The organism is Nocardia rosealba, from assembly GCF_020216065.1.
In the GTDB taxonomy this organism is placed as follows: Bacteria; Actinomycetota; Actinomycetes; order Mycobacteriales; family Mycobacteriaceae; genus Nocardia; species Nocardia rosealba.
On record NZ_JAIWNA010000010.1, the window covers coordinates 56,784 to 170,666 of the forward strand.

Here is a 113,883-nt window from a genome sequence, read left to right on the forward strand (position 1 = left end):
CGAGCGCGAGCGCATCGATTCGCTGCCGCTTCACGCAGCCACCCCCTGCCGCACCGCACCACAGCAAGAGCCGTCGATCTCCGGATGCGCGATCGAGTATCGGCCGAGGCTCAGCACACCGATGTGCGCCGTCGTCGTGCCGCCGTCGCTCAGCGCGGTGTGCCGCAACACCGGAACAACGCCGCAGCACGGCGCCGGTAGCCGCCGAGGCTTCCAGGGCATCCCGCGGTCCGCCCCACCGTGTGAACCAGGCCGGGCGCCGATGCTCGCGGTCATCGCTTCCCACCCCGCCGTGTCGAACCCCGTACTTCGAGGCGGCGGTTGTTCAAGTGGAGCAATCCCGCCGCCGTGCGGATGACGGTCGATCCGTCGCACGGGCGAACCGTCAGGGTGACGCCGTTGTCGGAACCCGTTGTGCCCTCGACTCGTCCGCTCACCGGCACCCAGGCCGTGGAGGCCGCGTCGAGCAGACGCAACAGCACCTCGGTCTCGCGCTGGTCGAGTACTCGTTCGTGCACGTTGCCGGTGGCCAGCGAGGCGGCCGCTGCCGCGCGTTCGCGCTGGGCGGCCAGTTGCGCTTCGCGCAGGCGGCGCACGCCGGCGTCGTTGCGTGAGATCCGGGCGGGTGCGCCCGCAGCGGGGGCGCGACCGGTCTCGGCGAGTGTGCGCGAGATCTCCAAAGGTGGTGCTTCCCACCAGGACCGGTCGGCGGGGACCAGGTCGGCGTCGGGATGTTCCAGCGACAGGTGCCGTGGTTTGCCGAGGCCGAATACCGCGTCGTACAGGGCGTGCGCACTGCCCGAGGTGGGGGTGGCGACGAACCACGCCGCCAGGTGACGCAACGCCGATTCCCGGCTGATCCCGCCCCGACGGGTCTCGGTCACCCGGCGCAACAGCGACAACACGGCCGCGATGGCACTCATCGTCGCCTCCCGCAGCCGGTCGGCCTCACACGACTCGCCCGGCTCGGTGCCCGCGACGAACCAGGTGCGCAACCCGTCCCAGCGGGCTCGCCAATCCGCCTCCCGCTCGACCGAACTCAGCAGCACCCGCTCGTCGCACCCGGCCGCCCGGCCGATCAGCATGTCGACTCCGGTGTCTTCCACCTCGCCGATCGCGGCGGCCAGACGTGGCGCGAACCGGGCCAGATCCATGCTGAACTCGCGCATGTGCGCGAGCAGCGCGTCCTTGTGCGCGAGAAACGACTCGGGGGTGATCTCGGTGGTCCGCACCAGGTCGCCCAGCGACAGATAGAAGTGCGCGGCGCGGGCCGCCATGTCGGTGAGCGCGGCGTCGAGCCGGCGCAGCGTGGTGTAGACCCGCTCGGCGTCGCCCTCGCGGTTGGCGGTCGCCAGGGTGCGCAGATCCGCGAGGAGTTCGGGGAGCACCAGCCGCGACAGCGACGCGTCCTCCATGCGGGCCGTGAGCACCCCGGCCACTGCCTGATATGCCTGGAAACCGGCCTGCGCGAACTGGTACACGTAGTGCCGGTTGCGGTACTCGGCCAGCGTGGCCGCCCGGGTGCCGTCGTAACTGCGCTCGAGCACACCCCAGCGGTGCAGTTGCTCGAGCAGCGGACCGATCTCGGCCGCCGACAGCGGCACCCCCGCCGGAGCGGGCCCCTGCGTGCCCGCCTCGGCCTTGGCGATCCACTCGGCGACATCATCGGCGTGCAGCAACACCACGTATGCCGCGCGCGCACTGTCGAAGGCACGCAGAACCCGCAGGTAGTCGGCGCGTTTCTCGGCGGTGGCGAACGAGAACAACCGCAGCCGCTCGTCCCACAGGGCAGGGACGGCGCTGGGTAGGCCGTCGGCGCGGTGGTCGGTCACCGTAGACAGATTAGTGGTGACCGACCCCTGCTCCGTCCGACCCGTCCCGGATCGGCGTGGCATCGCCGCCGCGCTCACCCGACGTTGAGCGAGCGCAACTGCTCGAGGAACGACTGGGTGCGCGGGTCACCGGGGAAGCGTTCGATGATCTCGCGCGCCGCCTCGCCCGCGATCCACGCCAGCGACGGCAGCGACTTGCGGCCCGCCGTGAACGCCGCGATCCCTTCCTCCACCGCCCGCTCCAGATCGCGATCACGCACCGCGACCACGGCGAGCGTCAGCCGGGCTTCGGACACGCGCATGGGGTTGCGCACGCTGCCGTCGGGCCGGGTCGAATCCTTGATCACCTGCTGGGCATAGCGTTCGGCAAGCCGGTCCTGCCCGGCCACCCGGCAGCAGTCCATGGCGTAGAAGTCGAATTTCGTTGCGTCGACGACGAAGTGGTTGTCCAGATCGGCCGGATGGCCCATCCGTGCCAGGATCGCCCGGCCCTCGTCGAGCGCGGTCTGTACCGCCCGGCGATCGCCGAGGCGCGCCCAGCCCTTGGCGCGTTGCGCGGCCAGCTGCACCCCGACACCCATCGACGTGGTCCCCGCCATCGCCTTCTCGGAGACGTCGATGGCGCCGCGAAAATTGCCCTGGGTCAACGCGAACCATGCCGACATCTCCGCCGCCCAGCCGACGATCTCGGGGTTGCCCGCCTCGCGGCCGAGCGAATCCGCCGCCCGCCGAGTGGCTTCCGCGCCCGCGCGGTGGCCGAGGTCGTAGTCGACGCAACCCACCAGCAACGCCACCCAGCCGGCCAGTACGAGGATTTCCCGATGCTGGCTCAGGGTGAGTCGGCCGTCGAGCAGCGAGGTGATCCGGCGCAACCACGCGGTTCCCTCGGCGTGCAGCTCGTGCGGGTCGGCATAGGCGTACTCGCAGCACAACCGTTCGGCGGTGATCCGCACCGCGTCGAGGGTGGCGCTGTTGACATCGGACATGCGTAGCCTGCCGATGAATTCGAGTGTGTCCATACCGGTTGCGGATAACAGCTCGTCATCGCGGTTGGGACGGGACTTGGGGAAGAACGCGGCGGGGACGGTGTCGAACGCGGCCGCGATGATCGGCGCGTAGAACTCGTCGGGTCGTGATTCACCGGACTCCCAGCGGCGCCAATTGCGCAGCAGAGTACTGTCCGTCGGCAGGTTGTGTGAGGACTTGGCACGCATCGCGCGGACGGCGTCGGCTTGCGACCATCCCCTCGCGTCACGTTCCGAGCGCATCCGGACAGCCCAGACGGGTCGATCATCAGTTGCGGTCACGGCCGTAGTATTCCACCAGTTAACGTTCGGCGTCCCGGATAGGGCACGTAGATGTCATCGGTTTGACATCTGCTACAACGGAGCACGAATGCGCATGCTGTAAGTAGGTGCTCGGCCGGACCGATCACCCGCCCCGCAGGAGAGCTTGCGAGGCAACGCAGTACCCCCGCGCGGCGGCTGGCGCCGCGCGGGGGGATCCGACAACAGAACAGCGATCCCAATCCAACGGAGGTTCGGGTGGAAGCGTTGATCTATGGATACTTGCGTGACGATCTGGCCGAGGGCCAGGGCGATCAATTGGAGGATGCGCTACGCAGCCTCGCGGCTACGGCGGGGATGTGTTTCGCCGCGACGTTCCATGAATCGACCGCGGGTGACGGTGCGGCCTTCGCCGAGCTCACCCAGGAATTGAAGCGGGCCGACGCGCACCACGTGGTGGTCCCGTCGCTCGATCACCTTGCCGGGCAGACGATTCCGCGCGACATGCTGATCGCCAAGCTGGCGCACGAGGCCGCCGCCCAAGTCCTCACCCTGGAGCGCTGAGATGGCGGCCTCCGATACCGAACCACCATCCTGACGGCAGCGGCCCGAGCGGGCCGGTGCGTCGGGTCTACAGCCCGAAGCTTCCCGGCCCGCGCCTGCGCAGGTACTTCTCGAACTCCGCGGCGATCGCGTCACCGTCGATCTTCGACATCGTCTCGTTGAGATCGAGTGCCGCATCGCCCCGTTCCTCGAGCGAGCGCACGTATTCGCTGATCTCCTCGTCGCCGACGGTCATCTCGTTCACCGCGGCCTCCCACTCCTCGGCTTGAGCCGGCAGCTCGCCGAGCGGCACCTCGATGTCGAGGACTTCCTCCACCCGGTGCAGCAGCGCGATCGTCGCCTTCGGATTCGGCGGTTGCGACACGTAGTGCGGCACCGCGGCCCAGAACGACACGGCGGGCACGCCTGCCTTCACGCACTGGTCCTGCAGGACACCGGTGATGCCGGTCGGACCCTCGTAGCGCGTCTGTTCCAGATTGAATCGCTCGGCGGCCTCCGGGCTGTAGGCCGAACCGGTGACCGGCACCGGCCGGGTATGCGGCGTGTCGGCCAGCAACGCGCCGAGGATCACCACCGTCTCCACGCCCAGCTGTTCGATGAACTCGAGCAGGTCGTTGCAGAAGCTGCGCCAGCGCATATTGGGTTCGATCCCGCGCAGCAGTACCACGTCGCGGTCGCTGCCGGGTGGGGAGCACACCGACAGCATGGTCGAGGGCCACTGGATCTCCCTGGTCACCCCGTCGACCTGACGCACGGTCGGCCGGTTCACCTGGTAGTCGTAATAGTCCTCGGAGTCGAGTTCGGCCAGCGGCTCGGAGTCCCAGAGCAACTCCAGATGTTCGACCGCGCCACTGGCGGCATCTCCGGCGTCGTTCCAGCCCTCGAAGGCCGCGACCAGCACGGGATTGCGCAACGTCGGCAGTTCCGTCTCGGGGGTCTCACTGGCATCCACCAGGTCAGCCTAGTGTCTTGTGCCAATTGTTTTGTGGCGACCGGCAGGGTTGCGTGTTGTGTGGCCCGGGCCACTGGATCACCGACAGTGGTCTCGTGTGTCGGAGGCGCCCACTAGTCTTGAACCATGCCTGCGTCCTTGCCCACCACTTTCGATACCACGCTCCTCGACACGCTGCGACGCCGTGTCGTCATCGGCGACGGTGCGATGGGCACGATGTTGCAGGCCGCGGACCTCACGCTCGACGACTTCCGCGGCCTCGAGGGTTGCAACGAGATCCTCAACGACACCCGCCCCGATGTGCTCGCCGAGATCCACCGCGCGTACTTCGCGGCGGGCGCGGACGCGGTGGAGACCAACACCTTCGGGTGCAACCTGCCCAACCTCGCCGACTACGACATCGCCGACCGGATCCGCGATCTGTCCGAGCGTGGCACCCGCATCGCCCGCGAGGTGGCCGACGAGATGGGCCCCTCGGCCGACGGCACCCCCCGCTACGTCCTCGGATCGATGGGCCCGGGCACCAAGCTGCCGACGCTGGGCCACGCCCCGTTCGCCGCGCTGCGTGACGCCTACACCGAGGCCGCGCTCGGCATGCTCGACGGCGGCGCCGACGCCATCCTCATCGAAACCTGCCAGGACCTGCTGCAGGTCAAGGCCGCGATCACCGGCAGCCGCAGGGCCATGCTCGCCGCCGGTCGCCGGATCCCGATCATCACCCACGTGACGGTGGAAACCACCGGCACCATGCTCGTCGGCAGCGAGATCGGTGCGGCGCTCACCGCGCTGGAACCGCTCGGTATCGACATGATCGGCCTGAACTGCGCCACCGGGCCCGACGAGATGAGCGAGCACCTGCGCCATCTGTCGCGGCACGCCACCATTCCGGTGTCGGTGATGCCGAACGCGGGCCTGCCGGTGCTCGGTGCCAAGGGGGCGGAGTACCCGCTCACCGCCGAGGAGCTGGCCGTCGCGATGAGCGGTTTCGTCTCCGAGTTCGGGCTGTCGATGGTGGGTGGTTGCTGTGGCACCACGCCCGAGCACATCCGTCAGGTCGCCGAGGCGGTGCGCGAGGTCGAGAAGACGCTGCCGCCGATCGACGATCGCCGTCACCCCGAGCACGAGCCCGCGGTATCGAGCATGTACACCGCCGTGCCGTTCGAGCAGGACGCGTCGATCCTGATGATCGGTGAGCGCACGAATGCCAACGGCTCCAAGGCTTTCCGCGACGCGATGCTGGCCGCCGACTGGCAGCGCTGCCTCGAGATCGCCAAGGACCAGACCCGCGACGGCGCCCACATGCTCGACCTGTGCGTCGACTACGTGGGCCGCGACGGCGCCGCCGACATGAACGAGCTGGCCTCGCGCCTGGCCACCTCGTCCACCCTGCCGATCATGCTCGACTCCACCGAGGTCGCGGTCCTGCAGGCCGGGCTCGAGCACCTGGGCGGCCGGTGCGCGGTGAACTCGGTGAACTACGAGGACGGCGCCGGTCCCGAGTCGCGATTCCAGCAGATCATGGCGCTGGTCGCCGAGCACGGTGCCGCCGTGGTCGCGTTGACCATCGACGAGGAGGGCCAGGCCCGCACCGCCGAGCACAAGGTCGCCATCGCGGAGCGGCTGATCGCCGACATCACCGGCAACTGGGGGCTGGCCGAGTCCGACATCATCATCGACACGCTGACCTTCACCCTCGGCACCGGCCAGGAGGAATCGCGCAAGGACGGTCTCGAGACCATCAACGCGATCCGTGAACTCAAGCGCCGCCACCCGCAGGTGCAGACCACCCTCGGTCTGTCCAACATCTCCTTCGGCCTGAATCCGGCCGCCCGGCAGGTGCTGAACTCGGTGTTCATGCACGAGTGCGTGGAGGCCGGTCTCGACTCGGCCATCGTGCACGCCTCCAAGATCCTGCCGATGAGCCGGATTCCCGACGAGCAACGCGAGACCGCCCTCGACCTGATCTACGACCGCCGCGGCGAGGACTACGACCCGCTGCAGACGCTGATGGCGATGTTCGAAGGCGTGTCGACCGCGTCCTCGAAGGCTTCGCGCGCCGAGGAACTGGCCGCGCTGCCGCTGTTCGAACGCCTGGAACGCCGCATCGTCGACGGTGAACGCAACGGACTCGGCGATGATCTGGACGAGGCGATGAAATCGGTGCCGCCGTTGCAGATCATCAACGAGACACTGCTGTCGGGCATGAAGACCGTCGGCGAGCTGTTCGGTTCGGGCCAGATGCAGCTGCCGTTCGTGCTGCAGTCGGCCGAGGTGATGAAAACCGCTGTGGCACACCTGGAACCGCACATGGAGGCCACCGACGACTCCGGCAAGGGCCGCATCGTGCTGGCCACGGTGAAGGGCGATGTGCACGACATCGGCAAGAACCTGGTCGACATCATCCTGTCCAACAACGGCTACGAGGTGGTGAACCTGGGCATCAAGCAGCCCATCGCCACCATCCTCGACGCCGCCCAGGACAAGAAGGCCGACGTGATCGGCATGTCCGGCCTGCTGGTGAAGTCCACCGTGGTGATGAAGGAGAACCTGGCCGAGCTCAATGCCAAGGGCGTGGCCGAGCAGTTCCCGGTGCTCCTCGGTGGTGCCGCGCTCACCCGCTCCTACGTCGAGAACGACCTCACCGAGGTCTACGACGGTGAAGTGCACTACGCGCGTGACGCTTTCGAGGGTCTGCGGTTGATGGACGAGATCATGACCGTCAAGCGCGGCGGTGGCCTCGACCCCGACAGTCCCGAGGCGATCGAGGCGAAGAAGAAAGCCGCCGAGCGCAAGGCTCGCCACGAACGGTCCAAGCGGATCGCCGCCGAGCGCAAGGCCGCCGAGGCGCCCATCGTGGTGCCCGAGCGTTCCGACGTGGCGGCCGATCAGCCGGTGCCGACTCCGCCGTTCTGGGGCACGCGTGTGGTGAAAGGCCTTCCGCTGGCGGAGTATTCGGGTCTGCTCGACGAGCGGGCGCTGTTCCTCGGGCAGTGGGGTCTGCGCGGGCAGCGTGCTGGTGACGGGCCGAGCTACGAGGAACTGGTCGAGACCGAGGGCCGTCCCCGGCTGCGGTACTGGCTCGACCGGCTGGCCACCGAGGGCGTGTTGCAGCACGCCGCCGTGGTGTACGGGTACTTCCCGGCGGTGTCGGATGGCGACGAGGTCATCGTGCTGACCGAGCCGGAACCCGATGCGCCCGAACGGTATCGGTTCACCTTCCCGCGTCAGCAGCGCGACCGGTTCCTGTGCATCGCCGACTTCATCCGCTCGCGGGACAAGGCTCGCGAGACCGGTCAGGTCGACGTGCTGCCCTTCCAGCTGGTCACCATGGGTCAGCCCATCGCCGACTTCGCCAACGCCCTGTTCGCGGGCGACAGCTACCGCGACTACCTCGAGGTGCACGGCATCGGCGTGCAGCTCACCGAGGCGCTGGCCGAGTACTGGCACCGCCGGGTGCGTGAGGAACTGAGCATCAACGGGCAGTCGGTCGCCGACAGCGATCCGGCCGATGTGCAGGACTACTTCAAGCTCGGCTACCGGGGTGCGCGGTATTCCTTCGGCTACGGTGCCTGCCCGGACCTCGAGGACCGGGCGAAACTGGTCGACCTGCTCGACGCGGGCCGGGTCGGGGTGACGCTGTCGGAAGAGCTGCAGCTGCATCCCGAGCAGTCCACCGACGCCTTCGTCCTGCTGCATCCCGAGGCGAAGTACTTCAACGCCTGACTTCGGTGTTCGGTGATCGGGCCGGTCCACCGCGGACCGGCCCGATTCGCCCTGTGCCCGTTGTGAATCTGATCACGAACCCGATGGGTAGACCATGGTGGTCGACGGTTGGCAACGGAATCGCAGCACTGAGGCACGTAGGATTTTCGAAAGTTTCATCCCGCTGTGGCGCGGAGGGCTGGACGACTCGGCGGTAAGCAGGAGGGGCACACGTTATGACATCGGATCGGTTGATCGCGGGACGCTATCGACTCACCGACCCGATCGGCACGGGTGCGATGGGGGTGGTGTGGCGCGCCACCGATGTCCGGTTGCGGCGCACCGTCGCGGTCAAGCAGGTGCTGCTCGCGCCGGGCCTCACCGGAACCCAAGCGCTGGAAGCGAAATTGCGGGCCATGCGCGAGGGTCGTATCGCCGCGCGCCTGCACCACCCCAACGCCATCACCGTCTTCGATGTCGCCGAAGAGGACGGCCAGCCCTGGCTGGTCATGGAATACATGAACGCGCCGAGCCTCGCGGTGAAGATCTCCGGTGGAGCGACGCTGTCACCGATCGAGGTGGCCGGGATCGGTGCGCAGGCGGCGGCGGCGTTGTCCGCCGCGCACGACGCCGGGATCATGCACCGCGATGTGAAACCGGCCAACCTGCTCGTCGGTGACGACGGCACCGTCAAGCTCACCGACTTCGGCATCTCGCACGCCACCGGCGACGTCACCGTCACCGCGACGGGGTTCCTGGCAGGCACGCCCGCCTATCTGGCGCCCGAGATCGCCCGCGGTGACAACCCGAAACCGGCCGCCGACGTGTTCGCCCTCGGCTCCACCCTCTACGCCGCCGTCGAAGGCGCGCCGCCGTTCGGTGAGGGCGACAATCCCCTCGCCGTCCTGCACGCCGTCGCGCGCGGGGTGGTGCCCGAACCGAAGAAGGCGGGCCCGCTCGGACCGGTGCTGATGTGGTTGCTCACCGCCGACGACGCCGAACGCCCGACCATGGCACAGGCCAGGCGCGCACTGGAAGACGTTGCGGCAGGACGTGTTCCAGCCCTGCCAGCCACCGCGACCAAGGTGCTCGCGCTCGGTGCGACGCCCGCCGAATCGCCCGCACCCGAGAGCGGGGGAGTGAAGGCCGCCGGCTTGCTCGGCAGCGGTTTGGCTCTCGCGAAGGCGGCTCGCTCGGCGATCACCGGCGGCTCGTCGGGCCCCACCGGGGGCCTGGTCGGACCACCGCCCCCGGCCGAACCGCGGGTCCAGGACGCCGCGGCCTCGGCGAACGACATCGACTCCGCCGCCGCGACCGAATTCATCGGTGGGGTAGGCGATATCGGCGGGCATTCGTCGGGCAGGCCGCCCGCCTTCCCTGTCGCGCCGCCGCGGACCGACTCGTCGAACAACCGCGCCGTGCTGTTGCTCGCCGCCGCCGTCGCCGCATTCACGGTGATGCTGGTAGTGCTGGTGGTCACCCGCGACCGCGGCGGCGACGCCGGACAGCAGGCGCAGGAGCCGCCCTCGCCCGTCACGGTGACCACCATGGTCGACGGCAAGGTGAGCACCGTCGTGATCGTGCCTGAGCAGGAGACCATCACCGTCTCGGCGCCGCCGCCGTCCGGGGCCACCACCGCACCCCCCTCCACCCCGGCCACGAGCAGCGCGACCTCCACCCCGCGCCCCACCACGACCACCGTCACCACGACACCGGTCGGCCCACCGACGCCCGAACGCATCAACCAGTTCATCGCGAGCTACTACGGGATGCTGCCCGGCAACACCGGCGGCGCCTGGTCGCGCCTGGCCCCCGGCTACCAGGCCCAGACCGGCGGCTTCGGCCAGTACTCGTCGTTCTGGTCGACAGTGCGCTCGGTGACTGTCGGATCGATCACCCCCAGCGGCCCCGACCGCGCCGTCGTCTCGCTCACCTATCACCTCACCAACGGGTCGGTGAGCTCGGAGAACCGATGGATCCAGGTCACCGGCGACGCGGGCAACCTGCAGATCGCAGGGTCGGGCGTATAGGTCGAACCCGTTAGGCTTGACCGGGCTCCGCGAGTGCTGGTGGCCGCGAGACGACGAGAACGAGGCGAGTGAACACGTGAGCGCGCGACCGGCCGCGGTGCTGTGGGACATGGACGGCACGCTGCTCGATTCGGAGAAGTTGTGGGACATCGCGGTGCGCGAGCTGGCCCGCGAACACGGGCATGAGATGAGCGACGAGTTGCGCCACTCCCTCATCGGCGCTTCCGGACCCAATGCCCTGCGCATGCTCTTCGACGGCATCGGCGTCACCGCCACCCCGCAGGTGATCGCGGCGGCGGGGGAGTTCCTCGAACGACGCGTCGGCGAACTGATGCTCGGCCCCATCCCGTGGCGCCCCGGCGCGCTCGACGCGCTGACCATGGTGCGCGCCGCGGGCCTGCGCTGCGCGCTGGTGACCAACACCAAACGCTCGCTCACCGAATACGGTCTCGACACCCTCGGCAGGCACTTCTTCGACCTGTCGGTCTGCGGTGACGAGGTGGCCCACGGCAAGCCGGCACCCGATGTCTACCTGCGGGCCGCCGAGCTGCTCGGTGTCGATCCCGCCGACTGTGTCGCGCTGGAGGACTCGCCGACCGGTGCGCTGGCCGCGCAGGGGGCCGGCTGCGCGGTGATCGTGATTCCCTGCGAAATCGAGGTTCCCGAGGTCGCCGGGCGGGTATTCAGGGAGTCACTGATCGGATTGTCGGTGGCCGACCTGCGTGCCGCCTTCGCCGCACGGGACGAACGAGCCACTGCCACCGCGTGATAGGGCGTAATAGCCTACCGTGATAATTCCGTCATCGGGATGGAATGTGCGAAAACTGTTGTGGCGCAGATGAATTCACCTCCCTGTGATCTGTTCGGGATTGGCCGATTCGACCGAATCCCGGGCGTGTCACGGAATTTTCGCGCAAACTGTTTCCATGACAGGCACGCGGGGGCTTGACGAAATCGTCGACATCGCACGGTATCCACTCACCGATCCAGGTGATCCGGGTAGACAGGCCGCGATCGACGCGGCCCGTGCCGAACTCGCCGAGGACGGCTGTACCGTGCTGCGGGAATTCATCCGCCCGCAGCTGCTCGACACCCTGCGTGCCGAGGGTGAGGCCATCGCCCCGCACGCCCACTACAAGGTGGAGCGGGTCAACGCCTACAACATCCCGCTCGACGCCGACCTGCCCGCCGATCACCCGGCGCGCATCGTGCTCGACCGTGGCAACGCCTTCGTCGCCCGCGACCACATCCCCACCGAGGCGCTGATCCAGCGCCTCTACACCGACCCGGTGTTCCAGCGCTTCGTCGCCGACTGCTTCGAACTCGACGAACTGCACGAATTCGCCGACCCGCTGGCCGGGCTGTGCCTGAACGTGGTCGAGCCGGGCATGTCGCACCCCTGGCATTTCGACACCAACGAATTCACCGTCAGCATGCTCACCCGCCGCCCCGACTCGGGCGGTGTCTTCGAGTACTGCCCGAACATCCGCGATCCGCACGCCGAGAATCTCGACGACGTGCGGGCCGTGCTCACCGGCGAGGGCGGGCGCTTCATCCGGGCGCTCGAGCTGCGCCCCGGCGACCTGCAACTGTTCAAGGGCCGCTTCTCTCTGCACCGCGTCACCGAGGTGACCGGTGCCGGACAACGACATTCGGCGATCTTCGCCTACACGGACCGGCCAGGGGTGATCGGCACTGTCGAACGCACCAGGCAGCTGTTCGGCCGTGTGCTACCCGATCACGTGGCCGCCGCGGCCGCCGCCGTCCGAGGTGACCGACTGCTCGACTGAGAGGAACCCATGTCCGTTCCGTTGCACACCACCGGTAAAGCATCCTTCGACGACATCTACGAGAGTCCGGATCCGCGTGCGTATTTCGCGCGGATGAACGAGCTGGACTACCGGATCCCGGAACTGGCGAAGCCGCATTTCGCCGAGCAGTTGCGCCAGTTGCGCGCCGCGCGCCCGGACCGCATCCCGACGGTGCTCGACCTGGGCTGCTCCTACGGAGTGAACGCGGCGCTGCTGCGGACCGACACCACCGTCGACGAGCTGGCCACGCACTACCGCGACCACGCCGACACCGATCGCGTGGGCCTCCTCGCGGCGGACCGGGAGCGGTTACGCATCGACCTGATGCCCGACGTACGCTTCATCGGGATGGACGCCGCACGCCCGGCGCTGACCTACGCCCACGCCGCCGGACTCCTGCACGACTACGTGCACGCCGACCTCGAGGCCACCGAGCCCACCGAGGCACAGCGACGTGTGCTCGCCTCCGCCGATCTGGTGATCTCCACCGGATGCGTCGGCTACATCACCGAGAAAACCCTGTCCAGGGTCGCGCAAGCCGATCCACACAAGCGACCGTGGATGGCGCACTTCGTGTTGCGGATGTTCGACTTCGATCCCATCGCCGCCGAACTCGCCGCGCTCGGCTATCGCAGTGAGCAGCGGCCCGGTATGTTCCAGCAGCGTCGCTTCGCCTCGGCGCAGGAACGTCAGCAGGTACTCGATGCGTTGGCGGCCAAGGGAATCGACACCACCGATCACGAAGCCGAAGGCTGGCTCTACGCCAACCTGTTCCTGTCCCGCCCGCATCCCATCGAGACCTGAGGATCTGGATTGAACCAACCCACGTTCGCCGCCGAAGACACCCTGCCCCGGGTTCCGCTGCCGACACTGGAAGACAGTTGCGCGCGGTTCCTGCAGTGGTGTGCTCCGCTGCTCGGCGCCGAGGAATACGCCACCACCGAGGGCGCGGTAGCCGAGCTGCTGCGCCCCGGTGGGGCCGGGCGCACCCTGCACGCCGCGCTGGCCGAATACGACGCCACACCCGGTGTCGGCAGCTGGCTCGACGAGTTCTGGCCCTCGCGTTACCTGGGCCGCCGCGACCGGATCGCGCTCAACGCCAACTTCGTGTTCCTGTTCCGCGACGACACGCCGCTGGCGTCGTCGACGGTGGCGGGGCAGGCCGAGCGGGCCGCCGCGCTCATCGGCGCCGCTGTCGACTACAAGCTGGCACTGGACGCGGAGAAGATCCCGCCGGTCACCCAGCGTGGACAGCAGTTGTCGATGTGGCAGAACAAGTACCTGTTCTCCGAGACCCGGATTCCGGGCGAGGTGCAGGACTCCGTTCGCAAGCCCTACAGCGACGAATGGCCCGGGCCCTCGGACGCCCGCCACATCGCGGTCTTCTACCGCGGCAACATCTTCCGGATGGACGTGGTCGGGGCCGACGGCGCGCCGTACGCGTTCTCCGACATCGTCGACGGGCTGCGTGCGGTGATCAAGGCGGGCACCAAGCCCGCCGCCACCGATACCTCGGTCGGCCATCTCACCACCAAGGCACGCGCCGAATGGGCCCGCAGCCGGGCCGCCCTGCGCACCGTGCCCGCCAACGTGGAGGCGTTCGACGCCATCGAGACCGCACTGTTCTCGGTGTGCCTCGAGGACTTCGCGCCCCGCGACGAACTGCACGCCTGCGATCAGCTCCTGCACGGTGACAGCGGCAACCGCTACTTCGACAAGTCGGTGTCGTTCATCGTCTTCGCCGACGGCCAGGCGGGCATCAATATCGAGCACTGCGGGCTCGACGGCACAACCGTGCTGTCGTTCGTCGACGCGCTGCTCGAACGCGGCGCCGACGACCACGCCGCCACCAGCGGCGCCAAGGCCCAGGGACTTCCCGCCGTGGAGCCGGTCGAGTTCGAACTCGACTCGGCGGCGCGGGCCGATATCGCCGCCGCCGGAGCGGATTTCGCGAAGTTCGCCGCCGACACGGCCACCTCGCTGGTGTCGTTCGACGACTTCGGCACCGCCGACGCCAAGAAGCTGGGGATCTCGCCGGACGCGTTCGCGCAGTTGAGCTATCAGCTCGCGCATCGGCGCAGCAAGGGCATCACCGGGGCGACTTACGAGTCCATCGCCACCCGCCAGTTCCGCAACGGCCGCACCGAGGCCATGCGGGTGGTGACGCCGGAGATGGTGGCCTTCGTCAACGCCATGGTCGACCCCGAGGTCGACCAGGAGACGAAGCTCGCCGCGGCGCGGACCGCCGCCGCCGCGCACGTGAACCGCGCCAAGGAATGCCAGGCGGGCCAGGCACCCGAGCAGCACCTGTGGGAGCTCGAGTGGATCCAGCGCCGCCGCGGTGCCGAGCTCGGCGTGGACGGTGAGCGGATCGCGTTGTTCGACAGCCCCGGCTGGACCGTCATGCGTGACGACTACCTGTCGACCAGCTCGGCGCCCTCGCAGTACATCCGCTACTTCGGTTTCGGATCCACCAGTCCGCGCTGTATCGGTATCGCCTACGTGCTGCTGCCGGACCGCTGGAACATCTATCTGGCCACGCCGAAGTCGGTGGCCGACCAGATGTACGCCTTCGCCGACCACCTGCGTACGGCGGTTGGTGAACTGCGCGAGTTGCTCGCGGCATGATCGGTGTCCCGCGCACCCCGGCCCACCCAGGCCGTGGTGCGCGGGAAAACCGCTGTGCACGGTGTGAAACAATCGGTCACCGTGAAGAACTTCGAGTCCCTGTTCGCCGAGCTGACCGAGCGTGCCAAGACCCGTCCCGAGGGGTCGGGCACCGTGGCCGCGCTGGACGCGGGCGTGCATTTCCAGGGGAAGAAGGTGCTCGAGGAGGCCGGTGAGATCTGGCTGGCCGCCGAGCACGAGAGCGACGAGGCCCTCGCCGAGGAGATCTCCCAGTTGCTGTACTGGGTCCAGGTGATGATGGTGGGCCGCGGGCTGACGCTCGAGGACGTGTACCGACATCTGTGACGGCTGATCCGTCCGGTTCGACACTGCTCCCGTCATCCCCGAAAGGACCACCTTCCATGTTGCGCGTCGCAGTTCCCAACAAGGGCTCGCTGTCGGAATCCGCCGTCTCCATCCTCAGCGAGGCCGGCTACCGCAAACGCACCGACTCCCGTGACCTCACCGTCCTCGACCTCGCCAACCAGGTCGAATTCTTCTTCCTCCGGCCCAAGGACATCGCCATCTACGTCGGCTCCGGCGAGCTCGACCTCGGCATCACCGGCCGCGACCTGGCCCTGGACTCCGGTTCCCCCGTCACCGAACGCCTCTCCCTGGGCTTCGGCCGCTCGACCTTCCGCTACGCCGCCCCCGCCGGGGAGGACTGGAAGGTCGAAGACCTCGCGGGCAAGCGCATCGCGACCTCCTACCCGAACCTGGTGCGCGCCGACCTGGCCCGCTTCGGGATCGACGCCGAGGTGATCCGCCTCGACGGCGCGGTCGAGATCTCCATCCAGCTGGGCGTCGCCGACGCCATCGCCGACGTGGTCGGTTCCGGCCGCACCCTGCGCCAGCACAACCTCGTCGCCTTCGGCGAGTCCCTGTGCGACTCGGAGGGCGTGCTCATCGAACGCACGGGCGCCGACCGCGACGACCGCGCCCGCAACCAGCTCATCAACCGCATCCAGGGCGTGGTGTTCGCCCAGCAGTACCTGATGCTCGACTACGACTGCCCCAAGTCGCTGCTCGACCAAGCCGCCGCCATCACCCCCGGCCTGGAATCACCGACGGTCTCGCCCATGCGCGACCCCGACTGGGTCGCCGTCCGCGCGTTGGTCCCCCGTAAGCAGGGCAACGAGCTGATGGACCGTCTCGCCGAATTGGGTGCCAAGGCGATCCTCGCCACCGACATCCGCTCCTGCCGAGCATTCTGAGTCGACCTGGTCCTACAACGCTGGACCCTGCCCTACCGACTCCCGTGCTGGGACCGGTAGGGCAGGGAACGCCTGCGTCGTACCGGGGCCTGATCTATCTACGCTCGGTCAGTTCTCATCAACGTCCCCGTCGGGGAGCCTGCGAAGGCTTCGCGTTTGGTGGCGGGGATCGGCACTTCCCGCAGTTTTCCGTCGAACATCATCCACAGACCGAAACAGTCGTCGTCTTCGTCATGGATAAGGACTTGTACCGAAAACGGGTCAGGCCATTCTATCTCTTCGAGATACGTGAGCAAGCCTGACCAGTTGTGCCGATAGAATTGAATCACCCACATATAGCATTCTTCCGAGCCGGCGCTTTCGCCGGAGAATTTAGTATCATCGATCGGGGTGAAGCATTGGTGCCATTCGCGATTCGGATCTGGCATGGTCAGTGGTTGCATAGCCTCCTCGGCATCGCGTGCGAGCACGATAACCTCCGCGAACCTACTCACCGGTTTCCTCCGTATTATTCAGTGTTGCAAATCCATGCTCCGGTCGGCTCATCATCATCGCCAACTCGGTCGGCTGTCAAATCCCGTGTCGGGGTTGATTACCCGTACTCGCGGTTCGTCAGCGACTGCCTCCGCAACCAAACGCGCTTGATCGTCGTCTCTAGCCACAAATACGGCGAGCTCGGTTTGATGCTTCTTTCCATCAGCAAGTTTGTTCAAAAGCGTTCGCCGAATTTTATCGGCATCCATTCTCGATGACTCGGTGGCATCTATCGAACGGACGTTCGTTATCTGACCATTTCGCCATGTTACCTCTACCATGTCGGCCGTGGTGCCGGTCACTGTATTATTGATGTACCCTTTCTCCATCAGGCGATTGAGGTCGTCTTGGAAGAAGACTTCAGACCCATTTCCGGTGTGCGGGTCGTATGCTCGGCCAGAACGTGCCAGCTCGTCGTTGAAAAAGCTTCTCGCGGCGGCAGATGCTGCGTTATCCGGCGTATCGGACAATACATGTGGGACCCCGTTCTGATCCATAATTGTCCGCCGCCCATCGATGACTTCTTCTTGTAGAGGCTGTCGAAGACCCTCTGGCGACTCGGCAGCAGTTCCCATTCGCCCTGCACCCGGTGCGGAGTTGGGGTCGGGGAGGGCTTCCGGTGTAACGGGGGGTTGACCCGCATCGACGGTCGGGGGGGTTGGGGTGGGGTCAGGGGGAGTGATATTGCTGGGATCGGGGGTGTCGTCGTCGGACGAATCGCTGTCGCACGAGTCCGGGATGAGGCCGAGGGGGTCGCGCCAGGTGAGGGGGTTGTGGGGGTAGGTGTGGGGGTTGGGGGCGGGGGTGAGGCCGAGGGGGTCTCGGGTGAGGTAGCGGGCGGTGTCGGGGTCGTAGACGCGATGGAGGTTGTAGTGGAGGTCGGATTCGGGGTCGTGGAATTGGCCGGGGAAGCGGAGGGGGGTGGTTGAGGTGCCATGCCAGGTTGTTTTGCCCCAGAGGGTGGTTTCGGCGGTGGCGGTGGTTTCGGCGGTGGTGGGGTCGATGAGCTCGGTGGGGGTGCCGGCGAGGTCGGTGATGATCGCACGGAACTCGGAGGTGGCCGGGTCTTCGACGGATTGGGTGAGTGGGGTGTGGGTGCCGGGGTGGTACTCCCAGCGGGTTGCGCTGGTGGCGGTGGTGGCTTCGATCAGGTGGGTGTCGTCCCAGGTGTAGTCGGTGCGGTCGAGGACGGTGCCGTCGGTGGCGAGGTGTTGTTTGGTGGTGCGGCGGCCGAGGGCGTCGTAGGTGTAGCGCCACCACTGCCGGTCCGGGGTGTAGACGTCGGTGAGCTGGTCGAAGCTGTTGTAGCGGTAGTGCCAGGTGCGTGCGCCGGTGGTTTTGCGGATGAGGCGACCGGCGGGGTCGTGGTGGTATTCGGTGTCGCTGTCGCGGACCAGCAGGTTGTCGCGGTATTCGCGGGCGGTGCCGGTGATGTTGCCGAGCGGGTCGTAGCCGTAGCGCTCGGTGAGGTGATCGTTGCGGGCGACGGTGGTGACGCGGCCGCGGACATCGAGGGTGTAGTCGTGATGCGCGACCGGGATGTTCGGGCGGCTGACAGTGTGGGCGGTGAGGTATCCGTCTGCGCGATAAAGGAATTCGTCGCGGCGGAGGTGGCGCGGCGCGGGTCGTGCGGGCCGGTCGAGATCGAGGGACACGAGCCGGGTGGGGAAGCCGATGACCTCCTGGCCGACGAGCTGTCCGCGCGCGCTGACAGCGCGGTCGACCGCGATCTCGCCGGTGCGCCAGCGGGTGAGGTGCCCGGCGAGGTTGTACTCGAAACTCACGTCGTGGTCACCGACGCCGAGCCGGTCGACACGTCCGGTCAGGTCGTGATGCCAGGAGGTTTCGACCCCGGTCGGGCTGGTGCGGGCGATCCGGCGCGCATGCTGGTCGTAGCCGAATCGCATCGGCGACCGGTTGTCGACCTTCTCGGATTCGAGCAAACCCGTTGGACCGTAGGTGTATTCGATGACGTGATGGTGCTTGTCACCGTTGCCGGTGCTCGCGGTGAGCACCCGGCCCACGGGGTCGTGGGTGTAGCGGATCCAGTCGCCGTCGTCGGTGATGATCTCGGTGCACCTGCCGAGAACGTCGTAGCGGTGGTGGCGGCTGATCCCGGTCGCCGGAGTGACGGTGGTGACTCGACCCGCGGAATCCCACGTGTACGTGGTTCGTGTTGCGCTGTAATCGGCTTCGGCGACGAGGCGGCCCGCGTGGTCGTATTCGTAGGTCCAGGTCTGGCCGAGCGGATTGTGCACCGCGGTGAGGCGGCGTTCGGAATCCCACTCGTAGCGGGTGAGCGATCCGTCGGGATCGCGACGTGACCGCAGGAGGTCGAACGCGCCGTAGGAGTAGGTGGTGACGCCCCCGGCGGGATCGGTGTAGGCGACGATATTGCCTTCGCCGTCGTAGGCCCACGACTCGGCCAGGTTGTCGGGATCGGTTCTGCGCAGCAGGTTTCCGGCGGGCGACCACTCGTAGGTGGTCACCGCGCCGGTGGGGTCGACGGTTCGGATCGGGCGTCCTGCGGCGTCACGGTCGATGCGGGTCGTCGCGCCGAGTGGATCGATCAGGACGATCGGCAGACCGGCGGCGTCGGTGTGGATGGTGGTGCGCGCGCCGTCGACCAGCACGCTCGCCAGCGCGCCCGAGGGATGGTAGGTGAACTCGGTGCGGGAACCGGCGGGATCGACAGCGGCGGTCAGATCGCCGTTGTCGGACCATTCCCGACGGTGCACCGAACCGTCGGCGGTGGTGATGGTGCTCGGGCGGTGGCGCCAGACGTAGTCGTACTCGAGCGAAACACCATCCGGGCGAACGATTTCCACCGGGTCACCCGCGCCGTTGTAGCGGTAGGTGGTTGTCGTGGTCGGGTCGGGACCGGTGACGGTCAGTGGTTTGCGTTCGGCGTTGTAGTCGGTGTGGAAATGGGCGCCGTCGGGGGTGACCCGATCGCGCAATTGCAACTCGCGGTCGAACCCGTGGGTGGTGACGGCGCCGAGGGAGTCGGTGACGGCGGTGAGTCTACCCGCACCCCCGGGGAAATCCACATAGGCGAAGTCACAGTTCAGGATGTCCGCGGTGCCGCGCTGATGGACCACACGACCGGCATCGTCGTAGGTGTTGACCATCTGGTTGCCGTTCGAATCGGTCCACGAGGTCATCCGGTGCTCGGCGTCGTAGGTGTACCGGGTCGTCGCCGAGTCGGCATTGGTGACCGAGGTCAACAACCCTGCCGTATAACCGAATTCGCGCACAGGTAGCCCGTGCTCGCCGTCGGTGAGCAACACCAGACCGGTGACACGGCCGCGCGCGGACTCGACGCGTACCCGGTAACCGCCGGAGTGCGACACCTCGACCGGCACCCCGTCGGCGTCGTAATGGAACCGGATGCGGTTGTGGTGACGGTCCGTGATCGCCGAAACCGCGAAGTTGCCGAGCTCGACATCGAGATTGTCGAGGTGGGCTTCCGGGGCGAAATGCCAGATCAGCTCGCGGCGTTGATCCCACACGCGGTAACCGCCCGCGTCGGTGCGGGTCAGCGTCCAGGACTGGCCGTCGGTGAGCGGCCGCACCGGTTCACCCACCTCCGCGTGCGGGTAGGCGAGCATGATGCCCTCGTCGCCGAGGAACGTGACACCGTCCTCCGACACGACGACGCGAGCATCGAGGGTCGACGACCACGACGGCCCGAACCACCGCCCGAAACGGTAGTTCGAATGATGCGAACGGCGCAGCACCAGCGGCAGCACCCCCGGCAACTCCAGATCCGTTTCCGGCAGCAGGAATTCGCCGGTGCTGATATCGACGGGGTCGGTGGAACAGGTCTTCTGATCGGGGGTGCGATCGTGCTCGGCCCCGGACTTACGCGCCTCGTCGTGAGCGTCACTGTCGGCGTCCGCCCGGTCTTTCGCGGTCGGAGTGTCGGCGTCCGGGTCGCGGTCCTTACTGGTCTCCTGGTCGCGATCGGGTGTGCGGTCGTTCGGTGATTCGCGATCGGTGCCGTTGTCGGGATCACGGTCTGGGCTGCGATCGGTAGGTGTGTCGCGATCGGGAGTTCGATCGGTGGTGGTCTCCGGGTCGCGGTCGGGTGATCGGTCGGTGGGGGCGTCGTGGTCCGAACGGCGATCGTCGCGGTCCGGTGTGTGATCCGTGGGCGAGGCGCGGTGTGGGTCGGGAGTGCGATCGGCCGGGGTGTTCGGATCGCGGTCCGAGGCGGGTGGGCGGGTGGGGGCGTCCGAATCGCGGTCTGGCTGTAGGCGGGAGGAGGTGTCGGGAGTGTTTTCGGGCGCGCGGTCCCTCGGTGTTGCGTCGGGATGGTGCGTTGGGTTCGTGCCCTGATCGACGGGACGACTCGGTCCTCGGTCGGGAATGCCGGTGGGAGAGTGCGGGCGAGCCGGCTGGGCGGTGTGAGCGCGCGATGTGTCGGGGCGGCTGGCGGTGACCGGTGAGTTTTCGTTCGGGCGGGCCGACGGGTCGGGGGAGACGCCCGCGCGTGGGGGGTCCAGGGTCGGTCGTGACGGGGTTGGTGAATCAGGTTGTCGGTGTGCGGATGTCGTATCGGGCCGGGTCGGTAACTGTGGGGTGTGGGTTGGGCTCGGCGGGGTGGATTGGGGGCGTGCGGGTGTCGCGTCGGGGGTGCGGGGGCTCGGGCCCGCTTCCGCGTGGGTGGCAGGGCCTGGTTGCCAGAGGGGGGAGGAGGTGGCGGGGTTCGAAGTCTGTGCGGCCGGGGCGGTCGTCGTGTTCGGGTTGGCCGAGGCCGGTGAGGTGTCGGCAGTATGCGGAGGGCGGGCAGCCGCAGTGTCCGGGGAGGAACTGGTACCCGAGGGGTGGTCGGAGTCGTTGCGGTCGATCGATCGGCCGTCTGGTTCCGTACGCGACGTGGTGCCGGAATCCGGGTGTCCGTCGGTTCGCGTGTGGGGGGTGTCGGGAGTAGCGCTGGGCGAACTCGGATTGTGTTGAGTGGATTCAGGTTCCGAGCGTTGTGTCGCCGTGTCTGCGGTGGGATCGGTGCGCCGCGCCGGATCGCCGTCCTGCTGGTCGGAGCGTGAGGTGGGTGTATCCGTCTGCGGGGTAGGTTCTGCGCGCTGGGTCGGCGAGTCGGCGGACGCGGGAACCGTGCGCTGAGCCGAACTGTCGTCCTGCTGGTCGGTACGCGAGGTCGGTGTGTTGTCGGTCTGTTGCGTCGGCGTCGTATCGGCCTGGTGGGTCGAGGCCGGTTCTGTGCGTTGTGTCGGTGACTGATCGGTGTGGGTCGGAGAGGGCTCTGCCCGCTGGGTCGGGGCGGACGTGTCGGGGTTCGTGGTTCCCGCCGCTTCGGGGCGCGGTTCCGTGCGGCTTGTCGGCGGCTCGGGGTCGGGGGTGTGTTCCGGGGTGTGGGTGGGCGCCACTTCGGGGGTGGGCTCGGGATCGCGGGTGGTGCCCGGGTTTTCGGCGGCCGGGGCCGGCTCGTCCTGCTGCGTTCGTGGTGCCGGCTCGGCCTGGCGCGGCTCGGCGTTCTCGGGCGCGCTCGAGTGCCCACCGCCGGTGTCCTCGGTGCGCTGAGTGGGGGCCTCGCGCTGTGGGCCCGCCTCGACGGGCCGCGCCTCAGCGGGTGAGGACCCCCGGTCGTTCTGCGGCAGACCCGCACCTTCAGGCGGCGTGGTCTGCCCTGGCGGGTCGGCGTCTCGGGTCGGGCTCGGGGTTTCCGGGGCCCGAGTCGGAGTGGGGTTCGGGTCGACGCCATTGCCCGACACGCGCCTGCCCGCGTCGGCGCCGCGTTTGAGCGCGGAGATCGCGGTCTTCACACTGCCACCACCACCGGTCGCGGCCGTGAGGATGAGGTCGGGGGCCAGCGACCCGGCGAATTCGAACGGGTTGGCCCTTGCCTCTTTGAGGATGGCGTCGACCGCCGCACCCGGATCGGCTACGGCGACAACGAGTCCGGTCCCCAGATCGGACAGCCCTTTGGCGTAGTCGGCGGGATGGGTGATGTTGTAGATATCGGTCGGATTCACCTGGCGCACCAATTGCACCATTCCGGTGATAGCGGTGAGGAATCCGGCGGTGAAATTCAGGGCAGCGTGGTCGAGCACCCCTTTGAGGTCGGAAATATTCGCGATCCACCGCTCACTGAACGGCGGTTCCTTCGGCGCCCGCTCGGTAGCTGTCTCGATCGCGCCGACCGCGATCGACGCGCCGTTGTCACGCTGCACCCGTGCGCCGCGCAGGATTTCGCGCGCCTCGTTGCGAATGGTCGTCCAGGTATCGATGAGCGGATTCGCCTGTTGCTGCTCGCCGGTCAGACCGTTCCACCAGGTTTTCTGCCGACGTTCTTCGGCGTCGGCCGCTTTCCAGCGGTCGATGGCGGTCTGGGCCTTGTCCTGGGCGGCCTTCACCTCGTTCTGCCAGGCCTTCAGTGCCTCGGCCGCGGCCGCCATCGCGTCGGCGCCGTCGAACCAGAGTTTCGGCTGTTTGTCGTAGACGGCATTGAACGCGTCGGCGCCCTTACCGGTCCATTCGGTGGCATCGATCTTCTGCAGTGCCTGACCGGTCGATTCGATCGCCTCGGCCATCTTCGTCAATGTCTCGGCGGCGGAACCGATTTCGGACGGCTCGCCCAGGATCAGCTCTTTGGGGTCCTCGGTCCGGCCCAGCTCTTCCTCTTCGACATCGCCGCCGGTCGCGGAGGCGATGTTGTCGCCGAGATCGTCGAGCGCATTACCGAATTTCTCCAGCCCGACGTGTTTGGCTGCGTCACCGACCACATCCAGGCCGTCGTCGATGATCTGGCCCGCACCCTCGACGACATTCTCGACACCGTCTTCGATCGCGCTGCCGACTTTGTCGATGAAATCGCCGATCCCCACGGACTACTGGCCCCCCTGCTCCTTCTTCATGATCTCCGCGGCTCGCTCGGCCGCACCGGTATTCCAGCCGGGAGTTTCCCCGGTGAGTAGGCTGCCGGTCACCGGACTGATATTCGCGTACGCCTGCGGTCCGACCGCCTCGATGACCTTCATATTGGTCTGAATGTGCTGGCCGGCGTCCTGAAAGGACTTCACGCTGTAATCGGCGTTGCGAATGTGGTTGAACGAATTGTCGGCGAACGTCTCACCCCAGGAACGCTTGGTGATCTCCTCACCCGACAGATGTGGATTGCCCGCCATATGCGTCCACATCGTCTTCAGCGTGTCCTCGGACTTGGTTTCCATCTCGTCGTAGCGGCCCGCCGCCAATCCCAGTGTGCGGGCGATCGAGTTGCCCGCCTGCACCAATGCGCGCACACCCCACGACCACCGCTCGGTGAATTCCTCGAAGGTCTTCTGTACCGTCTGTTTGCCCGCCTCGAGCGTGGACATCGTGAGCAGCGCGAATCCCCGGCCCATATTGCCGGTCTCGCCGATCCCCATCTCCGACAGCTGACCGATGGTGTCGTCGATGCCCGTCGCGGCCTGTTGCAGCACCGCGGGGTCGACTTTCAATGTGGTCATCGCATGCCCCCGTCTGTCGCGTGTTCGGTGAGATCAGGTGGAAACGCCATCGGCGCGGAACCGACGATGTCGATTGCTATTCCGGCGGGTTCGTCGCGCGTATCCAGGTAGTCGCGCAGGCGCCGCCCGAAAATCCAGTGGTAGCGGTAGTCCTTGTCCTGGTCGGCGGCATTGTCGAGGCGATCGCGCGCGGCGACGAACCGGGCGTATTCCTCGACGCTGGTGAACGCGCACAACCAGTCGACACCACCGAGCGGCAGGAAGAAGACCCGGTTCTCGGCGGTGAGCGGAACCAACAGGGCGGCCTGCCGAAACGCGGCGAGCAACGCATCCGGCTGCCCGAAGCCCGCGTAGAAGGCTGCTATTTCGGCGTGGAGGCGTTCCCTGCCGTCGCCATCGGTCATCCGACGCAACCTCCCCCGCACCCCGTTCTTCACTCTCGAACGGCAGTGTACGCGAATGACGGCCGTCGTAGGGAGTCCCGGAATCCAGGGGGCTGTCGCACAATTCGCGCGCTTCCGTCGGAGACGGGGGTGAATGCCGAGGTCGTGAGCTCGGCGGTCGATCGGTCGAGATCGGTTCAGGGTGAGTGTAATCGGTGTGTGCGAGTGGGTGGCGCGGTTAGTTTGCGGTTCTCGATGAGGAACGCAAGGAGACACAGTGTCGCAAGCAGAGACCGAGCCGCGGCCGGGTAGTGCTTTCAGGTGGAACGAGGATTGGGCGGCGACCGTTGTCGGTCTCCTGCTGATCGGTCTCGTACTGGTGGGGGCGATTCCCGATTGGCTGGTGCCGTGATGGCGGAGGTGAAGACCACGTCCGAAACCGCGGCGGTGCAGGGGAATACGCGCGCAACTTCTACCGATATCGCCGCCGGGGTGCTCCTTGTGCTCGTGCTCGGCGCGCTGACGCGATTCTTCGACACGCAGGTGCCGCAGTGGGCAGCCGACACGCCGTTGAAGCGAGTCGCGAAGACCATCGAGTATCCGGTGTACGCGATCGCGATCGGCCTGATCGGGAACGTGGTGCTCGGCAAACTCGGTCTGCGCGACCGGCTTTCGGCCGGGTTCCGGACGGAGTTCTTCATCAAGACCGGCGTGGTGCTACTCGGTGCGTCCGTCAATCTGAATATTCTGGTGACGGCGGCGGCGCCCGCGATCGTGCAGGCGCTGGCCTTGATCACCATCGTTTTCGGATTCACCTGGTGGTTCGGTGGGGTGCTCGGGCTCGACGACAAACTGCGGGCCCTGTTGTCGTCCGCGGTGTCGATCTGCGGAGTGAGCGCGGCTATCGCGGCGGCCGGGGCGGTGCAGGCGCGGCGTGAACAGATCGCGTACGCGGCCTCGCTGGTGATCATCTTCGCGCTGCCGTCGATCTTCCTGCTGCCCTGGCTCGCTGACCTTCTCGGGCTTTCCGATGCGGTCGCGGGTGCGTGGATCGGCGGCAATATCGACACCACGGCGGCGGTGGCCGCCGCCGGTGCGCTCGCGGGTGAGGAATCGTTGCAGATCGCGACGATCGTCAAGACGACACAGAACGCGCTGATCGGACTCGTCGCGATCGCGCTCACCGCCTGGTTCGCGTTCCGGGTGGACCGCACGCCGGGTGCCGCCCGGCCGAGCCTCGGTGAATTCTGGTCCAGGTTCCCGAAATTCGTGCTCGGGTTCGTCGCCGCGTCGATCATCGGCACCCTGTACCTGCAATCGGTCGACAAGAAGACCGGCGCCGCGCACATCGCGATCGTCAACGACCTGCGGACCTGGTTCCTGATCCTGGCCTTCGTGTCCATCGGCCTGGAATTCTCGCTGCGCGGATTGCGCGAGGCCGGGTGGCGGCCGATCGCCGTCTTCGGTTCGGCGGTGCTGGTGAACCTTGCCGCCGGACTCGGCCTTTCGGTGCTGCTGTTCCGTGACTTCGCGGCCTGACGTGGACGAACTCCTGCTCGCGCGGCGGGCACCGGATGGAGCCGCACCCTCCGGCAGCGCCGAGCCCGTCGGCGGCTGAGTGGGGCGCCAGGGTGCTCTGCGCGGTCAGGTCGCGGCGCCGAGCTTCTGGGCGCAGGCGAGCAGTTCTGTGCGGTACAACTCGCGGTCGCCAGGGGAGACCGCCGGATGCAGGGGCCCGATCTGCAGTTCCCAGCGCGGAACCTCGTCACGATCGAACACCGGTGCCGCGAGGTAGGCGATGGGTAACGGTGCCGCCGCGGCGAGGTCGGCGGCGGTGTGGGGGTAGCCGCTGAGGTCGCCGAGCAGGCCGAGGACGCGACGGCGTAGTGGTCCGGAAGTCGGTGAATGTGCCAGGTGGCCTGCTACTTCGGCGAGGACATCGAGGGTGGCGAGGTCGGCGGGGTCGATGCCCCAGACCGCGAGTCCGGCGGAGCGGATCTCGGCGAGCGCGGTGGTCAGTTCATCGCGTCGGCCGGGGTCGGCGGTGGCCAGCCACGCGCGCTGCCGTTCCGGGGCGCAGAACGCGATGACACTCGCGCCTGCGGGAGCGCGCAGCGGCACGCGGGCGCCGACCTCGATCCCGGCGGGTACCCGGCCGTGATGGGCGGCCAGGCCGACGAAAGTCATCGAGGTCGACGAGACCACCGCCAGCGCGGCGCCACACCCGACCCGGCGGGCCAGCTCGCGCAACGCGGCGTCCGCGCCTGCGGGTGCGGCTGCCCGGTGTGCGGTGGGAAACGCGGGCCCGAGCCGGTAGGTCAGGTCGCGAGAACGCAGCGCCCAGCCACGCGATTCCAATGTGGTGAGGATGGCGGCGACCGTCGACCGGCTCAGTGCGAGCCGGTCGGCGACGCTCGCGGCGGTGAGTGGTGCCTCGGCGGCGAGTAGCTCGACGACGGAGACGACCCGATCGGTCGGTGGTGACGCGGTCACGCATTCCCTCTTGTTCTTCCCGACGCGGTCGTCTACCGTCCGCGTGCCGAAAATCCGATTCGATGACACGAATATTCGTGTCCGGAGGAATGTTATGCCGCACTCGTCGCTCCTGGACTCTCTCGACATCACCGACATCGACTTCGCCTTCCAGGACACGCCCGACCTGCACCGTGTGCTGGCCGACCTGCGGGCCCGCCGGCCGTACGCGATCGTCCCCTTCGCGGGGACGCGTGCGGTGCTGCTGCTCACCCATGACCTGGTGTCGGCGGCCTTCAAGGACGAGGAGACCTTCCCGGCGCAGGCGGTGTACTCGCTCACCACCGAACCGGTGCTCGGCCGCACCTTGCAGTGCATGACCGGCGACGAACACCGGGTGAACCGGGCCATCGTCGCCCCACCGTTCCGGCGCAGCCTGGTGAGCGGCTGGATCGAACCGCTCCTCGCGCCGGTCGCCCACGAGGTGATCGGCCGCTTCGCTCATCTCGGCGCTGCCGACCTGGTGACCGAATTCACCACGCGCTACCCGGTTCTCGTGATCAGCAGATTGCTCGGTCTGCCCGTCGGCGACGAGGCGACGGTGTTGCGCTGGGCGCACGACCTGTTCTATTTCCCATTGGATCCCGCTGCCGCACACCGGGCTTCGCGAGAGTTCGCCGACCATGTGCTGCCGATCATCGCGGCCCGGCGCGAGGAGCCCGGTGCGGACCTGATCTCGAAGCTGGTCACCGAGAGCGTCGAGGGAACCACCCTGTCCGACGATCAGATACTCGCCTTCCTACGGCTGCTGTTCCCGGCGGGCGCCGACACCACCATGTTGGCTCTGGGAAATACGTTGTCCGCCTTGCTGACTCATCCGGACCAGCTCGCCCTGGTCACGGCCGATCCGGCGGACCAGGCAGAGTGGGCGATCTGGGAGGGATTGCGCTGGGAACCACCGGTCGGGCTGCTGCCTCGCGCCTGCCGGAGGGACACCCACTGGCAGGGTCTCGACATTCCCGCCCTCACCCCGATGTTGTTCGCCGTCAACGCCGCTCACCGTGACCCGGCGAAATATCCCGCGCCACACGAGTTCGACATCTCCCGCCGCGCCACCACCATGCTCTCGTTCGGACAGGGCCCACACAGTTGTCTCGGCAGCTGGCTGGCGCTGGCCGAACTCCGCACCGCCCTGATCGCTCTGCTCACCCGCCTGCCCGATCTGCGGCTCGCCGATGCGGCGGCGGCCGAGGACGCCACCGTGACCAGCCAGGTGGGCACCGCGCTCCGCGGCCCCGCCGCGCTGCGCGTCCGCTGGAACCGAGCGGCTTCCTGACCTGCGACATCCTGGCGCGTAGGCTGAACCTTGGTTTTGTCCGGACAACAACGGATCGGGGCGAACACATGTCGAACAAGGACGAACACGAAGAGAAGATCGAAAAGGAACAGGTCGAGCGCGAGGAAGAACGCCGCAGGCTGGAAGAAGAAGAGGAACGCCGCCTGCGTTGAATTCAGCCGAACCGTGACCTGAGCCAACCAACTGTGCCGTCGGGCCTGAGGTGAAAGCGGGCTCGAGGATCTTCGGTGGCGCGATCGTCGAGCGGGATCAGACGTCTTCGGGGGTGCGGACCAAGGGAAGGCCGAGGTCGACGTCGGTGGTGGCGGCGTCTCGGGTCGGCCAGCCGGGGTAGGGGGGTGGGGTGCCGCCGAATTCCGGGCACAGGGCGTGGAAGTCGCAGTAGCGGCACATCGAATTGCGTTGGGGTGGGAAGTCGCCCGTGCGGCCCGCGTCGAGGATGGCTTGCCACAGGGCGGTGAGGATGCGGGCGAAGCGGTCGAGTTCTTCGCGGTCGGGGGTGTAGGTGAGCAGTACCTTGTCGGCGAGGTAGATCAGGCGTAGCTGTGCGGGGAGGATGCCGCGGGTGCGCAGGATGACCAGGGCGTAGAACTTGAGCTGGAACAGGGCGCGGGCCTCGTGCTGGGGGCCGGGCGCGCGGCCGGTCTTGTAGTCGACCACGCGCAGCAGACCGTTGGGCGCCACGTCTATGCGGTCGACGAAGCCGCGCAACGGGATCTCACCGTCGAGGTCGACCTCCACCCGCTCCTCCAGGCCGTCCGGATCGAAACGGGTGGGGTCCTCGAGCTCGTAGTACCCGGCGACCAGGCGGCGCACCTCCTCGAACAGCGCCTCCGGACCGCCCGCCGCCACCAGCTCGTCGAGGCCCTCCCGGCCCGCCCGCACCCGCTCCCACGCGCCGGGAACCAGCTCGGCCGCCCGGTCGGGCCCACGCTCGGCCGCGGGTAACCCGAACAGGTCCTCGAGCACCGCGTGCACCACCGTGCCGCGTACGGCCGCGCGGGTGGGTGGTTCCGGCACCCGATCGATCGCCCGCAACCGGTACTTCAACGGGCACTGCTTGAAATCGGCTGCGCGCGAAGGAGACAACGCCGGACGCGACCGGGTGACCGGTTCGGCGGAGGTCTCGTCGGCGATCGACGCGGACAGGGGCACTGACATGTTCGCCACGGTAACGGCACCTACCGACAGGTTCACGATTCGTCCATCGGGGCGGTGTCTGTCAAGATCGCCGAATGCGAACGATCCGGGTGGGGGCGGCCGTGGCCGCGATGATCATGCTCAGTGCTTGTCAGGAACAACTGCCGCCGGTGGCCACGAGCACATCGGCCGGCGCACCGACGACCACCGCGACCAGCCCCGAGCAGGATTTGCGGACCGGCAAACTCGCCGAAGGCTTCCGGATGGCCGATGCGCTGACCCTCGGCTCCGATATCGACCCGACCTTCGTGCGCCGAGGACCGCTCGGCGTCCTCACCGAGCCGATGCTCACGATCATGGCGGGCCACAACAACGCGGTGAGCGCCGCCGCCGCGGCCGAGGGCCTGATCACCGGCTTCGCCGTCCAGCGCTCCAACGGCGGCGAGACGAGCGCCGATACCCAGTGGCTCACCCACGGCATCCTGCGTTTCCCCGACAACGCGTCCGCGACCAGGGCGGCCGACGCCCTGGCCACCGCCGCGACCACACAGAGCGGTCTGCTCGAATCCGGTGACTGGGTGGTCACCGACCTGCCGGAAGCGCCGGACAGCCGGGTCGTCACCATGACGAACCGCGGCAGGCTGGACGGCATGGCCTTCACCCCGCACCGGGAGTACGTGGTGTTCACCCGGATGAGCAACGGTGCGCTCCCCGAGATCGGGAAGATCGTCCGCGCCGCGCTCGAACGTCAACGCCCCGAACTGGATTCCTTCGCGGCCACCCCGGTCGCCGAGCTGGCGAAAGTCCCCTACGACCCCACCGGGATCCACGCACTCGCCGTCGGCAAGGGCGGTGCGAGCCGGGGAGCCTTCGGCAGGCACGCCGCGGCGCATTACGCCGACGACCAGCATGCGGCCCGCGCGCTGTTCGACAAGGTCGGGGTGAGCGCGTTCGGCGTCGAAGGCAGCATCGTCTACCGCGCCGCCGACGCCGCGGGCGCGGCGGCCTTGCTCGCGTCCGACACCGCCGAGTTCGGTTCCGATCGGGAATGGAAGTCGACGGCGGCCCCGACGGCTGTCCCCGGGTCGGTCTGCTGGGCAGAGACCGACGAGAGCAGCTGGGCATGCCTGGTGTCGGTCGGTCGCTACGTCGCGCAGGTCCCCGCCGACACCGAAGCCGAAGCGCACTCCCTGCTGGCCGAACAGCACCGCGTGCTCACTGCCGCGAAATAGCTGACCCGTCGATCGCGCGCATCGCCCCGCCTGGCAGGCTTGAGACTTCCATTCGAAGAACGGGAGATACATGACGGCCAGACGGACCGGTCCATTCGCGATCGGGGACCGGGTGCAGCTGACCGATGCCAAGGGGCGCCTCTACACGGTGGTGCTCGAGGAGGGCAAGGAGTTCCACACCCACCGCGGCGGCATCAAGCACGACGACCTCATCGGCGCCGACGAGGGCTCTGTGGTGAAGTCGATCAACGGCACCCCCTACCTGGCTCTGCGCCCGCTGCTCACCGACTACGTGCTGTCGATGCCGCGCGGCGCCACCGTCATCTACCCCAAGGACGCCGCCCAGATCGTGCACGAGGGCGACGTGTTCCCCGGTGCGCGGGTGCTCGAGGCAGGCGCCGGTTCCGGTGCGCTGACCTGCTCGCTGCTGCGCGCGGTCGGCTCCGAGGGGCAGGTGATCTCCTATGAGATCCGCGACGACCACGCCGAGCACGCCGTGCGCAATGTGGAGACGTTCTTCGGTGAGCGCCCACCGAACTGGTCGCTGACCGTCGCCGACGTGGCGAACTACGACGGCGAGCAGGTCGACCGGGTGGTGCTCGACATGCTCGCGCCCTGGGACGCGCTGCCCGCGGTGTCGAAGGCGCTGGTGCCCGGTGGCGTGCTCATCGTGTACGTCGCCACGGTCACCCAGCTGTCCAAGGTCGTCGAGGCGATGCGTGAGCAGGAGTGCTGGACCGAGCCACGCTCCTGGGAGTCGATGGTTCGCGGGTGGCATGTGGTGGGGCTCGCGGTGCGTCCCGAACACCGGATGCAGGGGCACACCGCGTTCCTGGTGAGCGCGCGTCGCCTCGCCGAAGGCACGGTGACCCCTAAGCCGCAGCGCCGTCCGTCGAAGGGCTGAGTTCGATCACGGTATCCCCCGCCACGGGTGCTCGGCTGGGCGCTTCGGCGGCCGATGATCAGCTGGCACAAGGTCGACACGGCATGGCGGAGCGGCGCGCCGAGCGAGGACGCACCGCCGTTGGTCTCGACGCGCTCGGCGATCTCGCGCTGTCGTGAGCCAGCTCTCTCACCGCCCCGGAGCCGCGGGCCGTTCATGCTCTGGTTAGCAGCCGTGCGCCGCACAGTGCCGTGGCGGCGACCGCGAACCAGGGCAGCCCTTCCGAGGTGAGGCCGCCTCGAGTGGCCTGCAGAATCGCGAGCCCGGCCGCCGCCACAGCGAACAGCACGGCGGCGGAACGGGCGCCGCGCACCGTCGCGACCGAGCCGTCCCACCAGCGCATCGGCGTGTTCTCCAGCCCGCGCAAGGCGAGGAACGCTAGCGCGGTGAGGACCAGCGTCGCGCCGAGCTGCACGGCGGTGAGCAGCCAGAACCCTTGGTGGGTCGGGCCGACCCGATCGCCACCGGCCAGGTGACTCGCGACGAGCACTGTGAGCAATGCGGGCATGTGCCACAGGTAGAGCGTCATCGCGCCGGTGTTGCCGATGACCGTGAGCCACCACACGCGTGGCCGCGCCGCCAGCCGCCGGATCCACGGGGCCACCGCGACCGCCGCGCAGCACAGCGCTACCGCGTGCCCCGCGAGCAGGAGCGACGGCGGCGCGAGATTGGACAACCGCTGTCCGGGAACGGTCACCATGCTCGTCTCGTACGGTCCGACGAGAACCAGCGCCACATCGATGAGCAGCACTACGAAGGCCAGCGCAGCCGCGGTCCGTCGCGGCAGCAGACCGCGCAGGTAGCCGATCCCGAGCACGGCCGGGATCAACCACACCGCCACATTCAGCATGCCCACCTCGGCCGGACCGCCACCGAGCCGCACCGCGTCGACGGTCCCCGCCGCCACTACGATCACCGCGACAGCCGCGAACATCCGGCCCGTGCTGGTGACCCAGGTGGCCAGCAGCGGCGTACAGGCCAGCACCGCCAGATACATGCCGAGAAACCACAGCAGCTGCACACTGGTGATCGCCAGCGGCCGCTGCCAGCCCGGCGCCAGTACCAGCCCGGCCACGAATACCAGCGCCGCCGAGGCGGCCAGGAAGTAGCCGACCGGCCGGACGAGCCGCTGCGTGCGCCGGAAAAGCCAAGCACCCCAGGATGTTCCGGGGGAAATGCCGCGCGCGCCCGCCGCGACGCCCGCGAAGAAGAACAGTGGGAGCACCTGCAGCAGCCAGGTCAGCGGCTGGAGGGCAGGCAGATCGGCGAGCACATTGCCGAAACGGACGTCGTCGCCCGACACCGACACGGTCAGCATCAGGCAGTGACCGACCACCACGACCACCAGCGACGAGATCCGCAGCAGATCGAGGAACCGATCGCGATCGGCGGGCGTATTCGCCGCCACCACAGCCACACTCGGCACAACACTCATGCCGCAACCATCGCAGAAACCGGGCCGCGACCACAGCGCGGAACTACCCACCCCGTGCGTGGAATTACTCGGATACGATCCGCCGAACCGATTTCCGCGCGCCGGAGGCGGATCGCCGCCCGGCGGCACACGAGGGGGAGAACGTATGACCGATCAGTCCGAAAAGCCGATGCGGGACCCGTCGGCGGGAACCTTGTACCCGGGCACGTCGGCCCGGTTCTACCGCGCCGCGTTCAACGTCTTCCCGCCGTACCTGTTCGGCGGCGTGCGCGTGAAAAGCATTGCCCCCGACTGGACCTCGGTGCACGTCACATACACGGTCCGGTGGTGGAACCGCAACAGTCCCAACCGGGCGGCCTTCGGCGGCACGCTGTACTCGATGACCGACCCGTTCTTCGCGATCCTCGCCTACGGCCAGCTCGGGCGCGGGTACCGCATCTGGAACACCACCGGGTCGATCGAGTTCCTCACACCGGGCCGCGGCGCGGTCGCCACCGACATCACCCTGACGACCGAGGAGGTGGTGGCGATCAGGGAGACCACCGCCGACGGGGCGAAGTCGCTCACCCAGCACACCGCGCAGATCTTCGATCGGGACGGGACACTCGTCGCGCGCGCCGGGCAGACGCTCTACGTGCGCCGCTTACGGGACTGACCGGGCCGCTACGGCGCCGATCGGCCCGGGGTGATACATCGGGGTCCCTGGGCCGGAGCGGGACGTCAGGCGGGCGTGCAGGGCGCTTGCGCGAAGCCGAGGAGCAGGCAGCCGCTGGCGTCGGACAGCTTCCAGGTGCCGTCGACGCGCTCCCAGGTCACCGGGAAGGCGGGCGCGGTGCCGTGCGGCGAGGTGATGGTGACGTCGGCGGTGGCCTTGTCCCCGCTGGTCGCGACGTTGTCGACGGCGAAGGTCAGGGTGTAGCCGGCCAGCATGCCGTTCATCTGGTCGATATTGGCCTTGCGCGCCTCACCGTTGACGATCAGCTTCGCCTTCTCGTCGCTGGACAATCCCGGGTCGGCGAACTGGACGAGAGTGGCCTTCAGGGAATCGGCGGACGGTGCCCCCGCGTTGTCTCCGGTGGGCGCCGGAGTTGCCGAAACGCTGGACGGAGCGGCCGAGATGCTGGTACTGCTGCTGGTGGCGTTCGTCGAGGAATCGTCGGAACCGCAAGCGGTGAGGCCGACGGCGAGGGCCGCGGCGGCGGCAGCGACGGTGACACGGATCGTGCGGGTAGGAAGGAGCATGTTCGGCAACAACCTTTCGGCTCGATGGGCGAGTAGCCCGCCCTGTGCCCCGTACGGGCTTAGGGGAGCCTAACAGGATGGATTCGGTGGTTTGATGTCGTACCGACCGTACAAGATGTGATCACGACGAAACCATGTCGGAAAGCGAGAACGGACCGCGCCCGGTAGCGTTGATAGACCGGGACTGGGAGGAGCAGCATCATGAGCCCCAACGAGAATTCGGATTCGGCGGCCTGGCGAGAGCTCGAGGCGGTACGCGCCGAGGCGGCTGCTCTCCGCAGGCAACTCGCCGACTCGCCGGATCGCGCACGCGAATTGGAAGCACGAATCGATTCGCTGACCATCCGCAACGGCAAACTGATGGACACGCTCAAGGAAGCGCGCCAGCAGTTGATCGCCCTGCGTGAGGAAGTCGACCGCCTGGGCCAGCCGCCCAGCGGATACGGCATCGTCATCCACACCTACGACGATCAGACCGTCGACGTGTTCACCTCGGGTCGCAAGATGCGCCTCACCTGCTCACCCAACATCGACGCCGAGACCCTCGAGTACGGCCAGACGGTGCGCCTGAACGAGGCACTCACCGTCGTCGAGGCGGGCAAGTTCGACGCGATCGGCGAAATCGGCACCCTGCGTGAGATTCTCGACGACGGCCGCCGTGCCCTCGTGGTCGGGCACGCCGATGAGGAGCGCGTGGTCTGGCTGTCGGGCCCGCTGTCCAAGATCGCCGAGTACGACGACATGGACGACCCCGATTCCCCCATTCGCAAACTGCGCCCGGGTGATTCGCTGCTCGTGGACACCAAGGCGGGCTTCGCCTTCGAGCGGGTGCCCAAGGCTGAGGTGGAAGACCTTGTGCTGGAAGAGGTTCCCGATGTCGACTACACCGACATCGGTGGTCTCGGCCGTCAGATCGAGCAGATCCGCGACGCGGTGGAACTGCCGTTCCTGCACAAGGATCTGTTCCGCGAGTACGCGCTGCGCCCGCCCAAGGGCGTGCTGCTCTACGGTCCCCCCGGCTGCGGTAAGACGCTGATCGCCAAGGCCGTCGCCAACTCGCTGGCCAAGAAGATCGCCGAAGCCCGAGGTGAGGACGCCAAGGAGGCCAAGTCCTTCTTCCTCAACATCAAGGGCCCCGAGCTGCTCAACAAGTTCGTCGGCGAGACCGAGCGCCACATCCGCATCATCTTCCAGCGGGCGCGCGAGAAGGCCTCCGAGGGCACCCCGGTGATCGTGTTCTTCGACGAGATGGACTCGATCTTCCGGACCCGTGGTTCGGGTGTTTCCTCCGATGTGGAGACCACCGTTGTGCCGCAGCTGCTTTCGGAGATCGACGGTGTGGAGGGCCTCGAGAACGTCATCGTGATCGGTGCGTCCAACCGCGAGGACATGATCGACCCCGCGATCCTGCGGCCCGGCCGCCTGGACGTGAAGATCAAGATCGAGCGGCCCGACGCGGAATCGGCGCAGGACATCTTCTCCAAGTACCTCACCGAGACGCTGCCGCTGCACGAGGACGATCTGCGCGAGTTCGACGGCGACAAGCAGGCCTGCGTCGAGGCGATGATCGAGAAGGTCGTCGACCGGATGTACGCCGAGAGCGACGACAACCGGTTCCTGGAGGTCACCTACGCCAACGGTGACAAGGAGGTCCTGTACTTCAAGGACTTCAACTCCGGCGCGATGATCCAGAACATCGTCGACCGGGCCAAGAAGTACGCGATCAAGTCGGTGCTCGACACCGGCAACCCCGGTCTGCGTATCCAGCACCTGTTCGACTCGATCGTCGACGAGTTCGCCGAGAACGAGGACCTGCCCAACACCACCAACCCCGACGACTGGGCGCGGATCTCGGGCAAGAAGGGCGAGCGGATCGTCTACATCCGCACGCTCGTCACCGGCAAGAACGCCTCGGCCAGCCGGGCGATCGACACCGAGTCCAACACCGGTCAGTACCTGTAACCCTCGCCGACGGAGGCCGTGTTCCCGCTTCGGGAACGCGGCCTCCTCGGTGTTCTGTTCGGGTTTTTTTCACCGAAACGCTGCGCGCGGATAAGTGAATAAGGCACGCTTCACTTGTCTCTCCCAGTGAGGGAGACCAGTTACGAGGGAGTGTTGCCATGACCGGTTCGGCCGCCGATTTCCTGACCGAAGTGATCCTGCAGACGATCGCCAACCTGTTCAGCTCGATCAGCGCGGGCTGATCCAGCCCGGTTGCGCCGAAGGGCCGCGTCTCCGTTTCCGGAGACGCGGCCCTCGTGCGTTGTGGCTCAGTTCGCGGTGGTGGTCACCTGGTCGAGGACGACCTCGGCAAACGGGGTGCCGTCCGAGCCGCCGCCCGCCACGCCGCCGTTCGCGATCGTGGTCAGCGCGTCCATGCCGGAGACCACCCGTCCGAACGGGGTGTAGTTGGGCGGCAGCGTGCTGTCGCGGTAGACCAGGAAGAACTGGCTGCCGTTGGTGCCCGGTCCCGCGTTGGCCATGGCGACGGTGCCTGCCGGGTACACCGCGCCCGCGAGGTTCTCGTCGCCGAACTTGTAACCGGGCCCGCCGAGGCCGGTGGCCGTCGGATCGCCGCACTGCAGGACGAAGATGCCTTCGGTGGTGAGCCGGTGACACCGGGTGTGGTCGAAGTAGCCCTCGCCGGCGAGGAAGGCGAACGAGTTCACCGTGCGCGGCGCCGCGGCGGCATCGAGTTCCAGTTCGACGGTGCCGCAGGTGGTTTCGAGAGTTGCCGTGTAGGCGGCGGCCGGGTCGATGGTGAGCGCGGGCTCGGCAGGCCACTGCTTGCCGTTGGGTTGGCCCGGTGCGGCCGGGCTGCAACCGGGCAGTACCTGTTGCTGCGGCGCGGTCTGTGCGGCGGGCGCGACCACGACGAGCGCGGCCGCGGCAACGCCGACGCCGAGCATCGCGCGCCGGAGGGTGCCGATGAATCGAACCTGCGAATGACTGCTCACCTGGGCGGTGTCTCCTCGAAATGGGGTGCTGCCGGACGATGTACCGCGCATCCTGCCAGCCGCGCCCGCCGGGGGCCAGGCTTTGGGGCAGGAATCAGTGCGGAGCCAGCTGGACGACCACACCACCCTGCTGCCACGTCTGATAGATGTCGGCTTTGGACGGCTCGCCGTCGGCGGTGTAGCCGATCCCGTTGAACTTGGCGTTCTGCTTGTTGTCCCTGGCGATCACGGTGTACAGGTCGAGCACGGCGGCTTCGTCGGAATGCACGGTGGCGGTGAAGGTCTCGGGTGCCCCGCCGCGGGTGAGCCGCACCTCGGCGCCGCCGCGCAGGTTCTTCACCCAGGGGCGAAGCGCGGTACCGATGAGCAGGGTGCCCTCGTGCACTGTGTAGGCCACGGGAATGTCGTAGACCTTGCCGGACTTGCGCCCGGTGACGTGCAGTGTCGCCAGCCGCTTACCGACGATGCGCGACAGCACCGGCACCTTCAGCAGCCCGCGTACGAAGGTGTTGACCCGGTCCTGATATGGACGCAGTGGCTCGGGACCGGTGGTTGTCGTTGTTCCGTAAGGGTTTTCGGAGGCGCTCATGGCTCCCAGTATCGCGGCATGTGCCGGTCAGCGCGCCCGCAAGCGCCACAGCGTGGTCGTCTCGGCGGTGCGGGCGGCGGCCAGCGGGTCGTCTCGATCGCTCGCACGTGGGTGGCGTGGGCGGGTGGTGAGCTTGCCCATCACGTGCAGGCCCGCGTCGTCGAGCAGGCGGGCGATCTCCTCGGGCGGGCGCAGCCCCAGCAGTTCGGCCAGGTCCGACAGCACCAGCCAGCCCTCGCCGTGCGGGGTGAGGTGGGCGCGCAGTCCGTGCGCGAATTCCCGCAGCATCGACTGATCCTGGTCGTAGACACCACGTTCCAGGTCGGAGGTGGGGTCTCCGGGCAGCCAGGGCGGATTGCATACCACCAGGTCGGCGCGCCCGGGCGGATACAGGGCGGGGCCGGTGACGGCGATCCGATCCGACCAGCCGAGGCGCTTGGCATTGTCGGCCGCGCACCGCAGCGCGCGGGGATTGATGTCGGTGGCGACGATCTCGGAGACACCGCGCTGGGCCAGCAGGACCGCGAGCACGCCGGTGCCGGTGCCGAGATCGAAGGCGGTGCGGACTTCGGGGTCGAGGGGAGCGTCGGCGACCAGGTCGACGTATTCGCTGCGGGTCGGCGCGAAAACCCCGTACCCCGGGTGGATGCGGGCACCTAGTGCGGGCACCTCGATGCCCTGCTCGTGCCAGCGCTGGGCGCCGAGAACGCCGAGCAGTTCGGCGAAGGTGACGACCCGGGCGCCGTCGGCGCGGCCGTAGGCCGCGGTGCACGCGGCCCGAACGTCGGGCGCGCGGCGCAGATCCAGTTCGTTGCCCGCCTCGAGGCAGATCAGCACGTTGCCGAGAATGCTTGCGCGCGTGCGTTTGCGAGCCCGCTCGCGGTGATAGAGGGCACCGAGATCGGTCGGCGCGTGCTTCGCGGGGCGGCGGTCGGCGCGGCGACCGAGCGCCTGCAGCAGCTGGCGTCCGTTGTGGTAGTCGCCGCGCCACAGCAGCGACTCACCCGCGCGGATCCGGCGGAAGGCGTGATCGGCCGAGAGGGTGTCGTCGGCGACGGTGACGGTGTTCGGGGCGGGCGTGCCGTTCTCCGAATGCCAGTCGGCGTGGAATCGGTCGTTGTCTTCGGTCCAGGTGATGGTGGACACGGGGATCTCCCGGTGGTCGATGTGCTGTGAGACGCGACGAGCACTTCGACGGGAGACGACAGGGGACAACCGCGGTCGCTACCGCGTCGAAATGCGCGGGTCGGCGTCGCCGAGGGCCATGCCGAGCGTCACCACTGCTGCCTTTCGAGGGGAGGAACGCTCTATTCTGCCGTACAGGCCGGGCGGGCCGTCCACCGGCCGTGATTAGGCTGCGGTCATGACATCTGGACAGACCGAGATCTGGCACAACCCGCGGTGCACCAAGAGCCGGAACGCCACCGCCCACCTCGACGCGAACGGTGTGGAGTACACCGTGCGGCGCTACCTCGACGACCCGCCGACCGTCGAGGAGCTGCGCGCGGTGCTCGCCCGCCTCGGCAAGGAGCCGTGGGACATCACCCGCACCGGCGAGCAGATCGCCAAGGACCTCGACATGGCGAACTGGGGCCGCACCGCCGACGATCGGGATCGCTGGCTGAGCGCGCTGGCCGAGCACCCGAAGCTCATCCAGCGTCCGATCGTGCTCACCGCCGACGGCGGCGCCGTCGTGGCCCGCGACGAGGAATCCCTGCGCGCGCTCGACTGACCATTCGCGATTGCCCGGCGATAACTATTCGGGCACGGCCGTAACGTGGCGGCCGGATCCGATGATGTAGCTCACATCAGCGCGACACCGTGTCCGCTGCACATCTATTCGGACCGAGCGTGGCCAAGCCTGCGGATCACCGAGCAGCCCGACCACGCGCGTGGAGGTTGACATGAAATCGCTTCGCAAGATCGTTGTCGCGACCACCGCTGCCGGGCTCATCGGTGCGTCGACCATGCTCGCCGCGCCGGCGCAGGCCCAGCCGCCGGGCCACTGTTCGGTGAACCCGATCGCGGGCACCGGCGCCTTCTCCCAGTGCGGTGATCCGGTGTGGCATCAGGTACGCGTCACCTGCTGGGCCTGGTGGAACTGGTTCAGCAGCTACGAGCGTTACGGGCAGCCCGCGTTCGGTGGCTGGCATTCCGAAACCGCCTGTGATCTGCCGTTCAGCATGCAGACCTGGTCGGTGGTCGTCTACTGATACTCAGTCTCGGGGGCCTTCGTCCCCGGTGAGCAGGTCGTCGAGGACGGCTCGCGTATCGGGGACGAAGGGCCACGTCGGGTTGCTCAGCGCGGCCCGCAGTTCGGCCTCGGTCCACCACCAGCCGTCCGCGATCTCGGACGGCTGGTGGTGGACCGGACCGTCGTGGCGGTACTCGAAACCGAACAGATGACAACGCAGGTGCCTGCCCGCCCACACACCGTCCCAGGATGCCGTGGCGCGCAGCGGTAGGCGCGTGCCCGGCGTGACGGTGATGCCGAGTTCCTCGCGCAATTCGCGGACCGCCGTGTCGGCCGGGTCCTCACCCGCGTCGACCACGCCGCCCGCCAGACAGTCGTGCATCCCCGCGAAGACGAGTTTGCTGTCGGTGCGCCGATGCACATAGACGCGCGTCCCGTCCAGGGATCGGACGAGGACGCCCGCACTGGCGTGCCAGAGCCCGTCGCGATAGACGACGCCCCGCTCGGCCGTGCCGGTCACGCGGCCCTCGGCGTCGTACACGGCGAGTAGTTCGGACTCCGGATGCGGCGACACGGCCCGAGACTAACCGGCCGTTCTGCGTCGCGGTGCCGCGACAGGCGCCGCGGCCTCGGGCAGGAAGGCGCGGCGGATGAGATATTGCTGGCCGAGGGTCCACAGCGCGTTCGTCGCGAAGTACACCAGGACCACGATCGGCAGGATCGCCCCGCTTACCAGCGCGCCCGCCGGGAACACCCACAGCGACAACGTCCGCATCACCGCGGCCGTCGGGTTGTCGGCCGCCAGGGGCGTGAGGCGAGCGGTGCAGTGCGTGGCGAGCGCGGCGATCACCACCAGCGCCACCACGAACACAGCCGCCGACGCGCCGGCCCCGAACAGCGTCGCCGACAACGGCGCGCCGAACAGGCGGGCATCGAGAAAGGCCCGGACCTCGTCGGCACCGAAGAAGTAGTTCGCGGTGGCCGCGTTGACCTCCGGAGACAACGGTGTGCTCGTCGCGGTGAACGGGCCGACGGCGAACGCCCCGGTCCGGTCGAACGAGCGCAACACATGGAACAGGCCGAGGAAGACGAAGGCCTGCGCGATCATCGGCCCGAAACCCGCGAACAGGCGCACGCCGTGCTCGCGGTGCAGCCGGCGGATCTCGGTCGTCTGGGCGAGCGGATCGTCCTTGTGGGTGCGGCGGATGCGGTCGATGCGAGGTTGCAGCGTGCGCAGAACCGCTTGTGACCTGGCTTGGCGCAGCGCTGTCCTGACAAGCAGCGCGCGCACGGTGACAACGAGTGCAACGACGGCGATCAGCCAGGTGAAGCCGGTGGCCGGGCCGAAGGCGAGGGCGAGGAGTTGGTGCCAGCACCACAGAAGTGCGGACACGGGGAAGTACACGAAATCGAGCATGGCGGAACGACCTGTCCGAAGGGCGTGCGCGACGGCACGGCAGGGGAGTGGGATCACGGAATCCGACAGGCGCGCGGCCCGTCAGCGGTGATCGATTCCCGGTGCTCGAGGACGTGGGCGGCCTGCGCCGTCCGGATTGCTCTGTGGCAGGAACGCGCCACGCAGCCTGCGCTGCGCCGAACGGGGCGGACCGGCACACGCGACTCGGACGGGCATGTGCCTGCCACTGGTGACGGCGACCAGCGCGCACACCATGGCGGCCGCGACCGCACCGAAGGCGAGCATGCGCGCGGTCTCGCCGCCGGGAGTTGTCATGAGCACGAAGGCGGGCAGCACGCACGCGAGAACCGCGTACGCCAGAATCATCGCCCGTGCCTGCACGCCGCCGAGCATACCGGCGCCCCCGCACCGTGCCGAGGGATCGAGGCCCGTGCTCCGAGCGGCACGGGATCGCGCTACGCTGGCGAGGAACCGGACCGTGGTCACCGGTTGCTGGAACGCGATGTCACGGTCAGTTTTGTGCCGCGTATCGTTGGCACTGTGATCGCATCATCCGCGCAGGCCGAGCAGACCGCAGGCGACGGGCGCGCCACCCGCTGGCAGGGCCACAAGGCCCGGCGCCGCACGGAGATGATCGATGCCGCCATCGAGGTCATCGAGGAACACGGCAACGAGATCTCGGTGCAGCTGATCGCCGAACATCTCGGACTGCCGAGACCGGTGGTCTACCGCCACGTCGGTGGACGCTCCGAACTCGACGCCCTGGCCCGCAGGCGCATCCTCGATCTGCTGCTCGCCGAACTGCTGCCGACCCTGCGTCCCGACGGCACCCTCAAAGAGGTGGTGCGCGCGGTGATCCGCACCTACCTCGGCTGGATAGAACGCCATCCGAACCTGCATCGTTTCCTCAGCGACGCCGCACCGCAGGTGGAGGGTGCTCCCACGCTGTCGCCCGCGGGCCGGGAGATGGGTGGTCAGCTGGCCGACATGTTCTCCGCGACCCTGGCCCGCTTCGGCATCGATCCGGCACGCGCCCGGCCGATGGCGCTGGCCGTGGTCGGTCTGGTCGACGCGGTGATCGCCGGCTGGCGGGCCGAACCGGAACCGGTGCTCGGCGCCGAACAGATCCAGGGCATCCTCACCGAATCGGTGCTGTCGCTGCTGGAGGGAAACGCGCGCAGCCTCGGTGTTCCGCTGCAACGGGATTCGCTCGTCGCCGACCTGCTCGTCGCCCCCGAGGCGGCCCCGCCGCCCGAGGACCGGCTGCGCTGAGCGTCAACCGCGGGCCAGTGCGGTGTAGGTGCGCTGCCACAGCCACTCCACCGGCCCGCGCTCGAACCGCCGCAACCACAGGTGGGCGAAGCAGGCGATGAGTGCGACCACCAGCAGGTAGATCCCGATCGTGAACGGCACACGCGCACCGTCGGACACCCGGGCCGCAAGCCCGAAACCCCATCCGTAACACAGGATTCCGGCGATCAGGTTCTGCAGGATGTAGCAGCTCAGCGCGGTCCGGCCGACTTCGCTCAGGCGTGCCCCGGTGAAACCCACGCGCGGATCGCGCAGGTAGTAGGCGGCGACGGCGGCGAGGATGCCGAGCGCCACGAACGGCGCGGTGCCGTACCGGGTGAACAGGACCAGGTCACCACCGCCGAACACGCCGACCGCGAAGTCCACGGGCGCGGCGACGCCGAAACCGATCACCATGAGCCACCGACGAATTCGCGCACCCTCGGCCCGGAACACGCCCGCCCGGTACAGGTGGGCGCCGAGCAGGAACAGCGCGATCGACATCGGGAAGACGAAGATCGTCTCGATGCGGAACGTGAGAACGTGGTCCAGCCGGAATGCGACCAGCTCCCAGAACGACCCGTCGGCATAGGGATTCGGGTCGAGCCTCGAAGGCGTGGCGCGGGTGTCGTCCGGTTCGAAGGCCAGCGCCGCCGCGAGCAGCGCCAGCATGCTTACGTGCACGGCGCTCGCCACGATCACCCAACGGCGTTGCGCGCGTTCGCTTGTCGCCAGCAGGTAGGCCACGACGAGGCCGGTGACCGCGTACCCCATCAGCACGTCGAACTCCGCGACGAGCAGGAAGTTCAGCAAACCGTCCAGGAACAGCAACGCCGCCCGGATCGGATACTTCCCCGGCCAGCTCCGGCCGGCCCGCCGGGCGGAATCCTGCTGGATCGCCAACCCGATCCCGAACATCACCGTGAGCAGGCCGAGGAATTTGCCCTGCGCGAGCTGCTGCAGCACCCGCTCGGTCCACATCCACCCGCCTTCGGCGGCCGCACCGAGCCCGTCGAGATATCCGACGAGGCCCTCGGGATCGGTGAAGATCCAGACATTGGTGCCGAGCGTGCCGAGAATGGCTATGCCGCGCAAGACGTCCAGCGCGGGCAACCGTCGTGGCCCGGCCGTCGCCACGGTCTCGGTGCCGGTCTGCGTCACGATCTCGCTCATGATCCGAGTATCGCGAGCACCGGTGCCGACCGGATCGCCCACGAGGACCATCGAAGGTCCCCCGTCCGGGGGACCCGGCCCTGATCGGCGTGCCGCGCCGGTACCCGAGGGGACCCCGTGGAGCCGAGATGACGGTGTGGGCGTGGCGCGTCGCCTAGGCTCGTCAGCATGCAGCGCATCATCGGAATCGAGGTCGAGTACGGCATCTCGACCCCCACGGAGCCGACGGCCAACCCGATCCTCACCTCCACCCAGGCCGTTCTCGCCTACGCGGCCGCCGAAGGGGTGCCGCGCGCCAAGCGCACCCGCTGGGACTACGAGGTGGAATCCCCGCTGCGTGACGCACGCGGTTTCGACCTCAGCCGGATGAGCGGGCCCGCCCCGGTCATCGACGCCGACGAGGTCGGCGCGGCCAACATGATCCTCACCAACGGGGCCCGGCTCTACGTCGACCACGCCCATCCGGAGTACTCAGCGCCCGAGGTCGTCGACCCGCTCGACGCCGTCATCTGGGACAAAGCGGGCGAACGGGTGATGGAGGCCGCCGCGCGCCACGCCTCGAGCGTGCCGGGTGCACCGCGCCTGCAGCTGTACAAGAACAACGTCGACGGCAAGGGCGCCTCCTACGGCACCCACGAGAACTACCTGATGAACCGCGATACGCCGTTCAGCCACATCATCGCCGGTCTCACCCCGTTCTTCGTCTCCCGCCAGGTGATCTGCGGGTCCGGCCGGGTCGGCATCGGCCAGTCCGGTGACCACGCGGGCTTCCAGCTGTCCCAGCGCGCCGACTACATCGAGGTCGAGGTCGGTCTCGAGACCACGCTCAAGCGTGGCATCATCAACACCCGCGACGAACCGCACGCCGACGCGGACAAGTACCGGCGCCTGCACGTGATCATCGGTGACGCCAACCTGGCCGAGATGTCGACCTACCTCAAGGTCGGCACCACCGCGCTGGTGCTCGACCTGATCGAGGCGGGCGAGGACCTCTCGGAGTTCCAGCTGGCCCGTCCCGTCACCGCCGTGCACCAGATCAGCCACGATCCCACCCTGCGCGCCACCGTGGCCCTCGCCGACGGCCGCGAACTGACCGGCCTTGCGCTGCAACGTCTCTACCACGAGCGGGTGGCCAAGTTCATCGACCGCGAAGGCAACGACGACCCGCGCGTGCGCGACATCGTCGAGAACTGGGCCATGGTGCTCGATCTGCTCGAGCGCGACCCGATGGAATGCGCCAATCTGCTCGACTGGCCGGCCAAACTGCGTCTGCTCGAAGGCATGCGCAGCCGTGAGGGCCTGGGCTGGGCCGCCCCGAAACTGCACCTGATGGACCTGCAGTACTCCGATGTGCGCCTGGACAAGGGCCTCTACAACCGCCTGGTGGCGCGCGGGTCGATGAAGCGCCTGGTCAACGAGCAGGATGTGCTCGACGCGATGACCAACCCGCCGACCAACACCCGCGCCTACTTCCGCGGCGAGTGCCTGCGCCGGTTCGGTGCCGATATCGCCGCCGCCAGTTGGGATTCGGTGATCTTCGATCTCGGCGGCGATTCGCTGGTCCGCATCCCGACGCTGGAGCCGCGGCGCGGTACGAAAGCCCACGTAGGCAAGCTGCTCGAGGCGGCGGAATCGGCGGCCGATCTCGTCGAACAGCTCACCCACTGAGGCGAACAGCAGCACGACCGGGCGACAATACGATCGCTAATCGACCATGTTGTCGGATCTGCTCGGTAGGGTTGAAGAACGAGCACGATCATTGAGTGGAAGAGGAGGTCGGCTGCCATGGCACAAGAGCAGACCAAGCGCGCCGGGGGTGGCGACGAGGACGAGGGCCCCGAGGGCGACGGTGCGGCAGGACAGGAGCGGCGCGAGAAGCTCGCGGAGGAAACCGACGACCTGCTCGACGAGATCGATGATGTGCTCGAGGAGAACGCCGAGGACTTCGTGCGGGCATATGTGCAGAAGGGCGGCCAGTGACCCAAGGTGACCCGTTGCGTCTGCACGCAGGTCGGACGCTGTCCTCGTTCACCGAACATCTCCGCATGCACGCGCCGGACCTGTTGCCCGCCAACAGGTTCGGCGGCAGCGAGCTCGTCGGCGCGGATTTCGCGCCGCACGGCACGACCATCGTCGCGGTCAGTTACCGCGGCGGTGTGCTGATCGCGGGCGATCGCCGGGCCACCCAGGGCAACCTGGTGGCCTCGCGCGACATGGAGAAGGTGTACATCACCGACACCTTCTCCGCCGCGGGCATCGCGGGCACGGCCGGGTTGGCCGTGGAGATGGTGCGGTTGTTCGCGGTAGAACTCGAGCACTACGAGAAAATCGAAGGGGTCTCGCTCACCTTCGACGGTAAAGCCAACAAGTTGTCGAAGATGGTGCGCGAGAACCTGCCCGCGGCCATGCAGGGCCTGGCGGTGATCCCGCTGCTGGTCGGCTACGACGACCAGGTGACCGACCCCGACAAGGCCGGGCGGATCGTGTCCTACGACGTGGTCGGTTCGCGCAGCGAGGAACGGTTCGGCTACACCGCCGTCGGTTCGGGCTCGAACTTCGCCAAGTCCTCGCTCAAGAAGCTCTACCGGCGCGGACTGGACGCGGACCAGGCATTGCGGATCGCGGTGGAGTCGCTGGTCGATGCCGCCGACGACGACAGTGCCACCGGCGGGCCCGACGCGTTGCGCGGGATCTACCCGACGGTGGTGACCATCGACGCCGAGGGCGCGGCCGATGTCACCGAGGAACGGCTCGGTGAGGTCGCCGCGGCGATCGCCGCCGACCGGGAGGCCGCAGTGAACGGGGGTGCCAGCGCATGACGCTGCCTTACTACGCGTCCGCCGAGCAGATCATGCGGGACAAGACCGAGCTGGCCCGCAAGGGCATCGGTCGTGGTCGCAGCGTGGTCGTGCTGGTGTACGACAAGGGTGTGCTGTTCGTCGCCGAGAACCCCTCGGCGACCCTGCACAAGATCAGCGAGCTCTACGACCGCATCGGTTTCGCCGCGGTCGGCAAGTACAACGAGTTCGAGGCGTTGCGCCGGGGCGGCATTCTGCAGGCCGACCTCAAGGGTTACCAGTACGACCGGCGCGACGTGAGCGGGCGTTCGCTGGCCAACCTGTACGCCCAGAGCCTGGGGTCGATCTTCACCGATCAGCTCAAGCCGTACGAGGTGGAGCTGTGCGTGGCCGAGGTCGGCTACCCGGAGCAGGTGCCGACGTCGGTGCTCTACCGGATCACCTTCGATGGTTCCATCGTCGACGAACGCGAGTTCGTCGTCATGGGTGGCACCACCGAGCCGATCGTGACCGCGCTCAAGGCAGCCTACAAGCCGGGTCTCACCCTCGACGAGGCTCTGAAGGTGGCGATCGGCGCGCTGCAGGCCGGTCAACCCGAGGCCGACAAGGACAAGCGTGTGCTCAGTGTGTCCTCCCTCGAGGTGGCCACGCTCGAGCAGGCACGTCCGCGCCGGGCGTTCCGGCGCCTGCAGGGCGCCCCGCTCGAGCAGGCATTGGCCGGGACGACCGGCAAGAAGGTGACCGAGGCGAAGCTGCCCGAACCCGAGGACGGTTCGGACGGCTGACGCCGACGTGAAGATCGTGATCGGGCCCGTGAACCACCTCGGTTCACGGGCCCGACCTCGTCGTGGGCACACGGTCGTTCACTGTCCGAATCGTTGTGAACACGTATGCGAATGGGATCTCAGAGCGCCGCGCGGGTACTGGTCATGGCTGTAGTGTCGATAGTGTGCAGCGACGAATCATGGGGATCGAGACCGAGTTCGGTGTGACATGCACCTTCCACGGTCACCGTCGGCTGTCCCCCGACGAGGTGGCCCGGTACCTGTTCCGCCGGGTGGTGTCCTGGGGCCGTAGCTCTAATGTCTTCCTTCGCAACGGTGCCAGGTTGTACCTCGACGTCGGATCGCATCCCGAGTACGCCACGGCCGAATGCGACAGCTTGGTGCAGCTGGTCACCCACGACCGGGCCGGTGAGCGGGTGCTCGAAGAGCTGCTCATCGACGCCGAGCAGCGGTTGGCCGAAGAAGGCATCGGCGGCGACATCTACCTGTTCAAGAACAACACCGACTCCGCGGGCAACTCCTACGGCTGCCACGAGAACTTCCTCGTGGTACGTGCCGGCGAGTTCTCCCGGATCTCGGATGTGCTGTTGCCGTTCCTGGTGACGCGTCAGCTCATCTGCGGCGCAGGCAAGGTGCTGCAGACGCCGAAGGCGGCCACCTTCTGCCTGTCGCAGCGCGCCGAGCACATCTGGGAGGGTGTGTCCTCGGCGACCACCCGGTCGCGCCCGATCATCAACACCCGCGACGAACCGCACGCCGACGCCGAGAAGTACCGGCGCCTGCACGTGATCGTCGGCGACTCGAACATGGCCGAACCGACGACGATGCTCAAGGTGGGCACCGCCTCGCTGGTGCTGGAGATGATCGAGGCCGGGGTGTCGTTCCGCGACTTCGCCCTCGACAACCCGATCCGCGCCATCCGCGAGGTGAGCCACGACCTCACCGGTCGTCGGCCGGTCCGGCTGGCCGGTGGACGGCAGGCCAGTGCGCTCGAGATCCAGCGTGAGTACTACGCGCGTGCCGTGGACCACCTGCGCAATCGGGACCGCGATCCGCAGATCGACGCGGTCGTCGACCTGTGGGGCCGCACGCTCGACGCGGTCGAGGCGCAGGACTTCGCCAAGGTCGACACCGAGATCGACTGGGTGATCAAGCGCAAGCTGTTCCAGCGCTACCAGGACCGATACAGCATGGAGCTGTCCGATCCGAAGATCGCCCAGTTGGACCTCGCCTACCACGACATCAAGCGTGGACGTGGGGTGTTCGATCTGCTGCAGCGTAAGGGGCTGGCGAAGCGGATCACGGAGGACGAGGCGGTGGATGCCGCGGTCGAGACGCCACCGCAGACCACCCGGGCCAAGTTGCGGGGTGACTTCATCACCGCGGCTCAGGAGGCCGGCCGTGATTTCACGGTCGACTGGGTGCATCTCAAGCTCAACGATCAGGCGCAGCGGACAGTTTTGTGCAAGGACCCGTTCCGGTCGGTCGACGAGCGAGTCGATCGGCTGATCGCCTCGATGTAGGCGAACCCCCACAGACGGGGGGACCGACAAAACCGGTGGCGCATGGGAGCGAATGCGTAGGCGCCACCGGTTTTGTGCTGTTCGGAGAAGCCGAGGTCGCCTGCGCCGCTCCGCCGCTGTCGGGCAGTGCCGTAGATCAGTCGGCGACAACCGCCGCATAGGTGGTCTGTAGCCCCGCGATGAACGCTGTGAGAGCCAATTCGAAGCTGTCGTCGTCGATTTCGTCGGCGATCGCGCGGAGCAGGTGGGCCTGGTTCAGGTGGGGGTAGCGGTCGCGGTAGACCTGGACGTCGTCGGCGAAACCGCCGGCGAACGAACCGACCGTCGAGCCCATCACCAGGTAGCGGGTGGCGGCACCGATCATGGTGGCGTAGCGGGGCGGCCAGCCTGCCCCGACGAGGCCGCCGTGGACGGCGTCGGCGGCGCGCAGGTTCTCGGTGCGGCGACCGGGGCCCGCGGCGAGGTAGGGCACGAAGTTGGGGTGGGTGGCCAGGGCGGCTCGGTAGCTGCGGGCCCAGGATGCCAGCGCCTCGTCCCAGGTCGCGGTGTCGAAGGCTGAGGTGTCGACCCGGCTCATGACGCGGGCGGCGATGTCGTCGAGTAGCTCGTCCTTGTTGGGGTAGTGGCCGTAGAGCGAGGCGGCCTGCACGCCGAGTTCGGCGGCCAGCTTGCGCATGGAGACCTCGGCCAAGCCGTCGCGGTCGATCAGGGCCAGCGCGGCCTCGCGGATGCGATCGCGGCTCAACAGCGGTACGCGTGGCCTGGCCAATGCGCCTTCCTCTCCTGCGGGAACTCTCGGGACACGAACCGTATCACCGGGGCGGAGAACACCTCTTGATTAACCGAACGCCGTTAGGATACTGTGCCCGAGTAAACCTAACGCTGTTTGGTTCAGGAGTGTCCTGTGGATTTCCAACTCTCGTCGGCGCACAGCGATCTGCGCGATCTCGCCCGTAGCTGGGTGGAGAAGGAGGTCGTACCGCATGCGACGCGGTGGGACCGTGAGGAATCGGTCGACCCGGCGATCGTGGGCAAGCTCGGGGCCATGGGGTTTCTCGGCATCGGGATCGACGAGGAATTCGGTGGTTCCGGCGGCGACATGCTCGCCTACTGCGTGCTGCTCGAGGAACTGGGTCGCGGTGACAGCGCGGTGCGCGGCATCGTGTCGGTCTCACTCGGCCTGGTCGCCAAGTCGATCGCGGCCTACGGCACCGAGGAGCAGAAGCGCCGGTTCCTGCCGTCGCTGTGCGAAGGTGAGCGACTCGGCTGTTTCGCGCTGACCGAGCCGGGCACCGGCTCCGACGCCGCGGGCCTGATCACCCGCGCCACCCGCGAGGGCGACGACTGGCTCCTCTCCGGGACGAAGATCTTCATCACCAACGGCACCTGGGCCGACATCGCCCTGGTGTTCGCCCGCACCGGCGGTCCCGGTCCGAAGGGCATCACCGCGTTCCTCGTGCACACCGACGCACCGGGTTTCGGCCGGACCGAAATCAAGGGCAAACTCGGGCTGCGTGGCCAGGCCACCGCCGAACTCGTGCTCGACGGCGTGCGCGTCTCCGACGCGAATCGGCTGGGCGAGCTCGGCCAGGGTTTCCGTATCGCGATGGGCGCGCTGGACAAGGGCCGCATCGGCGTCGCCGCCGGGTGCGTGGGTGTGGCGCGGGCCTGCCTGGAGGCGTCGGTGCGTTACGCCGGTGAACGCGAGCAGTTCGGCAAACCGATCGCGGGATATCAACTCGTGCAGGAACTGCTGGCCGATATCGCGGTGGAAACCGAAGCCGCGCGGCTGCTCGCCTGGCGCGCGGCCGACCTCGTCGACCGGGGTGAGCCGTTCGGAACCGCCGCGTCGATGGCGAAGCTGTTCGCCTCCGAAACCGCGGTGAAAGCCGCGAACAACGCCATCCAGGTGTTCGGCGGGTACGGCTACATCGACGAATACCCCGTCGCCAAGTATCTGCGCGACGCCCGCGTGCTCACCCTCTACGAGGGCACGACCCAGATCCAGAAACTGCTCATCGGCCGCGCCCTCACCGGCGTGAACGCCATTGTCTGACACAGGAGTACGACTCATGCCCGCCAGAACTGCCTTCGTGACCGGTGCCGCGCGCGGTATCGGCGCGGCGACCGCGGCGCGTCTCGCCGAGGACGGCTGCGCGGTGGCCGTCGTCGACCTCGACCCCGACGCCGCGGTGCTGGCCGCCGGAAAGATCAACGCCGCGGGTGGCACCGCGATCGGCATCGGCTGCGATGTGTCCGACGAAACCCAGGTCGACGACGCGGTGGCCCGCACCGTCGCCGACCTCGGATCCCTCGATGTGCTGGTGAACAACGCGGGAGTGCTGCGCGACAACTTGCTGTTCAAGATGTCGGTCGACGACTGGGACACCGTCCTGGCCGTGCACCTGCGCGGCGCGTTCCTGTGCAGCCGAGCCGCGCAGAAACACATGGTGCACAACAGAAGTGGGGCCATCGTCAACACCTCGAGTGTGTCGGCGCTCGGCAATCGCGGCCAGGCCAACTACGCCGCGGCCAAGGCGGGCATCCAGGGACTCACCCGGACGCTGGCGATGGAACTCGGCCCGTTCGGCATCCGCGTCAACGCGGTGGCGCCGGGCTTCATCGCCACCGAGATGACCGCGGCCACCGCCGAACGGATGGGTCTGAGCGCCGAGGACCTGCAGGCGAAGACCGCCGAAATCACCCCGTTGCGGCGCGTCGGCACCCCCGCCGACATCGCGAACGTGGTCGCGTTCCTTGCCTCCGACGACGCCGGATTCGTCACCGGGCAAACCCTGTACGTCGACGGCGGACGCCGTCTCTGAATCGCGGAGATCATCATGCAGCGAACAGTTTTCACCGACGAGCACGAAGCGTTCCGTAAAACGGTGCGCGCGTTCATCGAGTCGCGGGTCGTGCCCGTGTACGACCAGTGGTACGAGGCGGGCATCGTGCCGCGCGAGTTCTACCGCGAGCTGGCCGAGCTGGGTGTGTTCGGGATCGAAGTGCCCGAAGAATACGGTGGCGCCGGTATCGAATCATTCAAGTTCCAGGCCGTCCTGCTTGAGGAGACAGCCCGGGCGGGTGTGTCCTTCGGCGGGTCCGGTGTGCACGTGGGGCTGTGCCTGCCCTATCTGAAGAACCTCGCCACCGAGGAACAGAAGCAGCGCTGGCTGCCGGGATTCGTGTCGGGCGAGATCATGTTCGCCATCGCCATGACCGAACCGGGCACCGGCTCCGACCTCGCCGGTATGCGCACGACCGCCCAATTGTCCGAGGACGGCACGCATTACGTGCTCAACGGCGCGAAGACGTTCATCACCGGCGGAGTACACGCCGACCGCGTAATCGTCTGCGCGCGTACCGCCCCACCCTCGGACACCGATCGCAGACATGGAATCTCACTGTTCGCGGTCGACACGACCTCGCCGGGATACGCGGTCGGGCGCAAACTGGACAAGCTCGGGCTGAAGGTGTCCGACACGGCGGAACTGTCCTTCACCGATGTGCGGGTGCCGGTGTCGGATCTGCTGGGTGAGCCGCACCAGGGGTTCGGTTATCTGGGGCAGAACCTGCCCCAGGAACGGCTGTCGATCGCCCTCGGTGCCTACGCGCAGGCGAAGGCGGCGATCCGGTTCGCCCTCGAATACACCAGGGACCGCAAGGTTTTCGGTCAGCCGGTGGCGCAGTTCCAGAACACCAAGTTCGAGCTGGCCGCCTGCCAGGCCGAGGTCGACGCGGCCGAAGCGGTGGTCGACCGAGCCCTCGAAGCGCTCGACAGCGGCGAACTCACCCCCGCCGACGCCGCCTCGGCCAAGCTGTTCTGCACCGAGGTGGCCTCGCGAGTGATCGACCGCTGTCTGCAACTGCACGGAGGCTATGGCTACATCACCGAATACCCGGTGGCGCGTTTGTACGCCGACAACCGGGTGAACCGGATCTACGGCGGCACCAGCGAGGTGATGAAGATGATCATCGCCAAGAACATGGGTTTGTGATGGGCACCGCGTACCTGGTCGACGGTGTGCGAACTCCCTTCGGCCGTTACGGTGGCGCACTGGCCGAGGTGCGGCCCGACGACCTTGCCGCCCACGTGATTTCCGCGCTGATGCAACGGTTTCCGGCGGTGGACTGGGCGGCTGTCGACGATGTGGTGTTCGGGTGCGCCAATCAGGCGGGTGAGGACAACCGCAACGTCGCGCGAATGGCGGCGTTGCTGGCCGGTCTGCCGGTCGGCGTGCCGGGCGTCACCGTGAACCGTTTGTGCGCCTCGGGGCTGGACGCGGTGGGGAACGCGGCGCGGGCGATCCGGGCGGGTGATGCCGATCTCGTGATCGCCGGCGGCGTCGAGTCGATGACGCGGGCGCCCTACGTGTTGCCCAAAAGTGCCGCGCCCTGGGATCGTTCGGCCCAGCTGGCCGACACCACCCTCGGCTGGCGACTGGTGAATCCGCGCCTGCACGAGCGATACGGCACCGACACCATGCCCGAGACGGCCCAGCACATCGCCGACGAGCACGGCGTTTCCCGCGCCGACCAGGACGCCTTCGCGCTGCGCTCGCAGCAGCGGGCGGCGGCCGCGATCGCGCGCGGGCGCCTCGCACGCGAGATCACACCGGTTCCGGTCGCGCGGCGGCGTGGCGAACCGGTCGTCGTCGAGCGCGACGAGCATCCGCGCGAGACCAGCGCCGAGAAGCTCGCCGCCCTGCCGCCGGTGGTGGCGGGCGGCTCCATCACCGCGGGCAACTCCTCGGGCATCAACGACGGTGCCGCGGCGGTCCTGCTCGCCTCCGAGACAGCCGTGGATCGCTTCGGCCTCGCCCCGCTGGCCCGGGTCGGCGCGGTGACGGCGGCGGGGGTGCCGCCGCGCACGATGGGCATCGGCCCGGTTCCGGCGGTCGGCAAGCTACTCGCGAGAACGGGTCTCGGCATCGGCGACGTCGACGTGTTCGAGCTCAACGAGGCCTTCGCCGCCCAGGCGCTCGCGGTGACGCGGGCACTCGGTCTGCCCGACGACGCCGAGCACATCAACCCGAACGGCGGCGCCATCGCCCTCGGCCATCCGCTCGGGGCCAGCGGCGCCCGGCTGGCCCTCACCGCGGCGCTCGAACTGGCCGAACGCGACGCGCAGCACGCGATCGCCACCCTGTGCGTCGGCGTGGGCCAAGGTCTGGCCGTCCACCTGCACCGGTGACCGGCCCGCACAACCGCCGATCGTGTCGCCGTCCGAGGGCGCCCGCGACACACCCGCACCCGGACGAAAGGTTCGCATCCCGGCCGCCACGCGCAGCAGCCCGACCCGCGCGGCACCGGCAGCCTGCGCGGCCTCGATATCGGCCACCGTCGTGTCACCCGACGGCACCACCCGTCCCCACCCGCAATCCGTGACGATCCCGACCCGGTCGGAGTCGATCTCGCCCATCACCGCAACGATGTCCGCTCGCACCAGCGGACTCGGACAACACCTCGCCGACGCCGTCGAACCCAGGAGCACCCGTGAACGCCACCCTCTCCCTGGCGAGCATCCTCGCCGAACCCGCCCGCCGCCGCCCCGAGCACCTCGCCCTGATCGAGGGCGAACACCGCATCACGTTCGCCGATCTGTGGCGGCAAGCCCGCGCGCAGGCCGCCGCGCTGATCGCACGCGGCGTGAAACCCGGTGACCGGGTGGCGCTGCTGTGCCCGAACACCGTCGACTTCCCGCGTGCCTACTTCGCTGTGTTGGCCGCAGGAGCGACGGTGGTGCCGGTGCATCTGCTGCTCACCGCGCCGGAGATGGAATACGTCCTGCGCGACAGCGGCGCCCGCCTGCTGATCTGTCACCCGATGGTGGCACAGACCGGTGGCGAGGCCGCCCGAGCCGCCGGAATCGAGATGGTGGCGCCGGAAGACCTTGCCGGCGAGCCGATCCCGACCTTCGTCTCCCGCAGCCCACTCGACACGGCCGTGGTGTTCTACACCAGCGGCACCACCGGCACCCCCAAGGGCGCCGAACTGAGCCATCTCAACATGGTGATGTGCGCGACGGTGAACACCTTCGACGCCAACGAGATCCACCGCGACGACATCGCCCTCGGCGCCTTGCCGCTGTTCCATGTGTTCGGGCAGACCGTGTCGATGAACTCGCACTGGCGCGTCGGCGGCACCCTGGTGCTGATGCCGAGATTCGACGCCGCGCAGGCGATCGCGTTGATGACGGCCGAACGGGTCGACCTCTTCCACGGGGTGCCGACCATGTACCTGTCGCTGATCGAAGCCGCCGCGACCGCGACCGGGCTCCCGGCGCTGAAGCTCTGTGTCAGCGGCGGTGCCGCACTGCCGGTGTCCGTGCTCGAGGAGTTCGAACGGCTCTTCCGGGCACCCGTGCTCGAAGGGTACGGCCTGTCGGAGACCTCGCCCACGGCTGCGGTGAATCAGCCGGTGTACGGAACCGAGGCAGGCACCGTCGGGCACCCGGTATGGGGTGTCGACGTGGAGATCGCCGACCCGGACATCGCCGACCGCATCGAGCTGCTGCCGGTCGGCGAGGTCGGGGAAGTGGTCGTGCGCGGACACAACGTGTTCAGCGGCTACACCGGCAGGCCGGAGGCGACCGCCGCCGCCGTGATCGACGGCTGGTTCCGCACCGGCGACCTCGGCACCCGCGACGAGACCGGCCGGATCCGCATCGTCGACCGGATCAAGGAGATGATCCTGCGTGGTGGCTTCAACGTGTACCCGACAGAGGTCGAGGCGGCGCTGATGCGGCATCCACGCATCGCCCAGGTGGCGGTCATCGGGGTGCCCGACGAGCACTACGGCGAGGAGATCGTCGCCGTGGTCGTGCCCGACGGCGAGGTGAGCGAGCAGGAGGTGATCGAATTCGCCAGATCCCGGGTCGCCAAGTACAAATACCCGCGTCGCGTCGAGTTCGTCACCGAACTCCCGCTCGGGCCCACGCACAAAGTGCTCAAGCGGGAATTGCGACAGCGTTTCGGCTCCGGGGAATGATCGATGTCGTGGCGAGAAGCCGCTCGTCGTGCCACGCTCGGAGGACAGGTACTTCTCGCCATCGATGCAGGAGGTATGGATGAAGCTGGCCGCCGTCACGATCGACTGTCCCGACCCGGATGCGCTCGCCGAGTTCTACGCGCGGGCCACCGGCTTCGAGCGCAGCCCCGACTCCGATCCCCAGTACATCGAGCTGACCGGCCCGAACGGAGTGTCACTCGGCTTCGAGCGCGTCGCCGACTACCGCCCACCACAGTGGCCGGGACAGCAGACACCGCAGCAGTGCCACCTCGATTTCGCGGTCCCGAACCTAGACGAAGGTGAAGCCCGGCTGCTGACGCTCGGCGCCACCAAAGCCGAGGTGCAACCGGAACCAGATCGGTGGCGTGTCCTCATCGATCCGGCGGGGCACCCGTTCTGCTTGGTGATCGACGGCGCCTGAGGCGGGTCGACGGCAATCGTGCGCCGACGCGCGAGCCGACGCCCTCGACCATTACCCTCTATCGAGTGGCGATATCCAAGGTCGAGCGGCTGATGAATCTGGTCATCGCGCTGTTGTCGACCCGGCAGTTCCTGAGCGCGGAACGTATCCGTGACAGCGTGGCAGGTTACGAGGAGTCCGCGACCGACGAGGCGTTCAGCCGGATGTTCGAGCGCGACAAGAACGAACTCCGCGACCTCGGCATCCCGCTGGAAGTAGGTCCGGTCGGTCGCTTCTCGACGCTGGAGGGCTACCGGATCAATCGCGACGCCTACGAACTGCCCGATATCGACCTGTCCAGCGAGGAAGCGGCCGCCGTCGCGGTCGCCGTGCAGATGTGGGCGTCGCCGGAACTGGCCGGTGCCGCCGAAGGCGCTTTGCTTAAGCTGCGGGCGGCCGGCGTCACCGTGGAGACCGACAACGTGGGCGTTTCGGTGCCCGCGGTGCCCGCCCGCACCCGTGGTTCCGAACCGGTGCTGCGCGAACTGCTCGCCGCCATCGACGCGGGGCAGGCGGTGCGGTTCGGGCACCACAGCGCCGTCACCGACCCGTTCGTCACCCGAGATGTCGAACCGTGGGGTGTCGTCACCCGCCACGGTCGCTGGTACCTGGTCGGCCACGACCGGGAGCGCGACGCGGTGCGCACCTTCCGGCTCTCGCGGATCGGGGGCGAGGTGAAGGCGTACGGGCCGGTCAACGCGGTACACAAACCGGCCGACGCCGACCTGCGCGCCATCGTCGACCGGGTCACCGGCGACGCGCCCGTCACCGGGACGGCCACCGTGTGGGTCGCCAAGGGCCGCGGCCGCGAACTGCGCCGCATCGGCACCGAAGTCGACACCCGTGACCTCGGCGGTCGCCCGGGCTCGGTGCTCGAGGTCCCGGTGCGCTCACGCGACTGGGTGGCCCGGCTCATCACCGGCCTCGGCCCCGATGTGCTGGTGCTCGATCCACCGGAATTGCGCGCCGACGTGATGAACCGGCTACGGTCGGTACTGGACCACACGGAGGTGACATCGTGAGTTCGCGCCTGTCCCTACGACTTTCACGCCTGCTGAACATGGTGCCCTACCTGCTCGCGCACCCCGGCATCAGCGCCGCCGAGGCCGCGGCCGAGCTGGGCGTCACCACCAAGCAGCTGATGAGCGACCTCAACCAGCTGTGGATGTGCGGGCTACCGGGCTACGGCCCCGGCGACCTCATCGACCTGTCGTTCTCCGAGGAGAGCATCGAGGTCACCTTCTCGGCCGGCATCGAACGCCCGCTGCGCCTGACCTCCACCGAGGCCACCGCGCTGCTGGTGGCGCTGCGCTCGATCGTCGAGATGCCGGGCATGGTCGACCCGACCGCCGCGCACGCCGCGATCGCCAAGATCGAATCCGCCATCGCGGGCGGCGATGTCAGTCGCCCGCCCGCGCAGGTGCCCGTCGAACGCCCGGTGGTGGCCACCGTGCGCGCCGCCCTCGCCGACGCGCACGCACTGCGCCTGGTCTACTACTCGGCCAGCCGCGACGAGGTCTCCGAACGCGTCGTCGACCCGATCAGGGTGGTGCTGGTCGACAACAACAGCTACCTGCAGGCCTGGTGCCGCCAGGCCGAAGGCGTGCGGCTGTTCCGGTTCGACCGCATCGAGGACGCCACCGAACTCGACGAACCGGCCCGTCCACCGAGTCACGCCGCCGCCGACGCCGCCGCGCTCGACCTTTTCCAGGACGACCCCGACGTTCCGCTGGCCCGCTTACGCATCCGCGCGGACTACGGCTGGGTGCTCGACCAGTACCCGATGCACCGCATCCGGTCGCGCCCCGACGGCAGCATCGAAGCGGGCATGCGCTTCGCCTCGGCCGACTGGATGGCCCGGCTGCTGCTAGGGTTCGGCACCGGCGTGAGTGCGCTCGGGCCGCCCGAACTGGTCTCGGCGGTGCGTGAGCGCGCCGATGCCGCCCTGGCCGCCTACGCGGCGGCCGGACTGCTGGGGGAGACCGAACCCGCGTGAGTCAGCGAGTCCTCGTCCTCGGCGCGGGTAGCGTCGGGGTTTTCGTCGGTGGTCAGCTGGCCGCGGCGGGTATGGAAGTCATCTTCGTCGGACGTCAGCGGGTCCTCGACGACATCGCCGAACACGGTCTGCGCCTGACCGACCTCGACGGCGGTGCCACCGAAGTCGGCCCCGACCGGTTCGGGCTTGCGCTCGCCCCCGACGAACCCGAACGCGCCGACCTCGTCCTGGTCACCGTGAAATCCGCCGACACCGCCACCGCCGCGCGCGCCGTCGCGGGGCGATTACGCCCGGGCACCCCGGTGGTGAGTCTGCAGAACGGCATCGGCAACGACACCGTCATCCGCGAGATCCTGCCGACCAGTGTGGTCCTGGCGGGCATGGTGATGTTCAACGTGGTGCATCGGGGCGAGGGCCGGTTCCACCGGGCCAGCGACGGTGTCCTCGCCATCCAGGACGACCCGGTCGTCGACCGGTTCGCCGACCGTTTCCGCGAGGCGGGCCTGCCGCTGCGCCGCCACCGCGACCTGCGGCCCGTCCAGTGGGCCAAACTCCTGCTCAACCTCAACAACCCGATCAACGCGCTGTCGGGCAGACCGCTGCGCGAGGAACTGGCCGACCGCGACTACCGGCGCTGCCTCGCCCTCACCCAGTCCGAAGCCCTCGCGGTGATGAACACTGCGCGAATTCGGCCCGCTCAGCTCACCCCGGTGCCACCGGAACTGATGGTGCATCTGCTGCGCGTCCCCGACTCGCTGTTCCGGCGCGTGTTCGGCCGGGTCCTCGCCATCGACCCGGTGGCGCGGTCATCGATGGCCGACGACCTGGCCCGTGGCAAACGCACCGAAATCGCTTGGCTGTGTGGGGAAATCGTGCGCCTCGGGGAAATGGTCGGGCGGCCGACACCGGTCAACCGCAGACTCGTCGAACTGATCCGGGCCGCCGAATCCGGCGACGAACGACGCTTCAGCGGCAGCCGACTGTTCGCCGAACTGACCGCCGCCGCACGCGCCGTCGCCCGTTGAACGGGTGGCGAACACCTCCACGGGCGCGGGTCCACGAAACTGCGCGCACAGGTAGCATCGGTAATCACCACAGTCTTTGGAGGTAACTCATCATGGGAACGTTCAGCTGGTCGCACCTGCTGATCATCGCGCTGCTGTTCGTCCTGCTCTTCGGTGCGAAGCGGCTGCCGGACGCGGCGCGCGGTCTCGGCCGGTCGCTGCGGATCTTCAAGAGCGAGGTCGGGCAGATGCAGGCCGAGTCCTCGGCCACCACCACCGCGCCCACCGACGCGGCGCCACAGCAGCAGCTGCCCGCCTCGGCTCCGCAGGTCCAGGCCACCCCGGTCGCGCAGCCGCAGCACAAGACGCTCTGACCCACGCATTCACCCCGGGGCGGTAGCGGCCGCTCCGGGGCGCCGTGCTGTTTGCCGAGCATCCGCCGAACCGAGGGTTAGAGGCCACACCAACCATGCGCATCCCGTTCGATCCACGGCGCAGCAAGCGCAGGACGAATCCCGACGGCACCATGTCGTTGGTCGAGCACCTGCAGGAACTGCGCACCCGGTTGCTGCTCGCCCTCGCCGCCATCGCGGTCACCACCCTGCTCGGCTTCTTCTGGTACGCCACCCCGCTGTTCGGGCTCGACAGCCTCGGCGAGATCCTGCGCGGCCCCTACTGTGAGCTGCCCGCCTCCGCCCGCGCCACCCTGACGCCCGACGGCGCCTGCCGACTGCTCGCGACCGGCCCGTTCGAACAGTTCATGCTCCGCCTGAAGGTCGGTTTCACCGCCGGTGTGGTGCTGGCCGCGCCGTTCTGGCTGTATCAGCTGTGGGCGTTCATCACCCCCGGCCTCTACGCCAAGGAACGCCGGTACGCCTTCGGGTTCGTCGGGGCCGGTTCCGTCCTTTTCGTCACCGGCGCCGTGCTCGCCTACGTCGTCGTGTCGCACGCCCTGTCGTTCCTGCTCACCATCGGTGACAACGTGCAGATCACCGCGCTCAGCGGTACGCAGTACTTCGGGTTCATCATCCAGCTGCTCATCATCTTCGGTGTCAGCTTCGAGACGCCGCTGATCGTCATCGGGCTCAACCTCGTCGGCGTGCTGCCGTACGTGAAGCTCAAGGCGTGGCGCCGCGGCATCGTGTTCGGCCTGTTCGTCTTCGCCGCGATCGTCACCCCGCAGGACCCGTTCTCGATGCTCGCGCTCGCGCTGGCACTGACCGTGCTGTTCGAGCTGGCGGTGCAGTTCGCCCGGTTCAACGACGCGCGCCGGGCCAGGCGTGCGGCCGCGGACGGCCTGGCCGGGCTTTCCGACGACGAGGCCTCGCCGCTGGGCACCCCCGATCCGGTCGCCCCGAGCGGACCCGTCGAGGACGCACGGAAAACAGAGCGACCGGTGTCGGACTACTCCGATACGCTCTGAGATGTGACCGATTCTCCCGCGCGGACCAGCGAGTTGGCGCAGTTCGCCAGCGAAATCTCGTTCGACCTCGACCCTTTCCAGCGCACCGCGTGCGAGGCCTTGGAAGAGGGGCACAGCGTGCTGGTCTGCGCGCCCACCGGTGCGGGTAAGACCATCGTCGGCGAGTTCGCCGTGCATCTGGCGCTCGCCTCGGGCGGCAAGTGCTTCTACACCACGCCGATCAAGGCGCTGTCGAACCAGAAGTTCGCCGACCTCACCGCCCGCTACGGTCGCGACAGCGTCGGCCTGCTCACCGGCGACCAGTCCATCAACCCCGACGCGCCCGTGGTCGTGATGACCACCGAGGTGCTGCGCAACATGCTCTACGCCTCCTCCGACGCGTTGCGCGGGCTGTCGTATGTCGTCATGGACGAGGTGCACTACCTGGCCGACCGATTCCGCGGCGCGGTGTGGGAGGAGGTGATCCTGCATCTGTCGCCGGATGTGCGCCTGGTGAGCCTGTCGGCGACGGTGTCGAACGCCGAGGAGTTCGGCGCGTGGATGGAGACCGTGCGCGGCGACACCGCGGTGGTGGTCGACGAGACGCGGCCGGTGCCGCTGTGGCAGCACGTGATGGTCGGCAAGCGGATGTTCGACCTGTTCGACACGAAATCCAGCGATCAGAAGGTCGTCGTCGACGAAGACCTGGTCCGGTTCATCCGGCAGCGCGAGGCCAGTGACCGCATGCACGGGTACGGCGGTCCGCGCGGCCGCGGCGCCCGGGGCAATTTCCGGCCGTTGCCGCGCCCGGAGGTGCTGGCCCGCCTCGACGAGGAAGGCCTGCTGCCCGCCATCACCTTCATCTTCAGCCGCGCGGGCTGTGACGGCGCGCTGGCCCAGTGTCTGCGTGCGCGTCTGGACCTGAGCAGGCCGGGCGACGCCGAGGTCGTCGACGAGATCATCGAGAAGCACACCGGCGACCTGCCGAAGGCCGATCTGGAGGTGCTCGGATACTGGGAATGGCGCGAGGCGCTGCAGCGCGGGCTCGCCGCCCACCACGCGGGCATGCTGCCCGCCTTCCGGCACACGGTGGAGGAACTGTTCGTCAAGGGCCTCGTGCGGGCCGTGTTCGCCACCGAGACCCTTGCCCTCGGTATCAATATGCCCGCCCGCACGGTGGTGCTCGAGCGCCTGGTGAAGTTCAACGGCGAGACGCACGCCGAACTCACCCCCGGCGAGTACACCCAGCTCACCGGTCGCGCGGGCAGGCGCGGGATCGATGTCGAAGGCCACGCCGTGGTGCTGTGGCAACCCGAGGTCGACACCAGCGCGGTCGCCGGTCTGGCCTCCACCCGCACCTACCCGCTGCGCAGTTCCTTCCGGCCCGGCTACAACATGTCGATCAACCTGATCGACCGGATGGGTGCCCAAGACGCCCGCAACCTGCTGGAACGGTCCTTCGCCCAGTTCCAGGCCGACCGCTCGGTGGTCGGGCTGGTGCGCGGTATCGAGAAGAACCAGGGCGCGTTGCGCAAGCTGGAGAGCCAGCTCGGCGGCGTCGACGGTGACTTCATGGAGTACCTGTCGCTGCGTGACCGGATCAAGCAGCGCGAGCGCGACATCCAGCAGCAGGGCCGGGCCGACCGGCGCGGCGCCGCCGTGCGTGCGCTGATCGAATTGCGGCGCGGCGATGTGGTCGCGATCCCGTCGGGCAAGCGTGCGGGGCTCGCGGTGATCCTGGAACCCGATCAGACCCCCGGCGACCCGCGTCCCCTCGTGTTGACCGAAGACCATTGGGCCGGAAGGATTTCCGCCGCGGACTTCCCCGTCCCCGCCGAGCCCCTCGGACACATGCGGTTGCCGCGCCGGGTAGACCACCGCACCGCCCGCATCCGCCGCGACCTCGCCTCGGCGCTGCGCGGAACCGGCATCTCGGCGCCCGGCCGTGGCAGGCGCAGGCGCAACGACCACACCCGCGCGGGCGAGGACCGTCAGCTGGCCACCCTGCGCCGCAGCCTGCGCGCCCACCCGGCACACAGCAGGCCCGACCGCGAACAGCTCAGCCGCATCGGCGAGCGCTACGCGCGACTGGCCCGCGAGACCGAGTCGATGCGCCAGAAGGTTGCCGCGACGACGAATTCCCTCGCGCGCACCTTCGACCGCATCGTCGGCCTGCTCGAGGAACGCGGTTTCGTCGAGCACGGTGAAGTGACGCCCGACGGCAGGCGGCTGGCCCGTATTTACGCCGAAAGCGACCTGGTCGTCGCGGAATGCCTGCGGCAGGGACTGTGGCGCGGGCTCGGTCCCGCCGAGCTCGCCGGAGTGGTGTCCGCGCTGGTGTACGAATCGCGGCAGGAGTCCGGCTTGCTCACCGCGCACGGCCCGACCGATCCCATCCGGCGCGCGGTCGCCGCGACCATCGAGGTGTGGGGGCAAGTGCGCGCCGACGAGGCGAGGCACAAGCTGCCGCCCACCCGCGAACCCGATCTGGGATTCGTCAACGGGGTGTACAAGTGGGCGCGCGGTGACGCGTTGGCCGAGGCGTTGCTGGCCAGCGGCGATCAGAGCAGCGTGATGTCGGCGGGCGACTTCGTGCGCTGGTGCAGGCAGGTGATCGACCTGCTCGACCAGATCCACAACACCGCGGACGATATCGAGATCGCGAGTACCGCGGCCAAGGCCGTGCGTGCCGTCCGACGGGGTGTCGTCGCGGTGGACGCCGCGTAGATGTTTCGTCTGTGATTTGATTTCCTGGCGTAGCCGGCCTGGCGCGGGGGGCTACCGTGTGTACAACTATGCGAGTGGAGGCGAGTGGATGAGCGGCCCGTACGGACCGAACGGCCCAGGGGAGGGGAGCAACGATCCCACCCAGCACTGGGGGGGTCAGCAGGGGGCCGGTGGCGCCGGTCCTACCCAGCACTGGGGTGGCGCGGCACAGCCGCCGCAGCAGCCGCCCCAGGGCGCCCAGCCGACCCAGCAGTGGGGTGACCCCAACGCCGGACAGCAACCGCAGCAGCCGTGGGGTCAGCCCCAGCAGCCGCAGCAATCTCAGCAGCAGCCCCAGCAGCAGTGGGGCCAGCCGCAGCAGCCCCAGCAGCCGCAGCAGTGGGGCCAGCCGCAGCCGCAGCAGCCGACCGGTCCGCAGCAGCAGTGGGGTCAGACCCAGCCGCCGCCGCAGGACTGGAACGCGCAGCAGCCCGCAGGCGCCCAGCAGTGGGGTCAGCAGCCGCAGCAGCAGTGGGGTCAGCAGCCCCAGCAGTCCCAGCAAGGTCCCGGGGGCAAGGGTAAGAGCAAGGGCCTGATCATCGGCCTCGTCGTGGCCGGCGTGCTGGTGATCGCCGCCGTGATCGGCCTGCTGCTCGTCGTGTTCTCGTCCGACGAGCTCGACCAGTCGGCGGTGCAGGACGGTGTCTCCTCGGTGCTCACCGGCTCCTACGGCATCGCGGACGTCTCCGATGTGTCGTGCCCGTCGGGTCAGAAGGTCGAGGTCGACGCGACCTTCACCTGCGACCTGAAGGTCAGCGGTGAGGACAAGAAGGTCACCGTGAAGATCACGAAGGAAGACGGTACCTACGAGGTCGGCCGCCCCAACTAGGCTGTCGTACTGCGGTTTTCAGCCTACCGCCAGGTGGTTTCCGGGCCGCCCGCTCTGTTTGCGGGCGGCCCGGCGTCGTTCACGCGGTGTGCGCGGCGGCCAGCGCCGTGATCAGCCGGGTGATCGGGCTCTCGGCGTTGTAGGCGGCCGCGAGTTCGCGCAGCCGCTCCGGGTCGGCGGGTGCCGCGGGCAGGGTATCGGGGCCCGACAGTTCCACATCGGCATCGCAGACCACCCGGACCACCGGTGCGGCGGCCTTCAGATAGTCCTGTGCGGCAACGAGTTTGGCCCGCACGCCCTTGGCGAGATCGGATGCGGGATCGTCCACGGCGGCCATCAGGGCGTCGAGGGAGCCGAACCGGGAGATGAGCTGGGCGGCGGATTTGTCGCCGATGCCCGCCACGCCGGGCAACCCGTCGGAGGCGTCGCCACGCAAAGTGGCCATATCGGCGTACGCGGGCCCCGCGTTCACCACGGGCACACCGTATTTCGCGGACACCTCGGCGGGCCCGTACAGCTCGGCCTTGGCCAGGCCACGGCCCGCGTAGAGCACCCGCACCGGCGGTGCCGGGTCGTCGCGGACCAGTTGCAGCAGGTCGCGGTCGCCGCTGACGACGACCACGGAATCGGTGCGCTCGCGATGGGCCAGAGTGCCGAGAACGTCGTCGGCTTCGAGCCCCTCGGCGCCGCCGGTGGCGATCCCGGCCGCGGCGAGCACGTCCAGGATCATCGGCACCTGCGGGGTGAGGGTGTCGGGGACTTCTTCGGCGCCGGGCGCGGCCGTGCTGCTGGTGTCGAGGCGGTGCGCCTTGTACGACGGCACGAGCGCCACCCGGAACGGCGGGCGCCAGTCCAGGTCCAGCCCGACGACGAGCCTGCTCGGCCGGTGTTTGGTGATCAGCGAGGCGACCATGTCGGTGAAGCCGCGCACCGCGTTCACCGAGCGGCCGTCGACGCCGCGCAGTTTGTCGGGGATCGCGTAGTAGGCGCGGAACCACAGGCTGGCGCCGTCCAGGATCAACAGGGGTCCACGGGTGCTCTCGGCAACGGTCACCCGGTGATTGTGCCCTGTGGCTCCGACAGGTGAGCGGGATCGTCGCCGCGTCGTCCGATGACGTCCAGGCCATGGGGGTGCGGCGCTCGCGATCGCACGTCGTGCGGGCGACTCTGCGCGGGTCGCGGCGCGGCGGGTAACGTCGGAAGCTATGAGCGCGCACACGAATGCCAGGTTCGCGGCGGATGTCTACGGTCAGCGGCTCGAGCGGGCGGTGGAGTTGATGCGCGCGGCGCATCTGGACGCCCTGCTCATCACGCCAGGTCCCGACCTGCGGTATCTCATCGGGTCCGATGCCGAATCGTTCGAACGGCTCACCTGTCTGGTGATCACCGCCGACGGCGCGACTCCGTCGGTCGTCGTGCCGAAGCTCGAGCTGGCCGCGCTGGACGGGTCGGCGGCCGGGGAACTGGGTCTGCGGATCCTCGACTGGGTCGACGGCGTCGACCCGTACCAGCTGGTCCGTTCCACCCTGCACGCCGGTTCCCGCATCGCCGTCGCCGACGCCATGCCCGCCCTGCACCTGATTCCGCTGGCCGAGCAGACCACGGGGCTGCCGTCCTCGGCCACTCCCGTGCTGCGCCAGTCGCGGATGATCAAGGACGAGGCCGAGATCGACGCCTTACGCCGTGCGGGCGCCGCGATCGACCGCGTGCACGCCCGGATGGGCGAGTTCCTGCGGGCGGGCCGCACCGAGGCCGAGGTGTATGCCGATATCGAGGCGGCGATTCGCGAGGAGGGGCACACCGAGGCGGAGTTCGTCATCGTGGGCAGCGGCCCGAACGGCGCCATCCCGCACCACCTCTTCTCCGACCGCGTCATCGAACAGGGCGACGTGGTGGTGATCGATATCGGCGGACCGGTGACGCCCGGCTACTACTCCGATTCCACCCGCACCTATGTGCTCGGCGAGCCGAGCAAGCAGGTCGCCGAGCGGATGGCGTTGCTCGAGGCGGCGCAGGCGGCGGCGGTGGCCGCCGTGCGCCCCGGCGTCACCGCCGAATCCGTCGACGCCGCCGCCCGCACCGTGCTGGCCGACGCGGGTCTGGGCGATGCGTTCGTGCACCGCACCGGACACGGCATCGGCCTGTCGGTGCACGAGGAGCCCTACATCGTGGCGGGCAACGATCTGGTGCTCGAGCCGGGCATGGCGTTCAGCATCGAACCCGGCATCTACTTCCCGGGGCAGTGGGGTGCGCGCATCGAGGACATCGTGGTCGTCACCGAGGACGGCGTGGAGTCCATGAACCAGCGCCCGCACGGCCTGACCGTGTTGTAAACGGCCACAAGCTATTTGAGCGTGCTCGACGACAGCACCCGGCGCACCTGGATCGCGACGACCACGCGCGTGGGGTTCTCGCGGGGCACGCGGTAGCGCTCGGTGTAGCGGCGAACGGCCTCGGCGACATCGTCGGCCTCGGTCAGCACGGTCGCGGGCCCCTCGAGGGTGAGCCACCGCGCCCCGTCGACCTGGCTGACGGCCGCGTACCCACCCCGCGCGGCATTACGGGCCTTCACCGACGCGCCATCGGTGATCACCCGCGCGATGCCGCTGTCCGCGTCCCAGGTGAACCCGACGGCGACGACGTGCGGTGTGCCGTTCGCCCGCAGGGTGGTGAGGGTGGCCAGGTGCCGCTCGGCGACGAACGCGAGGGCGGCGGGGGAGAGCTGTGTGGTCGCGGTGGGCATGTGTTCGACGCTAGTCCGTCACCACGCGCGCCCGGTCGGCGGGCGCTACACCCACAGCGGCAGCCGACCGGCCGAGCTCAGGCAGTGCCGAGCGGGTGCAGGGGCGTTCGCGGGCCTGCCGCTCGAGCGGACCGTCGCGCGGGACCCGGCTGTTCGGGTCGGCTGTCGGTGTCGCAGCCGCGTGGCTGTCACGCGGGACCCTGTTGTTCGGTCAGTTGTCGGGTGTCGCGGCCGCGTGGCTGTCGTGCGACACCTGGCTGTTCGGCAACTGTCGGTGTCACACCGCGTGTTCGAACGCCGGGGTCCCGGGGTGGCTTGGCCGCTCGCGCTTCATGATCGCGGGGCGGCCCGGTGGCGGCGGTGATCCGGGATGACAGACTGGGCGTATGGGTAAGCAGCAGGCGAACCAGGGGCCGGTTCTGGTCTTGGGTGGGCGCAGTGAGATCGGGCTGGAAGTGGCGCGCAGGCTGGCGCCGGGTCGGGTGGTGATCCTCGCCGCCCGCCGCTCCGACGCGCTGGCCGCCGAGGTCGAGCAGGTACGCGCGGCCGGGGCGACCGCGGTGCACACGGTCGAATTCGACGCCGACGACACCGCGACGCACGCCACGCTGCTCGAGAAGATCGCCGCCGAACACGGTGGCATCGGCACGGCCGTCCTGGCATTCGGCGTTCTCGGCGACCAAGCCCGCGCCGAACGCGACCCCGACCACGCCGTCGCCGTCGTACACACCGACTACGTCGCCCAGGTAAGCGTTCTCACCACACTCGCGAATCTGATGCGCGCACAGGGCAGTGGCCAGATCGTCGTCTTCAGCTCCATCGCGGGCGTTCGGGTCCGGCGGGCGAACTACGTCTACGGTTCGGCGAAAGCGGGCCTGGACGGGTTCGCCAGCGGCCTCGGTGACGCCCTGCACGGAACTGGTGTCCAGTTGCTGCTGGTCCGATCGGGTTTCGTCATCGGCCGCATGACCGAGGGCATGGACCCCGCGCCCATGTCCAGCACCCCCGATCAGGTCGCCGACGCCGTCGTCCGCGCCTTGAACAAGGGCGCCACCCGAGTCGCCGTCCCCGGGCGCCTAGCGCTGGCCTTCTTCGTCATGCGCCTTCTGCCGCAGTCCATCTGGCGCCGGATGCCACGGTGATTGCCGCCCCGATGGTCCGCTGCGCGCGTGTCGCTTCGGCGCCGGACGCTGCGATGACCTCGGCTTCGATGACGCGGCGTGCGCGCCCCGGTTCGGCGTCGTATGTCGCGGTGGCTGCCGTCCCGACGGCCCGGCGTGAGCGCATCGACACTGCTCTGCGTGCGACAACAACAGTCCGCTCGCAGGCGGGTGGGGTACCCCGATGACTAGTGCGGCGTGGTCGGGTGTCCCGATCCGCGTGGTGGGTATCGGCGCGGACGGGTGGGGTGGCCTGGGGGAGCGGGCCAAAGCGGCAGTCGAGGACAGCGAAGTGGTGTTCGGGTCGCCGCGACAGCTGGCGCTGGTACCGGACGGGAAGTTCGAGCGAATCCCGTGGCCGACACCCCTGCTGCCCGCTCTCCCGGAACTGCTTGCGCACCACAGCGGTCGGCGGCTCACCGTGCTCGCCAGCGGCGATCCCATGTTCTACGGCATCGGTGCCACCCTGGCCCGCATCGTCGGACCCGGCGCGCTCGACGTGTACCCGCAACCGTCGTCGGCGTCGCTGGCGTGCGCCCGGCTCGGCTGGCCGCTGGCCGAGACCCCGGTGGTGAGTGTGGTCGCCCGACCGCTCACCACGGTGCTGCCGGAACTGGCCGACCGCCGTCGAATTCTCGTCCTGAGCGAGAACGAATCGACCCCGGCCGCGCTGGCGAAACTACTGCGCGACAACGGTTTCGGTGCCTCCACGCTCACCGTGCTCGAACAGCTCGGCGGCGAGAACGAATGCCTGCGTACCGGCACGGCCGACGGCTGGCAGCACCCGCCTGGCGACCCGCTCAACCTCTGCGCCGTCGACTGCGTGGCCGACCCCGACCACCCCCGCCGCACGAGAATGCCTGGCCTGCGCGACGATTCGTTCACCGGCGACGGCCAGCTCACCAAAGCCGAGGTCCGCGCACTCACCGTCAGCGCCCTCGCCCCGGCACCCGGCGAACTGCTGTGGGATGTCGGCGGCGGTTCGGGCACCATCGCGATCGAATGGTGCCGTACCCACCCGGCGTGCCGCGCGGTCACCTATGAACGCCTGCCCGCCCGTCGCGATCAGATCGCCACCAACGCGCACGCGCTCGGTGTGCCCGGCATCGCGGTGTGCGGCACGTTCCCCGACACCCGCACCGACTCCCCGGCGCCCGACGCGATCTTCCTGGGCGGCGGACTCACCCAGGACGGCGTTTTCGACGCCTGCTGGCAACGCCTGCGGCCCGGCGGCCGCCTGGTGGCCAATGCGGTGACCGCGGAGTCGGAAACGCTGCTGCTGGCCTGGTGCGCGCGCCACGGTGGCACCCTGCGCAAATTCCAGATCTACCGAGGTGAACCGCTCGGCGGGTTCACGGCGTGGCGGCCGCAGCTTCCCGTCGCGCAGTGGATCGTCGTCAAACCGCGCGCAAATTCCTGACGAGTCACCCGTCGTCTCGCATAACGATGTGCCGGGGTGTGCGCCCCGAATTTGCTCCTTTTCGGGTAGCAGGCCGATGCGACTGTTCAGTCCACACGTGGTCTCGCGCGCCACCGGCCGAACATCGCTCGCACGCGGCGTATGTCTTCGATGGCATCGAGATGCTGGGCAATCGCCCAGTGTGGCTACCGGACTCGAAACCGATGTCGGGCTCGCCGGTGCGCCCGCACCACCGACCCGGGCGTGGGCGGCGAACGTGCTGGTCAACCGTCCATGTCGACACTGTGCCGATCACGGTCAGATCACGGTCAGATCACGGCCGAACGGTGAGTGCATCTGCAAGCTCATCCAGAAAGTTATGCGCCGAAGGTGTAACACTTCCTCAACGGGGGTATGGTCGGGCGCGGCCCGGGCAAAACTCGGAGCCTCGATTTCGATGGACGGAGTTGTATGCGGTGCACCAGGTCGACCACCCCTGACCGGGACGACGTCAGCGGGCAGTCCTGAGAGTTCTGATCCTCGGCGGTACGGGTGAGGCTCGTGAGCTGGCGAACCTGGCGTCCGGTGAGCGTGGAGTCGACATCGTCTCCTCGCTGGCGGGACGTGTCGCCAACCCGCGATTGCCGGTCGGTCCGGTGCGCATCGGCGGATTCGGTGGTGTCGAGGGCCTCCGAACCTGGCTACGCGAGAACCGTATCGATGCCGTCGTGGATGCCACCCACCCCTTCGCGGCCCAGGTCAGTACCCATGCGGCGACCGCGGCCGCCGACCTCGGCTTGCCCGCGCTGCACCTGCGCCGCCCCGAATGGGTGCCGCGCCGGGGCGACTTGTGGACGCGGGTACCCGATCTCGCCGGGGCAGCCTCCGCCCTGGCCGACCGGGGCGAGAATGTGCTGCTCACCATCGGCCGCCAAGGTGTCGGCGCCTTCGAGGGCTGTCGCAGGCAGCGTTTCGTCATCCGATCGATCGACGCGCCGACCGCCCCGCTGCCACCGCGCTACGAATTGCTGCTCGCGCGTGGGCCGTTCACCTTCGACGAGGAACTGGTGCTGATGTCGCGTCATCGCATCGACGTCCTGGTCACCAAGAACAGTGGCGGTGCGCAGACCGAGGCGAAGATCGCCGCGGCGCGCACGGCCGGCGTGCCGGTCGTCATGATCGAACGCCCACCCCTGCCCGCGGGCGCGAACGTCGTCGACGAGGTCGGCGCCGCCCTCGACTGGTTGCGGCTCGCGACCGCGCACAGCGTTTCCTGAGCTCAGCGCGGCGGTTGCCCGGCAAAGACGGCGGGCAGCTGGTCGAACCACTGCAGCACCGCGCGCTCGTAGGCGATCCCGAATTCGAGAGTGGCGCGCTGATGTGGCGCCAGAGCGGTCGCGTCCTCGTCGAGATAGCGGTCGAGCCGGTCCTGGTGGATGTTGCGGTTGGCGGTGATGATCCGGTCGCGGTGCGTGGGATCGAGATGCTCGCCGAACGACAGTGTGAGCAGCAACGGCACCCGGATCGTCTCGGCACCGGGATCGCGGGCGATCCATTCGGCGAACGCCTCCCGCCCGGTGTCGGTGATCCGGTAGGGAATGCGCTCTCGCGCACCTCGTTCACCCTTGGTCACCAGGCCCGCGGTGTCCATCGTGGCGAGTTCGCGGTAGACCTGGCTCTGGGTGATGGTCCAGAAGTCGCCGATGCGTTGCTGGGCGAGAGTCGCCAGGTCCCAGCCCGACATCGGACCCTCGTGCAGGAACCCCAGCAGCGAAGCCGCGGTGGAGTTCAGTGGGCGGCGGCGGGTCGCGGTGTCGGTCAACGGTCAACTCCCTTCGAACTACATTCCTATGTGGAATGTTAGGCCAGTGTGGGGGTCGCGCCAAGGTTGCCCGTGTCGCGGCGTGTCGTGGGTCTAGGCGTTCTCGTAGCGGCGCGCCGTGAAAACGCGGGTCCCCTCGGGCGTGTCGAAGGCCGTCGTGGTGGAGGCGCCGATGATGAGCAGCGTGCGCATGTCGACCTCGTCGGGGTTCAGGTCGGCGAGGGTCACCACCCGCACCGATTCCGTCGGGCCACCGACATCGCGACCGAGCACCACCGGCGTCTCCGGGTCGCGGTGGGTCAGCAGGATCTCGCGCATCGCGCCCACTTGCCAGCGTCTCTGCGAGGAGGCCGGGTTGTAGATCGCGATCGCCATATCCGCCGCCGCGACAGCCGAAAGCCGTTGCGCCACAACCTCCCACGGCTTGAGCCGATCGGAGAGCGAGATCATCGCGTAGTCGTGGCCCAGCGGCGCGCCCACCCGGCTCGCCACCGCGTTGGCCGCCGTCAGCCCCGGCAACACCCGCACCGGCACATCCTTGAACTGCGGTTCGGCCGATACCTCGAGCACCGCCGAGGCCATCGCGAACACCCCCGGATCACCGGAGGACACCACGGCAACCCGCGCACCGCGCTTGGCCAGATCGAGTGCCATCGCGGCGCGCTCCGACTCGACCTTGTTGTCGCTGGCGTGCCTGCGCTGGCCGGCCCGCTCGGGGACACGGTTGATGTAGGTGGTGTAGCCGACGAGATCGGTCGCCTCGTCCAAGGCGGCAGTGACCTCCGGGGTGGTCCAGTCCGCAGCGCCGGGCCCGAGGCCGACGACCACGACTTCGCCTGCGGCACCTGCCGATTCACCGTCCGCAGCATTGCTGGTCGTCGGCTCCGACGTGTTCGTCGGTGCCCCGCGGTGCTGTCCGCCGACGAGGGCCGCGACCCCGGTGGTCGGGGTGGGTCCGGGAACCAGCGTGATCGAGAAGTAGGGCACATCGGCCTCGTCGACATCGGCGGCCGCGAGTACCCGCTGGCGGGTGCTGCTCGCGCGTTCGACGTAGTAGGCGTCGTCGAGGCGACCGGCGTCGGCGAGCGCCCGGCGCACACCGGGGAAGGTGCGGCCCAGCTTCATGATCGCGGCGGCGTCGGTCTCGCGCAGCCGCTCGGTGAGTTCGTCGACGGGCATGGTGCCGGGCAGCACCGTGAGAACCTGCTCGCCTTCCACCAGGGGCGTGCCGAGTGCCGCCGAGGCCGCGCTCACCGAGGTGATGCCGGGGACGATCTCGGCGTTGAACCGGTCGGCCAGGCGGCGGTGCATGTGCATGTACGAGGAGTAGAACAGCGGGTCACCGGCCGCGAGCAGGGCGACATCGCGTCCGGCGGCGAGGTGGGCGGCCAGCCGGGTCGCGGCCTGCTCGTAGAATTCGTCGATCGCGCCCTGGTACCCGCCGGGGTGGTCGGTGGTCTCGGTGGTCACGGGGTAGACGAGGTGCTCTTCGATCTGACCCGGACGCATGTACGGCTCGGCGATGCCCCGGGAGATGCTGCGCCCGTGCCTGGCGCTGTGGAAGGCCACCACGTCGGCGGCGCCGATGAGCCGGGCCGCTTTCACCGTCACCAGTTCGGGATCGCCGGGGCCGAGGCCGATGCCCCAGAGTGTGCCGCTCATTCCTGTTCGCTCGCAATCGCGTTCAGCGCCGACGCGGTGATGGCGCTGCCGCCCCGCCTGCCGCGCACGGTCAGATATTCGACGCCACCGAAGTCGATCAGCGCCTGCTTGGATTCGGCCGCGCCGATGAAACCGACGGGGATGCCGATGATCGCGGCGGGTCGCGGTGCGCCTGCGTCGAGCATGTCGAGCAGGTGGAACAGCGCGGTCGGGGCGTTGCCGATGGCGACCACCGCGCCGTCGAGTTCGGCGCGCAGCAGGTCGAGCGCGGCGACCGAACGGGTGTTGCCCATGCTCGCGGCCAGCTCGGGCACGCGCGGATCGGTGAGGTTGCACAGCACCGGGTTGTCGGCGGGCAGCCGCTTACGGGTGACACCCGAGGCGACCATATTGGCGTCGCAGATGATCGGTTTGCCCGCCCGCAACGCGGCGCGCGCGGCCGCGACCACACCGGGGGTGTAGGCGATGTCGCCCGCCAGGTCGACCTGTCCGCACCCGTGGATCATCCGCACCACCACGCGCTCGACATCGGCGGGAAAACCGGCGAGGTCGGCTTCGGCGCGGATGGTCGCGAACGAGCGCCGATAGATCTCGGCCCCGTCGGTGAGGTAGCTGGTGCGCACGTCGGACATGCGCACAACCCTAGAACCTGGCCGCGACGTGGTGTTCGGCGCGGTCGGCTCAGGTGCGCGGGCGCTCGAGGATGCGCGACATCACCAGCGAACTCCTGGTGCGCCCGACGCGCGCGTTCTCCCTGATCCGCTCCACGGTCACCTCGATCTCGGCCATGTCGGTGGCCATCACGTGCACCAGCGCGTCGGCTTCGCCCGCGATGGTGCACACTCCGACGACCTGCGGGATCGGTTCCAGTGTCCGGCGCAGTTCGGCGGGGGAGATGTTGTCGCGGTAGTACACCTCCACGTACGCCTCGGTGGTCCAGCCGAGGGCGACCGGATTGACCAGGGCGGTGAATCCGGTGATCTGCCCACCCGCCACCATCTTGTCCACCCGCCGCTTCACCGCGGGCGCCGACAATCCGACGATCGAGCCGATCTCGCCGAAGGTGGCACGTGCGTTCTTCAGCAGGGCGGCGAGAATGCGGCGGTCGATGTCGTCCATGGGGATCCTCTCACGCAATGGATCACCATTTTCCCATCGATACGCGCAATGGATCGGTGTTCCCCGCGCAACGTGGCGACATTTACCGTCGAGACGTCGATTCGCGCCGCGCAGCCACCGGGAGTCCTGATGACCGCCGTCCTTCCCCTTCCCTCCTCGACTCCGGCGCGGATGGCCACCCCGCGCCGCTTCGTGATGTGCCGACCCGACCATTTCGAGGTCACCTACGCGATCAATCCGTGGATGGATCCGGCAGCGCCGGTGGACCGCGCGCGGGCGCTGTCGCAGTGGGAGATCCTGCGCGCACTGCTCGAACAGCACGGACATTCGGTGGAGACCGTGCCGGGTGAGCCGGGCCTGCCCGACATGGTGTTCGCCGCCAACAGTGCGATCGTGATCGGCGGGCGTGCGTTGTCGGCCCGCTTCGCCCATCCCGAGCGGCAACCGGAGGGCCCGGCGTTTCACCGCTGGTTCGCGGCGCGGGAGCTACGCGAGCTGGCGGTGGCGGCCGAAACCAACGAGGGGGAGGGCGATTTCGCGTTCGCGGGCGATCGGATCCTGGCCGGCACGGGATTCCGCTGCACGGCGGCCGCCCACGCCGAGGCCGAACGGTTCTTCGGCCTGCCCGTGCTGTCGCTCGAGCTGATCGATCCGCGCTTCTATCACCTCGACACCGCGCTGACGTGCCTCGACGAGACCACCATCGCCTATTACCCAGGGGCCTTCAGTCCGCAGGCCCGCGAGGCCCTGGCCGTCCATTACCCGGATGCGATCCTGGCCACCGAGGCCGATGCCATGTCCTTCGGCCTCAACGGGGTGAGCGACGGCCGCCACGTCTTCCTCGACCCGGGCGCGACCGGGCTGATCGCCGCCCTGCGCGAGCGGGGTTTCGAACCGGTCCCGGTCGACATGTCCGAGCTGCGCAAAGGTGGTGGCGGCGTGAAGTGCTGCGTCCTCGAACTGCACACACCCCGCGAACCCCGACCCTGAGCCGGCCGGGGAGGCTGGGTTCCCGGCCGACCCGGTCATTCGAACTCGGTGCCGCCATCGCGCAGCAGGTACGCGTCGGAGACGATCTTGCCGATGGCACGGCCGCCGAGCACGGGCGAGTACCGCTCGCTCGCGGCACGAACTACCAGCCCCTCGCGGATATTGCCGCCCGTCCCGCTGACGGTCTCGGTGCCCTCGGCCAGCTTCAGCAACAACTCCGCGTCGTAGGGGCCTTCGTACAGGACCGGTACGCGCGGTATCTCGAGGCCGAGTTCGCCGAGCAGCGAGCCGATCTCGTGGTGGTCGAGCCAGCGCACCGGCGCCCCCGCCTGCTCGACCGCGAGGTCGAACAGGGCGAAACCGAGCGTGTCGTCCTGCGCGGCCGACGCACCGTAGTGCAGGTCCTGCACCCCGGCCCCGAACACCTCACCGAAGAGTCCGACCCGGTCGGCGTCGAGGGCATGGGCGAGCTTGCGGGCGGCCTCGTCGAGCCGATGGCTGTGCACCGCCCGCCAGTACAGGTTGCCCTCGGTGCGGATCAGTGCCTGCGACCGGCCACCGATGCCCTTGGACGACACCAGGACCCGATCCTCGGCACGCAGATGGGTGAGCAGAAAAGCGGTGCCGTGGATCTTCTCCGTCGCCACCACCGGCTCGCCCTCGGTGAAGATATCGGGGAACCGCTTGATGTTCTCCACATCGATCCAGCGCAGCAGGTCCGGTGCGGGTTCCACTTGTCCCGACATCGAAACCGGCACCGGCGGCACCCATTTGGTCACGCCGAGCTCGGCGGCGAAGTCGGTGCGCGCCTCGGCCGCCGCCGCGAGATCCGTGCCCGACAGCGCGCGCGGCGTGCAGACGATGCCCTGGGACACCTCACCGCGCAACCGCACCGCCTTCACCCGATTGCGTTGCGCCCCGGCCAATTTGCCGGTGAGACCCAGCTCGACGATCAGCGGGTCCGGAACGACCGCCTGTTCCGGGATGTAGACGGCGTGGTCGCCGGTGACGAACTGTCCCTTGGCAACGACGGCCCGGTACAGCCCGACCTGGGCCAGCTCCAGCCGGTCGGCGTTCGGGTGTGGGACGACGACGAGCCGCTCGGCCGTTACTCGCAGTGTGGACATGGGAACCCCCTCGTTTCGAGGAGGTCAGCGTAGGGCCGTCCCGATCACGGAGTCGAGCGGTTTTCGTGCGGGATGCACCTGCGCGGACCGCGTTCTAAGCTCGCCTGCATGACCGAATCGAACACTCTCGCAGACACTCTGGCGATCACCGAGACGATCACCCGGATGTTCGTGTACTGCGATCAGAAGCGCTGGGACGATCTGGTCACCGAGGTCTTCACCGACGAGGTCGACTTCGACGGTGGCTTCGGCGGCGGTGTCTCGATCCGGCCGGCCAAAGACATCGCCGCCGACTGGAAGGCGGGCCTGGACTCCCTCGACGCCGTCCACCACCAGTCGGGCAACCACCTCATCGACATCCACGGCGACGAGGCCACCGCCCACGCCGACTCCATCGCCGTCCACGTGAACAACTCCGCCGCCAACGGCAAGACCCGCACTTTCATCGGCAGCTACGCCCTGGCCGCCCGCCGCACCGCCGCAGGCTGGCGGATCAGCAAGTTCCACTACCTGCTGAAGGTGATCGAGGGCAACGCCGACCTGACCTAGTCCGGTCTGTTGATCCGGTACCCGCCTTCGGTTGCGACGACATCGGTGACAGGTCCGGTCGGGCGGCCACAGCGGCGTTCGCAGCCGGACCAGTGTTGACGGCCGGTCGCCACCACGTCGGCGGCATCGAGGCCGGACTCGGCACGGTCCGTCGCGTCGGCGGGAAGGGTGCGCTCGGCATCGCGGCCAGGCTCGACTGTCGCGGGAAGCCCCTCGGTCGGGCCGGATGGTTCGTCGCCGAGCACGCGCCCGGTTTCGATGGCTTCGGTGAGGTCGGTGCGGACGTCGGTGTGGGACTTGGCGCAGCCGGGGCGGCCCGCGCAGGCGCTCACCTGCAACCACGGGGAGCCGGCGTCGAAGATCAAGCCCATCGGCGCCAGCACCCGCACCACCGTTTCCGCGGGGCCCTCCTCCAGGTCGGGTAGCACCACACTGCGCCACGGCGTGAGGAACACGGGGCGTTCGACGGCGGCCAGGAATTCGGCGACCCGCGCGGGCAGTGTGCCGAGCGGAACACCCGCGCCGAGGGCGATCAGGCCGTTGTCCTGTTCGAGCCAGCCGATCGGAATGTCATGTGTCGCACCGAGTTCCAGGCGCGTACCGGCGGGGGAGCGGTCCAGGGTCTCGGTGACCTTCTCGACACCGCCGGGGATCTCGTGCAACCGCCACTGCCCGGATTCCGCACGCAGGTCGAGGAATCCGCGGGCGGCGTCGAGCATGACCGTGACGGCCTCGTCGGGAGTGACGCGGATGCCGGTGTCGGTCCCGGCGAGCAGCAACGCGAACTCGTCGCCGACGGCCTGGATCCCGATATCGCCGCGCAGAGTGCTCACGTCACCGCGACCGTTGTCAAGGGTGAACAGAACCCGGCCGGGCAGGTCCGCCAGCGCGGCATCGGCCTGCAAGCCCACATCCAGGTCGGTGGCCAGCCCGTGTACATCGGCAAATCCACCCACCCGCCCGGACAACGGTGAGGCGACGATATTGCGGACTCGCTCGTGCGTGCGGCTCGGCAGCAGGCCCGCTGTGGCCAGCCGGGCGGCCAGTTCGTTCGCGTCCCGTACCCGGCGCAACTGCACATTGCCGCGGGAGGTCAGCTCGAGGCTCCCGTTGCCCAGGTCGCGCGCGGCCTCCGCGAGTACCTGCACCTGCCCGGATTCCAGTCGTCCGCCGGGCACCCGGATCCGCGCCAACGGCCCGTCCGCGGCCTCGTGCAGCCGCAGAACCCCTGGGCAAGAATCGGGAGCGCTCCTGGTCATGATTCCCCAGCCTACGACCACCGCCGGGAGCGATCCGGCGTCAGGGCCGGGTGTAGTGCACCGACACGGCGCCCGAGTCGGGGAGGGTGGTCGCGGCGGCGAGGCGCCAGGTCGACGCGTAGTTGTCGGGGAGCAGGCGCAGGCCGCCGCCGAGGGTGGTGGGGACGATGGTGAGGTAGAGGTCGTCGACCAGGTCGGCGCGCAGTAGACACTGAATGATGCTGGCGCTGTTGGTGATCAGGATGTCGCGTCCGGGGGCCGCTTTGAGCGCGCGCATGTCGGCTTCCGGGTCGCGACCGATTCTTGCGTTGGACCACGCGGCCTTGTCCAGGTCGGACTGGTCGAGGGTGGTGGTGAAGACGACCTTCTCGACCTTCGCGAGCCATTCGCCCAGCTCACGGGTGCGGGCGGAGCTGGCGGGGTCGGCGGTGATGCCCGGCCAGACCGCGGTGAACCCTTCCCAGTTGGTGCGTCCGAGGACGACGGTGTCGGCGCCGCGCCAGATCCCCTCGTAGTAGATCTCGGTCTGCGGGCTGGTGATGTAGTCCATGCACCAGCTCATATCGTCGTCGGGACCGGTGCCGCTGTATCCGTCCAGCTATACGGTGACCTCCGCCACGACTCTGCGGCCGGTGCTCTGCGAGTTGTTCGACATGGGCGACATCCTTCTGCGGTGAGCTGCTGTTTCAGAGGAAGAGACGGGACGTCGCCGCCGAACTCATCGGTGGTCCCTCGCGACGTGCTCGTGTTTGCGCACCGGAAGGAAACGGTATCCGCCTAGTGTGAGTGGCGGATCGCCGCCGGAGCAGTGCCGACAGGAGAGGTCAACCGCATGCTGCGTGAATTCGTGGACAAGCGTGTAGTTCCCGCGCTCGACAAGGTCGCCCATGCGCAAGCACCGGTGGTGCAGCGTTATGTCGACTGGCTGGGGAGCAGGCACCCCGACGATTCACCGGTGGAACTCGTGCAGCGGCTGTCGCGCCAGTACCTCGTTGTCGTCACGGCCAGCGGCGTGACGGTGGGGCTCACCGCCGCCGTACCCGGCATCGGCACCTTGATCGGCCTGGCTGCCACCGGTGTGGACACCGCGGTCTTCGTGGAGGCGTCCTCGGTGTTCTCGGTGGGCGCCGCCGCGGCGTACGGCATCGCGCCCGAGGATCCGCGCCAGCAGCGGCTGGTGTCGAAGGTGGTGCTCGGCGAGTCGGGCACGAAGGTCCTCGAACAGACGGCAGGTCATACGAAGGGGCAGTGGCTCGGTGTCGTCACCGACCACATCCCGGGTCTGTCGAGCATGCCCGACGGGCCTGCCAAACGGTTCATCGTCAACTACCTGGTCAAACGCGGGCTGCTGCTGTTCGGCACCCTCATCCCCGCAGGGATCGGCGCGGTGATCGGCGGCTACGGCAACAACGCCCTCGGCCAGTTGGTCATCGCCAACGTCTACCGCCACCTGGGCACGGGTTCGCCCGAGATGGTCGCCGCGGGCACGCGCAACGGTTCGTCTTGACCTTCGAGTCGCTGCAACCCCGATCATGAGCCGGTGCCTGACACCGAACTGATCACCATCGGAGCGTTCGCCCGCACCTGCGGCCTGAACGCCAGCGCCCTGCGCTTCTACGCCGACGCCGCAGTCCTCGTTCCCGCCCTGGTGGACGAGGACACCGGCTACCGCTACTACACCGCCGACCAGGCCGGCCCCGCCTGCCTGATCCGCCACCTGCGCGCCGTCGACATGCCGTTGCCGACGGTCGCGGCGGTGCTCGCCGAATCCGACGCCGCCAGGGCCGCCGACCTCCTCGACGCGCACCTCGCCGAAATGCACTGCCGCCGCAGGGAGTTCGACGCGGCAGCCGCTGCCGCTTACCGCGCGCTCGGCGTGGACCCCCGATCGTTGCCGGACCGAAGCGGCCACGGTGCGGCGCCCGGGACCGAACCCGATCAGGCCGTGCGCATCGGCGGACCGGCGCTCGCGGCAGCCATCGACCAGGTCTCCACGGCGACCCTCACCGATCCGGCCCTGCCCGTGCTCGACACCATCCTGTTCGAAGCCCGGCCCGACGAACTGATCCTCACCGCCACCGACCGCTACCGGTTGGCCTCGCGAACCCTGCGCCCGATGTCCTCGGTGACGGCGGAGTGGTCCGCGACCATCGATGCCGCCGAACTGCGTGCCACCACCTCCTGGCTGCGCCGTCGACACAGCGTGGTCTTGCGTCCCACGCCCGATTCCATCGAATTCCGCACTGCCACCGAGGATTCAGCGGCGAGCCGGCGCTGCCGCCGCTCGCCCGAGGAATTCCCCGACTACCGCCGCATGCTGGCAGCCCTGCCCTCGACCACGACCAGAGCTGTCCTCGACCGCGCGCACCTCCTGGAAACGCTGGAACGCGCGGACTCTCCGATCGTGACTCTGCGATTCGGTTCCCCGGACACGGTCACGATCTCGGTACCGAGCCGGGACGCGTCGACCCAGCACAGCACGCCGCAGCAGAACCCACATACCGAGCTGCGTGCAACGGTCTCCGGCCCCCCGATGACCATCCACTTCGCCGTGACCACCCTCTACCCGGCGATCGCGGGCGCGATCGGTCCCGACATCATGCTCGACCTGTCGGCTCCCGACCTCCCCGCCCACATCCGCTCCGCCGACGACGGCGACCTCCGCACCCTCGCCATGCCTTGCGAACCGGCCCCTTGATCGCTCGACCTGCCGGGTTGTGGCCCGGCAGGTTCACTGCTAGGTTAAGTGCATGCACAAGCATGGACTTACGGAACAGGGAGCCGACCCGGTCGACGACTGGTTTCGTGCTTCCGCTCTCGTCGCGACCGTCGACTCGGGCCTCGGTAAATGGCTCACGCTGCACCACGGCATCGGGCTCACCGAGTACCACGCGCTCCGGCAGCTCGCCGCCGCACCGGACAAGGAGATCCGGGTCAGCGAGCTGGCCCATCGGATCGGATTGAATCAGAGTTCGGTGACCCGATTGCTGGGGCGGCTCGAGGCAAGAGGGTTCACGCGGCGGGACTTGTGTTCGGAGGACGGACGCGGTGTGTACGCCGTGATCACCGAGGAGGGGGAGGCGCTCGTCAGGGACGCGCGCGAACCCTTCCAACTCCAGCTGGAACGTCTGCTCGACGACGCCGAAGAGCTGTCGCCGATGTTCGGTGCGCTGCTCGCGCGTCGAGCGGGACGCGAACGCTCCTGACCTGACCTGGCATGCCGGGAGGGTCTTCCGCTCGGCATATATATGTATGTACAACCATAGAAGGGCAATATCGTGAACTGGCTCTACCTCGCCATCGCCGTCGTCTTCGAGATCGCCGTCGCCCTGGCGGCCGGAAAAGCGAAGGGTTTCACCGACATTCGATGGACCGTCGCCACGCTGGCCAGCGGCGCAATCGCGACCTACTTCCTGAGCCTGGCGCTGCTCACCTTCGACATCGGCGCCGGATACGCGATCTGGACCTCCCTGGCCGGCGTCGGGATCGTTGTCCTCGGAGCGGTGCTCTTCGGCCAACGAGTCGACTGGCGAAAGGCGATCGGCATCGTGATCGTCATCGGCGGTGTCGTCGGCCTGCAGCTCAGCAGTGGCGCCTGAGCAACCTCGTCCGCATCCATTTCTCACCGAAAGGCCGAACAATGATCAACCGCACTCCCGCCACCGCCTGGCTCGTCCTGCTGCTCGCAGGCGCCTTCGAAGTCGGCTATGCCCTCGCCGTCGGCGGCAGCCACGGTTTCACCGTGCTCACCTGGTCGCTGGTGGCGATCGTCTTCTTCCTCCTCACCCTCTTCGCCCTCAGCGTCGCGCTGAAAACGATCGACGTGGGGATCGGCTACGCCGTCTGGGCGGGTATCGGGGCGGTCGGCGCCGCTCTGCTCGGACCGGTGTTCTTCGAGGAAACGCTCACCCCGCTCAAAGCGTTCTGGCTCGCCGTGGTGATCGCGGGCGTGGTCTGGCTCAAACTCGCGGACCGCGCCGAAGCCGCCTGAGCGACCCCCGGACGCGGGCTGGAAAGTTGCGGGCGCGTCCGGGCCAGTACCATCGACTTGCTCGGCGGGCGTCGAGGAAACCGGTGGAAATCCGGTGCGGTCGCGCCACTGTGAACAGCCAGACCCTCTCCGGCGAGCACCGCAACCCGATGGGCGCGTCAACCCGAGGAAGGTCTCACCCTGTGATCCTGCTGCTGTCCACCTCCGACACCGACCTGCTGAGCGCCCGGGCGAGCGGCGCCGAGTACCGGTGGGGCAACCCGGCCCGGCTGCTGGTCGAGGATCTCGGGCAGCTGCTCGACGGCGTCGACCTGGTGATCGTGCGCATCCTCGGCGGCAAGCGTGCCTGGGAAGAGGGCCTGGACGCGGTGCGGGCCAGCGGTATTCCGATGGTCGCCCTCGGCGGCGAGATCGCACCCGACGCGGAACTGATGGAATGTTCCACCGTACCGGTCGGTGTCGCCGCCGACGCCCACAATTATCTCGCCGCGGGCGGCGCCGACAACCTGCGTCAGCTCTACAATTTCCTGTCCGACACAGTGTTGCTCACCGGTCACGGATTCGAACCGCCGGTCCAGCTGCCCACCTGGGGGGAGCTCGAACGCTCGGCACGCATCCTGGAACCCCACGCCCCCACGGTCGCCGTCGTCTACTACCGCGCCCAGCACCTGGCGGGCAACACCGGCTACGTCGACGCCCTGTGCACCGCCATCGAAGCCAAGGGCGCCCGCGCCCTGCCCGTCTACGCGGCGTCGCTGCGGACCGCCGAACCGGAACTGCTCACCCTCCTCGGCAGGGCCGACGCCCTGGTGGTCACCGTGCTCGCCGCGGGCGGCAGCAAGCCCGCCACCGCGTCGGCCGGTGGTGACGACGAGGCCTGGGACGTGGCCGCGCTGGCCGCCCTCGACGTGCCGATCCTGCAGGGACTGTGCCTGACCAGCCCGCGCGCCCAGTGGGAGGCCAACGACGACGGCCTGTCCCCACTCGATGTCGCCACCCAGGTGGCAGTCCCGGAGTTCGACGGGCGCATCATCACGGTGCCGTTCTCGTTCAAGGAGTTCGACGAGGACGGTCTGTCCACCTACGTCCCCGATCCCGAACGCGCCGCCCGCGTCGCCGGGATCGCGGTGCGTCACGCGCGCCTGCGTCATATTCCCAACGGCGACAAGCGGATCGCGCTCATGCTGTCGGCCTACCCGACCAAGCACGCCCGCATCGGCAACGCCGTCGGCCTCGACACCCCGGCGAGCGCCATCCGCCTGCTCACCGAAATGCGTTCGGCCGGTTACGACCTCGGTGACATCGACGAGATTCCCGGCCTCGCCGAGGGCGACGGTGACGCCCTGATCCACGCCCTGATCGCGGCGGGCGGCCAGGATCCGGACTGGCTCAGCGCCGAACAGCTCGAGGGCAATCCGATCCGCATCGGCGCCACCGTCTACACCCGCTGGTTCGAGTCGCTGCCCGCCGACCTGCGCGAAGCCGTGGTCGAGGCATGGGGCCCGCCGCCCGGCGAACTGTATGTGGACCGGTCGGCCGACCCGAAGGGCGAGATCGTCATCGCCGCACTGCGTTTCGGCAATGTGGTGCTGATGGTCCAGCCGCCTCGTGGCTTCGGCGAGAACCCGGTCGCCATCTACCACGACCCCGATCTGCCCCCGAGCCACCACTACCTGGCGGCCTACCGGTGGCTGTCGTCGGCCGACGGTTTCGGTGCCGACGCGATGGTGCACCTCGGCAAGCACGGCAACCTGGAATGGTTGCCGGGCAAGACCCTCGGCATGTCCGCGTCCTGTGGCACCGACGCAGCCCTGGGTGATCTGCCACTGATCTACCCGTTCCTGGTGAACGACCCCGGTGAGGGCACCCAGGCCAAGCGCCGCGCCCACGCCACCCTCGTCGACCACCTCATCCCGCCCATGGCCCGCGCCGAAACCTACGGCGACATCTCGCGCCTGGAACAACTGCTCGACGAACACGCCAACATCTCCGCCCTCGACCCGGCCAAACTGCCCGCCATCCGCCAGCAGATCTGGACCCTGATGCGCGCGGCCAAGATGGACCACGACCTCGGCCTGGCCGAACGCCCCGACGAGGACGTTTTCGACGACATGCTCCTGCACGTCGACGGCTGGCTCTGCGAGATCAAGGACGTGCAGATTCGCGACGGCCTGCACATCCTCGGCCAGGCCCCCGAGGGCGAGATGGAACTCGACCTGGTGCTGGCCATGCTGCGCGCCCGCCAGCTGTGGGGCGGCGAACAGAACGTGCCCGGCCTGCGAGAAGCGCTGGGGCTCAGCGAAGCCGGTGACGAAGCCCGCACCCGCGTGGATGTAGTGGAAGCCCGCGCCCGTGAGCTGCTCGCAGCCTTGCAAGCGACGGACTGGTCCGTGGATGCCGTGGACGCGCTGGTCGACGACTACGCCACCGCGATTCTCGCTGGGGGAGTGGATGATTCGTCCGCGCCCGAGTCGGCGGGCGGCGTCGCGGTGAGCGGGCGTCTCGCGGCGGTGAAGACCGTGTTGCGGTTCGCCGCGACCGAGGTCGTGCCGCGCCTCCGCGAGACCGGCATCGAGATCGCCCGGGTCCTGCACGCCCTCAACGGTGGTTTCATCCCCGCGGGACCGAGTGGTTCACCCCTGCGCGGTCTCATCAATGTGTTGCCGACCGGCCGCAATTTCTACTCCGTCGATCCGAAGGCCGTCCCGTCGCGACTGGCGTGGGAGACGGGTCAGGCCATGGCCGAGTCCCTGCTCGCCCGCTACCTGGCCGATCACGGCGAGTACCCGAAGTCGGTCGGCCTGTCGGTGTGGGGCACCTCGGCCATGCGCACCTCCGGCGACGACATCGCCGAGGTCTTCGCGCTGCTCGGCGTGCGGCCGGTGTGGGACGAGGCGAGCCGCCGCGTCACCTCCCTCGAGGTGATCTCCCTGGACGAACTCGGCCGCCCGCGCATCGACGTCACGGTGCGCATCTCCGGCTTCTTCCGCGACGCCTTCCCGCACGTGCTCGCCCTGCTCGACGACGCCGTCCGCCTCGTCGCCGCCCTCGACGAACCGGCCGAGGCGAACTACGTTCGCGCCCACGCCGACGCGGACCTGGCCGAGCACGGCGACGCCCGCCGCGCCACCACCCGCATCTTCGGTTCCAAGCCGGGCACCTACGGCGCGGGCCTGCTGCAGCTCATCGATTCCAAGAGCTGGCGCACCGACGACGACCTCGCGCAGGTGTACACCACCTGGGGCGGCTACGCCTACGGCCGCGACCTCGACGGCGCCCCCGCCGCCGACGACATGCGCACCGCTTACAAGCGAATCGCGGTGGCGGCCAAGAACACCGACACCCGCGAGCACGACATCGCCGACTCCGACGACTACTTCCAGTACCACGGCGGCATGGTCGCCACGGTCCGCGCGCTCACGGGAAAGAACCCCGAGGCCTACATCGGCGACTCCACCCGCCCCGACGCGGTGCGTACCCGCACGCTCTCGGAGGAAACTACCCGCGTGTTCCGTGCGCGCGTGGTGAATCCGCGCTGGCTCGAGGCGATGCGCCGCCACGGGTACAAGGGTGCCTTCGAGATGGCCGCGACCGTCGACTACCTGTTCGGCTACGACGCCACAACCAATGTCGTCGCCGACTGGATGTACGAAAAGCTTTCCGAGAGCTACGTTTTCGACGATGTGAACCGCAAGTTCATGGAGCAGTCCAACCCGTGGGCGCTGCACGGCATCGCCGAACGACTACTGGAGGCGGCCGAGCGCAAGCTCTGGGAGCACCCCGAACCGGAAACCCTGGACAAGCTGCGCCAGATCTACCTCGAGACCGAGGGCGAACTGGAGTAGTCCGCCTGCGCGGCCTGCAGCAGAACCCGGTCGCGGTAGATCCGCAGTGCCGCGATGACGGCCAAGACCGCGGTGAGCAGGCCGCAGGCGATGCGCACCGCATGCGCGACCTCGATCTCGGCGACCGTGCGGTGCAATTCGTCGACCGTGTACAGGGCGCGATCCTCGAACAGGATCGGCCAGCGCGGCCACAGGTACAGCATCGACAGCAGGAACATCCCCGAGACGAACGGCACCAGCGACGTGAGCAGCCAGCCGCGGGCGCGCCCCGACCACACACCGGCAGCCACGGCGAGCACAGCGCTCAGGGTCAGGAACATCCCCAGCGGGCGCATCACATCGCCGACCGAGACCACGGCGGTGAATGCCTCGCCCACCTCCAGCGATGCCGGAATGTCGTGGAAGTAGTTCGGGTACAGGAAGATCGTTTCGGCGATCGTGGTGCACACCACCAGGGTCGCCAGCACGGCGTAGACGGTCGCGGCCGTGAGTGCGACAGTGAGTTTTCGCATGGTGTTCTCCTCGTGGGTGTGCTGTCGACGCTAGGCCGACGTCGTATCGGAGACATCCGGTGCCGACCCTGAACTCGGGTCGGGGAACTCACCCAGGTCTCGTGATCGACGGCGAACGCGAGTGGGTTGCCGTAAAACTGCAACGCGTTCTAATCTTGGCGGGTGAGCCCGGGAAACACCCTGGCCGGAAAGGGTCGCCATGACCACCTCACCGGCGTACTTCACCCGCACGGGCGCGGTGTTCGAGCCGACCAGGTTCTCGCTGAGCCTGTGGGGGCCCAAGACGCTGTCGGGGCCGCCGGTGTGCGGGTTGATGGCGCGGGAGGTGGAGGCGCGGTACTGCACCGAGGAGTTCGTGCCCGCCCGGTTCACCGTCGACCTGCACCGCGCGGTGCCCGCGGTGCCCGTGACCGTCGAGAGCGAGCTGGTGCGTGACGGCAAACGCGTGCGCGCGGTCGCCGTCAGCCTGCGCTCGGACGACGCGGTGGTGGCCAGGGGTAGCGCGTTGCTGCTGAAGCGCTCGGCGCAGCCGCCCGGTGCGGTGTGGCGGCCCGACCGGGAGCGGCCGCTGCCGCCGCCGGACGCGCGCGCGGCGATCGAGGAGGGCCTGCACCTGTTCGGTAGCGACGGCCATGCCGACGGCTGGTCGATCCGGATGACCGAGCACCAGAACGACACCCGTAAACGCAAGTGGGTGCGCAACATCCCGGTCGTCGCCGGTGAGGAGTCCTCCCCGTTCTGCTACGCCGCGATGACGGGCGAGCAGACCAGTCTGGTCACCAACTGGGGCACCGACGGCATCGGCTTCATCAATACCGATGTCTCGATCACGTTCTCGCGCATGCCGATCGGCGTCGAGATGGGTATCGAGGCGGAAGGCCACCTCAGCGACGACGGGATCGCGGCGGGCGCGGCCGTGCTCTACGACGCCGAGGGCGCGTTCGGGATGTGCACCACCACGGCGCTGGCCAACGAGAGCCACCAGATCCGCGGTGCCGTCATCGACAAGCTCACCGACAGGGTGATGGCGGAACTGGCGTCGGGGCACTGAGCCCGCCGATCACGGTTCCTGCGAACGCATTTCGAGAGGCAGGTCGCCGGCTTCGATGCCCTGGGCACGCAAGGCGAACGGAACCTGCCGGGTGAAGCGTCGCGGGGGTCGGTAGTGGGTGCTGTGATCCGACACCAGTAACACCCGGCCCTGCCGCGCCACGATCTCCCCGGCGGCGGCCACCGGTTCACCGGCCAGGAAACTCGAATGGTGGAACCGGCCGAGCAGGTGCTGGGGCGAGGAGTACAGCGTGCCCGCGGCGTCCATGACGAAGATCGCCCGGCCGCCCTCCGGTGACCACAGGGTACTGGCCGCCGTGGTGTCGAACAGGGCGCCGTCGGCGGTGTGGAGCAGCCCGTCGCGAGCGTGGAGCCGGAACCGCAGGCGCGCTCGCTCGTCGAGATAGGCGACGTGTGTGCCGTCCCATACCCGGTTCCCCGGCAGGTGCTCGCCGGCGAACTCCGGCCGCAACGGCGTCGTCTCGAACACGGTCGGCGCGGAATCCGTTCCGGTGCCGAACAATCGGCGCATGCGGTGGGCGAAGCCCATCATGCGGGAACCAGGGTGACGATCACCTCGTCGGCCACCGTTTCCGCTTTCACCACGGCCTCACCGAGGTACAGGGTCGCGGCGCGGGGGCGGCCGTCGGGCAGGGGTACGACCGAGACGGCGTCGACGCGGCGGCCGGTGAAGGCGCTGTAAGGTTCCTCGTCGGTGACATCGAATGCGGTGTATTTGCCCGATTCGGCGACGTATTCGATATTGACCGGGTCGACGAGCGGTTCGAACGGGTCACGCCACGGCGCCGACCGGATCCGCAGTTCCGAGCCGTCCACCCCGGAATCGAGCAACAGGGTGGCACCGTTGTGGAAGGTGAACTCGATCGGGCCCTCGGAGCGGTCGACCTCGTCACCGAGGACATAGAACATGCGGCGGACGGCGACAATGGTCCCGTCGACCGCGCCGTTGAGCGCGCTTCGGCCGTGTTCGTCGTTGTCGGACACCAGTTTCCTCTGACATCGCCGGGCAGATGAGTCATCATGTCGCCGCACCCGCTCGCCACGCAACTCCACCGGCGTGCCGCCCCGCGCCCGCGCACTCGTACCATGACTTCATGGGCGAGCCCACCCGGGACCTGGTGGAGCGTGCGGCCGAGCTGCTGGCCGGACGCCGCGTCGTGGTGGTGTCCGGGGCGGGTTTGAGCACCGACAGCGGCATCCCCGACTACCGCGGCCCCGACTCGCCACCCCGCAATCCGATGACCTATCAGCAGTTCGTCGGCGACGCCGCCTTCCGGCAGCGGTACTGGGCCCGCAACCACATCGGCTGGCGGCGGATGGACGCCGCCCGCCCGAATCCGGGCCACCGCGCGCTGGCCCGGCTGGAACACGCGGGCGTGGTGTCGGCTGTGATCACCCAGAACGTCGACCTGCTGCACACGAAAGCAGGCGCTCGCCGGGTCATCGACCTGCACGGCACGTACGCCCGCGTGTGCTGCCTGCGCTGCGCCGCGGTGATCTCCCGCATGACGCTGGCCGAACAATTGGAGGCGGCCAATCCCGGTTTCGCCGACGAGGTTTCGCACGGCGGCGGTATCGAGGTCTCGCCCGACGCGGACGCGGTCGTCACCGACACCGACCGCTTCCTGATGCTCGACTGCGCCCGATGCGGCGGCATGCTCAAGCCCGACATCGTCTACTTCGGCGAAACCGTCCCCGCCGAGCGGGTGGCGGCGGCCTTCGCGCTGGTCGACGACGCCGAGGCGCTGCTGGTGGCAGGATCGTCACTGACCGTGATGTCCGGTCTGCGATTCGTCCGCCGCGCCGCGAAAAACGGTGTGCCGGTGGTGATCGTGAACCGCGGCGCCACCCGCGCCGACGACCTGGCCGCCGTGCGCATTCCGGCGGGCTGTTCGGAGATCCTGTCCACCCTCGCCGACCGGCTCACCACCGCGACCCCGGCCGTACCGCGATGAGCGAATCGGTCGAGGCGTACTTTTCGGGCAAACCGTATTCGCGTGAGATCTTCGCAGTACTGCGCGAATTGATCGCGAGCAATGGTCCGGTCGAGGTGTCGGTGGCCTCGCAGATCGTTTTCGCCGTCGCACGGAAGTTCGCGTGGGTGTGGCTCTACAACGTCACCGGAAAGAATCCCGAAGGCACCGTGCAGATCATGCTCGCGCTCGACCGGGAAATGGCGCACGCACCGGTCTACCGGGTGACACAGGTGGGCCGTGCGCGCTGGAATCACCTGGTAGTGGTGCATTCTCTCGACGAAGCTCACGATCCACGACTGGCGGAGCTGATAGCCGCCGCCTACCGTTTCGGCGCGAAATGAACGGTAACTTGATCCCTCGGTGACGGCCGCGAATCCGACGTGGGTAAGCTCTGGCCACCAGCGCATGAAGAGTTCCACCCGCGGCGCAAAGTTTTCCTCGCAGCGGGGTTGTCGGCCCTTGTGTGGGCCGAATGATCGACACCCACCAGCCAGCCGATCAGAACCAGGGCTTTTCCATGACCGATACCGTCGTCGCCGAACCACGCCTCACGCACCGCCAGACACTCACCATTCTGTCCGGCCTGCTACTCGGGGTGTTCCTGGCCGCACTCGATCAGAACATCGTCAGCGTCGCGATCGTGCGGATCGCGAACAGTCTCGACGGCTTCGACGAACAGGCCTGGGCGACAACGGCATACCTCATCACCGCGACCGTCACCACGCCCCTCTACGGCAAACTCGCCGACATCTACGGTCGTAAACCGTTCTATCTGGTGGCGATCGCGCTGTTCGTCGTCGGTTCGGCGGCCTGCTGCTTCGCCCAGACCATGTACCAACTGGCCGGGTGCCGCGCGTTCCAGGGGCTCGGTGCCGGCGGGCTGATGTCGTTGGCGTTCACCATCGTCGGTGACATCGTGCCCGCCCGCGAACGGGTCCGCTACCAGGGTTATTTCCTCATGGTCTTCGGCATCGCGACGGTGCTCGGCCCGGTGGTCGGCGGGTTCCTGTCCGATTACGAGAGCCTCGGTGGTATCGAGGGCTGGCGCTGGGTTTTCCTGGTGAACGTGCCGGTGGGTCTGCTCGCGTTCCTGGTGGTGTGGCGGGTGCTCAACGTCGGGCATACCAGGCAGCGCAGCCGGATCGACTGGTTCGGCGCGTTGGCGCTCGTCGTCGGGGTGGTGCCGCTGCTGATCGTCGCCGAGCAGGGCAGGCTGTGGGGCTGGACGTCCCCGAAATCGCTGCTCTGCTACGGCATCTGCGCGGGCGGGCTGCTGGTGTTCGTGATCGTCGAGTTCCTGATGAAGGACGCCGCGCTGATTCCGCTGCGGTTGTTCCGCAACTCCACCTTCAGCGTCGCCATTCTCGGCGGATTCCTCATCGGTGTCGCCATGTTCGGGGCCATCACAATGGTTCCGCAATACCTGCAGGTGGTGCGCGGTTTCTCGCCCACCGAGGCGGGGCTGCTGATGCTGCCACTGGTGCTGGGCATCATGGTCGGCGCCCAGCTGTCGGGCCTGATCACCAAGGCCAGCGGACGCTACAAGGTGCTGCCCGTGCTCGGCGCACTGATCCTGGCCATCGGCTGCGGATTGTTCGCCCGCATCACCTACGACGGTCCGCTGTGGCAGCCGCTTGCCTACAGCGCGATCATGGGTTTCGGGCTGGGCGGCTGCATGCAGACACTGGTGATCGCCGCGCAGAACGCGGTCGGGCGCACCGAGATGGGTGTGTCGACGGCGGCGGCCACGTTCTTCCGGCAGCTCGGCGGCACCCTCGGCGTCGCGGTCTTCCTCACCGTGCTGTTCGATCGCCTGCCCGGTTCCATCCTGGGCGCGTTCGGCGGCGCCCTCCCGCCCGGTTTCGACGCCGCCCGGCTCGAGGCTTTGCAGAGCGACACCAGCGGCATCGCCGCCCTGCCCGACCACCTGCGGATCCCGATCCTCGAGGGTTTCACCGACTCGATGCACACCGTGTTCCTGCTGGCCGCCGATCTGGCGATCGTCGCCTGCCTGGTCCTGGTGTTCATGAAAGAGATTCCGCTGCAAGAGGATCCGGTTCCCGACGAGGCCGACGAGGGTGCCCAGCTACGGGACGTGAGCCTCTATGACGCGCACGAGATGGCGGGCAAACTGCGGCCGGGCGCGACGGGCCGGGTGATCGCGGGTCTGCTGCGCCGTGACGATGCCCGCCCGGTTCCCTCGGCGACGCTCACGCTGATCGATCAGCACGGTCACCAGGTGGCGCGCGGCAACGGCGACGCCGACGGCGCCTACATGATCGAGGCACCACGACCGGGCAACTATGTCCTCATCGCGGCCGCCGCTGGGCATCAACCCGAGGCGGTGAGCGTGTCGATCGGGGAGCGGGCCCAGCACGTCGACCTGATGCTCACCGGGGCGGGTGAGCTCACCGGCGTGGTGCGTTCGGCGCGGCGCGGAGAACCACTGTGGGGTGCGACGGTGACCCTGACCGATCCCGAGGGGGAGGTGGTCGGGGCGGCGATCACCGGCGAGGACGGTACCTACGTCTGCCGTGATGTCGTCAGCGGCACCTACACCCTGGTCGCGGTGGCCGACCATATGCGCCCCACGGCCGTCGCCCTGACCGTGCCCGAAACCGGCTCACTGCACCGCGATATCGACTTGGAACCGATGGCGATCCTGACGGGTTCGGCCTGCGTCGACGGCGACCGCCCGGTCGCGGATGTCGAGATCACCGTCCTGGATTCCAGCGGCGACCCGGCTGCCACCACCCGCACCGACGACAAAGGCCGCTACCTCGTGCCCGACCTGCCCGAGGGGGAGTACACGGTCGTCGCGCGCGGGTACCCACCGGTGGCGAGTCAGGTGGCAGTCACCCGCGGCGAGATCACCCACGACGTCACCCTGGGATACGACAACGAAGAATCGATGCATCGCCGGTAGTCGGTATTTCGAGGGTTCCAGCGCCTCGCCATCAGCGAGCGCGAACCGGAACAGCTCAGGCGGATTCGGCGATCTGCTCGGCGCGGTAGACCTCGGCCAGCTCGGCGAGCGGGATCGTGAGTGCTTCGGCGAGGCCGACGATGGTGCCGAATGCGGGGGAGGGCATGCGCCCGGACTCGATCTTGCGCAGGGTTTCGGGAGAGATACCTGCCCGCCCGGCGACCTCGTTGAGTTCCCGATCGCCCCGGGCCGTCCGCAACCGCCGACCCAGCCGACGCCCGGCTTCGACCTGGGCGGGACTGAGCGGAAGACGAACCATGCCCCCGATGGTAAGTGCTCACTCACCGAGCCGCCAAGAAGGTGCCCCTGACGGCGCTGATCCGTCCCAGGTCGTCGCGGCACATCCTGGACGTGCGATCACCACGCTGTGGTGGCGGCCGCCACTCGGGAAACACCCCGCCACCACAGCGTGGTGATCAACTGCCCATGACCTAGCGGGTGGGACGCCAGGGGATTCGGCCGTTACCGTCGCCGGTGGGTGTCCATTGTTCGGCCCAGTCCCAGACATGCTGGAGGGACTCGGCCAGGAGGGCGCCCTCGGTGGTGAGTTCGTAGGCGCCGCGCGGTCCGTTCTTGCGGGTCAGGCCCGCTGACTGCAGTTGCTGGAGGCGGTCGGACAGCATGCTCGACGAGCAATTGCCCATCCGGCGGCGCAGGTCGAGGAAGCCGAGGGGGCCGGGCTCGAGTTCCCAGATCACGCGCAGCATCCACCGCTGTCCGAGCAGGTCGATCGCGGCCACGATCTTCGCGGAGGGTTCTGCGGTCTCGTCACCGCCGGTTGCGCTTCTCATTCAGAAGCACGATAGCTGGTTCTGGATCAGAAGCATTCGGGCGATCGGACGGGGTCCTGAATCCGGAATACCTCGGGGAGTTCCCCGATGTGTGCGGGTGGTCGTGACGCCTAGCGTTGTCGAGGTGAAGGCAATCGTGCAGCGGGTTTACGGGTCGTCGGCGATGTTGGCGGTGGCCGATGTCGGGCGCCCGGAAGCGGGGGCGGGGGAGGTGCTGGTTCGGGTTCGTGCGGCGTCGGTGAATGCGCGCGATTGGCATGTGATGCGGGGGGATCCGAAGATCGCGCGGTGGATGGATCGGTCGGTGTTCCGTCGCAAGGGGCCGGCGAATCCGGTGCAGGGTGGGGATTTCGCGGGGACAGTCGAGGCGGTGGGCGACGGGGTCACCGATGTGGCGGTGGGCGACGAGGTGTTCGGGGAGGCGGTCAGCGGTGCGTTCGCGGAGTACCTCGCGGTGCCGCGCGCTCTCCTCGACCAAAAGCCGAAGAATCTGAGCTTCGAGGAAGCCGCGGCCGTGCCACTGGCCGCCAACACCGCCCTGACCTGCCTGCGTCACGTCGACGCCGGAAACCGGGTGTTGATCATCGGTGCCTCCGGAGGGGTCGGCACCTTCGCGGTCCAGATCGCCCGGGCCAGGGGTGCCGAGGTCACCGGGGTGTGCAGCACCCGCAATGTGGAGGCGGCACGGGCACTCGGCGCCGCACATGTCATCGACTACACCCGCGAGACCGTAACCGGCCGCTACGACACCGTTCTCGACCTGGCGGGCACGCGGGGGCTACGCGAACTCCTTCGCCTGGTCGAACCCACCGGCACCCTCGTCCTGTCCGGCGGCGGAAACTTCGACGGTGGCAGCTTGTTCGGTCCTGTCGGCTTGCTCGCGCTCGGCCAGCTGGCTCGGCCGTTCGTGAAACCGTCGATCCGCGGCCCGCTGGCTCAGCAGAGTCCCGAGTCGCTGACAGAACTCCGCGAACAGATCGAGTCGGGTCAGGTACGCCCGGCCATCGACCGGACCTACCCACTCGCCGAGACGCCCGCAGCCATCAGCTACATGGAGTCCGAACATGCCAGGGCGAAGATCGTGATCACCGTCGCCGCGTAGGTCGAATCACCAGGCGGAGCAGGGTTTTACCGGGCGTCGAGATCGTCCGCCGGTTGCACTTCTGATTCAGAAGCACGATAGTTGCTTCTGAATCAGAAGCATGCGGGCGGAAGGAGCACGATGGTGGAATCGACGGCGCGGCGGGTGGTGCTGGTGACCGGGGCTTCGCGCGGAATCGGTGCGGAGACGGCGAGACAGTTCGGTGCGATCGGTGCGCACGTGCTCGTGAACTTCCGGGAGAAACGCAAGCGGGCCGAGACCGTCGTCGGAGAGATCGTGACGACCGGCGGGAGTGCTTCAGCGATCGGCGCGGATGTGTCGGAGTCCGATGAAGTCGCGGCCATGGCGGCCGAAATCCAGCGCTCTCATGGTCAGCTGGATGTGTTGGTGCTCAATGCTTCCGGCGGTCTCGAGCGTGACGCGGACCCCGGCTACGCGCTGCGCCTCAATCGGGACGCTCAGGTGGATCTCGCGAAGGCGATGCTGCCCTTGATGCCCTCGGGCGGACGCATCGTGTTCGTCACCAGCCATCAGGCGCACTTCATTCACGAGAAGCCCGATGTGCCTGCGGGTTACGCACCGATCGCGCGGAGCAAGCGCGCGGGTGAGGATGCCCTGCGCGCGCTGATGCCCGAATTCCGCTCGCGGGGAGTTGGTTTCACCGTGGTGTCCGGCGACATGATCGACGGCACGATCATCGTCCGGCTGCTGGAACGGCGTGACGCGAGCAGTGTCGCGTCACGCCGTGCGGCGGGCCCGTTGCCGACTGTCGAGGATTTCGCCGCGGCGATCGTGACCGCGGCCGAGTCCGACGACGCCGACGGGCGGACGGTATATGTCGGCGGCGCGGACTATCTCACCTCGAGTGCCGTCGGGTAGTGACCGTGTGCGGCTACACCGTGGCTCGGCGTTGCAGTTCGAGGGCGATGTCGATGAGCTGGTCTTCCTGGCCGCCGACGAGTTTGCGTTCGCCCGCACGGACGAGCATTTCGGCGGCGGAGACGTTGTAGCGTTCGGCTTGGCGTTCTGCGTGTTTGAGGAAGCTGGAGTAGACGCCCGCGTAGCCCATCATGAGGGATTGGCGGTCCAGGAGGCATTCCTGCGGCATGGCCGGACGCACGACATCTTCGGCGGCGTCGGCGATGGCGAAGAAGTCGATGCCGGTTTTGATCCCGAGTTTGTCGCAGACGCCGACGAGGGCTTCGACGGGGGTATTGCCCGCCCCCGCACCGAAGCGGCGTGCGCTGCCGTCGATCTGGGTGGCGCCCGCGCGAATGGCGTAGATGCTGTTGGCGACAGCGAGGTCGAGGTTTTCGTGGCCGTGGAAGCCGACCCGGGCGTCGGTGCCGAGTTCGGCGACCAGGGCGGCCACACGGTCGGAGACCTGCTCGAGGACCAGGGCGCCCGCGGAGTCGACGATGTAGACGCATTCGCAGCCGGCATCGGCCATGATGCGGGCTTGTTTCGCCAGCGCCTCCGGGGGTTGGGTGTGCGACATCATGAGAAATCCGACGGTTTCCAGGCCGAGGTCGCGGGCGTAGCCGAAATGCTGGATCGAGACGTCGGCTTCGGTGCAGTGTGTGGCGATGCGGCAGATGGAGGCACCGTTGTCTTGGGAGATCTTGATGTCTTCCTTGACGCCGACGCCGGGCAGCATGAGGAAGGCGATCTTGGCCTGCTCGGCGGTTTCGGCGGCGGCTTTGATGAGTTCTTGTTCGGGGGTTTTGGAGAATCCGTAGTTGAACGAGGAACCGCCGAGTCCGTCGCCGTGGGTGACTTCGATGACGGGAACACCGGCACCATCGAGGGCGGCGACGATATCGCGGACCTCGGTGGTGGTGAATTGGTGACGTTTGTGGTGTGACCCGTCGCGCAGGCAGGTGTCGGTGATACGGATGTCGAGATCAGCGGAGTACGGCATGGGAATTCCTAACGAGGCCGGGGCGGAGGGATGCGCGCTCACACGCGGGCGGCGAGTACCTGATCGGCCATGACTTCGCCGACCTTGGTGGCGGCGGCGGTCATGATGTCGAGATTGCCGGCGTACGGCGGCAGGAAATCGCCCGCGCCTTCGACTTCCACGAACACCGATACTTTCGCCAGGCCTCCGGAGATCACCGAGGGTTCGTCGAATTGGGGTTCGTTCAGCAGCCGGTAGCCGGGTACGTACTGCTGGATGTCGGCGACCATGCGGTGGATCGAGTCGGTGATCGCGGTGTGGTCGGCGTCGTCGGGGATCGCGCAGAAAATGGTGTCGCGCATGATCATCGGCGGTTCGGCCGGGTTGAGGATGATGATCGCCTTGCCGCGCTGGGCGCCACCGATGGTTTCGACACCACGGCTGGTCGTCTTGGTGAATTCATCGATATTGGCGCGGGTTCCGGGTCCGGCCGACACCGACGACACCGAGGCCACGATTTCGGCATAGGGCACCGGAACGATTCGCGAGACAGCGGCCACGATCGGAATCGTCGCCTGCCCACCACAGGTGATCATATTGACGTTCGGCGCATCGACCAGCGACGCGAGATTGACCGGTGGCACAACGGCCGGCCCGACCGCAGCCGGAGTCAAATCGACTGCCCGAATACCCAATTCGGCATAACGAGGTGCGGCGGCGCGATGTACATATGCCGAGGTGGCCTCGAAAACGAGGTCGGGTTTCTCCGGTTGAGCGAGCAACCAGTCGACACCCTCGGCCGAGGTCTCCAAGCCGAGCCCACGAGCCCGCTTCAACCCTTCACTGGCCGGGTCGATCCCGATCATCCACCGGGGTTCGATGGACTCCGACCTCAACAGTTTGTAGAGCAGATCGGTGCTGATATTGCCGGATCCGACGATCGCGGCTGTGACTTTCCCGTTGGCCACGGTAAGCCTCCTCGAGTTTGGGCCGGCGAACCGGCGAAGTACTGGATTGCCGCGTCGACTCAGCGGCGGAGAGGTAGCGCGGCCTAGGCGAAACGCAAACGGACCGAACCGAGTCCGGTGAATTCGGCGTGGAAGTCGTCGCCGGGGCGGGCGTCGATGGCGCGGGTGCAGGAGCCGGGTAGCACGATGTCACCGGCTTTGAGGCGCACTCCGAAGGTCGCGACCTTGCGTGCCAGCCAGGCGACCGCGATCAGCGGGTCACCGAGGACGGCGTCGCTGCGGCCTTCGGCGACGACCTCACCGTTGCGGGTCAGGACCGCGTCGATGGCGGTGATGTCGATATCGGCCGGGGCGACGCGTTGTTTGCCGAGGACGAATCCGGCCGAGGAGGCGTTGTCGGAGATGGTGTCGGCCAACCCGATCTTCCAGTCGGTGATCCGTGAGTCGATCAACTCGATCGCGGGTGCGTAGGCGACGGTCGCGGCCAGCACGTCGGCTTCGGTGCAGTCCTCGCCGGGCAGGTCCTTGCCCAGGACGAACCCGACCTCAACCTCGACGCGGGGCAGCAGGTACTGGGCGGTGTCGACGGGGACGTCTTCGAAGACTTCCATCTCGGCGAGCAGGTGTCCGTAGTCGGGTTCGTCGACGCCCATCATCTGCTGCATCGCCTTGGACGACAGCCCGACCTTGTGCCCGACGACCTGGGCGCCGTCGCGCAGCCTGCGCTGGATGTTGAGCAATTGGATCTCGTAGGCGTCGACGACGTCGATGCCGGGGTACCGGTCGACCAGCGGCGGCACGGCCACCCGATCCTGTTCAGCGCGGGCCAACTCGTCCGCGACCTCGCTGCGCACGGTGGGGCTCAGCATGCTGCCTCCGTCCTTGTCGTGGTGATCATGCAGCCCATGCTCCTCGGCAGGAGGGCAGCCGAACGGTCCGCTTCCCGCTGGCCGGAAAGAAATTCGGTGGTCTTCCCGGATCCTGGGAAAGCTGTGCTCACAGCTGGGCGGTGTCGGCCCGGCGAGGCATGAATGCGCAGGCAACGACCATGACCACCGTCATCGCGGCGATAGCGACGAACACGAGATGTATTGCCCCGGCGAGCTTTTCCGGAGCCGGGGTCCCCGCGATCCGAGCATTGACGATCGCGCCGAACACGGCGACGCCGACGGCGCTACCGAGCGAGCGGGCGAACAGCGCGGCCGAGGTGACCACACCCCGCTCCGACCAGGCGGCGCCGGTCTGCGCCGCGATGAGCGTGGGCGTGGCGACCAGCCCCATTCCCGCACCGACGACGAAACACGATGCGGCCACCTGCCACAGCGCCGAGTTCTCATCGATGAGCAAGGTCGAGGCGGCCCCGATCGTCGCGACACAAGCGCCCGACACCGCACAGGCCCGGAAACCGAAGCGCAGGTACACCTTTCCCGCCTGCGCGGCCGACAGCGGCCAACCCAGCGTGAGCGCACCGGTGACGAGCCCGGCAACCAGCGCGCCGGTCCCCAGCACCCCCTGGTTGAACATCGGCACATAGGTGGTGAACCCGAACAGCAGCGCACCACCGAGCATCGCTGCCACCGTGCTCGCCAGCACCACCGGCCGGGTGAAGATCCACAGCGGCAGAATCGGCTGTGCGGCACGGGTTTCGACCACGGCGAAGACCGTCAGCAGCAGTGCGGCTCCGGCGAACACGCCGATGCCTGTCGGCGAATCCCACGCCCAGGCGCGACCACCTTCGAGCAGGCCGAGGACCAGCGCACTCGCACCGGCGGTGAGCAGGAACGCCCCGGCATAGTCGATGCGGGACTGCCGCCGAGGCACCGTTTCGTGGAAGCCGCGCACCAGCATCCACCCGGCGAGCACGGCCAGCGGCAGGTTGATCAGGAAGATCCAGCGCCAGCCGAGGTAGTCGGCGAAGATGCCGCCGAGCAGCGGACCGGTCACCGATGCCACCGCCCACACCCCGGCGAGATAACCCTGGATCGTGGCACGTTCGGCCAGGGTGTAGAGATCGCTCGCGATCACCATGGTCGTCGGCTGGATCGCGCCCGCACCTAGCCCTTGCACCGCGCGGAACACGATCAGCGCGAGCATGCTGCTCGCCAGCCCGCACAGCAGCGAGCCGAGCGCGAAGACCGCGATCCCGAACAGCATGACCGGTTTTCGGCCGAACGTGTCGGCCAGCGCGCCGTAGACGGGAACGGTGACGGCTTGGGCGAGCAAGTAGCTGGAGAACAACCAGGGGAACAGCGCGAAGTCGCCGAGACTGTCGGTGATCGCGAGCACCGCGGTGGCCAGGATCGTCGAATCGAGGGCGACGAGCCCGGTCGCGAGCATCAGCGAGACGAGCACCGGCCCACGCTCGGATCCGAACCCGACCGATTCCCGCGCGGTATCAATAGCCACAGCGCACCCTCCGGGATCAGAAGCGGATGCGGACAGTGCCGGTGCGCGGGCGCGCCTGACACGCGAGGATGTAGCCGGCGGCGATGTCGTCGTCGTCCAGCACGCCGGTCCTGCCCATCTCGACCTCGCCGTCGAGCACCGTGCAGGCACACGACCCGCATTCACCTTCCCGGCACGAGTACGGGACATCGAGTCCGCGGGCGAGCATCACGTCGACGAGCGTGCGGTCGCGGGGCCAGCGCAGTGCGTGGACGGTGCCGTCGAGCTCCACGTCCACGTCGGCGGCTGTGTCGTCGGAGGCGACGGGTACCGGCTCGGCAAACGGGTCACCCGACAGGGAGACGAACACCTCGCTGGTCACCCGCTCTCGTGGACGATCGGCCAGCGCCTCGGTCACCGCGGCCATGAACGGGGCGGGACCGCACAGGTACGAGTGGTAGGTGGCATACGGCGCGGCGAAGTCGGCCAGCGAACCGGCATCCGGCAGACCGCGTTCGGACTGCAGCCAATGGGTCACCGTGAGCCGCTCCGGGTATCGCCGCACGAGTTCGGCAAGCGCCCGATCGAAGATCACCGACTCCCGATCACGGTTGGCGTAGAACAACACCACCTTGCCCCGGCCGCCGACCAGCGCCGAGACCAAGATCGACAACACCGGCGTGATCCCGCTGCCCCCGGCCCACAGCAGCAGATCCTCGTCGAGGGACGCCGGCGTGAAGGTGCCGGTCGGCGGCAACACGTCGATGCTGTCGCCCGCGGATACGTTGTCGCACAACCAGTTCGAGCCATACCCACCATCGGTGCGCTTGACCGTCACCTTGAGCGGTTCCCCCGTGAACGGCGAACTCGCCAACGAATAACACCGCGCCACCGGCCGCTCCCCGGGTATCCGCAGCGTGAGGAACTGACCGGGCCGATACCCGAACCGCTCCTTCACATCCTCAGGAACCTCGAACACGAACGAACGCGCCTCAGCAGTCTCCTCGACCACCGCCGCAACCCGCAGCGTCACCACCCGCGCACCAAGCGCCACGCCGACACTCGCCCTCGTCACCGATGACCTCCTACGCTCGCGAACACGTCGCCACGACCGTCCCAGCCCCGCGCCGCCCTGACAGCCCCGGCTCCCGGTGGTCGGGAGATCGCGTCACGGTGCCCGCTCACCGGGAGATCGGGCGTTGGCCGGGAGCCGACCGTGAGGAGATGACGGGCTACTAGGTGGGCCAGCCGGATGGCCACGAATGTGAAAAGCGCGATCGGCGAGATACTCACGCTCGTCGGTAGGACAGTCCGACGGGGACGACCGCATCCACCACATCCGCGGAATGGTTGCGACTGGCCTGCGCAAGCCGAACGTAGTGGGTGACACCGACCCCAGCGAGTCGCACGATCTCCACACTCCATGTGGCAGGAGCTGCGGACAATGCGCTGGCATGACGAGTTCACGGCGAGCGGCGACACGCAAGGGAGGGGTCGAAGATCTGATTGGCGCGCCGCTGCCCACTTGCTTTGTCAGAGGGGGAGGCCGGGTGGGAGTTGCAGGGTCACGGAGGTCAGTCGATGCCAGCGAAGGCGAAAACCCGTCGCAGCCAGGTAGATCCCGCCCATCAACATGGCGAGGCGTCAGTACTTGCGGCTGATCCGAGCTTCGTACTCCGGCCTGATGGACTGCGGTATTGCAGTACTACGGTCGAATGTGTTTGCTGGCCGTGGGTTTCTACCGTCGGATCATGCGAATACGAGCCTTCGCTCTCCCGACCTTCACCGCCGCGGTGCTCCTGTCTGCCTGCATGACCAGCCCGCTACCCGCCGCCGCATCGACCCTCGTCGCCACCGACCACGGACAGCTCCAATGCACGGTCTCAGTCGGTGTCCGCTCTTGGCGCGGTGTCCCCTACGCCACCCCACCAGTAGGTGACTTGCGCTGGGCGGCACCGGAAGATGCCCGGCCGTGGGATGGTGTCAGGGAGGCCGTCGAATTCGGCGCCGCCTGTGCCCAGGGCGAATCCGTGATGGGCATGCCGGGTATCCCCTCCACCAGCGAGGACTGCCTGTACCTCAACGTGTACGTCCCCGACTCGGGTGCCGTGGACCTGCCGGTCATGGTGTGGCTCCACGGCGGCGGCAACACTTATGGCGCCGCCGCGCAGTACGACCCCTCTCGCCTCGTCGCCGGGGGTGAGGTGATGGTCGTGACCGTCGGCTACCGCCAGGGCCTGTTCGGCAGTCTCGCCCACCCCGCCCTCGACGGAGCGGACGGCGAGATCCGTTCGGGGGACTACGGTCTCCAGGACCAGCGGGCCGCCCTGCGGTGGGTCCACTCCAATGCGGCGGCGTTCGGCGGCGACGCAGGCAACGTGACCCTTTTCGGCGAAAGCGGCGGCGGCTACGACTCCTGCGCCCACCTCACCTCCGCCGACTCGGCAGGACTGTTCGACAAGGTCATCATGCAGAGCGCGAACTGCGCCACCGACTGGGCGACGAGCCGCGAAGACGGCCGGACGACCGCGACCGCTGTCGCCGACACCCTGTGCCCTGGTATCTCCGAAACGGACATGGCGGCCTGCCTGCGGAAAGCCGATGTCGCTGACCTGGTTTCCCAGGCCGACCAGCTGATGGAGGTCCAACCCGTTGTCGGCGGCTCCGTCATGCCCGTCCCGACTGGCCAGGCGCTGGCGTCTGGCGATTTCAACCGCGTCCCGATTCTGCACGGCATCAATAGCGACGAGCTCCAACCGTACGCGGCCACCCTGGGTATCGAGACCGAAGCCGACTACTTCGCCGCGCTCGAGGAGAACTTCGGCGACCGGGCTGCTGCGATCGCCGCCGAGTACCCGGCCAGCGAGTTCGAGCTGCCCGTCAAAGCGCTGGGCCGGGTACTGACCGACGCCGAGTGGGCGAGCGGGCTCGTACGGACCCGCACGGCACTGGGCGACCGGGTACCGGCCTTCACCTACGAGCTGTCGGTGACCGACGCCCCGTACTTCACCCACGTCGAACACCCGGGCTTCGGTCTCGACGCCTACCATATGGTCGACTGCGCCTTCCTGTTCGACACCCCGTTCTTCGAATCGGTGCGCGAAGACCATGAACGGCTGGCCGACCTCATGATCGGGAGTTGGTCGACCTTCGCCCGCACCGGCGACCCCGACGCGGACGGCGGATGGGAGCCGTCTAAGGCCGGCACCGAAGTCCGCAGCCTCTCCTCCGAGGGGGCTGAGAACATCGACTTCGACGATGAGCACCGCATCGACTTCTGGGCCTCGCTGCACGCCTGACACGGACGAACCGAATGCTTCATCCTCGGGAGGTCGTGACTGTCGATGTTCGATCAGCTCGGACAGGTTCGATGTAGTCGTCACCTGCTGGGCGACATCTCTCGCGGCAGGGTGGTGAGTTCCCGTTTGTATCCAGGTGTTCGGACTGCTTTTCGGACCCGGTCGAGCGTGCTTTGTTCGCCGATGGCCGGCCACAAGGCGAAAAGCTCGCTGTCACGGCCACGCATAACGGCCTTGTCGGCAGTGGGGTCGATCGCGATGAGGCGGTCCACGACGGTGTCCAGCAGGGGGTGGTTGCGTTCGGGATTGTGCGGAGTGGCTTGACGGATCGTGGCGGCAAGCAGGGCCAACTCGCCGAGCTCTGGCAGGAGGCCTTGGGCAGCACCGGTCAGCACCTCCCATAGTCCGTCGACGTCGGCGGCGTCGACGAATCCGGTAAACGCGTGGCAGACAAAACTAGGTCCGATCCGCTTGTTCGCTGCGACGGTCACCGCCGCGTTCCAGTCCTGGTGTCGAGCGACACCCGCGATCAGATGTTCTTTGAGCAGGGCCATGCCCGCACGGTCCTGCCCGGCCGCGTATCGCTTCCAGTCGGCGAAGAAGCCTTTGACATCGCCTCGGTCGGCAAGAGCGAAGCCGATGTCGCGGTACGCGCGCCAGGCGTATCCGTCGTCTATGCGTGTGGCGAGCGCACGAGCGCCGGCCAGATCGCCGGCGGCGATCCGGTTCAACACCTGCTGCCGACGAAACCCGCATGACTCGGGCAGGAGCGGGGCAATGCTGTCGACCTCGTCCGAGGTCAGTGCGTCGACCGCGATCAATGCGCAAGTCGCGTCTGCGAATTCGAAGAGACGCTGGCTGCAAGCGAGCATCTGTACCTCGAATCGGTAGTCCCGAGGCCGGCTCAGCACGCGAGTCACCGTCGGCGGCTCGTCTCCCGCACTCGGGAGACGGCTGACGAGTTCCTCGAGGACACGGTCGCGGATGGGGACCACGGCAGCCGGTATCGAGTAGGGAGGGGTGCGCGCAGCTTCTCGCTCGACGTCGCTGATCGGGAGCGTGAGACCGGCGACGAGGGTGTCTTTCAGGCTTGGGAGATTTCCTGACATGCCGACATCGTGCCCCGGGGCGCAGACAGGTCACTTCCTCGTGTGTTGATTTTTCGTCGTGACGTGCGGGCCGGGGCTTCTGGAGGCATCCGCTCACGAGTCGAGCGCGGCACACTCATCGCTTGACGGAGTGCTGGTTCAGTCGAGTACTACCAGTACGCATTCGCCCAGGTCGGCAGTAAGTCGATACAACTCGGCATACCGGCCAACTGATCGAGAAGGTAGTCGCGGTCCCACGGTCCCTTATAGACACCGGCTGCTTCCATCGCTTCACCATCGAACAGATGTGCGGTAATCTCCAGGTTGTTCTCCACATAATCAGCTATGGTTCGCGCAGTAGTCGGGCGCACAAACCGAAGCCGATTTCCTTGCCCGGCAGTCGCACCCGAAGCGAGGGACTCCGCCCCGAAAACTGCGATCTCGGCCAACCCGACTGGATTGCGCTCCTCCTGGTTCCGGCGGTTGGGTGAAAGCAACCAGTACGCCGCATCCCACGCTCGCGTGGAGAAAGTCCGGTCGAGAATGTCGGGCCGCTGGCTTACGATCTGACGAGCGATCGGGGCCAGCTCCACCCAGATCGGGTCATTCCAGTACCGCGAATCGGCACCATCGGTGGTAGCCAAGCGGCGGAAAAACTGGATGGCGTTCTCGGCGGCCTCACGATCACGCATCGCGCGTTCAAGCAGTGGTTCGTAGGGAAGCGCCTGGTATCGAGCATCGAGAGCCATTCCTAGACCATAGGACTCAGGTCTAGCAGGCACTATTCGTTATCGCAGCGCGCCACGGAAAAGCCCTGATCAACTCCTTGCCGAATATGAAGTGTCCGGGCCGGCACCGGAGCGGCGATTGACGGTCGTGGGTTCGGCCTAACGCCACAGGGATGGGCAAGTAGGACATCTCGATGCTGAACCGGGATGTGGTGATCGCGTTAGGGTCCGCGCCTCCCCGCACCGAGGCGCCCAGTGCGGGCGCTGATTTCAGCCTCCCGCGCGTGGCGGACTCGACCACGGTGTGAGCGTTCAGGGGTGGGCTGCGGGATCTGCGGTGAAGAGCGTGCGCAGCGTGTCCGCGGTGAATTCGTCCATCGGATAGAACAATTCGATGGCCAATTCCGCGAGCGTGACATCTGAGGGTGCGCCGAAGGTGACCATGGTGCTGAACATGCGTAGCTCGCCCAGCGGGGTGGCGATGCGTAGCGGCACCGCGAACGGGGTGGGCGCACTGGGATCCGGTTCGGTGTGCGACGGGACCGGGTACTGCGAGACCTCGTCGTACAGCGCGCGCAGGATCGGGTCGCCTGTCGCCCGTACCTGGCCGAGCAGTCGTTCGAGCAGGAGTTCCCTGACCTGACCGTGGTTGACCATGTGTGTGGCGGCATCGGGCGGGCCGGGGTGCAGGGCCAGGCGGTAGACGTTGGGTCGCTCCATCAGCTGGTCGTCGACCTCGTTCGAGAAGAGGCCCATCGCGCGGTTGGTGGCAACGACATTCCAGTACCGGTCAACCGCTACCGCCGGATAGGGTTCGTGCGCGGTCAGCATGGTGTCCAGCGCGGCCCGGGCAGCGGCGAGATGGGCGTCGTCCAGGCTGCTCTCTCGATACTCCGGAGCGAATCCGCCCGCGAGTAACACCGTATTGCGTTCGCGTAGCGGAACTTCCAGGACATCACAGAGTTTGAGCACCATGGCACGACTCGGCTTGGCCTTCCCGGTCTCGACGCAGGACAGATGCCGTGCCGAACTGTCGGCGGCCAGCGCGAGCTCCAACTGACTCAGCCGCCGTCGCTGCCGCCAATCCCTCAACAGTGTGCCGACGGGGGATTCCTGCATCGAACGCGTCACTCGGCCACGCTATCGGTCCGGCGCGACCGGGTGCCATGACCTCGGAGGTCATTGAGCCGATGACCGGCCGCTGGCAACGTCGACGCCATGACCACAATGACCACCTTTGAAGCCGGCCCCGGCCTGCGCACCGCCTTGCGGGTAGACGGCTGGAGCACCGGGCTATTCGGCACCTTTCTGCTGGCCACCGCCCCGTTGTTGCGCGAACCGCTAGGCTTGCCGACTTCCTGGTCGGTCCCTTTCGGCGTCGGCATGCTGGGCGGCGCCGCGGCACTGCTGCTCATCGCGCGCCACCCTCGGCTACCGTCTCGCCTGGCTGCCGTCGTTGTCGCGGTCAACGCCCTGTCGGCGGTACTCATGGTCGAGCTCGCTGTGATCGATCTGATTCCGCTGACGAATTGGGGCCGGGTCTTCATGCTCGCGGGCGCAGCATTCGTCGCGAGTTTCGCCGCCCTCGAGTCCGCGGGCCTGCATCGACGGGGACCGGTGACGCCATGACCGACGAAACCGCCGTCCTCGCCCTGCTGCGCGCGCAGATGGACGCCTGGGCCGCAGGTGACGGCGCCGCCTTCGCCGCCACATTCACCCCCGACGCCGATTTCGTCTCGGTAATCGGGGAACGCATCCAGGGCCGAACCGAACTCGCCACCGTCATGCAGGAGGGCTTCGACGGGTTCATGAGAGGCACCCGCATGGCCGAACCCGAAACCACCACGCTGCGCTTCCCTGCACCGAATATCGCGGTGTTGGTCACCGTTGGCGATCGGCCCACGCCGCCGGGCGCGACCGCGCCGCCCGATGCCCGGTCCATCCAGACCCGAGTCGCGGTGCGCCACACTGGAACTTGGCTGTTCACCACCTTCCAGAACACCCGGATCAGCCAGTTCCCACAGTGAGTCGGGAAGATGACAGTGCGTTCGCGTTGTCTTCGTGGCCCGCATGCCCCAGGTCGGTCGACTATGAACGGGCGCGCCCTACTCAGCCGCCGGCGGCTCGTCGAAATCCACGCCGTCAGCACGAAGTGTGTCGGAGCCTGTCCGTAGCGTGCATGGAATGAATTGGAGGCCGTGGCTGGAGCTTTGGAGTGAGGAATGGATTGCAAGTTGCGATCCCGGTGACCTGGATCCCGAGGTGGTGCAGCAGCGCTGGCTCGGCTATCCCGCGGCCACCCAGGCCGACGTCGCAGCCGTCGAGCAGCGTCTCGGCCTGAGGTTGCCACCCTCGTATCGCAGTTTCCTGCTGACCACCGATGGATGGCGCCATGCCGGGGAGTTCGTGTGGAAGATGCGTGACACCACAAACCTGGGGTGGCTGCGTGATCTCGAACCCAACTGGGAGTCCTGGGCCGACCTGATCACCGAAGCCCCAGGTGATGCGCCGGGTAACCCATTCAGTCGCGGGTTGTTGATCTCGTTGCACGCCGACGTCGGGATTCTGTTCCTCGACCCGGCCGACCGCGACGAAGACGGCGAGTGGGCCGCCTATAGCGTCTTTGCCTGGAGTGAATTTCCGCAGCGGTATCCATCGTTCACCGCACTCATGAAATCGCTGTACCAAGGCTTCCATCGACTGCGTCAGCCTGCGGGCAGAACTCGTGACAACTGGGCTTCGGTGGCCGAAGAGGCTCGAGATCAAGCCCTTTCCGGGGACCTCGACAAAGCCATGGTGTCCCTGGAAAAGGCCCAGAATTTCGGCCAGCCGCGCGCCACCGTCCTGAGAACCCAGCTCCAGATGTTCCTCACCACTTCCTCTCCATACGACTACTCCCGGATCCTTTCGCATCTGCTACCTTCGACGCCGGTCCCGGACGGATTCTTCCGCAGTCCGCTGTTCACCGACGAGTTTCTGCCGTGCATGTTCCTCCAGCACGCGCATAAAGAACCCTGGTACGGCTCCGCCCTCGACATTGCCGAATATCTGGCAAAACGCGCACTCACCGGACACCGCCACGCCCTCGAACTCGCCCAGAAACACGCCGCTGACAAGCACTCACCTGTCTCCGCCCTCGATATCGCCCAGCTCCTGGAAAACGCGCAAAACGACCCCGGGCTCGAGATCGGACCTGCTATCGACGAGTACAGGGCACGGGTACAGCAGCCCGGTTACCGGCTTACCTACGGCAATCAAGCCTTCGACGCCGCAGTACGAAAGGCGCTCGCACAACACCACTCCGACCCAGAAGCACTGTGGGATGCGCTCGGGACCGCGATGACGCACTGGCAGCCCCGCACTCCCGATCACATCGCCCCGGTCGCCCTGCTCGCCGACCCTGCGCTGGCGTACAGCCTGACCCCGGAACGCGGTCGTGCGTTGCTGAGTCGTCCGCGTGGTGGCCGCTGAACCACGAGATAGGCGAAATCAGTTCTTTCCGTGGTTGTACCGCCCGGGCGGCAACTCACTGGCTCAATGCTGGATCAGACCGCCGACCGGGGTGGACGTGACGTGGCCGGTCGCCGGGAGGGTTTGTGCCAGAGCCAGGCCGGAGTCGACAAGCGATGATCGGCGGAGGTAGGCGATTTCGGAGATCGGGGTCCAGGTCGGTTCGACAGTGGCCCCGCTCGATTCGGCTCTGAGGCGGCCGCCGGTGACGCGGACGAGATAGAAGATGCCGATGTTCTGGTGCTCTACCCCCGAGTGGGCCTCATGTGCCGGAATCACCCTCGAATCCACTCCGAGTAGTCGTTCGACGACGCCGTCGAGGCCGGTCTCCTCCGCAAGCTCGCGGGTCACGGTATCGAAGGGATCCTCTCCCTGCTCGACCCCACCTCCTGGAAGCGTCCAGGTGGTTTCGCCGCTTTCGGCGACATGGCGAACAAGCAGCACCCGATCATGATCAAGGCAGACGCCGTATGCCGCGATTCTCGAAGTCACCCGCTGAACTCTATCTCCGCGCCCGCGCGGCCTCCTGCCGTGGGATTCGCCGTTCGCAGTGATGGTGGCCGCGATGATCGACTGCCGTACGCATTGCCGTTATGCCCGGTCCGGGACCGGTGTGGAAATGGGGACGCTGCCACCGGTTACCGGCATAGGACCTCAGCCTGCTGAACAGCCGCAGGATCACAGACCTTCGTTCGCCGAGGCTCATGCAACATCTGCGCTCGGCCAGGGAGACGTCGACGGCGCTCGAGCGACCAAGACCGACCAGACTGCCGCGCCGGAAACCAGCCGTCCCGCGAACACCACCTCGGCCGACGACATGAAGGCCCTTCTCGCCATGGTGATGGGCAATCACTCCGCCGCCGGTCGGCTCGTCGACTTCGAACAGCGTAAAGATCCGGCGCTGATCGGGCGGTGTCGATCAGGAGGGCAATCCAGCGTCTTCGCGAGGATCGACAACGGCAAGGCTGAGAGGAGCGAGCCGCACTCGGGCGGAAGTGCGCCCCTCCCAGTCCCGTCGCATCAGGCCGGGAACGGCCGGTCGCGTTGCTATTGCACCGGGGTGTTCTGACCGGTGCGAATGCGCCATTCACTCGCGCGCTGTTCGAGGGTGAAGATGACCACGCCGTGCATCGGGTCCTGCGCCGGATCGGCACTGTCTCGTGTGCGTTGACGCGCAACGACTTGCACGAATGTCGGTGTCAGCTCGATCGTCTTTTCGAGGTGGTACTGCACATTGATGTTGTGGAGTGGACCGCCCACGCCGAACACGAAACGTTGTTTGGTCAGCAGTTCGTCGCGGTCGGCGGCCACGTTGCCGCTGAAGTTCACGAAAGTGCTGTCGTCCCAGAACAATGCGTTCATCCCCTCCGCATCGTTGGAGTTGAACGCTCCCTCGTACCGCTCCAGTACTCGCACTGCCGCATCGATCGTCATCACTTCTCCCAGTCGGTTTTACACGTTGCGCCCAAGCTATTACCTGAACTGCGCTTCAGGTAAAGCTCGGCGAGCCGGCTCACATGGCCGACACCCGCTGGATCGGGGCAGATCGACACGGCCGCTCCCAGTAGGTGGGAAGTCTCGGCGCATCGCCCGCTCACCGGGAGAGCCTGGCGATTCGGGGGTCCGGCGAACCTAGCGTCGGCCGGGTGGACACTCGATCTGGTAGGGGCGCCCGATGAATCGCATGCAGGACAGGGTCGCGCTGGTCACCGGTGCGGCCAGGGGTATGGGTCGTGCGCACTGCGTGCGGCTTGCCGAGGAGGGCGCCGATATCATTGCCCTCGATATAGGTACCGCCGCAACGGAATTGGCGACGACTAAGCTGGCCGTCGAGGCGCTGGGGCGGCGGTGCGTCACCGCTGCTGCCGATGTGCGTGAGGCGGACGTGCTCGATGCGGCCGTTTCCGGTGGGGTGCGTGATCTCGGCAGGCTCGACGTGATCGTGGCCAACGCGGGCATCTACACCGACCTCGCAGCGTCGTGGGAGCTCACCGACCAGGCCTGGCAGCGGACCATCGATATCAATCTGACCGGTGCTTGGCACACGGTGCGTGCCGGTGCGCCTGCGCTGGTCGACGGTGGGTCGATCGTGATCGTCAGCTCCGTCAACGGCATCGTCGGCGGTGCCATGGCGGCGCACTATTCGGCGAGCAAGCACGCCGTGGTCGGGTTGGCGCGCACGCTGGCCAACGAGCTCGGCCCGCGCGGTATCCGGGTGAACACCGTGCACCCGGGATCGGTGGCGACGCCGATGATCCTCAACGACGAGGTCTACGCGAAACTGCGCCCGGACCTGGCGAATCCGACGCGGCAGGACGCGGCCGAGGCACTCGCCCGGCGCACCCTGCTGCCGGTCCCGTGGGTGGAACCGGTCGACGTCAGCAATGCCGTGCTCTTCCTCGCATCCGACGAGTCCCGTTATGTGACGGGAACCCAGCTCGTGGTGGATGCCGGACTGACTCAGAAGGTGTGACATGGGACGGGTTTCGGGCAAAGTAGCGGTGGTGACCGGCGCCGCGCGTGGTATCGGCCGCGCGCAGGCGATCCGGCTGGCCGAGGAGGGCGCCGACATCATCGCGATCGACCTCTGCGGACCGGTCGACACCGTGGTGACGCCACCGGCGAGCCGTGACGATCTCGACGAGACTGTCCGTGCCGTCGAGGCGACGGGTGCGCGGATCGTCGCCACGGTCGTCGACGTGCGCGACGGGTCGGCATTGCGGGCCGCCGTCGACGCCGGGGTCGGTGAGCTGGGCGGGCTCGACATCGTCTGTGCCACAGCCGGAATCAGCTCGAGCGCGTTCGCCCTCGAGCTGACCGAGCAGCAGTGGCAGACCATGATCGACATCAACCTCACCGGTGTGTGGCAGACCTGCAAGGCGGCCACACCTCACCTCATCGCTCGTGACGGGGGAGCGATGATCCTGACCAGCTCTATCGCCGGCTTGCGCGGGCTGGTCGGCGTCGCCCACTACGTCGCGGCCAAACACGGCGTCGTCGGGTTGATGCGTTCGCTGGCGAAGGAACTCGCGCCCCACCATGTCCGCGTGAACACCGTGCACCCGACCAATGTGGACACCCCGATGATCCAGAACGACATGGTGCGCAAGGTCTTCCGTCCCGACCGGGAGAATCCGACCCGCGAGGAATTCGCCGAGGCCGCCACGTCGATGAACATGCTGCCCATCCCGTGGGTCGACCCCGTCGACATCGCCAACGCCACCCTGTTCTTGGCCTCCGACGAAGCGCGCTACATCACCGCCGTCACCCTGCCGGTGGACGCGGGCAGCACCCAACGCTAGGTCGGTGGCCTGCGGAACTCACCGGACCGGGAGGGGTTCCGGCGCCTCGGCGAGGCCGGTGAGTGCGTCCGGGAGGGGGTCGTGGTGGACGACGCCGAGGCGCTGGGTGGCGCGGGTGAGGGCGACATACAGCTCCGCCGCGCCACGCGGTCCCTCCGCGAGAATCCTTCCCGGCTCGACGACGAGCACGGCGTCGAACTCCAGGCCCTTGGTTTCCGACGCGGGCACCGTGCCCGGCATACCGACCGGGCCGATCACCACACTCGTGCCCTCCCGGTCCGCCTCGGTACGCACGAATGCCTCGATGGCCGAAGGAAATTCGGATGCATCGACCTGCTGCGACCACGGCTGCACACCACACGCGCGCACCGAATCCGGTGGCCGAACCTCCGGCGCGAACTCGGCGAGCACGGCGGCGGCGACCGCCATGATCTCGGCGGGCGTGCGGTAGTTCACCGTGAGTGAGCGGTACACCCAGCGGCCCGGAACATACGGGTCGAGCACCGTCGCCCACGCGGTGGCACCTGCCGGTGACCGGCGCTGCGCCAGGTCGCCGACGATGGTGAACGACCGGCTCGGGCAGCGGCGCATCAGCACCCGCCAGTCCATCTCCGAGAGCTCCTGCGCCTCGTCGACGACCACGTGCCCGTAGGTCCAATCACGGTCGGCCGCAGCGCGTTCGGCGAGCTCGCGGGTGTCGCGCTCGAGGAACCGGTCGGCGAGGTCCTCGCCGTAGAGCATGTCCTGGGCGAGCAGGTGGTCCTCGTCGTCCATCAGGTCTTCGCGGCTGACCAGGGTGTCGAGCACGCCCTCGGCATAGGCGGCCTCGGCCTTGCGGGCGCGTTCGGCGCTGTCGTCGGCGGGGGCGCCGCTTCCGAGCAGATCGACCAGTTCGTCGAGCAACGGCACGTCCGACACCGTCCACGCGGCACCGTCGGCCCGCCACAGCGACTCGTCCGCGGACGCGGCGCGAAGACGGTCCGGGGACGAATACAGTTCGGCGAGAAGCCCTTCCGGGGTGAGAACAGGCCAGCATTCGTCGAGCACAGCGACGAAATCGGTGTTCTCGGCGAGTTCGGCGGTCAGGTCCGCGCGCAGCTGCTCCCACGCCTCGCTGTCCTCGCGCGTCAACCAGCCCTTCCCGATGCGGGCGATCGCCCGTTCGGTGAGCACATAGGTGACGATCTCGGCGAACACCGCCCGCGCCTCGTTGTGCGGGCGTCCGCTCGCCCGCGCCTCCTCGCGCGCCCACTCCGCGACGGCCGCGTCGACGCGCACCGTCGTGTCGGCCAGCTCGATGTCCCGCGGCATCGCGGGCAGTCGTTGCCGGTCCGCGATCGCGGCACCGAGCACATCGAGAATGCGCAGCGAGCCTTTGACGCGCGCCGCTTCCGGTGCGTCCTCGGCGGTGGCGTGCAGCCCGGGCATCAGATCGGCGGTGGTGGCGAAGACGACATTCGTCTCACCGAGGGCGGGCAGCACGTGCGCGATGTGGTTCAGGAACGCCGGATTCGGGCCGACCACCAGCACACCTTGGCGTTCCATCCGCTTGCGCTGGGTGTAGAGCAGATAGGCCACCCGGTGCAGCGCCACGACGGTCTTGCCGGTGCCGGGGCCGCCTTCGATCACGGTGACGCCCGGGTGTTCGAGGCGGATGATCTCGTCCTGCTCGGCCTGGATCGTCGCCACGATGTCGCGCATCCCGTCCCCGCGCGGTGCGTTCACCGCCGCCAGCAGCGCCGCGTCGCCGCCTTCGCCCGCGTCGGGCCTGCCGAGGATCTCGTCGGTGAAGTCGAGCACCCGGCGATCACGGGTGTGGAACTGCCGCCGCCTGCGCATGCCCTCCGGGTTGGCGGCGGTGGCCACATAGAACGCGCGGGCGGCGGGCGCGCGCCAGTCGAGCAGCAGTGGTTCGAAGTCGTCGCCGGCATCGAACAGGCCGATGCGACCGATATAGGACGGTTCCCCCGACACCGCATCCAGCCTGCCGAAACACAGACCGTTGTCGGCGACGTTCAGGCGCTGGATCTCCTTCCCGAGCGCGCGCACCTCGTTGTCGCGTTCCATCGGGGAGTTACCGGTGCCGCGCAGCGCGGCGCTGTAGCGGCCCTTCACCTGTGCGCGCTCGGCGTCGAGC

The 113,883-nt window shown here is 68.1% G+C and carries 108 protein-coding genes (2 of these 108 running past the window's edge); 62 read left to right on the forward strand and 46 right to left on the reverse strand.

Translation table 11 applies throughout. From position 1 onward, the window contains the following. From LDL21_RS27465 to LDL21_RS27480, 4 genes are all read right to left on the reverse strand, one after another. On the reverse strand, window positions 1-34 hold the 5' end (the start) of the coding sequence (locus tag LDL21_RS27465; protein WP_225282357.1) for a DUF2398 family protein. It extends 1,328 nt beyond the left edge of the window; only the first 34 of its 1,362 coding nucleotides appear in the window; it begins with the start codon at window positions 32-34; its stop codon lies beyond the left edge, outside the window. Next, window positions 31-276 carry a hypothetical protein gene (locus tag LDL21_RS27470; RefSeq protein WP_225282358.1) on the reverse strand — a complete coding sequence of 82 codons (246 nt, stop codon included), beginning with the start codon at window positions 274-276 and terminating at the stop codon, window positions 31-33. The genes LDL21_RS27465 and LDL21_RS27470 overlap by 4 nt, the downstream gene beginning before the upstream one ends. Next, entirely contained in the window at window positions 273-1,772 is a 1,500-nt protein-coding gene (locus LDL21_RS27475) for a TIGR02677 family protein (RefSeq protein WP_372462234.1), read from the reverse strand. Before LDL21_RS27475 ends, LDL21_RS27470 begins: the two co-directional genes overlap by 4 nt. Before the next feature lie 134 nt (window positions 1,773-1,906). Beyond that, window positions 1,907-3,139: an NsdA family TPR-like regulatory protein gene (locus LDL21_RS27480; RefSeq protein WP_225282360.1), complete on the reverse strand. Its 1,233-nt coding sequence runs from the start codon at window positions 3,137-3,139 to the stop codon at window positions 1,907-1,909. A 237-nt stretch (window positions 3,140-3,376) separates the two neighbouring features. On the opposite strand from LDL21_RS27480, the gene LDL21_RS27485 reads away from it, so the two are divergent. Then, on the forward strand, window positions 3,377-3,682 hold the full coding sequence (locus LDL21_RS27485) for a hypothetical protein (protein WP_067492061.1): 306 nt from the start codon (window positions 3,377-3,379) through the stop codon (window positions 3,680-3,682). A 67-nt stretch (window positions 3,683-3,749) separates the two neighbouring features. Here LDL21_RS27485 and LDL21_RS27490 read toward each other — a convergent pair whose 3' ends face one another. Further along, a complete protein-coding gene (locus LDL21_RS27490; RefSeq protein WP_067492062.1) occupies window positions 3,750-4,634 on the reverse strand; it encodes a PAC2 family protein in 885 nt (294 codons plus the stop codon). Window positions 4,635-4,760: 126 nt separating this feature from the next. Here LDL21_RS27490 and metH point away from each other — a divergent pair, with 126 nt between their 5' ends. From metH to hisG, 8 genes are all read left to right on the forward strand, one after another. Then, window positions 4,761-8,357, forward strand: coding sequence for a methionine synthase (metH, locus tag LDL21_RS27495; RefSeq protein ID WP_225282361.1), 3,597 nt, complete (start codon window positions 4,761-4,763; stop codon window positions 8,355-8,357). 215 nt (window positions 8,358-8,572) lie between these two features. Beyond that, window positions 8,573-10,366 (forward strand): serine/threonine-protein kinase, encoded by a 1,794-nt coding sequence (locus LDL21_RS27500; protein ID WP_225282362.1) that lies wholly within the window; start codon window positions 8,573-8,575, stop codon window positions 10,364-10,366. Window positions 10,367-10,442: 76 nt separating this feature from the next. Next, entirely contained in the window at window positions 10,443-11,135 is a 693-nt protein-coding gene (locus tag LDL21_RS27505; RefSeq protein ID WP_308017177.1) for an HAD family hydrolase, read from the forward strand. Between the two features lie 157 nt (window positions 11,136-11,292). After that, complete coding sequence (locus tag LDL21_RS27510) at window positions 11,293-12,156, forward strand: HalD/BesD family halogenase (protein ID WP_225282363.1); 864 nt, start codon at window positions 11,293-11,295, stop codon at window positions 12,154-12,156. Between the two features lie 9 nt (window positions 12,157-12,165). Next, window positions 12,166-12,981, forward strand: a complete 816-nt coding sequence (locus tag LDL21_RS27515) for a class I SAM-dependent methyltransferase (protein ID WP_181699065.1) — start codon at window positions 12,166-12,168, stop codon at window positions 12,979-12,981. Window positions 12,982-12,990: 9 nt separating this feature from the next. After that, window positions 12,991-14,805, forward strand: coding sequence for a choline/carnitine O-acyltransferase (locus tag LDL21_RS27520; RefSeq protein WP_225282364.1), 1,815 nt, complete (start codon window positions 12,991-12,993; stop codon window positions 14,803-14,805). 63 nt (window positions 14,806-14,868) lie between these two features. Further along, window positions 14,869-15,150: a phosphoribosyl-ATP diphosphatase gene (locus LDL21_RS27525; protein ID WP_308017178.1), complete on the forward strand. Its 282-nt coding sequence runs from the start codon at window positions 14,869-14,871 to the stop codon at window positions 15,148-15,150. Window positions 15,151-15,206: 56 nt separating this feature from the next. Then, window positions 15,207-16,058: an ATP phosphoribosyltransferase gene (gene hisG, locus LDL21_RS27530; protein WP_181699061.1), complete on the forward strand. Its 852-nt coding sequence runs from the start codon at window positions 15,207-15,209 to the stop codon at window positions 16,056-16,058. Window positions 16,059-16,156: 98 nt separating this feature from the next. Here the strand turns inward: hisG and LDL21_RS27535 are convergent, their stop codons facing one another. The 4 genes from LDL21_RS27535 to LDL21_RS27550 form a co-directional block, all read right to left on the reverse strand. After that, complete coding sequence (locus tag LDL21_RS27535; RefSeq protein ID WP_225282365.1) at window positions 16,157-16,528, reverse strand: hypothetical protein; 372 nt, start codon at window positions 16,526-16,528, stop codon at window positions 16,157-16,159. A gap of 78 nt (window positions 16,529-16,606) precedes the next feature. Then, entirely contained in the window at window positions 16,607-23,440 is a 6,834-nt protein-coding gene (locus LDL21_RS27540) for a putative T7SS-secreted protein (protein ID WP_225282366.1), read from the reverse strand. 3 nt (window positions 23,441-23,443) lie between these two features. Next, entirely contained in the window at window positions 23,444-24,064 is a 621-nt protein-coding gene (locus LDL21_RS27545) for a type VII secretion target (RefSeq protein ID WP_181696444.1), read from the reverse strand. Further along, window positions 24,061-24,468 carry an SseB family protein gene (locus LDL21_RS27550; protein WP_225282367.1) on the reverse strand — a complete coding sequence of 136 codons (408 nt, stop codon included), beginning with the start codon at window positions 24,466-24,468 and terminating at the stop codon, window positions 24,061-24,063. The genes LDL21_RS27545 and LDL21_RS27550 overlap by 4 nt, the downstream gene beginning before the upstream one ends. Window positions 24,469-24,724: 256 nt before the next feature. On the opposite strand from LDL21_RS27550, the gene LDL21_RS29920 reads away from it, so the two are divergent. Both LDL21_RS29920 and LDL21_RS27555 read left to right on the forward strand, forming a co-directional pair. After that, the gene (locus tag LDL21_RS29920; RefSeq protein WP_255675624.1) at window positions 24,725-24,859 is read left to right on the forward strand and encodes a hypothetical protein; all 135 of its coding nucleotides are present in this window, start codon (window positions 24,725-24,727) and stop codon (window positions 24,857-24,859) included. Then, window positions 24,859-25,986 carry a YeiH family protein gene (locus tag LDL21_RS27555; protein ID WP_225282368.1) on the forward strand — a complete coding sequence of 376 codons (1,128 nt, stop codon included), beginning with the start codon at window positions 24,859-24,861 and terminating at the stop codon, window positions 25,984-25,986. Before LDL21_RS29920 ends, LDL21_RS27555 begins: the two co-directional genes overlap by 1 nt. A gap of 105 nt (window positions 25,987-26,091) precedes the next feature. Here the strand turns inward: LDL21_RS27555 and LDL21_RS27560 are convergent, their stop codons facing one another. Then, the gene (locus tag LDL21_RS27560) at window positions 26,092-26,940 is read right to left on the reverse strand and encodes a helix-turn-helix domain-containing protein (protein ID WP_225282369.1); all 849 of its coding nucleotides are present in this window, start codon (window positions 26,938-26,940) and stop codon (window positions 26,092-26,094) included. 94 nt (window positions 26,941-27,034) lie between these two features. On the opposite strand from LDL21_RS27560, the gene LDL21_RS27565 reads away from it, so the two are divergent. Beyond that, window positions 27,035-28,255, forward strand: coding sequence for a cytochrome P450 (locus LDL21_RS27565; RefSeq protein ID WP_225282370.1), 1,221 nt, complete (start codon window positions 27,035-27,037; stop codon window positions 28,253-28,255). Window positions 28,256-28,525: 270 nt separating this feature from the next. Here the strand turns inward: LDL21_RS27565 and LDL21_RS27570 are convergent, their stop codons facing one another. Next, window positions 28,526-29,437, reverse strand: coding sequence for a RecB family exonuclease (locus LDL21_RS27570; RefSeq protein WP_225282371.1), 912 nt, complete (start codon window positions 29,435-29,437; stop codon window positions 28,526-28,528). A 74-nt stretch (window positions 29,438-29,511) separates the two neighbouring features. On the opposite strand from LDL21_RS27570, the gene LDL21_RS27575 reads away from it, so the two are divergent. Both LDL21_RS27575 and LDL21_RS27580 read left to right on the forward strand, forming a co-directional pair. Continuing rightward, the gene (locus tag LDL21_RS27575) at window positions 29,512-30,648 is read left to right on the forward strand and encodes a DUF7373 family lipoprotein (RefSeq protein WP_225282372.1); all 1,137 of its coding nucleotides are present in this window, start codon (window positions 29,512-29,514) and stop codon (window positions 30,646-30,648) included. 70 nt (window positions 30,649-30,718) lie between these two features. Further along, entirely contained in the window at window positions 30,719-31,552 is an 834-nt protein-coding gene (locus LDL21_RS27580; protein WP_067635738.1) for a tRNA (adenine-N1)-methyltransferase, read from the forward strand. A gap of 193 nt (window positions 31,553-31,745) precedes the next feature. On the opposite strand, the gene LDL21_RS27585 is transcribed toward LDL21_RS27580, so the two are convergent. Then, window positions 31,746-33,026: an acyltransferase family protein gene (locus LDL21_RS27585; RefSeq protein ID WP_225282373.1), complete on the reverse strand. Its 1,281-nt coding sequence runs from the start codon at window positions 33,024-33,026 to the stop codon at window positions 31,746-31,748. 145 nt (window positions 33,027-33,171) lie between these two features. Here LDL21_RS27585 and LDL21_RS27590 point away from each other — a divergent pair, with 145 nt between their 5' ends. Next, window positions 33,172-33,681, forward strand: coding sequence for a DUF4442 domain-containing protein (locus LDL21_RS27590; protein ID WP_181696436.1), 510 nt, complete (start codon window positions 33,172-33,174; stop codon window positions 33,679-33,681). Between the two features lie 65 nt (window positions 33,682-33,746). Here LDL21_RS27590 and LDL21_RS27595 read toward each other — a convergent pair whose 3' ends face one another. After that, window positions 33,747-34,268 carry a WKL family lipoprotein gene (locus tag LDL21_RS27595; RefSeq protein ID WP_067492079.1) on the reverse strand — a complete coding sequence of 174 codons (522 nt, stop codon included), beginning with the start codon at window positions 34,266-34,268 and terminating at the stop codon, window positions 33,747-33,749. Between the two features lie 201 nt (window positions 34,269-34,469). Here LDL21_RS27595 and arc point away from each other — a divergent pair, with 201 nt between their 5' ends. After that, on the forward strand, window positions 34,470-36,230 hold the full coding sequence (arc, locus tag LDL21_RS27600; RefSeq protein WP_181696435.1) for a proteasome ATPase: 1,761 nt from the start codon (window positions 34,470-34,472) through the stop codon (window positions 36,228-36,230). Window positions 36,231-36,538: 308 nt separating this feature from the next. Here arc and LDL21_RS27605 read toward each other — a convergent pair whose 3' ends face one another. From LDL21_RS27605 to LDL21_RS27615, 3 genes are all read right to left on the reverse strand, one after another. Next, window positions 36,539-37,225 carry a peptidylprolyl isomerase gene (locus LDL21_RS27605; protein ID WP_225282374.1) on the reverse strand — a complete coding sequence of 229 codons (687 nt, stop codon included), beginning with the start codon at window positions 37,223-37,225 and terminating at the stop codon, window positions 36,539-36,541. 94 nt (window positions 37,226-37,319) lie between these two features. Then, window positions 37,320-37,814 carry a nitroreductase/quinone reductase family protein gene (locus tag LDL21_RS27610; protein WP_225282375.1) on the reverse strand — a complete coding sequence of 165 codons (495 nt, stop codon included), beginning with the start codon at window positions 37,812-37,814 and terminating at the stop codon, window positions 37,320-37,322. Between the two features lie 27 nt (window positions 37,815-37,841). Continuing rightward, entirely contained in the window at window positions 37,842-38,960 is a 1,119-nt protein-coding gene (locus LDL21_RS27615) for a 50S ribosomal protein L11 methyltransferase (protein WP_225282376.1), read from the reverse strand. 217 nt (window positions 38,961-39,177) lie between these two features. On the opposite strand from LDL21_RS27615, the gene LDL21_RS27620 reads away from it, so the two are divergent. Further along, the gene (locus LDL21_RS27620) at window positions 39,178-39,546 is read left to right on the forward strand and encodes an arsenate reductase family protein (protein WP_225282377.1); all 369 of its coding nucleotides are present in this window, start codon (window positions 39,178-39,180) and stop codon (window positions 39,544-39,546) included. A 172-nt stretch (window positions 39,547-39,718) separates the two neighbouring features. Beyond that, the gene (locus LDL21_RS27625) at window positions 39,719-40,027 is read left to right on the forward strand and encodes a hypothetical protein (RefSeq protein ID WP_181696431.1); all 309 of its coding nucleotides are present in this window, start codon (window positions 39,719-39,721) and stop codon (window positions 40,025-40,027) included. A gap of 3 nt (window positions 40,028-40,030) precedes the next feature. Here LDL21_RS27625 and LDL21_RS27630 read toward each other — a convergent pair whose 3' ends face one another. The 3 genes from LDL21_RS27630 to LDL21_RS27640 all read right to left on the reverse strand — a co-directional run bounded on the left by LDL21_RS27630 (window position 40,031) and on the right by LDL21_RS27640 (window position 41,806). Continuing rightward, a complete protein-coding gene (locus LDL21_RS27630) occupies window positions 40,031-40,582 on the reverse strand; it encodes an NUDIX hydrolase (RefSeq protein ID WP_225282378.1) in 552 nt (183 codons plus the stop codon). Window positions 40,583-40,591: 9 nt separating this feature from the next. Beyond that, the gene (gene yidC, locus LDL21_RS27635) at window positions 40,592-41,425 is read right to left on the reverse strand and encodes a membrane protein insertase YidC (RefSeq protein WP_225282379.1); all 834 of its coding nucleotides are present in this window, start codon (window positions 41,423-41,425) and stop codon (window positions 40,592-40,594) included. Between the two features lie 81 nt (window positions 41,426-41,506). After that, complete coding sequence (locus LDL21_RS27640; RefSeq protein WP_225282380.1) at window positions 41,507-41,806, reverse strand: DUF6412 domain-containing protein; 300 nt, start codon at window positions 41,804-41,806, stop codon at window positions 41,507-41,509. A gap of 159 nt (window positions 41,807-41,965) precedes the next feature. Between LDL21_RS27640 and LDL21_RS27645 the strand changes: the two genes are divergently transcribed. Next, window positions 41,966-42,697 (forward strand): TetR/AcrR family transcriptional regulator, encoded by a 732-nt coding sequence (locus LDL21_RS27645; RefSeq protein WP_225282381.1) that lies wholly within the window; start codon window positions 41,966-41,968, stop codon window positions 42,695-42,697. A 3-nt stretch (window positions 42,698-42,700) separates the two neighbouring features. On the opposite strand, the gene LDL21_RS27650 is transcribed toward LDL21_RS27645, so the two are convergent. Continuing rightward, on the reverse strand, window positions 42,701-43,888 hold the full coding sequence (locus LDL21_RS27650; RefSeq protein ID WP_225282382.1) for a DUF418 domain-containing protein: 1,188 nt from the start codon (window positions 43,886-43,888) through the stop codon (window positions 42,701-42,703). Between the two features lie 168 nt (window positions 43,889-44,056). On the opposite strand from LDL21_RS27650, the gene dop reads away from it, so the two are divergent. The 5 genes from dop (at window position 44,057) to pafA (ending at window position 48,994) form a co-directional block, all read left to right on the forward strand. Then, entirely contained in the window at window positions 44,057-45,556 is a 1,500-nt protein-coding gene (dop, locus tag LDL21_RS27655; RefSeq protein WP_181696427.1) for a depupylase/deamidase Dop, read from the forward strand. A 117-nt stretch (window positions 45,557-45,673) separates the two neighbouring features. Next, window positions 45,674-45,868, forward strand: coding sequence for a ubiquitin-like protein Pup (locus tag LDL21_RS27660; protein WP_067492090.1), 195 nt, complete (start codon window positions 45,674-45,676; stop codon window positions 45,866-45,868). Beyond that, a complete protein-coding gene (gene prcB / locus LDL21_RS27665) occupies window positions 45,865-46,707 on the forward strand; it encodes a proteasome subunit beta (RefSeq protein ID WP_372462232.1) in 843 nt (280 codons plus the stop codon). Before LDL21_RS27660 ends, prcB begins: the two co-directional genes overlap by 4 nt. Further along, window positions 46,704-47,471: a proteasome subunit alpha gene (prcA, locus tag LDL21_RS27670; RefSeq protein ID WP_225282383.1), complete on the forward strand. Its 768-nt coding sequence runs from the start codon at window positions 46,704-46,706 to the stop codon at window positions 47,469-47,471. Before prcB ends, prcA begins: the two co-directional genes overlap by 4 nt. Before the next feature lie 164 nt (window positions 47,472-47,635). Continuing rightward, complete coding sequence (pafA, locus tag LDL21_RS27675; RefSeq protein ID WP_181696425.1) at window positions 47,636-48,994, forward strand: Pup--protein ligase; 1,359 nt, start codon at window positions 47,636-47,638, stop codon at window positions 48,992-48,994. A gap of 136 nt (window positions 48,995-49,130) precedes the next feature. Here the strand turns inward: pafA and LDL21_RS27680 are convergent, their stop codons facing one another. Then, window positions 49,131-49,763: a TetR/AcrR family transcriptional regulator gene (locus LDL21_RS27680; RefSeq protein ID WP_181696424.1), complete on the reverse strand. Its 633-nt coding sequence runs from the start codon at window positions 49,761-49,763 to the stop codon at window positions 49,131-49,133. A 135-nt stretch (window positions 49,764-49,898) separates the two neighbouring features. On the opposite strand from LDL21_RS27680, the gene LDL21_RS27685 reads away from it, so the two are divergent. From LDL21_RS27685 to LDL21_RS27745, 13 genes are all read left to right on the forward strand, one after another. Further along, window positions 49,899-51,050 carry an acyl-CoA dehydrogenase family protein gene (locus tag LDL21_RS27685; RefSeq protein ID WP_225282384.1) on the forward strand — a complete coding sequence of 384 codons (1,152 nt, stop codon included), beginning with the start codon at window positions 49,899-49,901 and terminating at the stop codon, window positions 51,048-51,050. 16 nt (window positions 51,051-51,066) lie between these two features. Beyond that, the gene (fabG, locus tag LDL21_RS27690; RefSeq protein WP_225282385.1) at window positions 51,067-51,819 is read left to right on the forward strand and encodes a 3-oxoacyl-ACP reductase FabG; all 753 of its coding nucleotides are present in this window, start codon (window positions 51,067-51,069) and stop codon (window positions 51,817-51,819) included. Window positions 51,820-51,834: 15 nt separating this feature from the next. After that, window positions 51,835-52,992 carry an acyl-CoA dehydrogenase family protein gene (locus LDL21_RS27695; protein WP_225282386.1) on the forward strand — a complete coding sequence of 386 codons (1,158 nt, stop codon included), beginning with the start codon at window positions 51,835-51,837 and terminating at the stop codon, window positions 52,990-52,992. Further along, window positions 52,992-54,188 (forward strand): 3-oxoadipyl-CoA thiolase, encoded by a 1,197-nt coding sequence (pcaF, locus tag LDL21_RS27700; protein WP_225282455.1) that lies wholly within the window; start codon window positions 52,992-52,994, stop codon window positions 54,186-54,188. Before LDL21_RS27695 ends, pcaF begins: the two co-directional genes overlap by 1 nt. 302 nt (window positions 54,189-54,490) lie before the next feature. Then, the gene (locus tag LDL21_RS27705; RefSeq protein ID WP_225282387.1) at window positions 54,491-55,984 is read left to right on the forward strand and encodes a long-chain-fatty-acid--CoA ligase; all 1,494 of its coding nucleotides are present in this window, start codon (window positions 54,491-54,493) and stop codon (window positions 55,982-55,984) included. Between the two features lie 79 nt (window positions 55,985-56,063). Further along, a complete protein-coding gene (locus LDL21_RS27710; RefSeq protein ID WP_225282388.1) occupies window positions 56,064-56,426 on the forward strand; it encodes a VOC family protein in 363 nt (120 codons plus the stop codon). Window positions 56,427-56,491: 65 nt separating this feature from the next. Next, a complete protein-coding gene (locus LDL21_RS27715) occupies window positions 56,492-57,487 on the forward strand; it encodes a helix-turn-helix transcriptional regulator (protein ID WP_084456314.1) in 996 nt (331 codons plus the stop codon). After that, complete coding sequence (locus tag LDL21_RS27720; protein ID WP_225282389.1) at window positions 57,484-58,461, forward strand: helix-turn-helix transcriptional regulator; 978 nt, start codon at window positions 57,484-57,486, stop codon at window positions 58,459-58,461. The genes LDL21_RS27715 and LDL21_RS27720 overlap by 4 nt, the downstream gene beginning before the upstream one ends. After that, window positions 58,458-59,486 carry a 2-dehydropantoate 2-reductase gene (locus tag LDL21_RS27725; protein WP_181696417.1) on the forward strand — a complete coding sequence of 343 codons (1,029 nt, stop codon included), beginning with the start codon at window positions 58,458-58,460 and terminating at the stop codon, window positions 59,484-59,486. The genes LDL21_RS27720 and LDL21_RS27725 overlap by 4 nt, the downstream gene beginning before the upstream one ends. A gap of 92 nt (window positions 59,487-59,578) precedes the next feature. Further along, the gene (gene tatA / locus LDL21_RS27730) at window positions 59,579-59,839 is read left to right on the forward strand and encodes a Sec-independent protein translocase subunit TatA (RefSeq protein WP_225282390.1); all 261 of its coding nucleotides are present in this window, start codon (window positions 59,579-59,581) and stop codon (window positions 59,837-59,839) included. A gap of 95 nt (window positions 59,840-59,934) precedes the next feature. Beyond that, window positions 59,935-60,888, forward strand: coding sequence for a twin-arginine translocase subunit TatC (tatC, locus tag LDL21_RS27735; protein ID WP_181696416.1), 954 nt, complete (start codon window positions 59,935-59,937; stop codon window positions 60,886-60,888). A 3-nt stretch (window positions 60,889-60,891) separates the two neighbouring features. Beyond that, complete coding sequence (locus LDL21_RS27740) at window positions 60,892-63,594, forward strand: DEAD/DEAH box helicase (protein WP_181696415.1); 2,703 nt, start codon at window positions 60,892-60,894, stop codon at window positions 63,592-63,594. A gap of 88 nt (window positions 63,595-63,682) precedes the next feature. After that, the gene (locus LDL21_RS27745; RefSeq protein WP_225282391.1) at window positions 63,683-64,462 is read left to right on the forward strand and encodes a DUF4333 domain-containing protein; all 780 of its coding nucleotides are present in this window, start codon (window positions 63,683-63,685) and stop codon (window positions 64,460-64,462) included. Between the two features lie 79 nt (window positions 64,463-64,541). Here the strand turns inward: LDL21_RS27745 and LDL21_RS27750 are convergent, their stop codons facing one another. Next, the gene (locus LDL21_RS27750; protein WP_225282392.1) at window positions 64,542-65,516 is read right to left on the reverse strand and encodes a 5'-3' exonuclease; all 975 of its coding nucleotides are present in this window, start codon (window positions 65,514-65,516) and stop codon (window positions 64,542-64,544) included. A gap of 151 nt (window positions 65,517-65,667) precedes the next feature. Between LDL21_RS27750 and LDL21_RS27755 the strand changes: the two genes are divergently transcribed. Continuing rightward, entirely contained in the window at window positions 65,668-66,795 is a 1,128-nt protein-coding gene (locus tag LDL21_RS27755) for a M24 family metallopeptidase (protein ID WP_225282393.1), read from the forward strand. 11 nt (window positions 66,796-66,806) lie between these two features. On the opposite strand, the gene LDL21_RS27760 is transcribed toward LDL21_RS27755, so the two are convergent. Next, window positions 66,807-67,205: a PPOX class F420-dependent oxidoreductase gene (locus LDL21_RS27760; protein ID WP_225282394.1), complete on the reverse strand. Its 399-nt coding sequence runs from the start codon at window positions 67,203-67,205 to the stop codon at window positions 66,807-66,809. Window positions 67,206-67,591: 386 nt separating this feature from the next. Here LDL21_RS27760 and dprE2 point away from each other — a divergent pair, with 386 nt between their 5' ends. The 3 genes from dprE2 (at window position 67,592) to LDL21_RS27775 (ending at window position 71,041) form a co-directional block, all read left to right on the forward strand. After that, window positions 67,592-68,347 (forward strand): decaprenylphospho-beta-D-erythro-pentofuranosid-2-ulose 2-reductase, encoded by a 756-nt coding sequence (gene dprE2, locus LDL21_RS27765; protein ID WP_225282395.1) that lies wholly within the window; start codon window positions 67,592-67,594, stop codon window positions 68,345-68,347. A gap of 202 nt (window positions 68,348-68,549) precedes the next feature. After that, window positions 68,550-69,785 carry a precorrin-6y C5,15-methyltransferase (decarboxylating) subunit CbiE gene (gene cbiE / locus LDL21_RS27770; protein ID WP_225282396.1) on the forward strand — a complete coding sequence of 412 codons (1,236 nt, stop codon included), beginning with the start codon at window positions 68,550-68,552 and terminating at the stop codon, window positions 69,783-69,785. A 503-nt stretch (window positions 69,786-70,288) separates the two neighbouring features. Beyond that, window positions 70,289-71,041 (forward strand): cobalt-precorrin-6A reductase, encoded by a 753-nt coding sequence (locus LDL21_RS27775; protein WP_225282456.1) that lies wholly within the window; start codon window positions 70,289-70,291, stop codon window positions 71,039-71,041. A 2-nt stretch (window positions 71,042-71,043) separates the two neighbouring features. Here the strand turns inward: LDL21_RS27775 and LDL21_RS27780 are convergent, their stop codons facing one another. The 4 genes from LDL21_RS27780 to LDL21_RS27795 all read right to left on the reverse strand — a co-directional run bounded on the left by LDL21_RS27780 (window position 71,044) and on the right by LDL21_RS27795 (window position 74,367). Next, the gene (locus tag LDL21_RS27780) at window positions 71,044-71,586 is read right to left on the reverse strand and encodes a PadR family transcriptional regulator (RefSeq protein WP_181696409.1); all 543 of its coding nucleotides are present in this window, start codon (window positions 71,584-71,586) and stop codon (window positions 71,044-71,046) included. A 93-nt stretch (window positions 71,587-71,679) separates the two neighbouring features. Next, window positions 71,680-73,248, reverse strand: coding sequence for a precorrin-3B C(17)-methyltransferase (gene cobJ, locus LDL21_RS27785; protein ID WP_225282397.1), 1,569 nt, complete (start codon window positions 73,246-73,248; stop codon window positions 71,680-71,682). After that, window positions 73,245-73,880: a precorrin-8X methylmutase gene (locus LDL21_RS27790; RefSeq protein ID WP_225282398.1), complete on the reverse strand. Its 636-nt coding sequence runs from the start codon at window positions 73,878-73,880 to the stop codon at window positions 73,245-73,247. Before LDL21_RS27790 ends, cobJ begins: the two co-directional genes overlap by 4 nt. 49 nt (window positions 73,881-73,929) lie before the next feature. Next, window positions 73,930-74,367, reverse strand: a complete 438-nt coding sequence (locus LDL21_RS27795; protein ID WP_181696407.1) for an Lrp/AsnC family transcriptional regulator — start codon at window positions 74,365-74,367, stop codon at window positions 73,930-73,932. Window positions 74,368-74,496: 129 nt separating this feature from the next. On the opposite strand from LDL21_RS27795, the gene ddaH reads away from it, so the two are divergent. Beyond that, window positions 74,497-75,357 (forward strand): dimethylargininase, encoded by an 861-nt coding sequence (gene ddaH / locus LDL21_RS27800; RefSeq protein WP_225282399.1) that lies wholly within the window; start codon window positions 74,497-74,499, stop codon window positions 75,355-75,357. A 35-nt stretch (window positions 75,358-75,392) separates the two neighbouring features. Here ddaH and LDL21_RS27805 read toward each other — a convergent pair whose 3' ends face one another. Continuing rightward, a complete protein-coding gene (locus tag LDL21_RS27805) occupies window positions 75,393-76,484 on the reverse strand; it encodes an RNA ligase (ATP) (RefSeq protein WP_225282400.1) in 1,092 nt (363 codons plus the stop codon). A 108-nt stretch (window positions 76,485-76,592) separates the two neighbouring features. Here LDL21_RS27805 and LDL21_RS27810 point away from each other — a divergent pair, with 108 nt between their 5' ends. After that, window positions 76,593-77,033, forward strand: a complete 441-nt coding sequence (locus tag LDL21_RS27810; RefSeq protein ID WP_225282401.1) for a nuclear transport factor 2 family protein — start codon at window positions 76,593-76,595, stop codon at window positions 77,031-77,033. Here the strand turns inward: LDL21_RS27810 and cobG are convergent. After that, a complete protein-coding gene (gene cobG / locus LDL21_RS27815; RefSeq protein WP_225282402.1) occupies window positions 77,030-78,292 on the reverse strand; it encodes a precorrin-3B synthase in 1,263 nt (420 codons plus the stop codon). The two genes, LDL21_RS27810 and cobG, sit on opposite strands and share 4 nt — an antisense overlap. Before the next feature lie 40 nt (window positions 78,293-78,332). Next, window positions 78,333-78,890, reverse strand: coding sequence for a dihydrofolate reductase family protein (locus tag LDL21_RS27820; protein WP_225282457.1), 558 nt, complete (start codon window positions 78,888-78,890; stop codon window positions 78,333-78,335). A 234-nt stretch (window positions 78,891-79,124) separates the two neighbouring features. Here LDL21_RS27820 and LDL21_RS27825 point away from each other — a divergent pair, with 234 nt between their 5' ends. The 6 genes from LDL21_RS27825 (at window position 79,125) to cobN (ending at window position 86,128) form a co-directional block, all read left to right on the forward strand. Further along, on the forward strand, window positions 79,125-79,799 hold the full coding sequence (locus tag LDL21_RS27825; protein ID WP_181696496.1) for a hypothetical protein: 675 nt from the start codon (window positions 79,125-79,127) through the stop codon (window positions 79,797-79,799). A gap of 33 nt (window positions 79,800-79,832) precedes the next feature. Then, window positions 79,833-80,990 carry a DNA polymerase III subunit beta family protein gene (locus tag LDL21_RS27830; RefSeq protein ID WP_225282403.1) on the forward strand — a complete coding sequence of 386 codons (1,158 nt, stop codon included), beginning with the start codon at window positions 79,833-79,835 and terminating at the stop codon, window positions 80,988-80,990. A gap of 52 nt (window positions 80,991-81,042) precedes the next feature. After that, window positions 81,043-81,498, forward strand: a complete 456-nt coding sequence (locus LDL21_RS27835) for a MarR family transcriptional regulator (protein ID WP_225282404.1) — start codon at window positions 81,043-81,045, stop codon at window positions 81,496-81,498. A 72-nt stretch (window positions 81,499-81,570) separates the two neighbouring features. Beyond that, window positions 81,571-81,891, forward strand: coding sequence for a DMT family transporter (locus LDL21_RS27840; protein WP_181696399.1), 321 nt, complete (start codon window positions 81,571-81,573; stop codon window positions 81,889-81,891). A gap of 41 nt (window positions 81,892-81,932) precedes the next feature. Then, window positions 81,933-82,283, forward strand: coding sequence for a DMT family transporter (locus tag LDL21_RS27845; RefSeq protein ID WP_181696398.1), 351 nt, complete (start codon window positions 81,933-81,935; stop codon window positions 82,281-82,283). Between the two features lie 182 nt (window positions 82,284-82,465). Next, window positions 82,466-86,128 carry a cobaltochelatase subunit CobN gene (gene cobN / locus LDL21_RS27850; protein ID WP_225282405.1) on the forward strand — a complete coding sequence of 1,221 codons (3,663 nt, stop codon included), beginning with the start codon at window positions 82,466-82,468 and terminating at the stop codon, window positions 86,126-86,128. Here the strand turns inward: cobN and LDL21_RS27855 are convergent. Continuing rightward, window positions 86,098-86,640 (reverse strand): hypothetical protein, encoded by a 543-nt coding sequence (locus LDL21_RS27855; protein ID WP_225282406.1) that lies wholly within the window; start codon window positions 86,638-86,640, stop codon window positions 86,098-86,100. The genes cobN and LDL21_RS27855 overlap by 31 nt on opposite strands. Before the next feature lie 199 nt (window positions 86,641-86,839). On the opposite strand from LDL21_RS27855, the gene LDL21_RS27860 reads away from it, so the two are divergent. Continuing rightward, window positions 86,840-87,691, forward strand: a complete 852-nt coding sequence (locus tag LDL21_RS27860; protein WP_225282407.1) for an acyl-CoA thioesterase domain-containing protein — start codon at window positions 86,840-86,842, stop codon at window positions 87,689-87,691. Window positions 87,692-87,700: 9 nt separating this feature from the next. Here the strand turns inward: LDL21_RS27860 and LDL21_RS27865 are convergent, their stop codons facing one another. Together LDL21_RS27865 and LDL21_RS27870 are read right to left on the reverse strand one after the other, a co-directional pair. Continuing rightward, window positions 87,701-88,243, reverse strand: coding sequence for an IQM protein middle domain-containing protein (locus LDL21_RS27865; protein WP_181696395.1), 543 nt, complete (start codon window positions 88,241-88,243; stop codon window positions 87,701-87,703). After that, a complete protein-coding gene (locus tag LDL21_RS27870; RefSeq protein WP_067492129.1) occupies window positions 88,240-88,695 on the reverse strand; it encodes a hypothetical protein in 456 nt (151 codons plus the stop codon). The genes LDL21_RS27865 and LDL21_RS27870 overlap by 4 nt, the downstream gene beginning before the upstream one ends. Before the next feature lie 110 nt (window positions 88,696-88,805). Here LDL21_RS27870 and LDL21_RS27875 point away from each other — a divergent pair, with 110 nt between their 5' ends. The 3 genes from LDL21_RS27875 to LDL21_RS27885 all read left to right on the forward strand — a co-directional run bounded on the left by LDL21_RS27875 (window position 88,806) and on the right by LDL21_RS27885 (window position 92,613). After that, window positions 88,806-89,666 carry an NAD-dependent protein deacetylase gene (locus LDL21_RS27875; RefSeq protein ID WP_225282408.1) on the forward strand — a complete coding sequence of 287 codons (861 nt, stop codon included), beginning with the start codon at window positions 88,806-88,808 and terminating at the stop codon, window positions 89,664-89,666. Then, on the forward strand, window positions 89,663-90,028 hold the full coding sequence (locus tag LDL21_RS27880; RefSeq protein WP_225282409.1) for a DUF5655 domain-containing protein: 366 nt from the start codon (window positions 89,663-89,665) through the stop codon (window positions 90,026-90,028). The genes LDL21_RS27875 and LDL21_RS27880 overlap by 4 nt, the downstream gene beginning before the upstream one ends. A 176-nt stretch (window positions 90,029-90,204) precedes the next feature. Further along, complete coding sequence (locus LDL21_RS27885) at window positions 90,205-92,613, forward strand: MFS transporter (protein ID WP_225282410.1); 2,409 nt, start codon at window positions 90,205-90,207, stop codon at window positions 92,611-92,613. 55 nt (window positions 92,614-92,668) lie between these two features. Here LDL21_RS27885 and LDL21_RS27890 read toward each other — a convergent pair whose 3' ends face one another. Together LDL21_RS27890 and LDL21_RS27895 are read right to left on the reverse strand one after the other, a co-directional pair. Then, the gene (locus tag LDL21_RS27890) at window positions 92,669-92,932 is read right to left on the reverse strand and encodes a helix-turn-helix domain-containing protein (protein ID WP_181696390.1); all 264 of its coding nucleotides are present in this window, start codon (window positions 92,930-92,932) and stop codon (window positions 92,669-92,671) included. Between the two features lie 172 nt (window positions 92,933-93,104). After that, window positions 93,105-93,464: a winged helix-turn-helix transcriptional regulator gene (locus tag LDL21_RS27895; protein ID WP_225282411.1), complete on the reverse strand. Its 360-nt coding sequence runs from the start codon at window positions 93,462-93,464 to the stop codon at window positions 93,105-93,107. Between the two features lie 124 nt (window positions 93,465-93,588). Between LDL21_RS27895 and LDL21_RS27900 the strand changes: the two genes are divergently transcribed. After that, window positions 93,589-94,566: an NAD(P)-dependent alcohol dehydrogenase gene (locus LDL21_RS27900; protein ID WP_225282412.1), complete on the forward strand. Its 978-nt coding sequence runs from the start codon at window positions 93,589-93,591 to the stop codon at window positions 94,564-94,566. A 120-nt stretch (window positions 94,567-94,686) separates the two neighbouring features. Then, window positions 94,687-95,445 carry an SDR family oxidoreductase gene (locus LDL21_RS27905; RefSeq protein ID WP_225282413.1) on the forward strand — a complete coding sequence of 253 codons (759 nt, stop codon included), beginning with the start codon at window positions 94,687-94,689 and terminating at the stop codon, window positions 95,443-95,445. Between the two features lie 13 nt (window positions 95,446-95,458). Here LDL21_RS27905 and dmpG read toward each other — a convergent pair whose 3' ends face one another. The 5 genes from dmpG to LDL21_RS27930 all read right to left on the reverse strand — a co-directional run bounded on the left by dmpG (window position 95,459) and on the right by LDL21_RS27930 (window position 100,894). Next, window positions 95,459-96,487 (reverse strand): 4-hydroxy-2-oxovalerate aldolase, encoded by a 1,029-nt coding sequence (gene dmpG / locus LDL21_RS27910; RefSeq protein ID WP_225282414.1) that lies wholly within the window; start codon window positions 96,485-96,487, stop codon window positions 95,459-95,461. 38 nt (window positions 96,488-96,525) lie between these two features. Beyond that, on the reverse strand, window positions 96,526-97,434 hold the full coding sequence (locus tag LDL21_RS27915; RefSeq protein ID WP_225282415.1) for an acetaldehyde dehydrogenase (acetylating): 909 nt from the start codon (window positions 97,432-97,434) through the stop codon (window positions 96,526-96,528). An 83-nt stretch (window positions 97,435-97,517) separates the two neighbouring features. Beyond that, window positions 97,518-98,303: a 2-keto-4-pentenoate hydratase gene (locus tag LDL21_RS27920; protein ID WP_225282416.1), complete on the reverse strand. Its 786-nt coding sequence runs from the start codon at window positions 98,301-98,303 to the stop codon at window positions 97,518-97,520. Between the two features lie 127 nt (window positions 98,304-98,430). Next, complete coding sequence (locus LDL21_RS27925) at window positions 98,431-99,840, reverse strand: MFS transporter (protein ID WP_225282417.1); 1,410 nt, start codon at window positions 99,838-99,840, stop codon at window positions 98,431-98,433. Between the two features lie 16 nt (window positions 99,841-99,856). Continuing rightward, complete coding sequence (locus LDL21_RS27930) at window positions 99,857-100,894, reverse strand: ferredoxin--NADP reductase (protein WP_225282418.1); 1,038 nt, start codon at window positions 100,892-100,894, stop codon at window positions 99,857-99,859. Between the two features lie 676 nt (window positions 100,895-101,570). Between LDL21_RS27930 and LDL21_RS27935 the strand changes: the two genes are divergently transcribed. Next, the gene (locus tag LDL21_RS27935; protein ID WP_225282419.1) at window positions 101,571-103,118 is read left to right on the forward strand and encodes a carboxylesterase/lipase family protein; all 1,548 of its coding nucleotides are present in this window, start codon (window positions 101,571-101,573) and stop codon (window positions 103,116-103,118) included. Between the two features lie 80 nt (window positions 103,119-103,198). Here LDL21_RS27935 and LDL21_RS27940 read toward each other — a convergent pair whose 3' ends face one another. From LDL21_RS27940 to LDL21_RS27950, 3 genes are all read right to left on the reverse strand, one after another. Then, the gene (locus LDL21_RS27940) at window positions 103,199-104,227 is read right to left on the reverse strand and encodes a hypothetical protein (protein WP_225282420.1); all 1,029 of its coding nucleotides are present in this window, start codon (window positions 104,225-104,227) and stop codon (window positions 103,199-103,201) included. 149 nt (window positions 104,228-104,376) lie between these two features. After that, window positions 104,377-104,955, reverse strand: coding sequence for a hypothetical protein (locus tag LDL21_RS27945; RefSeq protein ID WP_225282421.1), 579 nt, complete (start codon window positions 104,953-104,955; stop codon window positions 104,377-104,379). A 291-nt stretch (window positions 104,956-105,246) separates the two neighbouring features. Then, window positions 105,247-106,065 carry a helix-turn-helix domain-containing protein gene (locus tag LDL21_RS27950; protein WP_372462233.1) on the reverse strand — a complete coding sequence of 273 codons (819 nt, stop codon included), beginning with the start codon at window positions 106,063-106,065 and terminating at the stop codon, window positions 105,247-105,249. A gap of 87 nt (window positions 106,066-106,152) precedes the next feature. Between LDL21_RS27950 and LDL21_RS27955 the strand changes: the two genes are divergently transcribed. From LDL21_RS27955 to LDL21_RS27965, 3 genes are all read left to right on the forward strand, one after another. Continuing rightward, window positions 106,153-106,563 (forward strand): hypothetical protein, encoded by a 411-nt coding sequence (locus tag LDL21_RS27955; protein ID WP_225282422.1) that lies wholly within the window; start codon window positions 106,153-106,155, stop codon window positions 106,561-106,563. Further along, window positions 106,560-106,961 carry an SgcJ/EcaC family oxidoreductase gene (locus LDL21_RS27960; protein ID WP_225282423.1) on the forward strand — a complete coding sequence of 134 codons (402 nt, stop codon included), beginning with the start codon at window positions 106,560-106,562 and terminating at the stop codon, window positions 106,959-106,961. The genes LDL21_RS27955 and LDL21_RS27960 overlap by 4 nt, the downstream gene beginning before the upstream one ends. A gap of 157 nt (window positions 106,962-107,118) precedes the next feature. After that, complete coding sequence (locus tag LDL21_RS27965; RefSeq protein ID WP_225282424.1) at window positions 107,119-108,405, forward strand: SMI1/KNR4 family protein; 1,287 nt, start codon at window positions 107,119-107,121, stop codon at window positions 108,403-108,405. Window positions 108,406-108,468: 63 nt separating this feature from the next. On the opposite strand, the gene LDL21_RS27970 is transcribed toward LDL21_RS27965, so the two are convergent. After that, window positions 108,469-108,936 (reverse strand): NUDIX hydrolase, encoded by a 468-nt coding sequence (locus tag LDL21_RS27970; RefSeq protein WP_225282425.1) that lies wholly within the window; start codon window positions 108,934-108,936, stop codon window positions 108,469-108,471. A gap of 73 nt (window positions 108,937-109,009) precedes the next feature. On the opposite strand from LDL21_RS27970, the gene LDL21_RS27975 reads away from it, so the two are divergent. Beyond that, window positions 109,010-109,513 carry a hypothetical protein gene (locus LDL21_RS27975; RefSeq protein WP_225282426.1) on the forward strand — a complete coding sequence of 168 codons (504 nt, stop codon included), beginning with the start codon at window positions 109,010-109,012 and terminating at the stop codon, window positions 109,511-109,513. Here LDL21_RS27975 and LDL21_RS27980 read toward each other — a convergent pair. Beyond that, entirely contained in the window at window positions 109,492-109,878 is a 387-nt protein-coding gene (locus LDL21_RS27980; protein WP_225282427.1) for an SgcJ/EcaC family oxidoreductase, read from the reverse strand. The genes LDL21_RS27975 and LDL21_RS27980 overlap by 22 nt on opposite strands. 241 nt (window positions 109,879-110,119) lie before the next feature. Between LDL21_RS27980 and LDL21_RS27985 the strand changes: the two genes are divergently transcribed. Together LDL21_RS27985 and LDL21_RS27990 are read left to right on the forward strand one after the other, a co-directional pair. Next, window positions 110,120-110,917, forward strand: a complete 798-nt coding sequence (locus LDL21_RS27985) for a mycofactocin-coupled SDR family oxidoreductase (protein WP_225282428.1) — start codon at window positions 110,120-110,122, stop codon at window positions 110,915-110,917. A gap of 1 nt (window position 110,918) precedes the next feature. Beyond that, window positions 110,919-111,746, forward strand: coding sequence for a mycofactocin-coupled SDR family oxidoreductase (locus LDL21_RS27990; protein WP_225282429.1), 828 nt, complete (start codon window positions 110,919-110,921; stop codon window positions 111,744-111,746). An 18-nt stretch (window positions 111,747-111,764) separates the two neighbouring features. Here LDL21_RS27990 and helR read toward each other — a convergent pair whose 3' ends face one another. Beyond that, window positions 111,765-113,883, reverse strand: partial view of an RNA polymerase recycling motor ATPase HelR gene (gene helR, locus LDL21_RS27995; RefSeq protein ID WP_225282430.1) — the 3' portion only. 68 nt of this gene lie beyond the right edge of the window; only the last 2,119 of its 2,187 coding nucleotides appear in the window; the start codon falls outside the window, past its right edge — the gene reads right to left on this strand; its stop codon occupies window positions 111,765-111,767.

What these genes read in the sequence shown, in the direction of transcription:
- LDL21_RS27470 (WP_225282358.1), bottom strand. Translation starts at nt 276, where the DNA reads ATGACCGCGAGCATCGGCGCCCGGCCTGGTTCACACGGTGGGGCGGAC.
- metH (WP_225282361.1), top strand. Translation starts at nt 4,761, where the DNA reads ATGCCTGCGTCCTTGCCCACCACTTTCGATACCACGCTCCTCGACACG.
- LDL21_RS27500 (WP_225282362.1), top strand. Translation starts at nt 8,573, where the DNA reads ATGACATCGGATCGGTTGATCGCGGGACGCTATCGACTCACCGACCCG.
- LDL21_RS27510 (WP_225282363.1), top strand. Translation starts at nt 11,293, where the DNA reads ATGACAGGCACGCGGGGGCTTGACGAAATCGTCGACATCGCACGGTAT.
- LDL21_RS27515 (WP_181699065.1), top strand. Translation starts at nt 12,166, where the DNA reads ATGTCCGTTCCGTTGCACACCACCGGTAAAGCATCCTTCGACGACATC.
- hisG (WP_181699061.1), top strand. Translation starts at nt 15,207, where the DNA reads ATGTTGCGCGTCGCAGTTCCCAACAAGGGCTCGCTGTCGGAATCCGCC.
- LDL21_RS27545 (WP_181696444.1), bottom strand. Translation starts at nt 24,064, where the DNA reads ATGACCACATTGAAAGTCGACCCCGCGGTGCTGCAACAGGCCGCGACG.
- LDL21_RS27550 (WP_225282367.1), bottom strand. Translation starts at nt 24,468, where the DNA reads ATGACCGATGGCGACGGCAGGGAACGCCTCCACGCCGAAATAGCAGCC.
- LDL21_RS27555 (WP_225282368.1), top strand. Translation starts at nt 24,859, where the DNA reads ATGGCGGAGGTGAAGACCACGTCCGAAACCGCGGCGGTGCAGGGGAAT.
- LDL21_RS27565 (WP_225282370.1), top strand. Translation starts at nt 27,035, where the DNA reads ATGCCGCACTCGTCGCTCCTGGACTCTCTCGACATCACCGACATCGAC.
- LDL21_RS27570 (WP_225282371.1), bottom strand. Translation starts at nt 29,437, where the DNA reads ATGTCAGTGCCCCTGTCCGCGTCGATCGCCGACGAGACCTCCGCCGAA.
- LDL21_RS27575 (WP_225282372.1), top strand. Translation starts at nt 29,512, where the DNA reads ATGCGAACGATCCGGGTGGGGGCGGCCGTGGCCGCGATGATCATGCTC.
- LDL21_RS27580 (WP_067635738.1), top strand. Translation starts at nt 30,719, where the DNA reads ATGACGGCCAGACGGACCGGTCCATTCGCGATCGGGGACCGGGTGCAG.
- LDL21_RS27585 (WP_225282373.1), bottom strand. Translation starts at nt 33,026, where the DNA reads ATGAGTGTTGTGCCGAGTGTGGCTGTGGTGGCGGCGAATACGCCCGCC.
- LDL21_RS27590 (WP_181696436.1), top strand. Translation starts at nt 33,172, where the DNA reads ATGACCGATCAGTCCGAAAAGCCGATGCGGGACCCGTCGGCGGGAACC.
- LDL21_RS27595 (WP_067492079.1), bottom strand. Translation starts at nt 34,268, where the DNA reads ATGCTCCTTCCTACCCGCACGATCCGTGTCACCGTCGCTGCCGCCGCC.
- arc (WP_181696435.1), top strand. Translation starts at nt 34,470, where the DNA reads ATGAGCCCCAACGAGAATTCGGATTCGGCGGCCTGGCGAGAGCTCGAG.
- LDL21_RS27610 (WP_225282375.1), bottom strand. Translation starts at nt 37,814, where the DNA reads ATGAGCGCCTCCGAAAACCCTTACGGAACAACGACAACCACCGGTCCC.
- LDL21_RS27620 (WP_225282377.1), top strand. Translation starts at nt 39,178, where the DNA reads ATGACATCTGGACAGACCGAGATCTGGCACAACCCGCGGTGCACCAAG.
- LDL21_RS27625 (WP_181696431.1), top strand. Translation starts at nt 39,719, where the DNA reads ATGAAATCGCTTCGCAAGATCGTTGTCGCGACCACCGCTGCCGGGCTC.
- yidC (WP_225282379.1), bottom strand. Translation starts at nt 41,425, where the DNA reads ATGCTCGATTTCGTGTACTTCCCCGTGTCCGCACTTCTGTGGTGCTGG.
- LDL21_RS27650 (WP_225282382.1), bottom strand. Translation starts at nt 43,888, where the DNA reads ATGAGCGAGATCGTGACGCAGACCGGCACCGAGACCGTGGCGACGGCC.
- dop (WP_181696427.1), top strand. Translation starts at nt 44,057, where the DNA reads ATGCAGCGCATCATCGGAATCGAGGTCGAGTACGGCATCTCGACCCCC.
- LDL21_RS27660 (WP_067492090.1), top strand. Translation starts at nt 45,674, where the DNA reads ATGGCACAAGAGCAGACCAAGCGCGCCGGGGGTGGCGACGAGGACGAG.
- prcA (WP_225282383.1), top strand. Translation starts at nt 46,704, where the DNA reads ATGACGCTGCCTTACTACGCGTCCGCCGAGCAGATCATGCGGGACAAG.
- fabG (WP_225282385.1), top strand. Translation starts at nt 51,067, where the DNA reads ATGCCCGCCAGAACTGCCTTCGTGACCGGTGCCGCGCGCGGTATCGGC.
- LDL21_RS27695 (WP_225282386.1), top strand. Translation starts at nt 51,835, where the DNA reads ATGCAGCGAACAGTTTTCACCGACGAGCACGAAGCGTTCCGTAAAACG.
- pcaF (WP_225282455.1), top strand. Translation starts at nt 52,992, where the DNA reads ATGGGCACCGCGTACCTGGTCGACGGTGTGCGAACTCCCTTCGGCCGT.
- LDL21_RS27710 (WP_225282388.1), top strand. Translation starts at nt 56,064, where the DNA reads ATGAAGCTGGCCGCCGTCACGATCGACTGTCCCGACCCGGATGCGCTC.
- tatA (WP_225282390.1), top strand. Translation starts at nt 59,579, where the DNA reads ATGGGAACGTTCAGCTGGTCGCACCTGCTGATCATCGCGCTGCTGTTC.
- tatC (WP_181696416.1), top strand. Translation starts at nt 59,935, where the DNA reads ATGCGCATCCCGTTCGATCCACGGCGCAGCAAGCGCAGGACGAATCCC.
- LDL21_RS27745 (WP_225282391.1), top strand. Translation starts at nt 63,683, where the DNA reads ATGAGCGGCCCGTACGGACCGAACGGCCCAGGGGAGGGGAGCAACGAT.
- LDL21_RS27755 (WP_225282393.1), top strand. Translation starts at nt 65,668, where the DNA reads ATGAGCGCGCACACGAATGCCAGGTTCGCGGCGGATGTCTACGGTCAG.
- LDL21_RS27760 (WP_225282394.1), bottom strand. Translation starts at nt 67,205, where the DNA reads ATGCCCACCGCGACCACACAGCTCTCCCCCGCCGCCCTCGCGTTCGTC.
- dprE2 (WP_225282395.1), top strand. Translation starts at nt 67,592, where the DNA reads ATGGGTAAGCAGCAGGCGAACCAGGGGCCGGTTCTGGTCTTGGGTGGG.
- cbiE (WP_225282396.1), top strand. Translation starts at nt 68,550, where the DNA reads ATGACTAGTGCGGCGTGGTCGGGTGTCCCGATCCGCGTGGTGGGTATC.
- cobJ (WP_225282397.1), bottom strand. Translation starts at nt 73,248, where the DNA reads ATGAGCGGCACACTCTGGGGCATCGGCCTCGGCCCCGGCGATCCCGAA.
- LDL21_RS27790 (WP_225282398.1), bottom strand. Translation starts at nt 73,880, where the DNA reads ATGTCCGACGTGCGCACCAGCTACCTCACCGACGGGGCCGAGATCTAT.
- LDL21_RS27795 (WP_181696407.1), bottom strand. Translation starts at nt 74,367, where the DNA reads ATGGACGACATCGACCGCCGCATTCTCGCCGCCCTGCTGAAGAACGCA.
- ddaH (WP_225282399.1), top strand. Translation starts at nt 74,497, where the DNA reads ATGACCGCCGTCCTTCCCCTTCCCTCCTCGACTCCGGCGCGGATGGCC.
- LDL21_RS27805 (WP_225282400.1), bottom strand. Translation starts at nt 76,484, where the DNA reads ATGTCCACACTGCGAGTAACGGCCGAGCGGCTCGTCGTCGTCCCACAC.
- LDL21_RS27810 (WP_225282401.1), top strand. Translation starts at nt 76,593, where the DNA reads ATGACCGAATCGAACACTCTCGCAGACACTCTGGCGATCACCGAGACG.
- cobG (WP_225282402.1), bottom strand. Translation starts at nt 78,292, where the DNA reads ATGACCAGGAGCGCTCCCGATTCTTGCCCAGGGGTTCTGCGGCTGCAC.
- LDL21_RS27825 (WP_181696496.1), top strand. Translation starts at nt 79,125, where the DNA reads ATGCTGCGTGAATTCGTGGACAAGCGTGTAGTTCCCGCGCTCGACAAG.
- LDL21_RS27835 (WP_225282404.1), top strand. Translation starts at nt 81,043, where the DNA reads ATGCACAAGCATGGACTTACGGAACAGGGAGCCGACCCGGTCGACGAC.
- LDL21_RS27845 (WP_181696398.1), top strand. Translation starts at nt 81,933, where the DNA reads ATGATCAACCGCACTCCCGCCACCGCCTGGCTCGTCCTGCTGCTCGCA.
- LDL21_RS27855 (WP_225282406.1), bottom strand. Translation starts at nt 86,640, where the DNA reads ATGCGAAAACTCACTGTCGCACTCACGGCCGCGACCGTCTACGCCGTG.
- LDL21_RS27860 (WP_225282407.1), top strand. Translation starts at nt 86,840, where the DNA reads ATGACCACCTCACCGGCGTACTTCACCCGCACGGGCGCGGTGTTCGAG.
- LDL21_RS27865 (WP_181696395.1), bottom strand. Translation starts at nt 88,243, where the DNA reads ATGATGGGCTTCGCCCACCGCATGCGCCGATTGTTCGGCACCGGAACG.
- LDL21_RS27875 (WP_225282408.1), top strand. Translation starts at nt 88,806, where the DNA reads ATGGGCGAGCCCACCCGGGACCTGGTGGAGCGTGCGGCCGAGCTGCTG.
- LDL21_RS27880 (WP_225282409.1), top strand. Translation starts at nt 89,663, where the DNA reads ATGAGCGAATCGGTCGAGGCGTACTTTTCGGGCAAACCGTATTCGCGT.
- LDL21_RS27885 (WP_225282410.1), top strand. Translation starts at nt 90,205, where the DNA reads ATGACCGATACCGTCGTCGCCGAACCACGCCTCACGCACCGCCAGACA.
- LDL21_RS27890 (WP_181696390.1), bottom strand. Translation starts at nt 92,932, where the DNA reads ATGGTTCGTCTTCCGCTCAGTCCCGCCCAGGTCGAAGCCGGGCGTCGG.
- LDL21_RS27895 (WP_225282411.1), bottom strand. Translation starts at nt 93,464, where the DNA reads ATGAGAAGCGCAACCGGCGGTGACGAGACCGCAGAACCCTCCGCGAAG.
- LDL21_RS27905 (WP_225282413.1), top strand. Translation starts at nt 94,687, where the DNA reads ATGGTGGAATCGACGGCGCGGCGGGTGGTGCTGGTGACCGGGGCTTCG.
- dmpG (WP_225282414.1), bottom strand. Translation starts at nt 96,487, where the DNA reads ATGCCGTACTCCGCTGATCTCGACATCCGTATCACCGACACCTGCCTG.
- LDL21_RS27920 (WP_225282416.1), bottom strand. Translation starts at nt 98,303, where the DNA reads ATGCTGAGCCCCACCGTGCGCAGCGAGGTCGCGGACGAGTTGGCCCGC.
- LDL21_RS27935 (WP_225282419.1), top strand. Translation starts at nt 101,571, where the DNA reads ATGCGAATACGAGCCTTCGCTCTCCCGACCTTCACCGCCGCGGTGCTC.
- LDL21_RS27940 (WP_225282420.1), bottom strand. Translation starts at nt 104,227, where the DNA reads ATGTCAGGAAATCTCCCAAGCCTGAAAGACACCCTCGTCGCCGGTCTC.
- LDL21_RS27945 (WP_225282421.1), bottom strand. Translation starts at nt 104,955, where the DNA reads ATGGCTCTCGATGCTCGATACCAGGCGCTTCCCTACGAACCACTGCTT.
- LDL21_RS27955 (WP_225282422.1), top strand. Translation starts at nt 106,153, where the DNA reads ATGACCACAATGACCACCTTTGAAGCCGGCCCCGGCCTGCGCACCGCC.
- LDL21_RS27960 (WP_225282423.1), top strand. Translation starts at nt 106,560, where the DNA reads ATGACCGACGAAACCGCCGTCCTCGCCCTGCTGCGCGCGCAGATGGAC.
- LDL21_RS27965 (WP_225282424.1), top strand. Translation starts at nt 107,119, where the DNA reads ATGAATTGGAGGCCGTGGCTGGAGCTTTGGAGTGAGGAATGGATTGCA.
- LDL21_RS27975 (WP_225282426.1), top strand. Translation starts at nt 109,010, where the DNA reads ATGATCGACTGCCGTACGCATTGCCGTTATGCCCGGTCCGGGACCGGT.
- LDL21_RS27980 (WP_225282427.1), bottom strand. Translation starts at nt 109,878, where the DNA reads ATGACGATCGATGCGGCAGTGCGAGTACTGGAGCGGTACGAGGGAGCG.
- LDL21_RS27985 (WP_225282428.1), top strand. Translation starts at nt 110,120, where the DNA reads ATGAATCGCATGCAGGACAGGGTCGCGCTGGTCACCGGTGCGGCCAGG.
- LDL21_RS27990 (WP_225282429.1), top strand. Translation starts at nt 110,919, where the DNA reads ATGGGACGGGTTTCGGGCAAAGTAGCGGTGGTGACCGGCGCCGCGCGT.